This is a genomic window from Actinacidiphila alni, from assembly GCF_900112845.1.
Lineage (GTDB): Bacteria > Actinomycetota > Actinomycetes > Streptomycetales > Streptomycetaceae > Actinacidiphila > Actinacidiphila alni.
Genome location: NZ_FONG01000001.1, coordinates 172,375 through 285,011, shown reverse-complemented (window position 1 = coordinate 285,011; position 112,637 = coordinate 172,375). Strand labels below are relative to the sequence as shown.

The following is a 112,637-nucleotide window of genomic DNA, read 5'->3' as shown; positions in this document are numbered from 1 at the left end:
GGCCGCCGTCGGCGAGCACCGGTGAGGCGGGCGCGATGACGGCACGGGCCAGGTGGCTGCCGGGCGGCGCGCACACCCGCTCGACGCTCGCCGCGGACTTCGAGAGGCTGGGCGTGCGCGCGGGGTCGACCGTCCTGGTGCATGCCTCGCTGCGCGGGATCGGCGCGGTCCGCCCCTGGCGGGATCCGCACGCCGGCCGGGCCCGGCCGGACGATCCGGTCGCCGCCACCGTCCTGGCCGCGCTGCGTCATGTACTGGGCCCCCGGGGGACGTTGGTCGTCCCGACCTTCACCGAGGGCAACTCCAGCACCTCCCGCGCGTACCGCGAGCGGATCGCCGGAATGACCGACGAGCAGGTGGCCGGATATCGCGCGTCGATGCCGCCCTTCGATCCGGACAGCAGCCCGTCGCAGGGCATGGGCCGGTTCGCGGAAGCCGTCAGACGCGCCCCCGGCGCGTACCGCAGCGGTCATCCGCAGACCTCTTTCGCGGCGCTCGGCGCCCGCGCCGCGCGGCTCGCCGCCCACCACGACGGGAATTGCCATCTCGGGCCGGATTCACCGCTCGGCCCGCTCCACCGCGACCGGTCCCCCGGCACGCTGATCCTGCTGATCGGTGTCGGCTACGAGGTGTGCAGCGCCTTTCATCTGGCGGAATATCTGCGTCCGGACCCGCCCACCCGGGACTACAGCTGTGTGGTCAGGCGCGGCGGCCGGCCGCAATGGATCACGTACCGCGATGTGGAACTCGACGACAGCGACTTCGCCGATCTCGGCACCGCCTACGAGAAAGCCGATACCGACCGCCCCGAACGGTGGGTGAATTCCGGCACGGTGGGCGACACCGACGCCCGTGGCCTCACTCTTCATCACGCCGTGGATTTCGCCGCGCAATGGCTGGCCGGAAATCGACCTCGGCCCGCGGAGTCCTACGAATTACGTAACTGATTCCGCGCATTCTTGTTCCGGACACGGCCCTGTCGTTCCTACACTGTCCGCATCCGAAGGCCGTGGGGGACGCGCGTGCTCATATCAGGACAACGGCGGGCCGACGCGGCTCCGTACTTCTTTCTGAGCTATGCGCACACACCGCGCTCGGACTCCTCCGTTCCCGATCCCGATCTGTGGGTCGGCCAGCTCTACAAGGACCTGTGCGCCCATGTCCTGGCGCTGACCGATCTCGGCGCGGACGCCACCGTCGGTTTCATGGACCGCGACATCCGGTCGGGCGAGGGCTGGTCGGAGCGGCTGTCGGACTCGCTGGCGGGCTGCCGGGTGTTCGTGCCGCTCTTCTCGCCGCGCTACTTCGCCAGTTCGATGTGCGGCAAGGAGTGGTACGCCTTCTCGCAGCGGGCCATCCAGCAGCACGCCCGCAGCAACCGGGCGGCGGAGGCGATCGTGCCCGCGCTGTGGGTGCCGGTCGAGCCGCAGCGGCTGCCGATGGCCGCGGAACGGCTGCAGTTCAACCACACCGCGCTCGGCGCCGCCTACGCCACCGAGGGCCTGTACGGGCTGATCAAACTCAGCATGTTCCGCGGCGACTACGAGCTGGCCGTCTACGAACTGGCCAAGCGGATCGTCAAGGTGGCGGAGAACAGCGGTGTGGAGCCGGGCCAGCCGGTCGACTACCGGCGCATCCCCAGCGCCTTCGGCACACCCCGCGGCACCCGCAGTCTGCGGATCGCGGTGGCCGCGGGCACCCGCGACCGGCTCCCGGCGGGCCGCAGCGCCGACTTCTACGGGCAGCACGCCACCGACTGGAACCCCTTCCACCCCACGTCGGCCCGCCCGCTGCCCGCGGTCGCCGCCGATCTGGCGCGCAGCTTCGACTACGAGTCCACGCTGGTGTCGCTGGCGGAGGAACCCGATCCCGGCAACGGCCACACACCGGTCGTCGAGGGGCCGGAGATCATGCTGGTCGACCGGTGGACGATGGACGACCCGGCGTGGCGCCGGCGGCTCGGCAGGTTCGACGCCGCCCGCCGCCCGTGGACGGGTGTGGTCGTGCCGTGGAACCGGGACGACCCGGAGAGCCTGGACGCGGAGGACCGGCTCGCGTCGGGGCTGCTGGAGACGATGCCCAGGGGCACCGGCGAGGGCCCGCCGGTCTGCCGGTCGGCCGCGCACGGCGTGCACAGCATCGAGGCGCTCACCGACATCCTGCCCGAGCTGGTGGAGTGGTCCGCCGCGCAGTACGTCAAGCACGCGCCGGCGTATCCGCCGGACGGCCCGCGCACCGAACGCTTCCGGCTGCTCGCCGGGGACCCGGTGGACGACGACCAGGAGGACTCGCGATGACGACCGGCAGCCGTGACGGAACGATCGTCACCTTCTACTCGTACAAGGGCGGCACCGGCCGGACGATGGCGCTCGCGAACACCGCCTGGATCCTGGCCGCCGCGGGGAAGCGGGTGCTGACCGTCGACTGGGACCTGGAGGCGCCGGGCCTGCACCGCTTCTTCCATCCCTTCCTCGACCCGTCGACGCTGGAGGCGACCACCGGCGTCATCGAACTCATCAAGGACTTCGCGGAGGAGGCGGTCAACCCCGGCCCGCGGTCCGCCGACTGGCTGCGCGCGTCCGCCGCGATCAGGAAGCACGCGGTCTCGCTGGCCTGGGAATTCCCCGACGGCGGCACGCTGGACTTCGTCTCGGCCGGGCGGCAGGACCGCACCTACTCGGCGGCCGTGAGCAATTTCGACTGGGACAACTTCTTCGACCGGTTGCAGGGCGGGCAGTTCTTCGAGGCGCTGCGCGCCGACATGAAGCGGTACTACGACTACATCCTGATCGACAGCCGTACCGGCATCAGCGACATCGCCGACATCTGCACGGTGGTCCTGCCCGATGTGCTGGTGGACTGCTTCACGCTCAGCGGCCAGAGCATCGACGGTGCCGCCAAGGTCGCGCAGGACATCAGCCGCCGCTACCACCAGCGCGACATCCGCATCCTGCCGGTGCCCATGCGGATCGACGAGGGCGAGAAGGAGAAGGCGGACGCCGGGCGGTGGCTGGCCAGGGCCAGGTTCGAGGGGCTGCCCGGCGGGCTGACCGAGGAGGAGACGACCCGGTACTGGGGATCGGTCGAGATCCCGTACCGCTCGTACTACAACTACGAGGAGACGCTGGCGACCTTCGGCGACGCGACCGGGCTGACCAGTTCGCTGCTGTCGGCCTTCGAACGGCTGACGGCGGTGATCAGCGGCAATGACGTCACCGCGCTGCCGCCGATGCCCGAGGACGTCCGGCTGTTCCACCGCGGCCAGTTCACCCGGCCCTACCGTCCGCCGGTCTCCGCCGACATCCGGCTCAGCCATGTGCCCGAGGACCTGGTGTGGGCGGAGTGGGTCGAGGCGCTGCTCAGGCGGGCCGGATTCCGGGTGCTGCCACAGGAGACCGCCGCGGGTGACCCGGCGGCCGACGGCGGCATGACACCCACCGACGCCGCCGCGTCCGGCGCCGGCGCCACCCGTACGGTGGTGCTGCTGTCCGCCAACGCCCTCGGTTCCGCCGACGCGCGCGCGGTGTGGGAGGCGGCCGTCGCCGCCGACCCCAACAATGCGCGGCACGGTCTGGTACCGGTCAAGGTCGGAGACGTGCGGCTGCATCCGCCGCTGTCCGACCGGGCCCCGGTGGACCTGGTGGGGCCCGACGAGGACAGCGCCGCCAAGGCGCTGTTACGGGTCCTCGGCTGGACCCCCCGGCCGGGCGAGGACGACCTGCGCGACGACGGTACGCCGCAGCCCCGCTTCCCCGGCAGGCTGCCGCAGGTGGTGAGCGTGCCGCCGCGCAATCTCACCTTCACCGGCCGCAGCACCGTGCTCACCCTCATCCGTGAGGGCCTGGGCAGCGGTATGACCATCGTGCTGCCGCGCCCGCAGACGCTGTTCGGGCTCGGCGGTGTCGGCAAGACCCAGATCGCGCTGGAGTACGTGCACCGGTTCATGGGCGCCTACGACCTGATCTGGTGGATCTCCTCGGAGCAGACGGAGCTGGTGACGACCTCGCTGGCGGAGCTGGCGCGGCGGCTGCGGCTGCCGGTCGGCGACGACATGTCGGCGGCGGCCCAGGAGGCGCTGGCCTACCTCCGCAATGTCGAGGTGCCAGGACGCTGGCTGCTGGTCTTCGACAACGCCGACGACCCCGAGAGCATCCGCGGTTTCCTGCCCGGCGGCCGCGGCCACGTCCTGCTCACCTCCCGCAACCAGAACTGGTCGCAGCTCGGCAATTCCCTCGAGGTCGACGTCTTCAAGCGCGAGGAGAGCGTCGAGCACCTCCTGCGGCGCGCGCCGCACATCGGCCGGGAGGGCGCCGACCAGGTCGCGGCGGCCGTCGGCGACCTGCCGCTCGCGGTGGAACAGGCCGGGGCGTGGCTGGCGGAGACCCCGACGACCGTCGAGGACTACCTGAAGGAGCTGAAGGACCAGGCCACCCGGGTGCTGTCGCTCAGCCGCCCGCCGGGCTACCCGGAGCCGGTCGCCGCCACCTGGAACATCTCCATCACCCGGCTCAAGAGCCGCTCCCCCGCCGCCGTCCGGCTGCTGGAGCTGTGCGCGTTCTTCGCGCCGGAGCCGATCTCCGGCAATCTGCTCTACAGCGACCAGATGCTGGACGCCCTGGTGCCGTACGACGAGAGCCTCCAGGACCGGCTCAATCTCGGGCAGCTCATCCAGGAGCTGAGCCGTTTCGCGCTGGCCAAGGTCGACCAGGCGACCCGCAGCATCCAGGTGCACCGACTGGTGCAGACCGTGATGCGGGCCCAACTCTCGGAGGACGAACGGGAGGTGACGATGCATGAGGTGCACAAGATCCTGGTGGGCGCCCGGCCCATCCAGGGCGACACCGACGACCCGGACAACTGGAACCGCTTCGGTGAGATCTGGCCGCATCTGGACGCCTCCGAGGCCAGCACCTGCGACGAGCCGGACACCCGTCAGCTGCTCATCGACCGGGTGCGGTATCTGTGGAAGCGCGGCGACCTGGACGCGGCGTGGTCACTGGGCGCGCAGCTCGACCGGCAGTGGCGCGAACGGGACATGTCCGCCGAGTCGCCGATGCGGCGCCGCTACTTCGAGCGGCAGAACCACTACCTCGACTTCCACCTCGCCAACATCCTCCGCTCGCAGGGGAAGTACGTGGAGGCGTGCGAGAAGGACGAGCTGATCCTGCGCTGGCAGCAGGCCAATCTCGACCGGCCGGGCAAGCCCGACACGCACACCCTGATGACCACCACGGGCCTGGCCACCGACCTCAGCACGCTCGGCAGGTTCGACGAGGCGCTGGAGATGGCCCGGCAGGCGTACAAAGGCTTCAAGGACCTGCTGGGCGAGGACCATCCGCGTACGCTCGCCGCCGCCAACAACCTCGGGGTGTGCCTGCGCATGGTCGGGGACTGCTACGAGGCCCGCGACATCGACCAGGACACCTTGCGGCGCCGCCGGCTGGTGCTCGGCGTCAACCACCCGTACACGCTGTTCTCCACCGGCAATCTCGCCCGCGACCTGCGCGAGGCCGGGGACTACAAGGATTCCGCCGAGCTGCTGAGCAGCTGCTACGAGGCGTACAAGGACGTGCTGGGCAAGGACTTCCCCGACACGCTGCGGACGGCCAAGAGCCTGGCGGTGTCGCTGCGCAAGGCCGGCAAACTGGAGGACGCGCTGCGGCTGACCACCAACACCCGCAAGCGGTACGAGGAGAAGTACTCCGACCTGATCACACCGGACTTCCTGGCCTGCACCCTGAATCTGGCCGCCGACCTGTACGCGACCAACGACCGTGACAAGGCGCTGGAGATGGCCGAGGAGGTCATCGAGAAGTACCGGATAGCGCCCGGTGTGCGGCACCCGATGACGCTCGCGGCCGAGAACAATCTGGGCATCTGCCTGCGCGGGGCGGGGAATCTCGACCGGGCGCGCGAGGTGCTTGAGCAGAATCTGGTCACCCTCGGCGAAGTGCTGGGCGCGAACCACCCGTACACGCTGTCCTGCATGGTGAACTTCGCCAATGTGCTGGCCGAGCTGGGGCATCCGGAGCGCGCGGAGGAGCTGGAGCGCACGGCGATGGCCGGCTTCCGGCTGAAGCTGCGCGCGGACCATCCGGAGACGGTGATCTGCCGGGCCAATCTCGCACTGACCTTGCGGGAGTTGGGCCGCGGCGAGGAATCGGACCGCGAACACCGGGCGGCGCGCGAGGAGTTGGCGCGGCTGATCGGCACCGATCACCCGTACACGCAGTCGGTGGACGAGCTCAAGCGCGTCTACCGGGACCTCGAACCGCCGGTGGTGTGACGGCGGGCGCCCGCGTACGGTCCCGGCGCCTTCGGCCGGTCTCAGGCGGCCCAGGGCCGGTCGGTGAGCAGCCAGGTGAGGATGTCGGGCAGCACGCGCAGCGCGGTGAAGTGCGCCGCGTCCGGCTCCAGGACCGCGGTGACGCCGGGGATGCGGTTCGCCAGCCAGCGGGAGTGGCTGACCGGTGAGAAGACGTCCTCCTCGCCGTGCCAGAGCAGCACCGGCACCGAGATGTCCGCCGGGTCGAAGCCCCACGGATTGCAGAAGGCGACCGCGTCGTCGATCCAGCCGTCCGCCGATGTCCGCAGCGCCTCCCGGTAGTTGCGCACCAGCATGGCCCGCACCCCGGCGTCGGAGACGACCCGACGGTCCGGCCCGGTCAGCTCCCACTTCAGCTGGGTGAGCAGCCGTACGGGGTCGGCGCGGATCTCCTGCGAGCGCGGTTCCAGGCTGGCGGCCAGCCGCTCGGGGCCGCCGGCCGCGGTGGTGTACTCGGCGATGTTCGACGGTGACATGCCGGCGAACCAGTCGAGCCCCTCGGCCTCCTGCGGTGCGAGGCTGACCAGCGCGGCGGCCCGGGTCACCCGGTCGGGCAGCATCGCCGCGCAGGCCAGCGCGTGCGGTCCGCCGCCGGAGCGCCCCACGACGGCGAAGCGGTCCACGCCCAGCGCGTCGGCGATCGCCGCCACGTCGACGGCGACATCGGCGACCGTACGGTGCGCCAGCCGGTCGGAACTGCCGTACCCGGGGCGGTCGTAGGCGATCAGCCGGACGCCCTGCTGATAGAGCATCACCCCGCGCGGCGCCGGACCCAGTCTGCTGCCGGGTGTCCCGTGCAGCAGGAACACCGCCTTGCCGTGCGGATCGCCGCTGGTCTCCACCGTCAACTGCCGGCCGTCCGCCGCAGACACGATCTCCCGCACCGGCTACCTCCCCTGCGGCCCGTCCGGCGGATCGAACGGCCCCTCCAAAGGTCGCACAGATCCGTCGCCGCCGACATCCCGATGCGGTGGGCCCGGCCGGGCGGCGGGCCCACCGGTCGGGGGCCGGCCGGGCGCCCGGTCGGGCGGTGGAGGTTTGGCGGGGGCGGGATTGCGCCAGGTAGGGATCATGAGCACATCCGGATCAGTACCGAACGAAGTACCGGGTCCCCCGTCGGCCGTCGTGCTGTCCGACGAGGTGCGCGAGGCCGTCGGGCGCGGCGCGCCGGTCGTCGCCCTGGAGTCGACGATCATCGCGCACGGCCTGCCCCGGCCGCGCAATCTGGCGGTGGCGGGGGAGCTGGAGGAGATCGTCAGGGCGCAGGGAGCGGTGCCGGCGACGGTGGCCGTGCTCGACGGGGTGCCGCGGGTGGGTCTGACGAAGGAGCACGTCGAGCGGGTCGCCGAGGACTCCTCGCTGCGCAAGCTCGGCTTCCGCGATCTGGCGCCCGCGCTCGCGACCGGCGCCAGTGGGGCGACGACGGTGTCGGGCACCGCGTTCCTCGCCGCACGCGCCGGCATCCGGGTGTTCGGGACCGGCGGGCTCGGCGGGGTGCACCGCGACTGGGTGACCGTGCAGGACGAGTCCGCCGACCTCGGGCTGCTGGCCAGGACCCGGATCACCGTGGTGTGCGCGGGCGTGAAATCGATCCTCGACGTGCCCGCCACCTTGCAGCGCCTGGAGACGCTGGGCATCGGGGTGCTCGGCTTCGGCACCGCCCGCTTCCCCGGCTTCTATCTCAGCGACTCGGGCGAACCGGTGGACTGGACGGTGGAGTCGCCGCAGCAGGTCGCCGAGGTGATGGCCGCCCAGGACGCGCTCGGCGGGCACGAGTCGGCGCTGATCGTGGCCAATCCGGTGCCGCGCGACCAGCAGCTCGACCCGGCACTGCACGACCGGGTGCTGGCGGACGCGCTGGCGGCGGCGGACGCCGGGGGCGTCACCGGCCAGGCGATCACGCCCTTCCTGCTCGGCTACCTCACCGAGCACACCGGGGGCGCGTCGCTGGAGGCGAATCTGGCGGCGGTACGCGGCAATGTCGAGCTGGCGGCCGGGATCGCGGTGCACTGGTCGCGGCGCGGATGACGGCCGGGTCGCCGCGCGGGCGCGGGCTGCTGGTGGTCGGCGACGTCGTGACCGATGTGGTGGCGCGGCACACCGAGCCGCTGGCCGCCGACACCGACACGGCCGCCCGGATCGCGGTCCGGCCCGGCGGCGCGGGCGCCAATGTGGCCTGTTGGGCGGCGAGCCGCGGCGCCCGGGTGCGGCTGCTGGCCCGCGCGGGCGCCGACTCCGCCGACTGGCACCGCGACGCGCTGGTACGCGCCGGGGTGGAACCGGCGCTGCGGGTCGACGGCGGGGCGCCCACGGCGGTGGTGATCGCGCTGGTCGACGCGGCGGCGGAACGCACCCTGGTCACCGACAGCGGCGCCGCCTTCCGGCTCGGTCCGGAGGACTGGGACGAGACGCTGCTGGACGACGCGGCCCACGTCCACCTGTCCGGATATCTCTACTTCTCGTCGCCCGGGCGGGAGTTGGCGGCTCTGGTCGGCAGGGCGGCGCGCGCCCGCGCGCTGCCGGTCAGCGTCGATCCGGCCTCCGCCGGTTTTCTGCGCGGCAGCGGCGTGGACCGCTTTCTGGCCGATGCCGCAGGTACGGATCTGCTGCTGCCGAACGAGGCGGAGGCGGCGCTGCTGTCCGGGACGGCCGATCCGGCGCGCGCCGCCGCGGAGTTGAGCGCCGCGCTCGGCGGCACCGTCGTGGTCACACTCGGTGCGGGCGGCGCGCTGGCGGCCGAGCGGGGCGAGGTGACGGTGCGGGTGCCGGGGGTGCCGGCCGCCGCTTTGGACACCACGGGCGCCGGGGACGCCTTCACCGGCGGGCTGCTGGCCGCCCGGCTGTCCGGCGCGGATCTCGCCGGCGCGGTGGCCGCGGGCTGCCGGACGGGCGCGGAAGCGGTGACCGTGGTCGGCGGGCGGCCGGAGGCATAGGCGCGGGTCGCCCTGCGCGGGACCGGGGATCGGTGACGGCGGCCCGCGCCCGCCACGCTCCGGCTACCCCGGCCGACGACCCGTCAGATCGTGTCCCACGGCGCGGAATCGTACAACTCGCCCACCTGCGTAAGGAGTTTGGCGGTGGTCGGCAGGGGGACGCCGTCGATCTCCGAGACGATCGCGGTGCCGCGGGAGTTGGCGATGAAGGCGCCGTCGCAGGAGGGGATGTCGGCAAGGCGCAGGGGGCGGCTGTCCTGGCGGACACCGGCCTGTTCCAGGGCGACTTCGAGCACCTGGAGGGTGATGCCGCGCAGATAGGGGACGGCGCTGGGCCAGACGACGGTCTCGCCGTCGATGAAGCCGATGTTGGTGACGGAGCCCTCGGCGATCTCGCCGCCCGGGCCGACGAGCAGCGCCTCGTCGTAGCCCGCGGTCGCCACGCGGCGGCCGAAGTAGCCCTGGCCGAAGCCGCCGACGTGCTTGAGGTGGGCGGCCGGGCGCTGGTAGGGCACCGACTTGAGCCGCTTGAGGCCGGGTTCGACGCCGGCCGGCGGGCGGACCGCGACCAGGACGGCGACGGGTTCGCCGGGCGCGTCGCCCGGCTGGAAGACATTGATCCTTACGGCGGCGTCCTCGCGGCCCGCGCCGGCCAGCGCGTGCCGTACGTACTCCAGGACGCGTTCGCCGTCGAGGCCGGTGCCGAACAGCTCCCGGGTGGCGCCGTCGAGTCGTTCGAGGTGGAAGGCGAGGCCGCGGACCCGGCCGCCGCGGACCTGCATCGCGGTGAAGTGGCCGTAGCCCGCGAGTGTCGGCGCGATGGCCTCCACGGTCGGGGCGCGGCCGTCGATCTCGATGAAGGGTGCGTGCGTCATGCCGTCCAGCGTAGGCACGGGCGCGCCGTGATCGCATCGACGCGGGCGGCCTGTGGTGGCACCGACGCGGGCGGCCCGTCCCCGGCCGCGGGGCGCGGTCGGTCTGGAGGGCCGCCGTCAGTCCCGGAGGGCCGCGATCAGTCCTGGAGGGCCGCCGTCAGGTCCAACTCGACGAGCTGGCCGGTGAATCCGAGCCGGGCCACCCCGAGCAGGGTGCTCGCGGTGCTGAAGGCGCGGCCCAGCGGCGAGGCGTTGAGGGTGTCCCACACCTCCGAGAGCACCTCGCGCTCGTCGCTGACCACGTAGATCACCGAGCGGACCACATCCTCGGGGCCCGCGCCGACCGCGCGGAGTGCCGTCAGCGCGTTCGCCGCCACCTGCCGGGCCTGCGCGGCGGGGTCGTCGGGGCCGACGAGCCCGCCCGCCGCGTCCAGCGGGCACTGCCCCGCCAGATACGCGGTGCGCCCGGCCTCGACGACGGTGATGTGGTGATAGCCGGGGGTTTCGTGCAGCGCCAGCGGATTGACGCGCGTCACGCGATTCCTCATGGGGCGAGTCTGCCGGTGCGGACGGCTTGCGCAAGCGGTTTTCCGCGCCGCTGTCAGTGGCGGGTGGAATCATGTGCCGCGACGGGCGGACCGGCGGTCGTGCGGCGCGGCGTCATCGGCGGGTACGGAAGCGGTGGGTACGGGAGCGGCGGGAACGGGGAGCGATGGACAGGGACGGGGGTGTCGGGCTCGCGGAGCCCTGGGCGCGGCCGGCACCGGTCGGGCGGCAGGCGCGCGCGGTGTTCGACCGCGCCGCGAAGCTCGTTGCCATGGCCGAAGCCGTCACCGCCGACCACGCCCGGGCGCGTGCCGAGGTGCGGACGGCGCTGGCGCCGCTGCGGCAGGCGCGGGTCCGCCGGGAGCTGGAGACCATCCCGGTCACCCGGCTCAAGGACGTCACCGAGGGCAGGCTGCGGCTCGGCGCGATGGAGCTGGCCGGTTACGACTCGGTCGCCAAGGTGCTCGCCGCCCGCTCCTACGACCTGCGGCAGGTGCCCGGCATCGGCGCGCAGAGCGCCGACCAGGCCATCGCGGCGGCCCGGCAGATCGCCGCCGCGGTCGAGGAGCACGTCGCCGTACGGATCGGTGCCGAGGACCGGGCGGACCCGGCCGCGACCGCCCTGGTGGTGGCGCTGAACCGGCTGGTGAACGCGGGTCCCGAGGTGCCGCGCGCGGCCGACACGGCGGCCCGGGTGGCGGCCGAGCTGACCCCGCTGCTCGCCGAGGCGCACCCCGCGGGGGCGCGGCTGCGGCTGCTGGTGGCCGGCCGGCGCGGCCGGCAGCGCGCCCAGGACGCGGTACGGCGGATCGAGGACCTGCTCGCGGAGCACACCGCGGACGGCACACCGCTGCTGCTCACCCAGGCGAGCACCGACCTGCTGCGGCCCGCCGCCCGCGCCGACGAGGCATGGCTGGACTTCGAGGTCCGGGCGGCGGAGTACGGCGTGCTGCTCGCCGAGATCGCCGAACTGGCCCCGGACATCGACGCGTCCGAGGGTTTCCTGCCCACCTCGGTGTCCGAGCGGGTGCGGGCGCAGCAGCTCGACGACACCCACCGGCGGGTGTCGCTGCGCGGCTACCAGGCGTTCGGCGCGCGCTTCGCGCTGGCCCAGAAGCGGGTGGTCATCGGCGACGAGATGGGGCTCGGCAAGACGATCCAGGCCATTGCCGCGCTGGCCCATCTGCGGGCGGAGGGCTCCTCGCACTTCCTCGTGGTCTGCCCGGCGAGCGTGCTGGTCAACTGGTCGCGGGAGATCGAGTCCCGCAGCGCGCTCGACGCCTACCGGCTGCACGGGAACCACCGCGGGGCCGCCCTGCGGGAGTGGACGCGGGACGGCGGTGTCGGCGTCACCACCTTCGACGCGCTCGTGTCGCTGGACGTGCCGGACGACGTACCGCTGGGGATGCTCGTCGTGGACGAGGCGCACTACGTGAAGAATCCGGATACCCGCAGGTCGCAGGCGGTCGCCCGGTGGACCGCGCGCACCGACCGGGTGCTGTTCCTGACCGGCACCCCGATGGAGAACCACGTCGAGGAATTCCGCAATCTCGTGCAGCACCTCCAGCCGGGCCTGGTGCCGCACATACGGCAGAGCGACGCGGTCGCGGGCTCGCAGGCGTTCCGCCGCGCCGTCGCCCCCGCCTATCTGCGGCGCAATCAGCAGGATGTGCTCACCGAGCTGCCGGAGCTGGCGCAGAGCGACGAGTGGGAGGAGTTCAGCCGCGCCGATCTGGCGGCCTACCGTTCCGCGGTGGCCGCGGGGAACTTCATGGCGATGCGGCGCGCCGCCTACGCCGTCCCCGCCCGGTCGGCGAAGCTCCAGCGGCTGCGCGAGCTGGTCGCGGAGGCCGCGGAGAACGACCTGAAGGTGGTGGTGTTCTCCTTCTTCCGCGATGTGCTGTCCTCGGTGCGGCTGGTGCTCGGTCCTTCCGTGCACGGTCCGCTCACCGGGGCGGTGCCGGCCACCGAGCGCCAGCGGATCGTGGACGCCTTCGCCGCCGCGCCCGGGCACGCGGTGCTGCTCAGCCAGATCCAGGCGGGCGGCACCGGTCTGAACATGCAGGCCGCCTCCGTGGTGATCCTCTGCGAGCCGCAGGTGAAGCCGACGCTGGAGGCGCAGGCCATCGGGCGGGCGCACCGGATGGGCCAGATCCGGCACGTGCGGGTGCACCGGCTGCTGATCGCCGACAGTGTCGATCAGCGGATGCTGGACATCCTCGGCACCAAGCAGGTGCTCTTCGACGCCTACGCGCGGCGCAGCGACCTCGCGGAGTCCACACCGGACGCGGTCGACATCTCCGAGCAGTCGCTGGCCCGGCAGATCGTGGCGGAGGAGCAGACGCGGCTGTCGCTGACGAAGGGCGAGGGCTGAGCTTTCCGCGTGGCTGTAGCCACGGGACGGCGCGGACCGAGCGGGCCGGGGCGCCGCGGAAATCCGTTCGCGTTGTCGGACCGCTGCGGTACGGTGAGAACGTCCTGTTGTCTCCGATAGAGGTGGACGTTGCGCATCTGAGGATCGCGATCACCGCGCGGTACGGCCCTCGCCGTATCCCCGTCACGCCGCAGTCGGCCTTCCCGCCGCCCGTGACCCCGCGCGTCTGCGACCTCGGTGCATGGACCGTCCTCCGCTTCTCGGAGGACCGCACCCCCCTTTCTTCTCCCGGCCCGGTCGCCGCGCGGTGCTCGCATACGAAGCCCCCTTTCCAGCGCTTTCGAATGCGAGACTCCCATGGCACTTCCCACCGCCCCGACCGGTGCCCCCGCCGCCGGCCCGTCCCTGACCTGCTCGGACCTGACCTTCCGGTGGCAGGACGGCACCCCGGTGCTCGACGGCCTGTCGCTGGCCGTCGGCCGCGGCCGTACGGGCCTGGTCGGCAGCAACGGCGCGGGCAAATCCACCTTGCTGCGGCTGCTCGCCGGTGACCTGCGCCCCGCCCGGGGTTCGGTGTCCGTCGGCGGCACCCTCGCCTACCTGCCGCAGAACATCACCCTCGACACCGGTCTCCGCGTCGAGCAGGCGCTGGGTATCGCCGAACGGCGGGCCGCGCTGCGCGCGATCGAGTCGGGAGACGTCGACGAAGCGCATTTCGAGACGATCGGCGACGACTGGGACGTCGAGGAGCGGGCGCTGGCGACGCTCGGTTCGCTCGGCCTCGACGGCATCGGCCTGGACCGGGCCATCGGCGAGATGTCCGGCGGCGAGACCGTGCTGCTGCGGCTGGCCGCGCTGCTGCTGGAACGGCCCGATGTGCTGCTGCTCGACGAACCCACCAACAATCTCGATCTGGTCGCCAGGCGGCGCCTCCACGACGCCGTGGAGTCCTGGCGCTCCGGTGTGCTGGTCGTGGTGAGCCACGACCGTGAGCTGCTGGAGCGGGTGGACCGGATCGCCGAGCTGCGGTCCGGCGCGGTGACCTGGTACGGCGGCGGCTGGTCGGCGTACCAGGAGGCGCTGGCCACCCAGCAGGAGGCGGCCGGGCGGATGCTGCGCGCCGCGGAGGCCGATGTGCGGCGGCAGAAGCGGGAGTTGGAGGAGGCCCGGCTCAAACTCGCCAAACGGCAGAAGCAGGACAAGAAGCTGGACGCCCAGCGGCGGGCGCCGAGGATCGTCGCGGGTGAGAAGAAGCGGTCGGCGCAGGAATCCGCGGGCCGGATCCGCGGCATGCACGAGGACCGGCTCGACGAGGCGCGCGAGCGGCGCGAGGAGGCCGCGGACGCGGTCCGGCAGGACGCCGAGATCCGGGTCAGCCTGCCGCACACCGCCGTGCCGGCCGGCCGCACCGTCCTGCGGCTGACCGGTCTGCGCCCGCGTTACGGCAGGCTCCTCGACGGCGCTCTCGAGGTGCGCGGCCCGGAGCGGATCGCGCTGGTCGGGCGCAATGGCGCGGGCAAGACCAGTCTGCTGCGCACCCTCACCGGGGAGTTGGCGCCGCTGGCCGGCGAGGCCGGGGTGTTCGTACCGCTGCGGTTCCTGCCGCAGCGGCTGGACGTGCTGGACGAGGAGTTGAGCGTCGCGGCGAACGTGGCCCGGCTGGCGCCCGGTGTGACGGACAACCACATCCGCGCCCAGCTGGCCCGCTTCCTGTTCAAGGGCGCCCGGGCCGAGCAGCCCGCGGGCACCTTGTCGGGCGGCGAGCGTTTCCGCGCCGCCCTCGCCGCGACGATGCTGGCCTCCCCCGCCCCGCAGCTCCTGCTGCTGGACGAGCCGACCAACAACCTCGATCTCGCGAGCCTGCGCCAACTGACCTCGGCGCTCGACTCCTTCGAGGGCGCGCTGCTCGTCGCGAGCCACGACCTGCCGTTCCTCCGCTCGATCGGCATCACCCGCTGGCTGCTGCTGGACGAGGAGTTGCGCGACACCACGGCGGAGGAGGTCGGTGAGCTGCTGGCGGCGCCGCCGGTGACGGGCTGAGGCCGAGCGGCACGTACGGCGTGGCGGGCCCGTGTACGGAGATCCCGGACACGGGCCCGCCACGGGCGGCTCTCAGCCGACGGTCAGCGTGACCGGCGTGGGCGAGCGCGTACGGGGCGGTGCCGTACACCGGCCGGGCCCGGTGATCGCCGGGTCACCGCCGTCGAGCGTGACGGTGGTCCTAACGCGCTGCCCCGGCCGCAGCGTCGCCTGGCGGGTGGAGGTGCTCAGCCAGGAGACTTCGGAGCCGGGGTCCACGTCGTATCCCGGCAGGTTCTCCACCGTCGCGGTGGGCGTGATGCCGCCGGTGGAGCCGCCGAGATTGCAGAAGCCACGCGCCGGCGCCCCGGTACACGGCGGTGTTCGCGTTCGGCAGGGTCAGCCAGCCGCCGGCGTGGACATCGTAGGCGTAGCTCTGGTTGGTCAGGACGCTGTAGCCGGTCACACCGCCCGCGATGACGACCACCGGCCGTTGGCCGCGGCGTAGAAGGAGCCCCCACCGCGGGATCGGCAGGTCCGGCAGCCGGGTCCAGGTGCCGCCGCTGCCGGCGGCTGGGTCGTGGACGTACGCGTACTAGAAGGCGCCGCCCGCGTTGGTGGCACAGCCCGCGCGGTAGAGCCGTCCGTCGAGGCCCGCGCAGAAAGTCCAGGAGCTGGGTTCCGGGTACGGGGCCGCTGCGCTCCAGATGTCGGCGGCCGGGTCGTAGCCGGAGACGTCGACGGTGCCGCAGGCGTCCGCGCAGCCGCCGACCAGATACAGCTTGCCGGCGAGTACGGCACTGCCGGCGCCGGCGTAGGCCGCGGGCAGGTCCGCGCCCGTGGTCCACGAGTCGGCGGCGATGTCCTGGATCTCGGTCCTGGTGCCGAGAGTGCCGTCGGGTGCCCAGCCGCCCGCCACGTACAGCTTGCCGTCGATGATGCCGTGGCCGGGTGCCTGGCGCCGGTCGGTGGCCAGCGCGGGCGCCTTCCGCGTGCCGGTGTCCGGGTTGAAGGAGGCGAGTTCGTTGCTTGTCGCCTCGGGGTCGAAGGAGAGTAGTCCGGCGTCGCTGAAGCCGGTGTAGATCCGGCCGCCGTGGGCGTCGGCGACACTGTCCATGAGCGCGCTCGCCATGGGCGGGGCGTTGTGCCAGGCGTCGTCGACGGGCGCGGCCTACGGTAAGGCGGTCTGCGCGGTCGTGCCGGGCGACGGAGCCATGCCGGCCGACTTTCCGGTGAGATGGCCAATCGGGTAGGTGCCGGAGATGCGTTGCAGGGGCGCTCCCCGGTCGATGCCCGCGGAATCCACGCCTTCCTCGCCGATGAGGAGATCGGCGTTCGCCCTGCCGATGTTGGTGACGGCGATCGCCCTGGTCGTGTGCTGGCCGGGTCCGACCCGGGCCTCGACCGATCCGGGCGACAGCTCCAACTGTCCGGCCTTGAGCCGGTAGACGGCCGTGGCGGTACGGTCGGCGCGGATGCGCACCGGCTGCGGCGCGGCCGTGTAGCCCGGCCTGGTCGCGGTCAGGACGTGCGTACCGGGTCCGGGGACGAACAGCGAGTAGTAGCCGTCGGCCACGGCCGGGTCCTCCGGGGTGGCCGTGGTCCTGGCCCGCTCAGCCGGGTCCTGCTTGTCGGTCACGGTCGCGTCGACCGCGCCCTGGCCGGTGTTGCGGTCGGACACGGTGCCGACGGCCAGACCGCCCGGTGTGGGCAGGAAATCGCGCTGGCCGATGAAGACATTGTCGATGCCCCAGTACCAGCCGCCGCGGGCGACGTAGTGGAAGCGGAAGCGGGCGTGCGGTTTGCCCGCGTAGGCGCCGACGGGGAAGTCGCGGTGGGTATCGAGGGCGATGTACTCGGCGCCGCTGAGGTCCGGGGTCCGGACGCTCGTCCAGGTGCTGCTGCCGTCGTCGGAGGCGTCGATGCCGAAGGATTCGTAGGTCGGGTTGATCGTCCACATGGTGTCGAGGGCGATCTCGGGGCGGGTGTCCGCGGTGAAGTCGAATGCGGGGCTGAGCAGGGAGGTGTCGACGTTGCTGCTGATTCCCCAGCGGTTGCTGTCCGCGATGGCGAAGCCGCCGCTGCCGCCGGTGGTGTTGCCACGCTCGCCTGGGTGGTCGAACTGTCAACCCCGTCGGTGTCGGGGGCGTTGACGACACTCCAGCCCTCGGGAGCAGTCGTGGTGTCGTCGAAGGGCGTGGTCGGTCCGGCCAGATAGAGGGCGTAGCCGGGTGTAGTGACGAGCCAGGGGTTGGCGGGGGCCGCGGCATTGACGGTGAGCGCGGAACGGCCAACGTGGACGGGCTCGGTGACCTCGCCGTAGCCGGGCGAGGCGGCGGTGAAGTGCAGGGTGAAGTCGCTGTTCCTCGGCAGCCTCAGCCGGTAGCGGCCGGTCGCGGGGTCGGTCCGAACGGCGTTCGGGTCGCCGTCGACGGTGACTTTCGCGTACAGCGGCCGGCCGTGGCCCGATCCGTCGGTGACCCTGCCGGAGACGGCCGCGCTGGGCACCTGGCCCAGCGCGAAGCTCCTGGTGAGGGTGGCGCCGTCGGCGACGGTGACGTTCGTGGCCGTGGTCGTCGCGTAGCCAAAGGCGGTGATGGTGAGGTCGTGGCCGCCGACCGGGAGCGCCAGGGTGTAGTAGCCCTTGGCGTCGGTGCGTGCGATGTCGGACCCGTCGCGGACGACGGCTCCGGTGATCGGTCTGGCGCTGGCGCGATCGGTGACGGTGCCGGAGACCTGGCCGTGCGGGCCGGTCCTGAACGCCTGGAGGCCGTTGGGCGTGCCGAGGCCGGTCGGGCCGTCGTAGCCGGTGCCCGCGGTGCACAGATAGCCGTTGTCGCACGAGCTGTTGCTGCCGGTGGCGACGTCGTTGAGGCCGTGCGCGCCGCGTACGGATAGGGGTTGGGGTACGTGCCGGCCACGGGTGTGGCGGCGTCCGCGTACACGCCCGCGATGATCGGCGAGGCCGCGCTCGTACCGCCGTGCACCGACCACCCGCCAGTGCCGTATGTCTGGTAGACGGTGACTCCGGTGTTGGGGGCGGAGACGGCCGAGACGTCGGCGACCGCACGGTTGGGGCAGCCGGTGTCCTGCTGGAAGCCGAGCTTGGACTCGCAGCGGGAGCAGCCGGACCCCGCGCCCGCCCCGGGCCGCCTCGGGGACCAGCCGCGGCTGCTGCCCGGGTCGCGGGTCAGCGAAGTGCCGCCGACGGAGGTGACCTACTGCGAGGCGGCGGGGTAGGCCAAGCCGTAGCCGTCATCGCCGGAGGAGGCGAGGATGGCGACGCCGGTGTGGTTGTAGTGGGCGTCGAGGGTGGTCGTCTCCGAGGGGTCCTAGCCGTTGCCGGAGGCGTAGGTGGTGCCTTACGAATTCGACACGTATTTGGCGCCGAGCGCGACCGCTTCGCCGACGGCCGGCTTCAAGGACGAGCGGCCTCAGCATGCGCCGCCGATCCGATACTCGCCTGGGGAGCCGGCCCGATCCACCGCCACGCAGCTCCGAATCAAAGCCCCATCCGGCCCAGCCGGGGCTGATTCCCGGCACCCAGGCTCACGAATCTCCGGGGCCAGCCCCGAAAAACGCGATCGGACCGGCCTACGACATCTATGCCCGCGCCTCCGCGCTCTGCCAACTCCCCAAAGGAACCACCCCTTCGCCAACTTAGTCGCACCAACACGGGGAAAGGCTTGGTCCATTCGAGAACCAGACCCCTTGATCACGTGCCCGTTCAGTCGTCGTCGTTTTGGCTGCCGAGCCACTCGGTCGCCAGGTCGTACAGATTCAACTTGCCGTCGGCGGTCCAGCGCGCGGGCCCTTGGACCGAGACCGGCGTCTCCTCCCAACCAGCAAGTTCCCACATCTTCAGGACCAGCTTGTTGGCGCTGTATGCCTGCCGGTCGTAAGCCCATAGCAGCGGCTTGCCCCGATCGTTTTGCCATGTGGCCTGCGCCCTCCGGGAGTCTGCCGCCAGCCAAGCATGCAATGCACGCTCTTCTGGGCCGTTGCCCGGCACGTACGTCAGCGGAGTGTTGTCGGCCAAAATACCGGCGTTCACCAACGTCGGCACCGTGTTAGGGCGCCGCCTTTTCCGTGGTCGCTGCGCAGGTGCCTGATAGTTCGCCGGCATGTCCGGTACGCTCTTACCGCTTCGGACATCGGGCAGCACCAGTCGAGCAAGCTCGCGACAACGGGTCTCATTGGTGAACGTGCTCGTCAAGAAGGAAGTGGAGCCGTACGTCCCGTCGACGTGGTGGATCAACCAGTCGAGAACGGATTCGGTGAGGGTTGGCACAAACGCAAGCACACGAGAGATGTCGAACGCGGGTTCGTCGATGTCCTCGATGTCAAGGAGCTGGAACACCAGATGTGAAATAAGCAGGTCTCCGCGACGTGTAGCCTCTTCTGCCCGACCGCTGACCTGCTTACGCCGGGCGTCGAGGGCATCCCCCACCGCACGGTGAATCAGCACGTTGCGCCAGATCCGGAAGGCGCTTGGAGCCTCGCCGAAAAGCCGCGCGTAGGCCCCGCTGCGACCACGCTCCCATAGCAGATCCGTATCCCGCTTGGCCCGCACTGTGAGTTCGGGCGTCCGGTGAGCGCAGGCAAGCGCGATTGCCGCGTGGACGACGGAGCAGCCGGACTCCGGTGCTGGATCGGCCTCTCCCCGCTTGTACACATACATTTTCTGCAGTGAGAGGTCGAAGTCCTCGCGGATGACGGCCTGCGTGTCATCGAGTGCCACAAAGTCGCGTTGGGAGACGTCGTTCTGGGTGTTCGTCGTCTCCGTGATCCGAGCCGCGTACCGCTGCCTCTCTCTGCCCAGCGAGAAGACCCTGACCGTCACGTCCGCATTTTCGACGGTGTCCGGGGTCAGTGTCATTGCCTTGTGGATCTCACTCACGGTCTGCGCGCCGTTGACGACACTGGCATTCTTGATGCCGAGTTCTACCGGCTCATCCGGGCGTCGCCGTCCCGGCCAGGTAGGTTCGATCTCGTCACAGAGGATGGTGATGCCGTTGTTGAAGTACCAGAAATTGTCCGGTTCCTCAGCCAGCGTGGTCTGGATGCCGGAGTTGATGCGCGTGAGCCCGAGCGACTGACGAATGTTCTCCTCGAAGAGCCTGGCCCCGTGCTCCTCGTACCAGTTCGCAACATCGGAGGCAGCAACCGAACCCTGGTAGGCGAGAAACGGCATGTCACGCTTGATCCACTGCGGCATACGAACCTTGATGCCGACCGGCTCCGGCTCAAGATCGTTTTTCAGCTGCTGCAGCAGCTCACCAGCACCCATGAGCCGGTAGTCGAGCATCGGACCGAGACCATAATGATCTTCGGCCGCGCGGTCCAGGATAGCGGTGGTGTCGGCGTGCAGAGGGTCGTTCCCGACCACCGCAATCACCAAAGTGATCTTCAACCGAGTATCGGCGAATGCCGAGTCGAGTTTGGCCGTCAAGGAGTGCAACTTGCTGTTGAACTGATCGAACTTACGTTGTTCCAGAAGGCGCAGACCGTCGATGAGAGAACGCGCCGCATCGGTATGGAAGCCAGCGGTGCCTGTATCCTTCCATTTGGCCTGAACGAGCCAGACCTGCGCGCCGTCGGTCACAGCGACCGCGTCGATGCCGTTGTCCCGACCGCCGTCGATTACCGCCTTCGCGCAGACCTCGGTGCCCCAACCCGTGACCTTGCGGATGGCGGTCGCGGCTACAGCACGGGACAGAAAGGCACGGTCACGCTCCGCATCGGAGTTTCGCTGCAAATCGCTTTCATCGATCAACCCTCGGTACCCGCGCATGAGACCCTCGCGAATCTGATGCAGCTCCAACGCTGTTGGCCGGACCGGCCCTCGCCCGTTCCCCGCAGCCACGCTCGCCCCACCTCGTCTTTACTCGATCATCCAAACATTGCCAGGCTATCCGCGCAGGTGGTGAGTCATCTACGGATTCAGTCACCAAGACGCTGGAGGCGCTCCCACCCTCCCGAGTGATGGCAAGCCGCCGTCCGAAGCGAAGACATCGGACGGCGTGCACGCACTTCCACGTTGGCGATGAACCTCAAGCACGATCACGAACCACGCTCCGGCCCTGAACGTCCGACAGGCCCACGTCACGGCTACCAGCCGTCGCGCAGGCCTGTGGGGTTTCCGCAGGTGATGAGAGAAGCATCTGGACCGCCGATGCCTCGCTACCTCATCGGACCGGTCACGAGGTTCGAGGCCCCAGAACAGACGAGATACCGGCGAGTCACATGACTCGCCGGTATCTCCACGACGCTTCGAGACGATCTCGCGAACGTCCCCTGATTGTGTCCGAGGGGGGACTTGAACCCCCACGCCCGATAAAGGGCACTAGCACCTCAAGCTAGCGCGTCTGCCATTCCGCCACCCGGACCGGGTGTGCCACCGCGACCGTGAGGTCGTGGCGACGGGAACAACGATACCAAGGATTCGGAGTGCTTCTCACCTGCGAATCCGGCGGGTGGTCCGGCGCCGCCCGGGCGGGCGGCGGAGGCGGCGGAGGGCCGGAAAATGCGGGGCCGTGGGGGCCGGGGTCAGCTCGCGATGCCGATGGCCTGTTTGACGGTGCCGGGGTCGTCGAGGCAGCGGAGCATGAAGTGGGCGACGTCGGCGCGGGAGGCGAGGGCGCCGTTCCGCAGATTCCGGTCGACGGCGGTGCGGTAGGTGGTGGACAGCGGCTTGTCGGTCAGGCGGGGTGGGCGGACGGAGGTCCAGTCGAGGCCGCTCTCGCGGAGGATGTCCTCCATGAGGGCGAGGTCGGCGAAGTGCTTGCCGAGGAAGAGCTTGCCCATGGGGGCGCCGACGTAGCGCATCAGCGGGCCCTCGCCGGGGTCGTGCTTGGGCGGGTTCGGGCGGCCGGGGGACGGTGTGGTGGACACCGGGGCGGCGCTGACGACGACGATCCGGCGGGCGCCGGTGGCCTGCATCGCCTCGACGATGGCGCGGGTGCCCTCCGAGGTGATGCCGGCCTGGGCGCGGGATGTGGGGCCGAAGGCGGACAGGACGCCGTCGGCGCCCTCGACCGCGCCGCGCAGCGCCTCGGGGTCGGGTGCGGTCAGGTCGGCGGTGACGGCGTGGACGTCCCGGGTGAGCCGGGCCGGATTACGGACGACGGCTGTGACGTCGTGTCCCGCGTCGAGTGCCTGGTCGACGAGGAGCCGACCGATCCCCCCGGTTGCGGCGAAGACCGTGAGCTTCATGTTCTGGCTCCAGACGTGTGCGTGTGCTGTGCCAGGTTCAACGCGGCGCCCCACCACCGGGTTTCGGGGTGCGGGCGCCGGTCATTTGACGCACGGTCAGGAGTGGTGACTCAGGGTGGACCCGGGGGCGGGGGTTCAGACCCGCTTGGGCCGGGCGGCGATCGCGCGGTGGTGCCGTACGACCTCGTCGATGATGAAGTTGAGGAACTTCTCGGCGAAGGCCGGATCGAGTTTGGCGTCCTCCGCGAGACGGCGGAGCCGGGCGATCTGGTCGGCTTCGCGGGCGGGGTCGGCGGGGGGCAGGTGGTGGGCGGCCTTCAGCTCACCGACCTGCTGGGTGCACTTGAAGCGTTCGGCGAGCAGGTGCACGAGCGCCGCGTCCAGATTGTCGATGCTGCCCCGCAGGGCACGCAGTCTCTCCAGTGCTTCCTCGTCGCTCACCAGAGAGTGCTCGGCGGTCGGCTGGTCGCTCATCTCGGTCTGCCATTCTGGTAGGTCCGCGGTGTGTACTCAGCGGCGAGTTCCCGATCACCCTACCTATGCCACCCTTGAGGGATGGGACGGGTCACCGAGCGACGGCGGATACTGCGGATCAGGGACGGCGTGGTCGGGCACCGGGCGGACACGCTGGTGGCCGAGGAGCCGCTGGAGATCCGGCTGAACGGCAGGCCGTTGGCGATCACCATGCGTACGCCCGGCGACGACTTCGCGCTGGCGACCGGTTTCCTGGTCAGCGAGGGCGTGCTGGCCGCCGCCGACGAGGTCGCCTCCGTCGTCTACTGCGCGGGCGCCACCGACGAGGGCGTCAATACGTACAACGTCGTGGACGTCCGGCTGGCACCCGGGGTGCCGGTGCCTGACATCACGCTGGAGCGGAACGTCTACACCACGTCCTCCTGCGGCCTGTGCGGCAAGGCCAGCCTGGACGCCGTGCGCACGGCCACCCGGCTGCCGATCACGGACCACCGCTCCCCCACGCTCACCCCCGAGCTGCTGTCGTCGCTGCCGGACCGGCTGCGCGGCGCCCAGGCCGTCTTCGACCGCACCGGCGGTCTGCACGCCGCCGCGCTGTTCGACGCGGACGGGGAGCTGCTGGACGCCCGCGAGGACGTCGGGCGGCACAATGCCGTGGACAAGCTCGTCGGCCGTGCCCTGCGCGACGGGCGGCTGCCGCTGGCCGGGAACATCCTCATGGTCTCCGGCCGCGCCTCCTTCGAACTGGCCCAGAAGGCGGTCATGGCGGGAATCCCCGTGCTCGCCGCCGTCTCCGCGCCGTCCTCGCTGGCCGTCGACCTGGCCGTCGAGACCGGCCTCACGCTGGTCGGCTTCCTGCGCGGCAACGCGATGAACGTGTACGCGGGCGAGGACCGTATCGCTCTGGCGGCGCGGCAGGCACACTGATCCTTCGCTCGTCCGCGAGGGATCACCGGGGGGATGCACGTGTTCGCGCTCAATGCCGTCCTGACCATCGCGCTGCTGCTGGAAGTGGTGCCGTCGGCGCTGGCGGCGCTGACCCGTTTCAAGCCCGGGGTCGAGCGGCTCGACGGTCTGACCAGGCTGGGGCTGCTGGAGGGCCGGCGCGGCTGGGTGATGCCGGCCGTCGGCGTCCTGCACACCCTGACCACGGCGGCGCTGATCGTCGGGCTGTGGTCCCCCGCGTACGGGGTGGCGGGCGCGGGCGCCGAGACGGTGTTCTTCGGCTGGGTGCTGCTGCGGCAGCTCCGGCACGGCGACCGCGGCAGGGAACTGTTCGCCTACGCCCTGTTCACGTCGTGGTCGGCGGCGGTGCTGCTGGTGGCGCTGCTGCGGCTCTGACCAGCGCCGCGCCTTCCCCGCCCGGTGCCGCTCCTTCCCCGCCCGGTGCGGCGCCTTCCGCACCCGGTGCCGCTCCTTCCGCACCCGGTGCCGCGCCTTCCCCGCCCGGTGCCACGCCTTCCTCGCCCGGTGCCGGACCCGGCTCCGCCGTCCGCGCCCAGCGCTTGGCGATCACCGCGCAGACCATGAGCTGCATCTGGTGGAAGAGCATCAGCGGCAGCACGGCGAGGCCGGCGCCCGAGCCGAACAGGACGGTGGCCATGGGCAGTCCCGAGGCCAGGCTCTTCTTGGACCCGGCGAAGACGATGGTGATCCGGTCGGCGCGGCCGAAACCGAGCCGGCGGGCGCCGTACGAGGTGAGGCCGAGCATCAGGGCGAGCAGCAGGGCCTCGGCGAGGAGGAGCTCGGCGAGCCGCGGCACCGGGACCTTGTGCCAGATGCCCTCGGCCATGCCGGCGCTGAACGCGGTGTAGACGACCAGCAGGATCGAGCCGCGGTCGACGCGGCCGAGCACGGTGCGGTGCCGGGTGAGGAAGCCGCTGATCCGGCCGCGCAGCAGCTGGCCCGCGACGAAGGGCGCCAGTAGTTGCAGGGCGATGTCCAGCAGGGCGTGCGCGCTGATGCCGGAGCCGCCGCCGATGAAGGCGGCGGCGAGCAGCGGGGTGAGGACGATCCCGGCGAGGCTGGAGAAGGACCCGGCGCAGATGGCGGCGGCAACATTGCCGCGGGCGATCGAGGTGAAGGCGATCGACGACTGGATCGTGGACGGCAGCAGGCACAGGAAGAGGAAGCCCGGGTAGAGCTGCGGCGCCAGGACGTACGGCACCAGGCCGCGGGCGGCGAGGCCCAGCAGCGGGAAGACGGCGAAGGTCGCGGCGAGCACGGTCAGGTGCAGCCGCCAGTGCCGCAGGCCGGTGAGCGCCTCGCGGGTGGACAGCCGTGCGCCGTAGAGGAAGAAGAGCAGGGCGACGGCTCCATTGGTGGCCCACTGCGCCGCCGTCGCCGCGGAACCCTTGGCGGGCAGCAATGCGGCGACCAGCACGGTGGACAGCAGCAGCGCGATGTACGGGTCGACGGGCAGCCGCTTCGGGCGCGGTACGGCGAGGGGGACGGTTTTCTGCGGCACCGCTCCAGCATCGCCGTGACCTGGGGCATCGGGAAGTCCGCTGGCCGTGGTCACTGCCATCACGTATCGCGATAACACCGGCTATCGTGGCGGGCATGTTCGATCCGGCGCAGTTGCGCACCTTCCTCGCGGTGGCGCAGACGCTGAGCTTCACGCAGGCCGCCCACCGGCTGGGGCTGCGGCAGTCCACGGTGAGCCAGCACGTACGGCGTCTGGAGGAGGCGGCGGGCTGCCGGCTCTTCGTCCGCGACACGCACGGGGTGGAGCTGACCGAGGACGGCGAGGCGATGCTCGGCTTCGCGCGCACGATCCTGGAGGCGAACGAGCGGGCGACCGGCTTCTTCACCGGCACCCGGCTGCGCGGCCGGCTGCGGTTCGGGGTCTCGGAGGATTTCGTGCTCACCCGGCTGCCGGAGATCCTGGAGGGTTTCCGACGCGAGCACCCCGAGGTCGACCTGGAACTGTCCGTCGAACTGTCCGGCACGCTGCACCAGCGGCTCGGCGCGGGCCTGCTCGACCTGTGTCTGGCCAAACGCTACGGGCCGGACGGTCCGGGACAGCTGGTGTGGCGGGACAAGCTGGTGTGGATCGGCAGCGAGCGGCTGCGTCTCGACCCGGAGCGGCCGGTGCCGCTGATCGCCTTCCCGCCGCCCGGCATCACCCGGGCCCGCGCGCTGGAGGTGCTGGAGCGGCACGCGCGGCCGTGGCGCGTGGCGTGTACCAGTGCCTCGCTCAGCGGTCTGGTCGCGGCGGCCCGCGCGGGGCTCGGGGTGATGGCGCACGCACAGGGTCTGGTGCCGGCCGGTCTGGTGCGGCTGCCCGCCCGCGCGGGACTGCCGGATCTCGGCGGGGTGGACTTCGTCCTGCTGCACGGTCGGGGCCGGTCCCGGGCGCAGGAGGCGGCCGACGCGCTGGCCGCCGCGATCCTGGCGGGCGGCGACCGCCTGCACCGGCCGGCGGCTGGGCCCGTGCCGTAGAACCGCGCCATGGATCCGGGCCGACGGGCCGCGCCATGGATCCGTGCCGTAGAGCCGCGCCATGGATCCGGACCACTGAGCCGCGCAAGAGAGCGGTGGACCGCCGCCGACCTGGAGTTCCGTGGCGCACGGGACGCCTGGGACAGTGGAGCGCCAGTGACCGGTCGGCGCAGATTTGGTGGAGATAAAAGTACGGCGCCGGAAGGACCCTCCGGCGCCGGGCTGCACGGCTCCCTTGTGCGACCCGGCAAAACGCTCGCCACCAGCACAGATGTCCGATAAACCGGCTGTGCGACGGCCCTCCCGCCGAACCTGTGGATCGGGTAGCTTACGGGCCCCGCACCGTGCGGTCCGAGGAGAACACCCGTTGCGTGAGTTCAGCGTCCCCGCCATGGCCACGGCACCACAGGCCGGGGGTCTGGCGGATGCCGTGTTCGGCAACGCGCAGCAGGCCCCCGACAAGGTGGTGCTCGGCCGCTTCGACCCGAAAGAGGGCGACGGCGTCTGGCACGACGTGACGACCACCGAATTCCGCGACCAGGTGCTCGCGGTGGCCAAGGGGCTGCTGGCGGAGGGCGTCCGCTTCGGCGACCGGGTCGCGATCATGTCCCGCACCCGCTACGAGTGGACGCTGTTCGACTTCGCGCTGTGGGCGATCGGCGCCCAGTCCGTACCGGTGTATCCGACCTCCTCTTCGGAGCAGGTGCGGTGGATGCTGCACGACTCGGGCGCGGTCGCGGCGATCGTGGAGCACGAGGACCACGCCATGACGATCGGCGCGGCCGTCGACGAACTGCCCGCGCTGAACCGGCTGTGGCAGCTGGACTCGGACTGCGTGGCCGAACTGTCGGAAGCGGGGCGGCAGATCGGCGACGACGTCGTGGAGCGGCACCGCCTGGCCGTCACACCGGACGCGATCGCCACCGTCATCTACACCTCGGGCACCACGGGCCGGCCCAAGGGCTGCGTCCTGACGCACGCCAACTTCATGGCGGAGACCGAGAATGTGGTGGCCCGCTGGGAACCGGTCTTCCGCAGCAAGCCCGGCGAGGAGCCCTCGACGCTGCTCTTCCTGCCGCTGGCCCATGTCTTCGGCCGGATGGTGGAGGTGGCGGCGGTACGGCACCGGATCCGGCTCGGCCACCAGCCGAGCATGACGGCCGCCGATCTGATTCCCAGCCTCGCGGCCTTCCGGCCGACCTTCGTACTGGCCGTGCCGTACGTCTTCGAGAAGGTGTACCAGGCGGCGCGGCGCAAGGCCGAGGAGGGCGGCAGGCTCGGCCCGTTCGACAAGGCGGTCGATGTCGCGGTGCGGTATGCCGAGGCCATGGAGGCGCGCGCCTTCGAGACCGGGCCGGGCCCGAGCACCGCGCTGCGGATGCAGCACCAGCTCTACGACAAGCTCGTCTACAGCAAGGTCCGTGACGCGCTCGGCGGCCGGGTGCGGCACGGCATCTCGGGCGGCTCGGCGATGGAGCGCCGGCTCGGGCTGTTCTTCGCGGGTGCGGGCGTCACGATCTACGAGGGCTACGGGCTCACCGAGACGACGGCCGCCGCGACCGCCAATCCGCCGGAGCAGACCCGCTTCGGCACGGTCGGCCAGCCGGTGCCGGGCACCACGGTGGCGATCGCCGAGGACGGCGAGATCTGGCTGAGCGGCGGCCAGGTCTTCCAGGGCTATCTCAACAACGGCAAGGCCACCGAGGAAGTGCTGCGCGACGGCTGGCTCGCCACCGGAGACCTGGGCGCGCTCGACGACGACGGCTATCTGACGATCACCGGGCGCAAGAAGGAGATCCTGGTGACCAGCGGCGGCAAGAGCGTGTCGCCGGCGGCGCTGGAGGAGCGGGTGCGCGCGCATCCGCTGGTCGCGCAGTGCGTCGCGGTCGGCAACAACCGGCCGTACGTGGCGGCGCTGGTCACCTTCGACCCGGAGGCCGTCGCGCACTGGCTGCGGATGCGCGGCAAGCCGCTGCTGTCGCCCGCCGAATTGGTGCACGACCACGATCTGGAGACCGAGGTGCGGCGGGCGGTGGTCGCCGCGAACACCCTGGTGTCGCAGGCCGAGTCGATCCGGACCTTCCGCATCCTCGCGTCGCAGTTCTCCGAGGAGCGCGGGACGCTGACGCCGTCGCTGAAGCTGAAGCGGCGGGCGATCGAGAAGGTGTACGCGAACGAGATCGAGGCGCTCTACCGGGGCTGAGCCGGCGGCGCGGTGCCGGACGGGCCCCCGTCGGTCTCCTGGAGCTGCCGCAGCCGTGCGCTCAGGTCCGTCCGCCAGTCGACGGTCTCGGACTCGACCTGGCCGCGTACGGCGGTCACGAGCCGGGTGATCAGCGCCAACTGCCGTTCCACCTCGGCCGGTTCGACGGGTCCCGAGGTACGGGCGGCGGCCCCGCCGGGTCCGGCGCGCAGCACGTCGACGGCCCATTCGAGCCGTACGGCGTTCAGCTCGCCGCGCAGTGCGTGGGCGACGGTGATGTCCCGCATCCAGCCTGCCGACAGGCCGAAGAAGTGGTCGAAGCCCTTGCAGCCGGCGGCGACGGCGAGCAGCACATAGCCCCAGCCCTGTCCCGAACCGCCGCTCGCCACAGTGGCCAGCGGCACCGCCGTACCGGCCACAGCCAGCGCGATGGCCAGTGCCTGGAGCAGCCGGGACGCGAGGCGCTTGCGCCGCTTGTCGCGCTGGTACCAGTCGATGGCGTCCTGCGCCTCCTGCTCGGCCCACTCCCGCAGCCGCGCGAGCGCCTCGCGCTGCCCGTCGGGCCCTTCGGCCGCCACCGCGACGTCGGGGAACGGCCGCCCGCCGAGGTCCCGGCCGGGGCCCGGGCCGCGCCGGTCCTGCCCGGTGCCGCTCGCCGCGCCCCCGGCCGTACCGGCTCGCGTCACCGTGTCGTCCGCGCCTGCCGTGCCGTCCCCGTCCGCCATGCCGCGAGGCTATCGGCTGCCGTCGCGGCCGGGCCCGGGGAATGCGCCGATCGATCATCTGGTTGTACGCGCGGGTCCGGCCGTGTGCCGGACACGGACACCGTCTACGCGTAAGGATCTCCCGCTCGTGAGCAAGGCCCCCACATCCCCGGCCGTCCCCACGGTCACCCTCAACAACGGCATCGAGATGCCGCAGCTCGGTTTCGGCGTCTGGCAGGTGCCGGACGACGAGGCGGAGCAGGCCGTCGCGACCGCGCTGGACGCCGGATACCGCAGCATCGACACCGCGGCGATCTACGGCAACGAGAAGGGCACCGGCCGCGCGCTGGCCGCCTCCGGGCTGCCGCGCGAGGAGCTGTTCGTCACCACCAAGCTGTGGAATTCCGACCACGGCGCGGACCTGGCGCCCGCCGCCGTCGAGGCGTCGCTCGACCGGCTCGGCCTCGACTACGTCGACCTCTACCTGATCCACTGGCCGCAGCCGTCGCTCGACGCGTATACGGAAACGTGGCGCGCGCTGGAGAAGATCGCCGCCGACGGGCGGGCCCGGGCCATCGGTGTGTCCAACTTCCAGCCCGCGCACCTGCGTCGGGTCCTCGCCGAGGGCAGCGTCGTGCCGGCGGTCAACCAGATCGAGCTGCACCCGAACTTCCCGCAGGCCGAACTGCGCGCCCTGCACGCCGAGCACGGCATCGCCACCGAGGCGTGGTCGCCGCTCGGCCAGGGCAAGGGTCTGCTGGACAGCCCGGTGATCGGCGCGGTCGCCGCCCGGCACGGCCGTACGCCGGCCCAGGTGGTGCTCCGCTGGCACCTCCGGCTCGGCAATGTGGTGATCCCGAAGTCCGTGACGCCGTCCCGGATCCGGGAGAATCTCGACGTCTTCGGCTTCGAGCTGACCGACGCCGATCTGGCGGAGCTGGCGAATCTGGACAACGGCACCCGTCTGGGCCCCGATCCGGACACCTTCGGTCAGGCGTAACACGGGCCTCACGACGTAACCCCCGCGCAAGGTGCCGGGTGAACTCGCGTTCACCCGGCGCCTCTAGCATTTCCCACATGCTGGACTACGACGTGGAGGCGGCGCGCTACGACGCGACGCGCGGGGGCGTGCCGCGGGCCAGGTCCGCGGCCCGGGCCATCCTCGCCCTGGTGCCCGGACACGCGGGCACCCTGCTGGACATCGGCTGCGGCACGGGCCTGGTCACCGAACTCCTCGACCGGCCGGGGCTGCGGGTGTTCGGCGTCGACGCCTCGCAGGGCATGGCCCGGGTGGCCGCGGAGCGTCTTGGCCCCTCGGTGGTGCTGGGCACCTGCCGGCGGCTGCCGTTCGCCGACGCGTCGCTGGACGCGGTGAGCGCGGTGTGGCTGCTGCATCTGCTGCCGGACGCGCCCGCCGTGGTCGCGGAGTGCGCGCGGGTGCTGCGGCCCGGCGGGGCGTTCGTGACCACCGTCGACAAGGACGCGAGCCACGACATGGGCAGCGACGTGGACGAACTGCTCGCGCCGTACCGGGTGCGCAGGGCGTACGACGGGGCGGCGCGGGTCCTCACGGTGGCGGCGGAGCACGGGCTGCGCAGGTCGGGCGAGGCCCGGTTCACCGGCCACGGTCAGGGCAGGTCCCCCGAACGGACCGCGGGGGACGTGGAGCGCGGCTACTACGCGTCGGCGCTGGCGCTCGACGACGACCAGGCCGACGGCCTGATACGACGTCTGGCGCTGCTGCCCGGCCAGCAGGTGCCGCGCCCCGATCCGGTCTACCGGCTGCTGGCGCTGCGCAAGGACGCCTGAACTCCCGGCACGGATCGCTCACTTCCCGCCGTACGAGCAATTCTCACTTGCCGTACTCGGCGAGCGTCGCGACGACCCATGCCTCGGTCGCCTCGTGCGTGACGCCGAGGGAGGCGAGGGCCCGCGCCGCGGGTTCCTGGTCGTCGCTGAGGACGCCGAGCAGAATGTGTTCGGTGCCGATGTAGTTGTGGCCGAGGCGCAGGGCCTCGCGCAGGACGAGTTGCAGGGTCTTCTTGGTGGCGGGTGCCACCGGGATGCCGCCCTTGAGCGGTTCGGTCCGCGCGCCCTCGGTGGCGACGGCGGCACGGACGGCCGCCGCGTCGACGCCGAGGCTCTCCAGCGCCATGCCGGCCAGCGCGGTGGGCTGGTCGAGCAGCCCGAGCACGAGGTGTTCGGGCGCGACGGCGTCATGTCCTGCGGTGCGCGCCTCCTCCTGCGCGTCGGCGACGGCCTTGCGGGCCTTGGGGGTGAAGCGGTTGAAGCCCGCTTCGACGTCGAGGAAGTCCAGGTCCTCCGACGCCTTGGGGACGAAGCGCTTCTGTGCGGCCTGCTTGCTCACCCCCATGTGCTGGCCGATGTCGGTCCAGGAGGCTCCCGCCCTGCGGGCCTGGTCCACGAAGTGACCGATGAGGTGGTCGGCGACCTCGCCGACGTGGTCCGCGACGGTCACCGCGTGCTGGAGGTTCTGGAGCGGGTCGCTGCCCGGGTGCTGCTGCTTGACGTAGTCGATCAGGTCGTCGAGTCGTACGGGATGCCGAGTCATGCGTCAACCTTAGGTTGACGGTGGTCAATCGTCAACCGATGGTTGACGATTCCTTCTTTTCTCGACCGATCGTTCTGATTACGATTAGGGTCGGCCGTATGGCGAGGAGCAAGGAATTCGACCCGGACACCGCACTGCGGACGGCACTTGAGCTGTTCTGGCGGCGCGGGTACGAGGCCACGTCGATGGCCGACCTCGTCGACGGACTGGGCATCGCGCGGGCCAGCATCTACGCCACCTTCGGCAGCAAACACGAGCTGTATATGCGGGCATTGCGCCACTACGGCGAGACCTGCGACCGGACGCTGCTGGAGGAACTGTCGCAGCCGGGACCCGCGCTGCCCGCCGTACGGGCGGTGGTGTCCCGCTTCGCCGAGGAGTCGGCGCGGGACGAGCGGCGACGGGGCTGCTTCGTCACCAACACCGCGGTGGAGCTGGCGCCGCACGACCGGGACGCGGCCCGCCGCGTCGAGGCGAGCTGGGACCTACTGGAGACGGCGCTGACCTCCGCACTGCTGCGGGCGCGCGCACAGGGCGAGTTGCCGGCCGGGCGCGATCCGCGGGCCCTGGCCCGGATGCTGCTGGTGTTGCTCCAGGGCATGCGGGTGGTCGGCAAGGCGGGCGGCGACCCGGAGCGGCCGCGGGACGCGGCGACGCAGGCACTCGCCCTGCTCGACTGATCCGCCCCACTTCCCCGCCCCGATTCACGACCGAGCGTTCTTGTATTCCGTGTGCCCTTACGACATCGGGAGAGCCGTCATGTCCGACACCTTCACCGGCCGCACCGCCCTCGTCACCGGCGGCGGCAGCGGCATCGGCCGGGCCGTCGCGCTCGCCTTCGCCCGCGAGGGCGCCGCGGTCGCCGTCGCCGGACGCACCGAGCGGACCCTCAAGGAGACGGTCGCCCTGATCGAAGCGGCGGGCGGCGAAGCCGTCGCGATCACCGCGGACATCACCGTCGCCGCGGACGTCGAGCGGCTGGTCGGGGCGGTGGCCGGGCGCTTCGGCGGCCTGGACGTCGCCGTGAACAATGTCGGGGTCCTCGTCCCGCCCGCGCCCGTCGCCGACATCTCCGAGGCCGACTGGCACCGGAGCCTGGACGGCAACCTCACCGGCCTGTGGCTGTCGATGAAGTACGAGATCGGCTGGATGCGGGCGCACGGCGGCGGCGCGATCGTCAACATCGCCTCCAACATCGGCGCGCACCGCCGGGCCGCCGGCCTCGGCGCGTACACCGCGGCGAAGGCCGCCGTCAGCGCGCTCACCAGGACCGCCGCGCTCGACCACATCGGCGACGGCGTACGGATCAACGCCGTCAGTCCCGGTCCGGTGGACACCCCCATGTCGACCCGGCCGGGCGAGAGCGCGCAGGAGAAGGCGGCCCGGCTGCGGACCCAGGTCCCGGCCGGGCGCGCGGGCGCGGTCGACGAGATCGCCGCCGCCGTCCTCCACCTGGCCTCCCCCGCCGCCGCGTTCACGGTGGGCGCCGACCTCGTGGTGGACGGCGGCGCGACGGCGTAGACCCCGTGTGCCGCGTTCATGGGGGGCCGGTCATGGCGGTCGTCGCGTCAGGGAGTCGTCAGGGCGCCGTCAGGGCGTGGACGCCCCGGTCGGCTCGTCCCGGGCGAGCAGGGACGCGGACGGATCGCACGCGGCCGGATGATCGTCCGCAGCCGGATCGCACACGGGCGGGTCGCACGCGCGGGCGAGCCAGTCCCGCAGCACCGCGTGCAGCGCCTCCGCGCCGACCAACAGCTCGTCCGGCAGCGGGAGTTCGACCGGGCTCAGCAGGAAGGGGCTGCTCTGCGGGCCGCCGAGGCCGCCGTGCGAACCGGCCTGCTCCTCGAAGGCGTACACCGCGCCGGAGCGCGGCTCGCAGGCCGAGTTGACCATCAGATCGGCGGTGTGCGGGAAGCCGTCGGCCCGGAGCACCGCGTCCGCCGCGCCGTCGCCGAACGGCGCGAGAGGGTCGTCGCCCTTGATCCGCCCGGTGGCCAGTTCGTGCTGGGCGCCGTCCGGGCCGAGCACGAGCGGGCCGCGTTCGGCGCTGCGCACCAGCACAAAACCGATGCCCGGGTGCGCGGTCAGCACGTCGAGCAGCTCGGGCGAGCGCCGGTCGATCTCCTCCAGCGTCGCCCGCCCCTCGATGTCCGGGAAGGCGACCAGGCCGAGATTGCCCGAGGCCAGCACCACCGGCTGCGAGGCGGGCCCCTCGCACTCCGCCTCCTCCTGCGCCCGCCGGCCCCGCTCGGGCCGGCGCAGCGCGGTGCGGGCCGCCGTCCGCGCCTCGGCGCCGCGCGCCGCCCGCCGCCTGCCCCGCCGCTCGTTGCCGGACAGACCGCAGCCGGCCCGCACCAGTTCCCGCAGCGTCACCCCGTACGCGCTCTCGAAGGTCTCGCCCTCGCTCTGCCCGTGGTCGGAGAGCAGCACGACGCGGTACGGGCGGGGCGCGTAGCGGGCGGCGTCGGCGATCAGGGCCACCGAACGGTCCAGCCGGTTCAGCACCTTGCGCGCGTCCTTGCTGCGCGGGCCCGAGTGGTGCGCGACCTCGTCGTAGGCGACCAGGTCGGCGTAGACGGCGGTGCGTCCGGCGAGCATGTCGCCGATGACGGCGGCGACCGCCACGTCCCGCTCCACGACGGTGGCGAAGGCGCGCAGCAGCGGGTAGATCCCGCCGCGCTTGATCCGCGGCCGGTCCCTGCGCAGCCGGGAGGCCGTCGACTCGACGATCTCGCGGCCCACTTCGGCCAGGAACGACCAGGCCGTGCGGACCGCGTTCGCCGGGTCGGAGAAGTAGGCGAAGTAGCCGGTCCTGGAGCGGCTGAATTTGTCCCGGCGGGCCGCGACCGACATCACCAGCGCGGACTGCTCGGCACCGCCGGTGAAGAGATTGCCGCGGCTGGCCCCGTCGTCGGCGAGCAGGCCGCGGCTGCCGGTCAGCGCCTTCGCCCGGCGTTCCAACTCGGCCGCGCTGGACGGCCGGTTGCAGACCATGACCTGGCCGGTCTCCTTCTCGAACCAGCGGAAGGCGGGCACGTCGTGGTTGGTGCCGTGCAGGATGCCCAGCTGGCTGGCGCCGGTCTGGCTGCTCCAGTCGGTGCGCCACGCGGTGAGCCGGTGGGTGGTGTCCAGCCAGGACGCGACAGTCGGCATCGCGGGCGGCGACGAGGTGAGGGCGTCGCGCAGGACGTCGTGGCCGACGCCGTCCAGCTGGACGAAGACGGTGCCGGGCGTGCCGGGCAGCGGCGGATCGCCCGCCCGCCTGCGGCGGCGCCCGGCCAGCCGCGCGAGCCTGCGGCCGTACGCGGCGTCGTCCCGCACGGCGAGCGCCGTACTGGTGGCGGAGGAGGCGGCCGACATCACGGCGGCGATCACCACGGCGGTGACCGGGGTGACCTGGCCGCGGCCGTCCGGGGTGAAGCGCAGCGCGATGAGCAGCAGCGAGCCGTTGAGGAAGAACACCAGCGCGCCGAGCACGAGCGCCGGCACCAGCAGCAGCGCGCGGACCAGCAGCGGCCACACCAGCGCGCTCAGCACACCGAAGGCGCCGGCGCCGATCGCCGCGGTCACCGCGATCTGGGTGGGGCTGTCGCCGTCGGGCGCCTTGAGCCGGAAGTCGGGCAGCAGCCAGGCCAGCAGGGCCAGCGTCGCGCTGGCCACCATCCACACGGCGAGCACCCGGCCGACGGCCCTCACCACGCTGCGGCCGGCGGCCCGTTCCCGTCTCTCTTCAGGCTGCGGCACACCTCCACAGTGCCATACGGTCCGCTGTGCTCCTGTCATCCACCCGGGCGCGTACGGGGGCGCGCCCGGAGCGGCGCGGTCCGCAGGGCATACGCTCGGCCTGCGAGGATGCGCCGTACGGCCGAGTGCGTACGGCGCCGGATCGCGTACGGGTGGCAGATGCGGGCAGCAGGTACCAGGGCCGGGAAGGGACGACGCGGTGGCGGTGGAGATCACATGGTGGGGTCATGCCACGGTGACCGTCCGGGACTCCGGGGTGCGGGTGCTGACCGACCCGCTGTTCGCCCGGCGGCTGGCCCATCTGCGCCGCCGGCGCGGCGCGGTTCCGCCGCCGTCCGCCGCCGTCGCCGATGTCGTCCTCGTCTCGCATCTGCACGCCGACCACCTGCACCCGGCCTCGCTGCGGCGGCTGGCGCCGGGCACCACCGTGGTCGTGCCGCGCGGCGCGATCGCGGCCGTCCCGGGGCTGCGGCGGCTGCGGGAGCGGCTGCGCCTGGTGGAGGTGGGCGCGGGTGACTCGCTGCCGGTACGGGCCGGGGCCGGGCACGGCGGACCGGCGGAGCACGGGGGTGAGGTGACGGTCCGCGCGGTGCCGGCCGCGCACGACGGGCGGCGGCTGCCGTACGGGCCGCAGCGCACGCCTGCGCTCGGCTATGTGGTGGAGGGCGCCGCGCGCACCTACTTCGCCGGGGACACCGGGCTGTTCGACGGCATGGCCGACGCGGTCGGACCCGTGGACGTGGCACTGCTGCCGGTCGGCGGCTGGGGCCCGTTCCTCGGGCACGGTCATCTGGACGCCGGGCGGGCGGCGCGGGCGCTGGCCGATCTGGCGCCGAGCGCGGCGGTGCCGGTGCACTACGGGACGTACTGGCCGATCGGCATGGACGCGGTCCGGCCGCACGAATTCCACACGCCGGGCGAGGAATTCGTCCGGCTCGCGGGGCACCTGGCGCCCGGGGTGACCGTGCACCGGCTGGAGCACGGGGAGTCGGTGGCGGTCGCGATCGGGGACAGGGCCGAGTCCGGGGACGGGGCCGGGGACGAGTCCGGGGTCGGGGACGGGGACGGTACGCGGGACCCCGCTCGTCGCAGCGGCGAGGCCGGGAAGTCCGGGGACATCGGCGGGACCGGACGGGAGAGTCACGGGTGATCGCGTTCCTGGCGTCGGCCGCCGCCAATCCGCCCCCGTCCGAGAGCACGCAGCAGGCGATCGGCTATCCGTCGCTGTTCTTCCTGGTCGCGCTCGGCTCACTGGTGCCGGTGGTGCCGACCGGCGCGCTGGTGTCCGGCGCGGCCGTCGTGGCCTTCCACCAGACGGAACCGGTCGCGCTGGCCGTGGTGTTCGGTGTGGCGTCCTTCGCCGCCTTCCTCGGCGACGTCGCCCTGTACTGGCTGGGCCTGCGCGGGGTGCGGTCCCGCAACGGCTCGCGCTGGCTGCACCGGCTCCAGGACCGGGTGGACAACACCACGCTGGAGAAGGCGCAGAACCGGCTCGACCAGCACGGCGCCGCCGTCCTGGTGCTGTCCCGGCTGATCCCGGCGGGCCGCATCCCGGTGATGGTGGCGTGCCTGCTCGCCGAGATGCCGATGCGCCGCTTCGTACGCGGCGACATCCCGGCCTGTCTGGCGTGGGCCGCGTCGTATCAGCTGATCGGTATCCTGGGCGGTTCGCTGTTCCCCGAGCCGTGGCAGGGCGTGGCGCTCGCGGTCGGCCTGACCTTCGTCATCGGGGCGGGTCCGACGCTGGTGCGGCGCTTCCGCGACCGGCGCGCGTAGCCGTAGCCGTACGCCGTAGCCCGTACTCCGCAGCCCATACGCCACAGCCGCGCCCGCTGCCGCAGCCGTCGTCGCCGCCCCGGCCGTACGCACGGCCGGGCTCCGGGGTCCCGCGCTACGACGTGCGGGTCAGCACCCGGGAGCCGCCGATCGGCAGGTCCCACAGGTCCTCGCGCGGGCGGCCGGTGGCGGCCCAGGCGGCGTGCAGCCGGGTGAGGGGTTCCAGCGGCGGTTCGGCGGAGAGCAGGAAGGTCGCCCAGTGCATCGGGGCCATCGCGGTGGCGCCGAGGTCGAGGCACGCCTGGACGGCCTCTTCCGGGTCGGTGTGCACGGCGCTGAGCATCCAGCGCGGCGCGTAGGCGCCGATGGGCAGGAGCGCGAGGTCGATGCCGGGGTGGGCGCGGCCGATCTCGCCGAACCAGCGGCCGTAACCGGTGTCGCCGGCGAAGTACACCCGCCGGCCCGTGCCGTCGGTGAGCACCCACCCGCCCCACAGCGAGCGGCAGGTGTCGGTCAGGGTGCGCTTGCTCCAGTGGTGCGCGGGCACGAAGTCGAAGCGCACACCGCCCAGTTCGGCCGCCTCCCACCAGTCCAGTTCGGTGACCCGGGTGAAGCCGCGGCGGCGGCACCAGGCGGCCAGGCCCGCGGGCACGAACAGCGCGGTGTCGCGCGGCAGCCGTTTGAGGGTCGGCGCGTCGAGGTGGTCGTAGTGGTTGTGGCTGATCACGACGGCGTCCACCCGCGGCAGCGCCTCCCAGGCGACGCCGACCGGGGTGACCCGCGCCGGGGTGCCGGGGATGCGGCGCGACCACACCGGGTCGGTGAGCACGGTGAGGCCGCCGATGCCGATCACCCAGCTCGCGTGCCCGGCCCATGTCACGCTCACCGTGCCCGCCGCGGGTTCCGGCACCGGTCCCGGGTCGACGGGCAGCGAGGGCACCTGGGCGAGTGCGGCGGCCGGCGGGCGCATGCTGCGTTCGCGTACCGCGCGCAGCACCGAGCGGAATCCCGGCAGCGGGTCGGTCAGCCGGTCCTTGAACGACGCGGGCCAGGTCCTGCGCTCCCCCAGCGGCCGTGGTCCGGTGAGGGTGCGCTCGCTCTGGTCGGTCATCGGGACTCCCATCCGTCTCGGTCGCCGCGACCCCGGCGGCGGAGGTCGCGGCAGGCCGGGGCGCCGCGGCTCACGGATCCCCGATCATCGTTCATTCGTCTACCCAGATACCCAGAAAATCAGGTCAGGCCCCGCGCTGCCGCGAACCGGTGTCCGCCGATTCACCGACCGCGCCCGAGGCCGTGCCGGAGGCCGGTCCCGCCCCGGTCGCACCGGGGTCGGCATGGCCGCTGACGGCCTCGGCGAGCGCCGCGAGCGCGGCGGCGACATGGGGCACGGTGAGCGGATCGGCCGCGGTCAGCGCCGCCTCGCGCTCGGCGTCGGTGGCGCCGTGCAGCACGCCGGTGCTGATCCGCACCCGCGGCTCGGCCGGGTCGTCGCCGAAGCGGTGGCCGCCGAGCACCGGCCGGCCCAGCGCGGCGGTCAGCCGCTCCTCCAGCTCCGCGGCGTTCAGACCGGCCGCCGGCAGCGTCGGATAGAGCTGGAAGCCGGCCCGCGGCGGACGGCAGGTCGCGCCCGCGCCGGTGATGGCGCGGAAGGCGGCAGCGGCGGTACGTGCGTGCAGCCGGTTCGCCGCTGCGGTGCGGTCGGTCACCTCGGGCGGTTCGGTCAGGACGTACGCGGTGGCGGCGGCGACCGGCGCGGGCAGCACCGCGCGCAGCACGGTGAGTATCCCGATGGTGCGCTCGCGCCAGGCGGTGCCGTGCGCGGTGCCGGGGAAGCGGACCAGGGCTGCGGGCGCCGAGGCCGGTACGAGGGTCGCGGCCAGGTCGGTGAGCACGACGGTGTGGTCGGGCAGCATCTCGGCCGGGCTCAGCAGCACCGTGTCGTGGTGGTGCAGGGTGTCGGAGTACGTCTCGTCGGAGACGATCAGCAGTCCCGCCTCGGCCGCGGCCTCGCACGTCTCGTGGAGGAGTTCAGGCGCGGTGACGGTGCCGGTCGGGTCGTCCGCGGCGGACAGCACCAGCAGCCGCGGGTCGGAGCCGGCCGCGCGGGCCCGCCGTACGGTCTCCAGCAGCGCGAAGGGGTCGGGCACGCCGCCGCCCTCCGGCGGGGTCGGCGCGGTGTGCACCCGGCGGCCGAGCAGCCGCGCCACCGGGGCCTGCCAGGCGGGCGCGGGCCGGGCCAGGACGGGGTCGCCGTCCGCGGCGGCCAGCAGCGCGAGCAGCAGCGCCTCGGCGCCGGGGCCGGCGAGCACATGCCCGGCGTCGCAGGGCAGACCGCGCCGCGCCCAGTAGCCGCAGGCGGCCTCAAGCAGCCGCGGGCCGCCGCCGATGCCGTCGGTGCCGGGGCCGGTGGCGGCCAGCCGCTGCTGCCAGTGGGCGGGCAGCGGCAGACCCGGTTCGGGTCGCACGTCGTACGGCAGGCCGAGCCGCATCCGGTTACCTCCGCTGCGTGGGTGGACACCCCCTCGGGGCCACCTTCTCCCGGACCGGCCGGGACCGCATCCGGCCGGCGGCCGGACGGCGCACAGCGGGCGCGCGGTCGCCCCGTTCAGCGAGCCAGCAGGGCGGGCAGCTCGCGCATGTCGTCGAAGACCGTGGTGTCCGGGCCTTCGAGCCACCGCGCCGGGGTGAGGCCGCCGCAGTAGCCGTACGCGCGCATGCCCGCCGCCCGGGCCGCGGCCACGCCGTATCTGCTGTCCTCGACGACCACGCAGCGCACGGGTTCGACGCCGAGGGTGCGGGCGGCGTGCAGGAAGAGGTCGGGGGCGGGCTTGCCGTGCGCGACCTCGCTCGCGCTGAAGATCCGGCCCTCGAAACGTTCGTAGAGCCCGGTGAGGCCAAGCGTGTGGCGCAGCCCCTCGTGGCTGCTGCTGGAGGCGACGCAGCTGGGCAGGGTGAGCGCGTCCAGGGCCTGCGTGACGCCGTCGACCTCGGTCAGGTCGGCGTCGAACGCCTCCTGGTACAGGTGGCGGTACGGGGCGTCCCAGTCGGCGGGCAGGGCGCGGCCGAGGTGCTGCTCGATGGCGGTGGTCATGTCGCGGTAGGAACGGCCGACGAAGCGCTCGACGATCTCGGCCTCGCTCAGCGGCCAGCCGACGGCGGCGAGCACGAAGGCGTCGACCTTGACGGCGAGTTTCTCGCTGTCGACGAGCACGCCGTCGCAGTCGAAGATGACGAGTTCCGGCTCCGGCCACGGGGTGTGCGGTCGCGCTGCGTTCACCCGGCGAGACTACAACGGGCGTGGTCGCGGCCCCTGATGCTCGGGCGGGCGGGGTACGGGGATGCCGCCCGGTGGCCGACGCGCGCGACCGACCGGCCGGCTCGGGGGACCGGCCGGCTGACGTGCGGGGCCCGGTGGCTGACATGCGGGACTACGGCGGTGTGCGGGGGCCGCGGCCGGGTAACCGGCTCGCATGACGTATCCCTGGAAGAACTGGGACAAGGCGCTGTTCGCCGAAGTGGCGGGACGGCACTGGCCGGGCGCTGAGCCGGTGCTGCCGAGGCTGAGCCGGGCGGCCAACCACGGGCGGCTGTGGTTCGCGGTCGCCGCGGGGGTCGCGGCCACCGGCGGCAGGACCGGGCGGCGGGCCGCGGCGCGCGGTCTCGGTTCGCTGGCGCTGGCGTCGCTGACGGTCAACACCGTGGGCAAGGGCGCCGTGCGGCGGACGCGGCCGATACTCGACACCGTGCCGGTGATACGGCAGTTGCACCGCCAGCCGGTGACCTCGTCCTTCCCTTCCGGGCACGCCGCCTCGGCCGCCGCCTTCGCCGCGGGCATGGCGATCGAATCGCCGCGCTGGGGCGCGGTGGTGGCGCCGATCGCGGCGAGCGTGGCCTTCTCGCGGATCTACACCGGCGTGCACTATCCCAGTGACGTGGTGGCGGGCGCGGCGCTCGGCCTGGGCGCGGCTGCCGTCGTCCGCAGCCTGGTGCCGCCCGCGCCGGGCACCCCGGAGCCGGGCGCGGACGTGCCGATAGCGGGGCTGCCGGAAGGGCGCGGGCTGCATGTGGTGGTCAACTCGGCCTCCGGGCCGCCGCCGCTGCTGTCACCGCCCGCCGATCGGATCATCGCCGCACTGCCCGAGGCGGCGGTCGGCGAGTGCACCGAGGACGACGACCTGCTGGAGATGCTGGAGAAGGCGGCGCGTACGGCGGTGGAGCAGGGCGGCGCGCTCGGCGTGTGCGGCGGCGACGGCACGGTGGCGCTGGCCGCGGCCGTGGCGCTGCGGCACCGGCTGCCGCTCGCGGTCTTCCCCGGCGGCACCCGCAACCACTTCGCGCTGGACCTCGGCCTGGAGACGGTCGAGGAGACCGCCGCGGCCGTACGGGACGGGCGCGCGGCGACCGTGGACGTGGCGCGGCACACCAGCCTGGACACCCCGGACCGGGAGAGCGCACCGTTCCTGAACACGTTCAGCATCGGGTCGTACCCGGATCTCGTACGGGTGCGTGAGCGCTGGTCACGGCGGGTGGGGAGCTGGCCGGCGAGTGTGCTGGCCGCCGTCCATGTGCTGCGGACGTGCGAGCCGGTGGACATCGAGATCAACGGTCGCAAGCGCTCGGTGTGGCTGCTGTTCGCGGGGAACTGCCGCTATTCGAGCGTGGGGCTCGCGCCGGTGCGGCGCCGCGACCTCAACGACGGTGTGCTGGACGTGCGGATCGTGGACGGCGGGCGCTTCGCCCGCACCCGGCTGATGGGCGCGGCGCTGACCGGGGTGCTGACGAAGTCGCCGGTCTACACGGAGGCGACCGTACGGCGGCTGCGGGTGCGGCTGCCCGGCGCGGGCGTCCATCTCGCGTACGACGGCGAGGTGGCGCCCGCCCCCGGTGAGCTGCTGCTGGACAAGGTGCCGGGCGGCCTGGTGGTGTACCGGGGCTGAGGTGGCGGTCTCAGCGCGGTGCCTCAGTTCTGGCCGCCGACGAGGCCGGCCAGCGCCCGTACCCCTTCACCGGAGATGCTCAGCGCGTCGGGGCTGCCGGTGTCGATGGACAGGATCAGGTCGTCGGACGGCCAGGCGCCGCTGAGCACGGCGAGCTGCACCAGGCGGTAGCGGCTGGTGGTCGGCAGCGCCTCGGCCATCCGGGTCTCGGAGGTGAAGACGGGCACGAGCTGCCGGCCGTCGTCCTGCTCGTACACCGGGAGCTGGAGCTGCTGCGGCGGCTCGGCGCCGTCCACGCCGTCCGGATACTCCTCGGCGCCCGGCACCGGCAGCAGGACGTCGCTGACCGCGAGGGTGCTGAGCGCGACGACGTTCTCGCTGCCGTGCGCTATCTCGTGGAGCGCACGCTGTGCGGGTGGCAGGGCGCCGTTCGGGTTGAGGCCGTCGGGGGTGATGTCGGTCATCGCTTCTGGTTCCTCTCGCCGCTCTGGCGTCGACGCTGCTCGGATCCCCCGCACGTACCCGGAACGGGCTGGAGCATGCGGCCGCCCCGTGAATTGCGCGGCCCGGCCGGCCCCGGCGGCCCGCGAGGACCGCCTGCACGGGACCGCCTGTGCCGGGGTCACTCGTACTCGGTGCCGCCCTTGCGGGTCAGGTAGGCGTCGCTGACGACCTTGGCGATGGCCCGGCCGCCGAGGACGTCGCTGTAGCGGTCGTCCGCGGTGCGTACGACGACGCCCTCGCGCAGGTGCAGGCCGCGGCCGGAGACCGTCTCCTCGCCCTGGGCGAGCGCAAGCGCGGTGTCGAGGTCGAAGGGGCCCTCGAACAGCTTCGGTACCAGCGGCACCTCGCCCTCCAGCAGTGCGAAGGCGTCCGGCCAGCGCACCTGTCCGTCGATGTCCGCGCACACGTCGAACGCCGCGAAGCCGGGAGCGCCCTGTGCGTGGGCGTCGGCGCCGTATCCGAGATCCTGCACACCACGGCCGTAGACCTCGCCGTAGACACCGACGCGGGACGCGCCCAGCCGTTCGGCGAGCCGGGCCGCGACGGCGGGCAGGCCGTGGCCGAGGACGGCGCGCCAGTACAGATTGCCCGCGCTCTCCTTGAGCGCGAGGCGCTGGCCGCCGAGGCCCTTGGAGGTGACGTGCACCGTGCCGGTCTCCGCGTAGTACGTGAGGCAGCACGCGGAGCCGTGCAGTTTCTCGGTGACGGCGACCGGGTCGCCGGGCGCGAAGATGCCCGGGTAGCGCTTGAGGTTCTCGATGTCGATCCACGGCAGCAGGTCGGGCGCGGATTCGACGTCGCCGCTCATCGACACCGGGACCGGCGGCACCCACTTGACGATGCCGAGCCGTTCGGCGAAGTCCTCTCCCCCGGCGGCGGCGCTCTCCAGGTCGGTGCCGTCGAGGGCGGCCGGACGGCAGACGATGCCCTGGGAGAGTTCGCCGCGCAGCCGTACCGCCCTGACGCGGTTGGCGGCGGACCCGGCGAGCCGGCCGGTCAGGCCCAGCTCTGCGATCAACGGCTCGGGCAGCACCGACTGTTCGGGTATGTAGAGCGCGAAGTCACCGCTGCGGTAGGCACCCTTGGCGACGACGGCCCGGTAGAGGCCGACCTGCGCCAGCTCCAGCGCGTCGGCGTTCGGGTGGTCGAGGATGGTGAGCCGCTCCGCGGTCACACGCAATGTGGACATGACGGTCCCCCCGTGGGTGTCGTGGTGGTGTGGTCTGCTGGGGTGTGCCGGGTGCTCCGGTGCCCGTCGCGGCGCTGTGACCGCGCCCGCCGCCCCGCCCGCCCCGCGGATCACTGTGCCGCTCCGGGTGGCGGCCGGGCCACCGGTTTTCGGCACGGGCGGCCGGGGTTCCGGGAGCCGCGTGTGCGAGGCTCTGCGTGTGCGATACATCATCATCGGAGCGGGTGCGGTCGGCGGCACGATCGGCGGGCGGCTGTTCGACGCCGGTCACGAGGTCGTCCTGGTGGCGCGCGGCGCGCATCTGGCCGCGTTGCGTGAACGGGGCCTGCGCCTCGAACTGCCCGACCGGACACTGACCTTGCCGGTGCCCGTGGCCGACGGCCCCGGCACACTGCGGGCCCGGCCCGACGACGTCCTTGTGCTGGCCACCAAGACGCAGGACACGGCGTCGGTGCTGACGGAGTGGGACGGCTACGGCTCTGCGGACGGCGGCCCGGCGGTGGTGTGCGCGCAGAACGGCGTGGAGAACGAGCGGCTCGCGCTGCGGCGCTTCGCCGATGTGCACGCGATGTGCGTCTGGCTGCCGTGCTCCTATCTGGAGCCGGGCGTGGTGCAGGCGCCGTGTGCGCCGCTGACCGGCATCCTGCATCTGGGGCGCTTCCCTTCGGGTGCGGACGGTACGACGCGGCGGATCTCGGCCGATCTGCTGACCTCGGGTTTCGACGCGCCGGTGGCGGAGGACGTTATGGCGTGGAAGTACGCCAAGCTGCTGTCGAATCTGGGCAATTCACTGGAGGCGGTGGCCGGTCCGATCGGTGACGGTCCGGTCTTCGATCTGTATCTACGGGCCCGTGAGGAAGGGGCGGCGGTACTGGACGCCGCCGGGATCCCGTATGTCGGCGCCGAGGAACAGGCCCGGGTGCGCGGTGACCGCGTCGAGGTGCAGCCGGTCAACGGCGCGGTGCGGGGCGGCGGTTCGTCCTGGCAGAGCCTCACCCGGGGCACCGGCTCCATCGAGGCGGACTACCTCAACGGCGAGATCGTGCTGCTCGGGCGGCGGCACGGCGTACCGACGCCCGTCAACGAGGCCCTGCGCCGTGCCGCCAACTCCTTCGCCCGCGAGCGCCGCCGCCCCGGCGATCTGACCACCGACGAGCTGACGGCCCTGCTCGGCGCCGGCCTGCCGCAGTCGTAGCGGCGACCGGCCGGCGTCCGGGCACGGGCGCTCGCGGAAAGGCGTCGCGGCCTAGCCGACCGGGTCGGGCCGCATCCGGAAGTCGTACGCGGCGGGCAGCGGGTGTTCCGCCCGCGCCCGGGTCCTGACGTCGTCGGTGACCGGGCCGTCACCGGCGACCAGGCGCTCGGCTATCGCGTACCAGGTGTCGGTCAGCGCCTCGGCGCCCTCGTACAGATCCGCGACGACCACGCCCTCGTCGAACAGGGCCCGCGCGGCGGCGACTTCGCCGCGGGCCAGCGCGGTCATCGCCCGCAGCAGGCGCAGCCGCCCGCCGCCGGGGACCGCCGCGTCCGTGTCCCCGTCCGCGCCCGCCTCCGTGGCCGCGGCAGTCTCCGCGAGCAGCCGTTCCGCGTCGGCCGGGCGTCCGGCGTCGAGCAGTACGGGGACGGCCTCGACGACCAGGGCGCGCCGTACGTCCGGGCGGTCGGGCAGTGCCGCGAAGGTCTCCACCAGGCAGTCGTACGCGGCCAGATAGCGCTCGGCGGCACGCTCGGTCTGGCCCGCGTCGGTCTCGGCGACGGCCAGCGCGCGCAGCCCCCACGGCGACGGGTGGGCGGTCACCGACCGCTCCCAACTGCGCACGGCCTGGGCGCGGTCACCCGCGGCCCACTGGGCGATGCCGAGGTAGTAGTCGCGGAACCACTCGTTGCCGGGGTAGGTGTCGGCGGACTCCAGCAGCTCCCGCCACTCCGGCGAGACGAGCGCGGGCCCGGGCGGCGCGTCGGCCGCGGGCCGGGGGAAGACCCCGGCAAGCAGCAGTTCCAGCCAGGGCTTCTGCCGCTCGCCGAGCGTCGTCGCCGGATACGGCGTGCCCGGCAGGTCGAAGTGGCCGCGCTCGTTCTCCAGGGCGCCCCAGCCGGAGCCCGCGGCGAGTATGTCCTTGGGCTCGGCGTCGGCGTGCGCGAGCCAGGATTTGTAGGCGGCGTCGACCGTGGCGCGCGGCAGGGCGGCTTCGAGCCGGCCCGCGGCCTCGGCACGGGCAGCGCCCCAGTCGTCGCCGTGTACCGTCCGCGGGTCGGCGGCGAGCGGCCCGTACGCCTCCAGCCAGGAGAATTCGGAATCGGCCGCCATCGGGATGTGTTCGAGCTGTGTACGGGCGAGGCCGGCCTGGATCTCCAGATAGCCGCCGGTGCCGGGCTCGGTGAGCCATTCCTGCCAGCGCTTGCCGCCGCGGCTGTGGCCCCACAGGAAGAGCTTGCGGCCGCGCAGCACATCGGTGGAGGTCTGCACGAGTCCGTGCCCATCGCCGTCGAGCGCGGTGATCCAGCGGCGCTCGTCCTCGGGCACGTCGAAGAAGTAGTCGGCGGCGTGCTCGGAACGCGTGGTGTAGGTGATGTCGGTGGTGCCCTCGGGCACCGGGACCGGGACATGGCTGAGGGTGCGGCTGTAGCCGAAGTGCCAGGCGGCGTCGGCCGGGGCGAGCACCCGGGTGCGGTCGGTCTCGGGCACGGCGATGTTGGACCACCAGTAGGCGGGCACGGTGCGGTCGTGCGGATTGCGCACCCGGATGCCGACGTAGAGGAAGTCGGAGTCTGCGGGCAGCCACATGTCGATCTGGAACGGCAGGTCACGCAGCCGTTCCCATTCCCACAGCCGCAGCATCTCGCCGCCGTCGGGCGCCGGGACGCGGGCGGCGTGCAGTGGCGCACAGGTGTGGGCGGCGTGGCCGGTGGCGCCGAGATTCCACTCCACGCCGCCGGAGAACCAGGCTCCGGCCAGGGCGAACGCCGCGGGCTGGAACACCGGGTTGCGGTAGAGCAGTTCCCGGCCGGTCGCCTTGTGGACCAGTGAGTAGAGCCTGCCGCCCAGGCCCGGCAGCACCGTGGCACGGATCCGTTCGTTCTCGATGACGAGGGCGTCGAGTTCGGCGGGGACGCGGTCCCGGCCGTAGCCATCGAGGATCCGTACCGGGAGCACGGAACGCAGCGGCGCGTAACCGAGTTGCCTGGCCATGTCGGGCGGCAGGCCCGTCCGGTCCTTGAGGTCCAGCCGGTGCACCTCGTCGAGCGGGCGCAGCGCGGGCAGCGGATTCTCGGGGCCGAGAGCCGCTGCCGGAATGCTCACAGCGGTACGCCGCACGGTCGTAACCAAGGCCACCTCTTCTGACACACGTGGCCGCCTTCGGGCTCGGCGGCCGCCTGATGACCATGGAACAGGTTTCCCGTCCCGGTGAACAGTGCCTACCGCGGTCAGGGTTGGGCAAAACCTGCGGAATCGTTGCGAAATCCAGCGCGAGTTGCGGCGCGGAATCCGGCGTGGCCGACGGCGAATCCGGCCGCGGCGCCACCCGGACACCCGGGCGGCGAGGGTACCCGGAACACCGCCGGGGAGCGGTGCTCCCGTTCTTCCCGGGTCATTGTCGGAGGGCGCTGCTACAACGGAGGCCATGACGACTTCGCGCTCCGCACAGACGCCGGCCTTCCCCGAACTCCGGTTCACCGACTGGCTCGAACTGATCGAGGAGCGGTCCGCCGTACTGCGCAAGGCGGCGGAGGCGGCGCCGAGCGAGGCCAGGATTCCCGGCTGTCCGGACTGGACGGTGCGGGATCTGCTGACCCATGTCGGCCAGGTCCAGCGTTTCTGGGCGGCCGTCGTGGCCGCGGGTCCCGCGCTCCGGCCGCCGTCGGACGACCTGGTCGTCGACCGGACGCCGGGGAGCGACCTGGCCGCCTGGTCCGCAGGGGCGACGACGGTGCTGCTGGACGCGCTGCGCACCGCGGGGCCCGAGGTCGGCTGCTGGACCTGGTGGGCGGAGTCGGGGAACGCGGCGACGTCCGGTTCCGTCGCCCGGCACCAGGTGCAGGAGGCGGCGGTGCATGCCAGGGACGCGCAGGAGGCGGCGGGAGCGGCCGAACCGCTGCCGCCCGCGCTCGCCGCGGACGCCCTGGACGAATTCCTGCATGTGGGCTTCGGCTCCATGGACGGCTGGCCGCACGCCCCGGCGCGGGTCGCGCTGGTCACCGACGAGGGTCCGGCCTGGACGCTGATCCTGGACACCACCGGCGCGTCGGCCGTCCGCGGCGGTCCGGGCGAGGGGCCCGAGCCCGGCGCCGTACTCTCCGGGCCCGCGAGCGACCTGCTGTTGGCGCTGTACCGGCGGGCACCGCTGGACGACGGCGCCCTGCGGCTGACCGGGGACCCGGCGCTGGTCCGGCAGTTGGTGGTCTGGCCGCCGCTCGGTTGACCACGTACCGTCCTGACTGAGGGGGTGATGCCCATGTCAGGTCTCGGGTTGCGAGCGTCTGGTGTGGCGTTGGGGATGATCGCCTTGGTCACCGCTTGCACCTCGGGCGGCAGCCCGCACCGATCCCCCACCACGGACTCCGTTCGCATCGTCACCGAAGAGCCGCCACCGGTCGGCAGCGTCGAGCATCCGCGCCCGGTCGAGTGCGTCGAGAGCGTCAACCAGCCCGGTGCCACCACCGTCCCCACCACGTCACCCATCGCCAAACCCCCTTCGTCCTCTTCGACTTCCGCGTCCGCTTCTGCTTCCGCTTCTCCTTCCGGTTCACCGACGGCCCCTTCCTCCGCGAAGGACGATGTGACGGTCGGTCCGCTGACCTGGCCCGGCCTGCGGGCGCTGACCGACGGTGACCAGAAGTCCTTCGGCTACCACGACTCCGACGGCTGGCACTACAAGGTCGCCGTCGACCTGCGGTCCGGTGCGAGCGTCACCCTCACCATCGGCGCCGAGCAACGGGCCAAGGCCGGCCTCGAATACGGCAGGGCCTTCGGTTCGACCCCGACCCCCGCGGTCACCTTCAATGCCTGCCCTGCCCGGCCGACCGTCTTCGTCGGTTCGTTCTTCGTCGCCGGGGACGGCCGCGCCTGCGTCCCGGTGGATGTGCGGGCCGACGGGGCCGCGTCCCGGCGTGTGGTGATCTCCTTCTTCAGCGGACCGTGCCCCGCTGCGTAGGGTGGGCCCATGACCGAGCCGACGCCCGATCCCGCGCCCGACAGCGAGCCCGCTCACGACCCGGAGCTGCTGCAGCTCGCCGCCCAGGTCTTCGACCTCGCCCGGCAGGGCGACACCGACAAACTGGCCGCCTACATCGACGCCGGTGTCCCCGCCAACCTCACCAACGACCGCGGTGACACCCTGCTGATGCTCGCCGCCTACCACGGCCACGGGCAGACCGTACGCGCCCTGCTGGCGCGCGGCGCCGAGCCCGACCGACCCAATGACCGGGGGCAGACCCCGCTCGCCGGCGCCGTCTTCAAGGGCGAGCAGGACGTCATCACCGCCCTGGTCGACGGCGGCGCCGACCCCGCCGCGGGCGTGCCGTCGGCGGTCGACACGGCCCGGATGTTCGGCAAGGACGAATTGCTGAGGCTCTTCGGCGCCCTGTGACCCGCCCGGCCGCCGCGGAGCGGGCGGCCGGGTCGGTTCGGCCGCCTATGACGTCGACCACGATCCGCCGGCCGTACCGCGGCGCCGCGTCGGCCTGTTGGGGCACCCGGTGACCTCGTCGGACCGGATCCTCGACGGAGCCGGGGTCAGCTGATCGCCTCGGTGCGCTCAACCAGGCGTGCCGCACCCTGCCGGGTCAGGGAGCCATGCAGCCGGAGCCGGGATATGCCCCCGTCGGGGAAGATCTCGATCCGTACATGGGTGGCCGGTATCGGATTGACCAGGAAGCGGTGCACGGTGTCGGGCTGGAGCTTGACGCGCGGCAGCAACGCGACCCACTCGCCTTCCTCGCCGTCCCGTACCGACAGCGACGCCCAGCCGGCCGAATTGCCCTTCAGATAGGCCGTGTCGATCTCGACGGCCCGGATCGCGCCCTGCTCGACCAGCCGGTACTGGATCCAGTCGTTCCCTGTGTCGCGGCGGCGGCGCGTCTCCCAGCCGTCGTCCATCTTGCGGGACCTGCCCGGCAGGATCGTGTGCTCGGGCGGCGAGTAGAAGCGGTCGGAGGCGTCCTCCGCCCGGCCGCCGTTCTCCAGCGCGACCAGGTCGAAGGTGCCCAGTTCTGCGAGCCAGCCCGGGTCGGGCACCACTTCGCCGTACACCCGCAGCCGGGCGATCCCTCCGTCCGGGTGCTGGCGCAGCCGCAGGTGGGTGAAGCGCCGTTCCACATGCACCGCGAAGGCGTTCTCGGCGTGTCCGCCGACCGCCGTGCGCGGCACCAGCTCCGTCCACTCCACATCCGGGTCGAGCAGATCCTCGGGGGCCGCCGACAAGGAGTGCGCGGTCGCCTCCACCGACACCGCCTGCGGGTAATTCCCCCGGAAATGCGCGGTGTCGATCACCAGGCCGCGGATCACACCGGGCGTCCCGAGCCGTATCAGCGCCCAGTCGTGGTCGGCCGGATCGGGATGCGGGACCTCCGCCGACGCCCCCCGCCGGCGCCGCGTCTCCCACCCGTCCATGATCTTGCCCTTGTGGCCGAAGCGCTCGGGGTCGAAGACCGCGGGCCCGGCCAGCAGCAGATTCTCCCGCTGCGCGAAGAACTCGTCATTCGCCGCGATCACCCCCGCGCCGAGCCGCCGGTCGGCCAGGTCCACCAGTCCGGCGAAGGGCAGTTCCGCGCTGCGGTAATCGGCGAAGGGATTCCCGCCCGCGTAGGGAAGCGCGTCACCCGTGAACGTCGTCAGCGCCGTGGAGCTCGCGCCCCCCGCGCCCGCGGCGCCTGTCGTGGTCGCCGTGCCGGTCGCACCACCAGCACCTGTCGTGTCAGTCGTCTGAATCGTCTCTTCCGTCGTCATGCCTCTACTCTCGACCGACCCGACCCTTCACGTCCATCGAAACTTACTGAAGTCATTGTTCAGTCGAGCTGCATGGTCGGGTCCAGCTCCGCGGCCCGCCGCAGCGCCCCCAGCGTCCGTCGCAGCAGCGGGGCGGCCTCCGAGCCGCCGCGTACCGCGCCCACGATCCGGCGCCGCGGCCGGTCCACGTCCAGCGGCCGGACCACCAGGTCATGGGCCATCGCGCCGGTACCCGTCATCCGCGGCACCAGCGCGATCCCCATACCGGCCGCCACCAGTGCGAAGATCGCCGGCCAGTCGGCGGCGGCGTGCGCCTGCTCGGGCACGAAGCCGGCGTCCGCGCAGGCCGCGAGGGTGATCTCGCGCCACGGCCCACGACTGCCGAAGATCCACGGCTCCTCGGCGAGCTGCGCCAGCCGCAGTCCCGGCGCCGCCACGAGCGGATGTGTCGCGGGCAGCGCGATGTCCAGCGGATCGGTGAGCAGCGGCGCGATCACGAAACGCGGATCGCGGGCGGTCGGCGCGTCCACCGCCAGCGACAACGCGAGATCGACGTCGCCCGCGGCCAGCTCCTCGTACACCTCGGCGGCCTCCGCCTCCCGGACCGAGAGCGTGATGCCGGGCGCCTCCCGCCGCAGCAGCTGCGCGGCGGGCACGACCAGCCGGGCGATGGCGGTGGCGATGGCCCCGATCCTGACGACGCCCGCCTCGCCCTTGGCGTATCCGTCCAGCTCGGCGCCGGCGCGTTCGAGCTGCGCGAAGACCACCTCGGCGTGCCGCAGCAGGACGTGCGCGGCCCCGGTCAGCCGGACGCCGCGCCCGCGCGCCTCCATCACGGGAGTGCCGATCTGCTTGGAGAGCGCGGCCAGTTGCTGCGAGACGGCCGACGGCGTCATCCGCAGCGCGGTCGCCGCGGCCGTGACCGTGCCGGTGTCGCGCAGCGCGCGGAGGATCTGCAGCTTGCGGAGGTCCCAGTCCTTCATGCAGCCAGCCTAAACAATCCGGCGCGCATCGCACCGTCACGGCTGCACAGTCGCTGCGTCGGTCCGCAGGGCCGCCGCGCGCCGCTCAGGAGGCTGCCACGCCCTCTGCGTCGGCGACCGCGCCCTCGCGGTGCTGCTGCGGGCTGACGCCCCGGACCCGCTTGAAGGCGGCACTGAGCGCGAACGGACTGCCGTAGCCGACCTTGCGGGCCACGGCGCCGATCGTGGCGTCCGGCTCGCGCAGCAGATCGGCGGCGAGCGCGAGCCGCCAGTTCGTCAGATACGACATCGGCGGCTCACCGACGAGTTCGGTGAAGCGGCGCCCGAGCGCGGCACGGGAGACGCCGGTCCTGGTGGCCAGCGCGGCGACCGTCCACGGGTGGGCCGGTTCGTCGTGCAGCAGCCGCAGCGCCGGGCCCACCACCGGGTCGCTCTGGGCGACGTACCACGCGGGCGCGCCGGCCTCGGGGCGGGAGAACCAGGCCCGCAGCACGGCGATCAGCAGCAGGTCGAGCAGTCGGTCGAGGACGACTTCCTGGCCCGGCTCGTCCCGGACGATCTCCTCGCGGAGCAGCGCGGGCAACGGGCTCGTCCAGGCGTCGCCGGGCATGAGCAGGACGTGCGGCAGCGCGGACAGCAGCCGTTGGCTGATCTCGCCGCGCATCTGGTAGGTGCCCGTGATCATCACGGCGGAACCGTCGGCGTCCCCGGACCCGGACCCCGATCCGGACCCGGACTCTGACCCGGTGTCACCCGCGCCGTCCCGCGCGCCGCCCTCAAGGGTGACCGCCGCGTTCACCGCCTCGGGCGCCACATCGCCCCAGGTGCGCACCCCGAGGTCCATCTCCTCGCACAGTTCGACGCCTTCGGGAGTCGCGGAGATCTGCCCGGGGTGGATGACGATCCGCGGCGCGGTCGTCGGGGCGTCGGCGACGGTGTACGGCTCGGGGCCGCGGATCACCGCGATGTCGCCGGGGCGCAGCCGTACCGGCTCGCCGCTGTCCGGCACCACCCATCCCTCGCCGCTCACCATGAGCGCCAGGCAGAGCGGCGCGCGGTCCTCGATCCGCAGCGACCAGGGCGGAGTGAGGATCGACCGCAGCAGAAAGGCGCCGCGCGCCCTGGGGCCGTCCAGCAGATTCGCCAGTGCGTCCATGCGCTCAGCCTATGTCTGGACGCCCACGCATGGGGGTGAGCTTTTCGACGATGGCCGCGGCCGGTGCCCCGCCGGTTCACTGAGGTCATGACAGAGAACGCGCACTTCGCGCCCCGGAATCAGGCTCCTCACCCGCAGCAGTACGCGGCTCCGCGCAGTGCGCCGTACCCGCTCCCGCCGGTGGCACGCGGCCGGGCGCATGCCCAGAGCGGGCAGCGCGGTTGGGGGCAGCCGCTGCCGCAGGGCAGCCAGGTGCCGCCCGCCCGTACGGAACGCCCGCGCACGGAGCCGGACCGTACGCTCCCCGGCCGCACCGACCGCACCGACCGCACCGACCGCAAAGGAGGATTCGCCATGTCCGGCGACATCCGCAGTCTCGTCCTGCTCGCGGCCACGCTGGCCACCGGCCTGATGGCCGGGCTGTACTTCGCCTTCTCCGTCGCCGTCATGCCGGGGCTCGGCGCCTCGGACGACCGCACCCTGATCGAGGCGATGCAGCGCATCAATGTGGCGATTCTCAACGGTTGGTTCAGCCTCGCCTTCGGCGGCGCCCTGGTGCTGGGCGGTGTCGCCGCGGCCCTGCACTGGCGCGGTGACGGGCGGGCCGCCCTGCCGTGGATCATCGCGGGTGTCGTGCTCTACGCGGCCTCGCTCATCGTCACGATGGGCTTCAATGTGCCGCTCAACGACAAGCTCGCGGCGGCCGGCGATCCGTCGAAGATCCACGATCCGGCCGCGGTGCGCGAGCAGTTCCAGTCGGCCTGGCTGCGCTGGAACGTCGCCCGCGTACTGACCACGACCGCGGCACTGGGCTGCCTGGCCTGGGCGCTGCGCCTGGGCCGCGGCTGACCGTGGCCGCGGACCGCGGGTCGCGAGGCCCGCGCATGCCGTCAGCCGAAGGCGCCGTGCCGGCCCTCGCCCGCCGCGAACCGGGCGGCGCCCCGCTCGGCCTCTGCCAGCGAGATCCGGCCGTGGGCCAACTCCACGGACAGGGCGTCCCGTTCGGACAGGCCCTCCTGCTCCAGCAGGGAGAGCCGGTCCTCGCGCAGGCAGGTCTGCGGGAAGGCCGCGATCTCGGCGGCGAGGCGTTCGGCCGCGGCGCAAGCGGTGCCGGCCGGTACGACGCGGTCGACCAGGCCGATGGCGAGGGCCTCCGCCACGCCGACCGGACGGCCGGTGAGCACCAGGTCCATGGCGCGGCCCGCGCCGATCAGCCGGGGCAGCCGTACGGTGCCGCCGTCGATCAGCGGTACGCCCCAGCGGCGGCAGAAGACGCCGAGCACCGCGTCCTCCTCGGCCACACGGAGGTCGCACCAGAGGGCGAGTTCGAGCCCGCCCGCGACGGCGTGCCCGGCGATCGCGGCGATCACCGGCTTGCGGAGCCGCATCCGGGTGGGGCCCATCGGCCCGTCGCCGTCGTCGGTGACGCGATTGCCGCGTTCGGTGCCGATCGCCTTGAGGTCCGCGCCCGCGCAGAAGGTGCCGCCCTCGCCCCAGAGCACGGCGACGGCCGCGTCCTTGTCGGCGTCGAAATCCCGGAAGGCGTCCGCGAGTGCGGTGGCGGTGGGGCCGTCCACCGCGTTGCGCGCCTGCGGCCTGGACAGCACCACAGTGGTGACGGCGCCTTTCCGCTCGCTGCGTACGGACATCTTTCGCGCCTCCCGGTGGACCGCCTGCGTTTCCCGCAGCGTTAACACGCGCCGCCCGGCCACCACAAGACACCCCCTGGGGGTATATCGTCGTGCGGGTGACAGCGAACGGCGACGGGACGGCAGACGCGTACCGGCCCCGTATGCCCCTGTTGCTCGCGGTGTGCGCGGTCCTGTTCGGGCTGTTCCTCATGCACGGCGCGCCCGCCTCCGCACAGGGCGGCTGTCACGGCGGGCCCATGGGGGCGATGCCCACGCACGCCGCGCCGACAGCCGATGCGGCGCCCGCGGTCATGGCGCATACGGCGCCGCCCTCCGCCCCAGGTGCGACGACGGGCACGCCCAAAGGTGGGGCCACGGTCGTCGTGACGCCTTCGGGTGCCACCTGCTGGGCGACGCCCGTACGCGAACGGGCGCCGCTGACCGGCTGGGCGCAGGCGACACTCGCCGTACTGCCGCTTCTGGGCGCGGAATCGGGCTCCCTGTGTGCCGGATCGCGCCGCGAACGGTGGCGCGGGCCGCCGCCGGGCGGACGGTCACTGCTGTTGCGGGTGTGCGTCGCGCGGACGTGAAGAGGCTCGCCGGGCCGGGGAGTTCCCCGGTACGGCGCCGGTTTCTCGCATCCATTAGCGCGTCGTTTTCCGCGCGCTCACCCGAAAGAGCATCATGCGCACCTCCAGGTTGACCTTCCTCGCGGCCACCGCCGCGACCTGCACCCTGCTGCTCGGCCTGACCGCCTGCGGCTCCGACTCCCCCGCCGCCAAGGGCTCCGCCCACGGCCACGCGCCGACGGCGTCACCGACCATGCCGAACATGTCCTCGGCATCACCGATGCCGTCGATGGACGGCATGCACGACGCCCCCACCGGCAACGGCCTGTCCGCCGACCGCGACGGCTACCGCCTCACCTCCCCCGACACGCGCCTGACGCAGGGCGCCCCGGCCGCGTACCGCTTCACGGTCACCGCCCCGGACGGCCGGCCGCTCACCGCGTACGCCCTCGACCAGACGCGGCGCATGCACGTATACGCAGTCAGGTCGGATCTCACCGGCTTCCAGCACGTGCACCCGGCGATGGCGGGCGACGGCACCTGGACGGCGCGGCTGGCGCCGCTCGCATCGGGCACCTGGCGGGTCTTCGCCTCCTTCGTCCCGGACGCTGGCCCCGGCAAGGGCACGGACTTCGTGCTGAGCCGTACGGTCACGGTCCCGGGCGACGCCGGCGCCGTCCCGCTGCCCGCGCCCGCGGCGAGCACGACCGTCGACGGCTACACGGTGACGGTCAAGGGCCAGGTCATGGCCGGGATGGCGCATCCACTGACGGTGACCGTCACCAGGAACGGGCGGCCGGTCACCGACCTCCAGCCGTACTTGGGGACGTACGCGCACCTGACCGCCTTCCGCTCCGGCGATCTGGCGTTCGCGCACCTGCATCCGACGACCGCCGTGCACGGTGACCACGGCGGCCCGGAGCTGACGTTCCACGCCGAGCTTCCGGCGTCGGGTGACTGGCGGCTGTTCCTCCAGTTCAGGACGGGCGGCACCCTGCACACCGCGGCACTCACGCTCCGCGCCGGCTGACCGCGCCGCCCCGCCCGGCGGGCACGGTCAGTGGTGCTCCTGGACGAGCACCGCGAAGGTGCCGGGCTCCAGCGCGCGGAAGACGTGCGGTTCGTCCCCGGGGTAGGCGATGTAGTCGCCGGGGCGCAGTTCGACGGGATCGTCGGTGAGGCCGACCAGCGCCCGGCCGGTGCTGAGCACCACGTGCTCGATCGCGCCGGGTTCGTGCGGGTCGGACTCGCGGGCGGTCCCGGGCTCCGCCGAGACCAGGAAGATGTCGCGCCGCGCGTGCGGCGGGGAGGAGGCGAGGAGCGTGGCCACGTAGTCCGCGTGCTCGGCGGCGAAGGCGACGCCCTCGCCCGCCCGCACCACCCGCACCCGGGGGCGGGGCGGGTCGACGAGCTGGGCGAAGGAGACGTTGAGAGTGACACTGAGCGCCCACAGCGTCTCCACGCTCGGGTTTCCGGTGCCCGATTCGAGCTGCGAGAGCGTCGATTTGGCGATGCCCGCACGGCGGGCGACCTCGGCGAGCGAGAGGCCGGCCCTGCGGCGCTCGCGCTGGAGGGATTCGGCGATGGCGGCGAGCGGCGCCCGGCCCGGCTGACGGCTCACGCCCGCGCCTCCGGTACCACTGGCACCGCCGTTGCCGTTGGCGTCGTCGCCCGCATCCATCCGGCACTCCCGTTCGACAGAGAAGTCGTTTCGTTCGCCTTGACGAACGATCCTCACCCTGTTCACTATAGACGGCGATGCGTTCGATATGGCGAACTCCGGAGAAGGACCTGGCGCGGGACATCGCCCTGGTCTGTGTCGCCGATGCCGTCGTAGGCCTGTCCTTCGGCGCCATCGCGGTCGGCCTCGGGCTGCCGATGTGGCTGCCGATGCTGCTCTCGGTGGTGGTGTTCGCGGGCGCGGCCCAGTTCATGTTCATCGGCATCGTCGCCGCGGGCGGCAATCCGGTGGCGGCGGTCGTCGCCGGCCTGCTGGTGAACGCCCGCCACGTACCGTTCGGATTCGCGGTCGGCGACGTGTTCGGCGGCGGCGTGCTGCGGCGCGTCGCGGGCAGCCATCTGATGGTCGACGAGACCGTGGCCTTCACCCTCGCCCAGCGCGGGCCCGAGCGGCGGCGGGCGGCGTACTGGTCCTGCGGCATCGGCCTGTTCGCGTGCTGGAACGCCGGTGTCGTGGCGGGCACTTTCGGCGGCAGCGCGGTCGGCGACACCGATGCCTTCGGCCTCGACGCGGCCTTCCCCGCCGTCCTGCTGGCACTGCTGCTGCCGTCGCTCAAGGACGCCGCGACGCGGCGGGCCGCGCTCGCCGGGGTGCTGATCGCGCTTGTCGCGACGCCGTATCTGCCGGCCGGACTGCCCGTCCTGCTCGCCCTCGCCGGGGTCGGCGCCGCACGGCGGCCGGTGCCGTGGCCGGGCCGGCGCCCTCACATGAGGAGTCGGCCGGTGGAGCGCGAGGCGCCCCACCAGGAAACGCGGCAGCCGGTGGCAGAGCGGGAGGCACCGTGACGTCCACGACCGGCCTGCTGGCCGCCACCGCCGTGCTCGGCGCGGGTACCTTCGCCTTCCGTTTCGCCGGGCCGGTGCTGCGCGCCCGCGTCACCCTCTCGCCGCGCGTGGAGCGGCTGATGGCGCTCGCGGTCGTCGTCCTGCTCGGCGCGCTCGTCGCCACCGCCTCGCTCACCGAGGGCCACGGCTTCGCCGGGGTCGCCCGGCCCACGGGGGTCGCGGTCGGCGGACTGTGCGCGTGGCGCAAGGCGCCCTTCGTCGTCGTGGTGCTCGCCGCCGCCGTGACGACGGCTGTGCTGCGGCTGCTCGGCGCGCACTGACGCGGCCCCGCACCCGTACGGGGTCAGCGCCGCTCATCACCCGCACCGGCCCACAGCCCGCACCGTACGCGGCCCGCCCCCGTACACGACTCGGCACGTACGGGGTCCCCGCCGCTCGCCGCCCGCGCCCGGCCCCCCCCCGTACGCCGCACCCCACCCGACGGTCCGTGCGCGCCGACTCGCCCCGCGCCCACCGGGCTTGACGGGGCATCACACCATCCGAAGATCGGCTCGATTCACACCTGACAGCGCGATTCCAGGTCGTGTTACGTGACATGTCTCCGTCGATTCACGCGTGGCAGTCACTGTCCCGACGGAGATCCGCCCCCCACAGGAGGACACGTGACCGGTCCGCTGTCCCGACGAGTTTCCCTACGACTGCGCACGGCGCTGCTCGGCGTCCTCACCACATGCCTGGCGTTCGCCGTCGCCGGTGCCGGAGGCGGCGCCCAGGCGTCCGCCGACGGCACCGACTCCCTGCCGTTCTCCGGCGCCACGACGTCGGGCCTGCACAACACGTACGACCCCGCCGCCTTCCCGTACCTCGCCCAGGCGCTGGACACCGGCACGTCGATGATCGAACTCGACGTGTGGGACGACTTCTTCACACAGGAGTGGAAGGTCAGTCACTCCAGCCTGACGAGCAACGGGAACAACTGCGTCAACGCGTCCTCGCCGTCGCAGCTCTACACCGGCGGCGCGAACAAGGACCTGGAGAGCTGCCTGGACGACGTACGGGTGTGGCTCGGCGCGCACCCCGGCCACGGGCCGCTGATGATCAAGCTGGAGATGAAGGCGGGCTTCCAGTCCACCTTCGGCATGAGCCCGGCCAAGCTGGACCAGTCGATCAGCGCGCACCTGGGGAATCTGGTGTTCAAGCCGTCCGATCTGCTGGCCAAGCCCGGCGGCGGCAGCTACGCCACGCTCGACGAGGCGGCCACCGCGGGCAATTGGCCGACGCGGCAGCAGCTCGCGGGCAAGGTGATCCTGGAGATCATCCCCGGCACGGTCGAGGAAGCCAATCCGACCGACTCGCTGTGGACGGACGCCGAATACGCGGGCTGGCTGAAGGGACACGTCTCGACCGCCCAGGTCTTCCCCGCCGTGCACAACGCCCAGGCGGGCGACCCGCGTTCGCGCTACTCCGACGCCTCGCTCCGGCCGTGGTTCGTGGTCTTCGACGGTGACGCCTCCGCGTATCTCAACGGGAGCATCGACACGAGTTGGTACGACTCGCGCCACTATCTGCTGGTGATGACCGACTCGCAGAATGTCGCGCCCGCGCTGGACGACGTGAATCCGGCGCCCGCCGACGCGCAGGCCAGGATCGCCCAGCTCGCCGCGGCCCACGCGACGATCGCCTCGAACGACTGGAAGGGTCTGCCGCAGGTCCAGTCGCTCGTCGTGCCGCGCGGCAACGGCTGATCCTTAGCGGGTCGTTCGCACGGCGCGCGCAGCTCGGCACCCCACGGCGAACCGCCGGCCGTGGGGTGCCGTTCCTTCGTACGGGGCGGCGCGGGTCGCGGCGCAAAGACGACGACGTCAGACGGACACGCCCAACTCCCGTTCCGTCGGCGGCCGGTAGGAGTCGAGGTAGGCGACCTTCGTCGCGGCCTCCTCCGCCCGGTGCAGGCCGCGGATCGCGGGCAGCGCGGCGGCCAGGGACCGCAGGGCGCGGTCGGTCCACGGCCCGGCGGGCACCAGCACCGCGTGTCCGATGCCGAGATCGGCGAAGTGGCGGCAGCGCGCGAGGAGTTCGTCGGCGGTCTCGTCGGGCCGCAGCCGGGTGCTGACCGAGGTGTCGATGTCGCCGAGCGGGCGGCCCGCCTTGCGGCAGTGCACAGCCAGGATGTCGAGCTTGCGGCGGAGAGTGGCGCCGCCGTTCGGCGCGGCCGGCAGATTGCACGCGTCGGCGTACCGCGCGACGAGCGGCAGCATCCGGGCCTCGCCGTTCCCGGCGATGAGCACCGGCGGGTGCGGGCCGCTGAGCGGGCGCGGACTGGCGTACGGCCGGGGCAGTTCGCAGTGCGCGCCGCGGAAGGGGCTGTCGTCGCCGGACCACATCCGGTGGGCGAGCCGCAGCAGGTCCTCCATCCGTTCGAAGCGCTCGGGTTCGGGGGGCGCCGGTAGATCGAGGGCGGCGGCCTCGTGGTCGGCGTATCCGGCGCCGATGCCGAGCCAGGCCCGGCCGCCGGACAGCACGTCGAGCGTGGCCACGGCCTTGACGATCAGGCTCGGCGCGCGGTAGCCGACCGGGCTCGCCATGGCGCCGAGCCGGACCCGTTCGCTGTGCGACGCGAGGAATCCGAGCGTCGTGTACGCCTCCAGGACGGCCTCGTCGGGCGAGCGGTCGGGGTCGGTCTGCATCAGCCGGTCCGCCACCCACACGGTGTCCAGGCCCATGTCGTCGGCGGCGCCGACGACCCGCTCCAACTGCCGTGCCGAGCCGCGCGGGCCCTCGGGCCAGTCGTGGTGGGCGACATTGATACTGATACGCATGGTCTACGCCTCCGGTCCCCGGCGTCCGCCGGTCGGACTGAGGTGGACGGCGGCCAACTCCCAGGCGCCGTCCACCTCGACGATCATCTGCGTCATACGGAAGTACCCGTCCGCGTCCCGCCCCTCGTAAATGCTCTGCTGGCCCTGCACGCCGACCGCGACGGCCGCGCCGCCGTACTGACGGATCGTCACCTCGTCCCAGGTGAAGGCGTCATGGACGAGCGCGCCCGAGGCGTAGCGGTCCAGCCACTGCTTCTTGTCGCGGACGAATCCGTGCGGGCCCACCGCGGTGAAGTCGTCCGTCAGCAGCGCGTCCAGCGCGACGGTGTCACCGCGCAGCTCCGCCTCGGCCCATTGGCGCGCGAAGTCCGCCAACTCCTGGTCGTGTGCCATGACCGTGCCTCCATCGCGAGCGGGTGGGGGGAGCCCCGGCAAGTGCCGTGCGCCGGGCCCGGGTTCCCCTTCACCCTCCCCCGAACCCCACCCCCACCACATCGCCCGCCGGTATGCCCTCCCCGTACTCCCCCGGTCACCCCGCTCCCCCAACCCCCGTACTCCCCGGGGAGTAACCCCGCCCCACGACCTCCGAACGGCGCTCCGGCCGCGAAATTCGCCGGCCCCCGCGGCCTCCGGACGGCACCGTTTTCCCATGCCCGAGCCCACCCGGCGTATCCGCGCCGTCCACACCCCCACCACGATCACCGTCTACCAGGCGTACTCCCCGGCCCTCGGCGTCCCCGCCACTCGCGGCGGCCGCTGCGCTCCTGCCGCAGGAGCGCCCGTACGAGCCGGCGGGCGGTATTCCGCTCGCGCTGGGCGGTACGCCGGAGGGCTGAGCCGGGAGTCAGCGGGTGGTGCCGAGGACGGGCGGGCGTGTGGGGGTGGGGGCGTGGCCGTGGAGGAAGGTGTGGACGCCCGCGGTGATGATCGCGGAGATCTCGGCGGGCGGGAGCGGGGTGGCGCCCAGGCGGGTGCGGTCGGTGATCTCCGCGAAGGCCAGGAGATGGAAGTGGGTGGCCGCGCGGGCCGGGTCGGGGGCGTCGAGGGCGCCGGCGGCGGCGAGGAGCCGGAAGCGGTGGACGAGCGCGGCGCGGGCGGGCCGCGGGCCCGACTCCTGCCAGAGGTCGATCAGGGCGGCCGGTAGATGGGCGGCCTCGGCGGTGATCTGCCGGACCAGCGCGAAGTGTTCCGCGCATTCGGTCATCACGGCGACCCAGTCGTGACCGAGGGCGATCAGGGCGGATTCGAGACCTGAGGCGGGGACCTCTTCGAGGTGGCGGTCGATCAGCGCGGTGAGCGCGTCGCCGACGTGCGCGGAACTCTCCTCGATGACCGTCGCGAAGAGCTGTTCCTTGTCGCGGAAGTGGTTGTAGATGGTGCGGGTCGAGACCCCGGCCTCCACCGCGATCGCGTCGATGCCGGCCCGCGGGAATCCCTCGCGCCCGAAGACCGTACGGGCGCCCCGCACGATCGCCTCCCGCTTGGCCGCCGACAGCCGCCGCCCGGGGGCGCCCCCGTCCTGCGCGTGCAATGTGTCCGGTCGCCGCGTCAAAGTCGCCCCTTCCGAAAGTACAACGATGGTTTTATAGTTGCCATGCACGTTGTACTTTACCCGGGCAGGCAGCGCTCCGCCCGGCGGAATCCAGGGAGTGGGCACCATGCTCGTTGTCACCGGAGCCACCGGCCGCCTGGGCCGTATCGTCGTGGAACGCCTGCTGGAGCGGGTGCCCGCGGACCGGATCGTGGTCCTCGTCAGGGACCGGGAGCGGGCCGCGGGTCTCGCCGGGCGCGGCGTCACCGTGCGGATCGCCGACTACAACGAACCCGGTGCTCTCGCCCGCGCCTTCGCATCCGGCGACCGGGCGCTGCTGATCTCGGGCAACGACCTGGAACGCAATGTCGCCCAGCACACCGCCGTCGTCGCGGCGGCGCGGACCGCCGGGGTCGCGTCGCTCGCGTACACCGGCATCCTCGGTACGGCGGCCGGCTTCGCGCTGGTGGACATGCACCGCGCGACCGAGCGCGAGATCGAGGCGTCGGGGCTGCCGTACACCTTCCTGCGCAACGGCTGGTACACCGAGAACTACACCGACCGGCTGCCGCAGGTCCTCGCCGAGGGCGTACTCGTCGGCAACGCGGGACCCGGCGACCGGATCGCGACCGCCACCCGGGAGGACTACGCGCTCGCCGCTGCCGTCGTCATGGCGGATCTCGAACTGGACGCGGACGGGGCGGGGGCGGCGCATCTGAACCGTGCGTACGACCTGAGCGGCGACAGCGCCTGGAGCTTCGCGGAATTCGCCGCCGAGGCGGAGCGGCGGGCGGGCACACCCGTGAGGTACGAGCAGCTCACGGCGGCCGCGTACCGGGACATCCTCACCGGCGCGGGTGTGCCGGAACCGATGGCGCGGCTCTTCACGGACACCGACGACTCCGTCGCACGCGGCGAACTCGCGCGTACCACCGGGGATTTGAGCCGTCTGACCGGCCGCCCGACGACCCCGCTCGCGGAGACGGTCGAGCAGGCCGTGGCCGCCGTACGGGCGCGGGCGGCGGCGCGCTGACCGGGCCGAACAGGGCCGACCGGGGCCTACCGGGACTACGTCGCCAGCGACCCGTGATCTCCCATGACGATCACCGGGTGGTCGGCGGGGACCAGCGTGTGCAGCAGGTCCACCATGTGCGAGGCGGAGACGCTGACGCAGCCGTGGGTCGGGCCGCCGTGGTCGACGTGCACCCAGATGCCGCCGCCGCGGCTCGGGCCGAGCGGCTGGGTGCCGTCGAGCGGGGAGGTGCCGGGGACACGGTTGTAGTTGATGGCGATGACGTAGTCGAACGCCTCGTCCAGCGGCTCGCCGTCGAAGCCGACGCCGCCGGCCCGGAAGGCGGAGGAGTGGTGGTACGGCAGCTTGGCGCCCGGATCGGCGTCGAAGCCGCCCGCGTCGCTGAGGGTGAACACCCCGATGGGGCTGTGCAGATCGCCCGCGTGGTGCTTGGCGGTCCAGCCGTGCAGAGCGTTGTGCGCGGGCCAGACGGCACCCGGCTTCCAGCGGCCGTCGGCGGTGCGGGACCACAAGGTGACGGTGGAGTCGGCGGAATTCTTGGCCTTGCCCGAGGCGACCAGCACCTGCTTCGAGGCGGCGGGGATCGCGGACCGGGTCTTCGGGCCGAGCCCGGGTATCGCGGTGGGTTCCTCGTCCTTGACGCTCATGGTGTCGGGTCCCGCCGGTGCGCCGGACGTGCTCGGCGCCGCCACCGGGGCCGCCCCATGACCGCCGTTCTTGCCGCTGTCGGCGGCGACGGAACCGGCGCCGTGCCGGTCGAGCACCACGTATCCGGCACCGACGACCGCCAGGACGACGAAGGCCGCCGCGCCGACGCCGGCCCGCCGGCGGAGTGCACGTTTCTTGCGCCGGTGCCGGTGCCGGCCTCGGCTTTCTGCGGAGCGGCTCTCGCTGTACGAGCCCGCGGGTGCGGAAGTCATCCCGGCGATCCTCGCAAACTCCGCCCCATCCGCACCACCCAGGGTGACCTCTCGCCCGTTTTGCCCCGCATGTTCCGGCGTGATCGGCACGTTCCGCACCCGCCGGACGGCGAGGCGTCCCTGACGGCCGGTCAGCCCCGCAGGACGCGACGGCTCAGCGGACGGTGCGGTGGATCGCGATCAGCAGCCGCCACACATGGCCGGCGAATTCCTCGGGCGACAGGTCGAGCCTGCCGTGCAGCCAGTCGGCGAGCAGCCCGGTGAACAGACCCGCGGTGGCGGACGCGGCGAGCGCCGGGCGCGGGGTGCCTGCGCGGGTGCGGTCGACAAAGGAGCGGGTCCGCAGCTCGTCGTGCAGCAGTCCGCCGAGCGGGCCGCCACCGCCTTCGGCGATCAGCCCGCGGTAGAGGTCGGCGCGCTCGTCCACGGCGGTGAGGAACGCGGTGAGCGGGGCGGGCGGTGCGTCGGGGCCCGGCGGCACCGTCCAGGCGTGCAGCGCGTCGACCGCGTCCCGTACGACGTCGGCGCAGGCGTCGACCGCGAGTGCCTGGAGGCCGTCGTAGTGGAGGTAGAGGGTGGCCCGGCCGACTCCGGCGCGGCGCGCGACCGCCGAGAGGCTGACCTGGTCCAGCGCGTGCTCCGCGCACTCCTCCAGCAGCGCGGCCCGCAGCCGGGCGCGAGTGCGGAGCGTACGGGGATCGGTCGCCGTCACCGGGCCGCCGCCGGACGTCCCGCGCTCGCCGACTCCGTCGTACGCCGTGCCGTCAGCGCGCCCGCACCCAATCCCGCTCCCTCATCCCGCGACGAGCACCGCGACCAGGGCCACCGCCGCGGGCAGGAACTGCACGAAGAGAATCTTGCGGGACGCGGTGGCCGCGCCGTACGCACCCGCAAGGATCACACAGCACAGGAAGAAGACGCGCGCCTGGAAGCCGGTCGGGCCGGAGGCTATCAGGCCCCAGATCAGGCCGGCGGCCAGGAATCCGTTGTACAGGCCCTGGTTGGCGGCGAGCGGCGCGGTGATTCCGGCGCCGTCCGCGTCGAGTCCGTGCAGCGCCCGGCCGCGCGGTCCGCGCCACAGGAACATCTCCAGCACGAGCACATAGATGTGGAAGGCGGCGACCGCCCCGACCAGGATTCCCGCGACGACCTTCATGACCGCGCACCACGCCCTTCACCACCGCAGCCGACGGCCCGGGCCGGTCCCGGACGTCCTCCCCGACTTCCTGGACAACTGTACAGGAAGTCGGGGACCCGGGGATCGGTTCGTCCACACCCCTCCCCGGCCCGCCTCACACCCCGTCGACCAGCGCCGCCGCCAACTCGCGTGGCCGGCTCAGCGCGACCAGATGTCCGCCCGGCACTTCCTCCACGTCAAGGCCGAGCCGTTCCTTGACCACCCGCCGCTGGAACTCCAGCGGGAAGAAGCGGTCCTCGCGGCCCTGCAGGAAACGCGTCGGCACCTGCGGCCACCCCGCCAGCGGCCACGGCTGCGCGAAGACCGCGGTGGGCGGCCCGTCCTGCGGCGCCGCGGCGAACGCCTCCTCGGTGACCTCGGCCGGCACATCGTGGAAGAAGTCGACGCGCAGGTCGAAGTCGGCGTCCGTGCCGCGCCGTCCGATCGCCTCGGCGTACGCGTCGCGCGCCGCCTGCTGACCGGTGTTCCCCCACCACTCCCCCGCCGTCTCGCCGGGGACCGGCACCATCGCGTTGACCAGGACGAGCCGGTCGGCGCGCAGCCGCGCGCACGCCAGCGGGGCGGAGAAGCCGGCGAGCGACTGCGCGACCAGGACCAGGGGGCGCGCCGCCCGGCCCGGATCGCCGACCGCCGACGCGATCACGTCGGCGAAGACGTCCAGGTCGGCGCTGTCCTCGCCCGGCAGGTCGAGGGTCACCACCTCGTGCCCGCGCGCCCGCAGTTCCGGCACGAGCAGGTGCCAGTACCAGGCGCGGCCGTCCGCGCCGGGCACGAGTACGAAGGTCGCCATCGGTCACTCCCGCTTCCGTCGGGGCACGCCAAGGGCGCGGCGCACCGCTCACCGGGTCAGACCCCGGGCGGACGCGAAAGTCATCGGTCGCCCGGTACCCCCGTTCCAGGGGCGACGACCGGTCGAGCCCTCAGCCGCTGACCCCGAAGGTGATCCGGTAGCCCGCCTCGCCCTTGCTGGTGAACGTGCTCGTCGCGTCGTCGTCCACGTAGGAGTACGCGAACGGCTCGGCCTTCTTGAACACCTCCGCGTATTTCACCGGCCACTGGTCGGGCAGGCACATCGAGCGCGGCGCCCACTTCCCGCGGCAGCAGTACTGGTCGGTGTCGAAGACGCCGCAGGGCGACTCGCAGCCCACCACCCGGCCGCCCGCCGCCCTGACGCGGAGGGCGGCCGGGCAGTCCACGGCGCGGGTACAGCCCGCCGCCGAGCAGCCGTTCGCGGAGATCGGGTCCTTGGTCGTACCGCCGACGAGATTGATGTACATCGGCAGATTGGAGCCGTCCACCAGGCTGACGTCGTAGAAGTCGAGGCCCGACCAGGCGTTCAGATTGAACTCCGCCAGCGTCGCCGGGATCACGCCGTAGCCGCGGCATTGGAAGCGACCGCCGCAGTCGCCGGTCTCGCAGTGACCACGGCCGGCGGCGTCGAAGGCGCAGCCCGTACGGCCCCAGAAGCGGCCGTTCCAGTGGTCGGGGACGCGGACGGCGAGAGTCTGGCCCGGGCGCAGCACCCAGCCGGTGGTGCCGAGCGCGGGCTGCGGGGTCTGCTCGCCCGAAGCCAGCCAGATCGTCCGGTCCACGTCGTTGACGAAGGTGAACACCCTTGTGCCGGACTTCGGTGGGAGCGTGGCGGCGGGTGACGTCCGCCGGGAGGTCGGGGTCCGGGTCGAGGTCGGAGTTGGGGTCGGGCTCGATGAGGCGCGCGGGCCGGGCTTGCGGCTCGGCGTGACGGCCGGCGTACGGATCGGCCGCTGCCGGGCCGATGGGGGCACGGCACCTGACGGGACGGTTCCCGTCGCGGCCGCGGCCGTACGGGCGGCGGCATCGGATGCGTCGGCCGAACTCCCGCCCTGCCGCTGGCCGGAGACGGCATAGACCGCCACGCACAGGGCGGCGACGGCGAGCGCGACGGCCGCGGTCCAGGCGCCGCCGCGCCGCCGTCCGCCGTGCCGGACCCCGCGTCGTCCCATCCGTGCCTCCGCCTCCGCCTAGGCCAACGTTTCCGCTTCCGCGCCGCTTCACCGACCCGCGCACGCGGATGCCCCGCGCCGGCCGGCCGTACAGGAGACGGCCGGCAGGCGCGGGGCATAACAGAATCCGCCGACGGCGAGGGTGGGACGGGGGGGTTACGCGTAGACGCCGGTCAGCCAGCCGGACCAGTCCGCGCCGATCCGCTCGGCGTCGGCGCCCGGCGCGAAGTCGTGCACGCTCACACCGACGGTCGCGCCGAAGTGGTTGCGGCCGAAGAAGCGGTACATCGCCCGGTCGGTGCGCAGGCCGATGAAGTACGCGTTGCGGAAGTCGAGTACGGCCTCGGTGGGTCCGGTGCCTGCGAGGTCGACGCGTACGGTGTCGCCGGCCTGGGCGCCCGCCGGGAGGCCGAGCGCGCGGGCGGCCGTCACCAGGGCATCGGGCGCGCCGGACGCCTCGGGGCCGTCGGTGGTGGCGAAGGTCGCCGTACGGCCGGTGAAGTGCGTCAGGTACTGGCGCAGGGTGTGCAGGTAGAAATCGGTGTGCTTGTCGGCGCCGTCGTACTGATTGTCCCAGTCCTCGACGAGGATGCCGCTGTGCACGTACCGCACCCACGAACCGCCGCCCTCGCGCGGCTCGATGTGGTGGTCGAGCTGGTTGAGGGTCTGCACCGAGACGCCTTCGGCGTCCTCCGTGCGGCCGATCAGCCGGTGCGGCGGGTCCCAGGCGACCAGCACACCGCCGAAGGGCGCGGCGCCGCCTTCTTTCGGCTCGTACTCCATCGGCCACAGCCAGCCGCCGGTGCCGGTGGTGATCGCGTCCCAGACCTGCGCCGGGGTGGCGTCGACCTCGAACTCGCGGACGATCTCGAATTCCTTGGGCATGACGGTTCAGAGCTCCTTGCTCCAGAGGGTCGTTGAGGGGGTGTCAGAACTGAGGGTGTGTCAGGGCTCAAGGGGCGCGTTGTCGGACGATGCCTCGACCGCGGTCGGCGGCACGGCCTTCACCGTCGGGTGGAGGGCGACGACGACGCGGTGCGGGCGGCCGCCCTCGGCGTCCTCGTCGTGGTACTTGGCCACCAACGCGCTGATGCCGCGGGTCAGTTCGTCCACGAAGGCCGCGCGGTCGGCGGCGGAGGCGAAGCGGACCTCGCCGTCCAGGGCGTAGGTCGCGAGCCGCTGCCGGGCGCGGTCGGCGCCCGTGATCAGGGTGCCGACGTCGCGCACCAGGCGCGCGGCCACCGCCAGCAGCCAGCGGGCGGACAGCTGGTCGCGGAAGCGGGCTGGATCTGGCTGCACGGCGGCCAGGGCGGCCGGTGAGATCACGTACGACGCGGCGGTCGCGCGCATCAGGCGTTCGGTCACGTTGCCCTTGCGGCGCTCGTCCGACAGCTCGACCAGGCCGTGCTTTTCCAGGGCCTTCAGGTGGTAGTTCACCTTCTGCCGGGGCAGGCCGACGCGGGCCGCGAGCATCGTCGCGGAGGCGGGGCCTGCGGCCAGCTCGGCCAGGAGGCGGGACCGTATCGGGTCCAGGGAGGTGGCCGCTGCCGCGGGGTCCTCGATCACGCTCACGTCCAACATGTCTTCACCTCGCACCGAAAATTTTTTTGTCCAGGAGGACTTCCTTGTCGGTCGCGCGCCGCGCCGGTGGAGGGGGTGCCCCTCCAGGGGAGCGGGGAACTGCGCGCTCAGCCCGCGCGAGACTGCGGGTGAAAAACCGCCCCCAGCGGGGCAGACGCTGTTTGTTTCGCGACCACCGGCCCGGTGGTGAGTTGCTCGCGCAGTTCCCCGCGCCCCTAAAAGACCTGACTCACCGCCCTCCGCAGGAGACCTCACGCACCCCGCTCCCCCGGAGGGACAGTCGGGGGACGTCAGCGCGGGGTGGTGGAACGGAGGGCGGCGGCCACGACAGATTCGAGGTGGGCATGGTGGGCGCCGCGCCAGTAGACGCGGGGGCAGGAGAGGCAGGCCGCGAAGACGTCGTAGGTGCGTTCGGTGCCGTGGTGGAGACGGTCGCGGACGGAGTCCTTGTCGGCAGGGCCGAGCAGGCCGTTGCAGGCGACGCAGCGGGTCCAGGGCGCGAGGGCGGGGGCGAACCGCTGGAGGACGTCGTGGAGTTGGTCGTCCGGGCGGTCGCTGTAGACGTACGCGCCCGCGAACAGCTCGCGGCGGCGCAGCAGACCACGGTCGCGGGTCAGCATGACGCGCCGCTCGCTCGCGGAGAGCGCGGCGAGCGCCGGGTCGCCGATGTCCTCGTTCTCGTAGGCGGCGTCCACGCCGACCAGTCGCAACCGCCGTGCCAGGGTGCCGAGATGGACGTCGAGCAGGAAGCGCAGAGGTCTTCATCGCGTCCGACCCGTACTACGCCGCGCACCCGGTGGCGTCCGGCTTCGTCGACGAGACCTCGCTGTGGGAGTGGGAGCATTTCGCCGCCGAGTACCCGTCCCTCGCTTCGGCGAGGGACGGCCTAGTCGCGCGGCTGAACGCGGCGCTCGCACCCACGTTCCGTGCCGTGGACGACGATCGGCGGGCCGCGCACCGCGTGTGGTCCGCCGCGTGGCTCGACCGGTGCCGCGCAGCATACGCGGCGGGCGGCACCGACGGGCTGCTGGCGGACCTGGCCGGGCAGGGAGCGCCCGCCGCGGTCGCGGTCGCGGTGCTCCGCGCGTTCCTCGGGGACGCCGCGGGCGCCCCGGCGGAGACGATCGCGCTGCTGCTGCGGCACCCGGCGTGGGCGGCCACGGCCGCGCTCGACGACCGGCTCCGCGATTTCATCGGCTCCCTCACCACCGCGCTGCGGACCCTTGAGCTGGGGCTGTGAGGGGAGCCGGGACCGCGAAAGGCGGGCGTGGCCTCAGATGTCGTACGTGACCGTCACCGGCGCGTGGTCGCTCCACCGTGTGTCGTAGCTGGCGGCGCGTTCGACGACGGCCGTGCGGGCCGCGGCGGCGAGGGCGTCGGTGGCGACCTGGTAGTCGATGCGCCAGCCGGTGTCGTTGTCGAACGCCTTGCCGCGCATCGACCACCACGAGTACGGGCCCTCGACGTCCGGGTGGAGGCGGCGGACGACGTCGGTCCAGCCGGCCGGGCCGAAGATCTCGGTGAGCCAGGCGCGCTCCTCGGGGAGGAAGCCGGAGGATTTGCGGTTGCCCCGCCAGTTCTTCAGATCCGCTTCCTGGTGCGCGATGTTCCAGTCGCCGCAGACCAGGGCATGGGTGCCGGTTTCCGCGGCGTGGTCGCGGAGCGCGCCGAGGTGGGCGGCGAACTCCTTCATGAAGCGTTCCTTCTCGGTCTGCCGCTCGGTGCCGACCTCGCCGGAGGGGAGGTAGAGGCTGCCGACGGTCAGGCCAGGACCGGTGCCGGGCAGGTCGACCTCCAGGTAGCGGCCCGCGGCGGCGAATTCGGTGGAGCCGAAGCCGACGCGTACGGCGGTGGGCTCCTCGCGGGTGTAGAGCGAGACCCCGGCGCGGCCCTTGGCGGCGGCGGGGGCGTGGAAGGCGTGCCAGCCCGCCGGGTCGCGCAGCTCGACGGTGAGCTGGTCGGGCTCGGCGCGGACCTCCTGGAGGCAGACCACGTCGGCGGCGGTCTCCTCCAGCCAGGGCAGGAAGCCCTTCTTGGCGGCGGCGCGGAGTCCGTTGACGTTCACGGTGGTGACGGTGGTGGCCATGCCCCGGACGATACCCGGACCGGCTGACGCGTCCGTTTCGTACCCCTGCGCGCGGCCGCGCGGGCCGCTCCCCCGGCACCGTACGCACGCACGTACGATGGCGTCCGTGGAGATCAGAGCGGTGCGGTACGACGACCCCGACGCGGTGAAGCTGAACGATCTGGTGCAGCAGGAGTACGTGGAACGGTACGGCGACGGCGATCTGACCGTGATGGACGCGGCGCACTTCGACCCGCCGCGCGGCCTGTATCTGCTGGCCTACGACGAGGACGGCGAGGCGGTGGCCAGCGGCGGCTGGCGCGCCCAGGAGGACTCGCCCGAGGGGCACGCGGACGGCGACGCCGAGATCAAGCGGATGTTCGTGGTGGCGCGGGCCCGCGGGCGCGGTCTGGCGCGGGCGATCCTGGCCGAGCTGGAGCGCAGCGCGGCGGCGGCCGGGCGGACCCGGATGGTCCTGGAGACCGGTCAGCGGCAGCCCGAGGCGATCGCGCTGTACCGCTCGTGCGGTTATGTTCCAGTGCCGAAATTCGGCTACTACCGGCACGACGAGCTGAGCGTCTGCCTCGGAAAGCCGCTGGTCACGTCCGTCTGACGCGCCCGTCGGGGGCGACCGGCGTCAGCGCCCGCCCTTGGTGCGGCTGGAGCGCCGCAGGAACATGCCGGCGAGCGCGCCGATGACGAAGCAGCCGAGCAGCGCCAGCCACAGCGGCATGGTGACCTCGGGGATGAGCAGCCGGATCTTGACGTCCCGGGTGTTCTCGAAGATGAAGACCAGGGCGAGGACGGCCAGGACCGCCACGGTGATCCGGCCCGCGGTCAGCGAACCGTACTTGCTGTCGCTGAGCGACTTGTCGGTGCTCATCACGCCCACCTGCTCTCGGCTCTGCGGCGACCCCCTGCGTTCATGATCGCCGTGTCGGCGCCCGGACGGGCTCCAGGTTGCTCCGAACGGGTGACGCGGGCAGCATCGGGCCCATGGGTGACATCGAGGAGCTGCCGGTGCTGCCGGCGGGCGCGTACACCCTGCGGCGCTGGGAGACGGGCGATCTGCACGTGGTGCGCGAGGTCTCGGCGGATCCGCTGATCCCGCTGATCACGACCGTGCCCGCCGTCTACGACGACGCGGCGGGCAGAGCCTTCGTGGCGCGGCAGTGGGGGCGCCCGGCGACCGGGCAGTATCCGTTCGTGATCGCGCGGACCGCCGACGGCCGGGCGGTCGGCAACGCGGGGCTGCGGGTGATCAGCGCGGACCGGGCGTCCGTCGGCTACTGGGTGGCGCCGTCCGCGCGCGGGGCGGGGGCGGCGGGCGCCGGGCTGCGCGCGATCACCGACTGGGGTCTGCGGGAGCTGGGCATCGCGCGGCTCGAACTGTACGTCGAGCCGTGGAACACCGGCTCACTGCGGACCGCGGAGAGCGCCGGATACGTGCGCGAGGGGCTGCTGCGCGACTGGCAGCGGGTCGGCGGCGAGCTGAAGGACATGCTCATGTACGCAGCTCTTCGTAGACCGCGATGACGCTGCGGGCCTGCTGCTCGACCTGGTCGGCGACCGGCACCCAGCGCGGCCGGTAGGCGCTCTCGTACGCCGCGCACCACTCGTCGACGAGTGCGGTGACGCAGGGGACGTCGGCGATACGGCGGAGCATCGCGGCGGCGCGCAGCGGGATGCGCTGCGCGTACACCTCGATGCTGGTGACGCGCGCGGTCGTCATCGGCGGCAGGGGCGCCGCGTCCGGCGGCCGGACGGCCGGGTCCCAGTCGGCGGACAACCGGGGTCCGATGCCGACGAGTTCCTTGACGGTGCGCAGCATCGGGCAGTCCGCGCCGACCAGTTGCGGGTCGAGATTGTCCAGCACCCGGGCCACGCGCGGCAGATCGCGACGCAGGGCCGCGCCCGCGGCGCGCAGGGCGTGGTCGGGCGCGGGGTGCGGGGAGATGTCGGCGATCCGGTCGCAGGCCCACATGGGCACTTCGACGATGGCGGTGACGCCGTCGTAGCGGCGGGCGTGCGCCCAGGTGGAGTGGGCGCCGTCGCCGACCGTGGTGGGGTCGCCGTCCGGCGGCATCACATAGACGCCGGGGCCCGGGCTCGGCCATTGGAAGGCGTCGGAGGAGCCGCTCTCCAGCGGAATGTCCAGCTCCGCGGCCGACTTGCCGATACGCTCCGGCACTCCGGGGACGTCGCTGGTGAGCTGTACGAAGCTGCCGCCGACGTCGATGCCGTGCAGCGAGCACTGGAGCACCGGGCGCAGCGCGTCCAGGACGCCGAGCAGCGCGCGGGTCTCGGGCAGTGCCGGGTCGGGTGTGCCGGCCGCGGGCAGCCATTCCGGCTGTTCGGCGAAGCACGGCCGGAAGAAGTGCTCGTAGTGGCCGCGCAGGGTGTAAGGGCCGGACAGCCAGGGCTCGTTGAGCGCGGCACCGTCCGGGTCGATGCACAGCAGGAAGTGCCAGGAGGTGCCGTCGTCGTCACCGCGTTCGCGGTCGGCGGCGATCCGGTTGGCGAGATGGAGCACCGTGGCACCGCCCACCGCGGCCTCGTTGGCGTGCGGACCGGCCACCACCAGGGCGTTCCGGCTGCCGTGACCCACCGTCAACAGCAATAACGGGCGGCCGGCGCGCGAACGGCCGACCGTCCGCAGCCGGCAGACCTCCGGGTATCTGAGCGCCAACAGCCTGGCGCCCTCGATGACTTCGGCCGTCGTCGGATAGTGCTCTCTCGCCACCGCAATCCCCCAGGAGCCGAAGCGCGTACCGGCTGCGACTGCATTACGACATCGAGTACAGCCCGAAAGGCCCTGCCCGCCACGCCTGTCGGGCGGCTTCGGTGTCGGCGGCACGAGGCATACGGGTATCGCGGGGTGCCGGAGGGGCCGGTGCCGAAGGGCCGCGGGTGCACGGCCGGGCAGGCACTAAGTACGACACGGCGGCGCCGAGGTGTCAACGGTGCTACCGCAGGCGTTCGCCCGCGCGTCGTTTCGCGCCCTCCGGCGCGCCAGCGCGCCCGTCGCGACCACGAGCGCCGCCGCCCCGTACGCGCTTGCCTGGAGCACATTCCCGCCGGGTACGGCGCCGAGCACATCACCGGCGTAGAGCGCGAGTCCGGCGAGCGGTACGGCCAGCCACTCCCAGCGGCCGTCGAGCGCGACGAGGCCGACGATCAGGAGCGCGTACCAGTAGTACGAGGGTGACGTCAGCAGCAGGGCGGTGCCGGTCACGGTCAGGGCGCCGCGCCATGGCCGGCCGGGGTCGCCCCGGCGCAGCGTGTACAGCGCCACCGCGAGCACGCCCGCGACGGCGGTCGGGCCGGCCGCGCCGTCCGGGAGGACCAGCCGCAGCAGGGCGAACCGGTGTACGCCGCCCGGCTCGTAGCCCTCCTCCTTGAGGTAGCCCGGCAGGTACCCGAGCACCCCGCCGCCGGAGGCGAGGACGTACGGCAGATAGGCGAGAACGATTACGGCGAGCACGGGGAGCACCGTGCGGAGCGTTTCGCGCGGGCCGCGGCGGGCGAGGGCGCCGGGCAGCGCGAGGACCGGCAGGATCTTCACGGCGACGGCCGCGCCCAACAGGGCTCCGCGGCGCGGGAGTCCGCGAGCCATGCCGAGGGCGAGGACGGTGAGGAGGACACCGAGGGCGTCGATGTGCGCGTCGTTGACGGCCGCGACCGGCACGATCGGGCACCACGCCCACAGCGCGGCGCGGCGCGGGTCGGCGCCGTGCCGCCGCAGCACCAGGAGCAGCGCGCCCGTGGTCGCCACGGCCAGGAGGGCGCCGCCGACTTGGAGCGGTTTCCAGCGGGTGCCGGGCGGCGACACCGCGTGCACGGCGAGGAACCAGCCCTCGGCGACGGGCGGGTAGATCGTGTGCACGTACGGGCGGTTGATGCGGGTGCAGTCGCCGCCGGTGGTACGGATATCGGTCCAGTCCGCGCACCGCCGGCCGGCTGGCGCCGGGAAGAGCCAGGGCTCGCGCAGCTGCCGCAGCTCCGGCGCGTCGGGCGGATACGCGTACGGCGAGACGCCCGCGGCCTGCACCCGGCCGTCCCACGCGTACCGGTACATGTCGTTGCTGGTCCGCGGCGCGCTGATCAGTCCGGTCAGCGCGAGCGCGACGCCGCCGGCGACGACGAGGCCGCTCGCCGCGCGCCGCGGCACCTTCCGCAGCGCGAGCAGCGCGGCGGCGAACAGCACCCATCCGGCGGCGTACCAGTACGGCAGCCGCGCCGGATCGCCCTCGCTCCCGCCGACGGTGAAGGTGCCGAGGAGCACGGCCACCAGGCCGCCCAGGAGCAGCCCGGTCCCGACGATCGCCGGCCGTCCGGAGCGCGGTGGGGCCGGATCGGCGGAATCGGCGAACGGCGCGGCGGCGACGGAAACTGACGCGGACACGGCGGCGCTTTCACCGGTCACGCGGAGCGGTCGGCGGTGGTCAGGGATGCGAAGCGGCGGCCGGAGGCCGACCATTCCTCGGTCACGGACCAGCCGGTGGCGTGGGCCGCGGTGCGGAGGGCGCGGGGGCCGAGGCGGGCCCAGGGGAAGTCGCCGCCCTGGCGGCCGTGGCCGTCCTCGACGCGTACGGTGAGGCGCTCGTCGACCTCGTACGGTGCCGCTTCGGCGAGCAACCGGCCGCCGGGGGCGAGGAGTTCACGGACGCGGGCGAGCAGGGCGTACGGGTCGCCGCCGATGCCGATGTTGCCGTCGGCGAGCAGCGCCGTGCCCCAGCGGCCTTCCGCGGGCACCCGGTCGAAGACCGAACGGCACAGCACCGCGCCGCCCGCGCCCTTCGTCCGGGCGACGGCCGCCGGGCTGACGTCGAGCCCCAGCGCGGGCACCCCGCGGCGCGCGACGGCGGCCACCAGCCGACCGGGCCCGCAGCCGATGTCGAGCACCGGCCCGCGGCAGCGCCGCACCATCGTCCGGTCGGCCCCGTCGGGCGGCGCGCACCACCGCTCCACGTCCAGCGGCAGCAGCCACCCGTCGTCGCGGCGCAGGAAGAGCGGCCCGCGCCCGCTCACCATGGCCCGGGCGTACGGGTCGCCGCCCCAGGACGGAGGCGGCGGCGCGACGGTGCGGGCGACGGGTACGGACGTGGTCACCGGGCGGCGCCCGCGGTGGAGGCGGTCTCCAGCGGGCCCGCCGGGCCCAGGTCGCGCCACGCCGCCGCGAAGCGGGTGCCGGGGGCGAGGGCCGCGACGGCGGCGGCGTCGGCGGGTGTGTCGACGTCGCGCAGGACGGGGAGGTCGCGGACGCGCAGGCCCGCGCCGGTGAGGCGGGCGCGCTGGATCGCGCCGGTCCGGTCGGTGGACATGGGGACCCCGAGGAGCAGGTCGGGGCGGGCGGGGTCGGCGAGGCCGAGGGCCCAGAAGCCGCCGTCGGCCGCGGGGCCGAACCAGGCGTCGCAGCCGGACCCGCCGTCCGGGCGCAGGGCGGGAGCCAGCAGGCCGGGGGTGAGCTGCGGGGTGTCCATGCCGACCAGCAGCGCGGGCCCGTCGCTCAGCGCGAAGGCGGCGGCCAGCCGTTCGTCGAGGCCGCCGCCGGACTGCGGCGCGACCTCGTAGCCGTCCGGCACCCACGGCCCCGGCGCGCCGTCCAGCACCAGCACCCGCCGCCGGACGGGGACTTCCAGGCCCACGGCGAGGGTGTCGCGCAGCGCAGCCAGCGCGAGACCCGCGGCCTGCGCGGGCGTGCACACCGGCGTCAGCCGGGTCTTGACCCGCCCGGGCACCGGCTCTTTGGCGATCACCAGCAGCGTCGTCACAGAGAGTGCGTCCGTACGCGGCCCGCTCATCGGGAGACCTCCGTCCGGGCGGCGGCGGTCCCGTCACGGCGTGTGCCGGTCGCGGCCGGCGGCTCGTGGAGGACGGCGGACATGTCGCGCACCGCGTGCCAGGTGCCGCGCCAGGTGCCGGTGACCTTGGAGCGGCCGGTGCGCGGCGCGTACGGGACGGGTGTCTCGCGGATCCGCCAGCCGGCGTCGGCGGCGCGCACCACCATCTGGAGCGGGTAGCCGGAGCGGCGGTCGGTCAGGCCGAGGTCGAGCAGGGCCTCGCGGCGGGCGGCCCGCATCGGGCCGAGGTCGTGCAGGCGCAGGCCGGTGCGGCGGCGCAGCAGCCGGGCGAGCCGGACATTGGCCAGCCGGGCGTGCGGCGGCCAGGCGCGGAAAGTGGTCGGGCGGCGGCGGCCGAGTACGAGGTCGGCAGCGCCGTCGAGCACCGGCCCCGCCACGTCGGGCAGCAGCCGCGGGTCGAGGGAGCCGTCGCAGTCGCAGAAGCAGACCACGTCGGCGGTCGCGGCGAGCAGTCCCGCGTGGCAGGCGGCGCCGAAACCCCGTACGGGCGCGGTCACGACGTGCGCGCCGCGCTCGGCGGCGATGCGGGCGGAGCCGTCGGTGGAGCCGTTGTCCACGACGATCGCGCGCCAGCCGGGCGGGATCCGGTCCAGCACCCAGGGCAGGGCGGCGGCCTCGTCGAGGCAGGGCAGGACGACGTCGATGACTGCGGGCGATGGCTTGGTCACACCCGTCACCCTACGGAGCCGCGACGGACAAAACGGGGCGCGCGATCCTTACGAAACGCGGACGGCGACGCCCTCGGGCGACGGGCCGGTCGTCACTGTCAGTGGTGGATGTCAGACTCGTCAGCATGACCAGCCCCCATGTGCCAGCCGCGCAGCCGCCCCGTCGGCGGGTCCTCGTCGTGGACGACGACCCGACCGTCGCCGAGGTCGTCGCGAGCTATCTCGACCGCGCGGGTTTCGCCGTGGAGCGGGTCGCGGACGGCCCGTCCGCCGTGGCGCGGGCGGCGGCCTTCCGGCCGGATCTGGTCGTGCTCGACCTGATGCTGCCGGGGATGGACGGCCTCGAAGTGTGCCGCCGGATCCGTGAGGGCGGGCCGGTGCCGGTGGTGATGCTCACCGCGCGCGGCGACGAGGACGACCGGATCCTCGGCCTGGAGGTCGGCGCGGACGACTATGTGACCAAGCCGTTCAGCCCGCGCGAGCTGGTGCTGCGGGTGGAGTCCGTGCTGCGCCGGGCCGGCAGCGCGCCCGCGCCCGGCCCCTGGCTGCGCTCCGGCCCCCTCGCGCTGGACCCCGCGGCGCGGCGCGCGACCCGGGACGGTACGGAACTGCCCCTGACGATCCGCGAGTTCGATCTGCTCGCCTTCTTCCTGCGCCAACCGGGCCGGGTCCTGGGCCGGGAGGAATTGATGCGGCGGGTGTGGGGCTGGGAATTCGGCGACCTGTCGACGGTGACGGTTCATGTGCGGCGGCTGCGGGAGAAGATCGAGGACGATCCGGCCAGGCCGCGGCTGATCAGCACGGTGTGGGGTGTCGGGTACCGCTTCGACCCGCCGGAGGGGGCGCCGTCCGGCGGGGACGGCGCCGCCGAGGACGATGCGGCCGGCCCGGACGGCGGCGCTGTCGCCGGCGCCGGAGGCGGGTACGGCGATTCGGCGCCGGGCGCGCCGAGTGCCGGACCGGCACCGGCCGGGACCGGGGCTTCGCGGGCGGACGACGCCTCGCGCCCCGGGGCCGCTACGGGTACGGCTCCGGAATCCCCGCCGGGGACCGGCGCTGGCACGGACTCCGTGCGGCAACCGGAAGGCGGTAGAGGCGGTGGGAGCGGTGCGTGACGCGCTGGTGATCGCGGCCTACGCGGCGGTGGGGGCCGCTGTGGTCGGGCTGATCGGAGCGGCGGTCCTGCGGCTGCTGCGGCGCCGTTCGGTGGCGCTGTCGCTGGCGGTCGTGGCCGTGGTGACGGTGGCCGCGATGCTCGCGGGCACGCTGTCGGTGGCCTGGGCGATGTTCCTGTCCGAGCACGACCTGGGTGTGGTGACCACGGTGTGCGCGATAGCCGCGGTGGTCTCGCTGGGCGTGACGCTGCTGCTGGGACGGTGGGTCGTCGCGGGCAGCCGCGCGCTGGCCGCCGCGACGCGCGCTTTCGGTGACGGCGATGCCTTCGCGGCGCCCGCGCACGCACCCACCGCCGAACTGGCCGAGCTGGGTCGGGAGTTGGCGGTGACGAGCGCGAAGCTCGCCGATTCCCGGGAGCGGGAGCGCGCCCTGGAGGCGTCGCGCCGTGAACTGGTCGCCTGGATCTCGCACGACCTGCGGACTCCGCTGGCCGGGCTGCGGGCGATGACGGAGGCCCTGGAGGACGGCATAGCGGAGGACCCGGCCCGCTACCACCGGCAGATACGCGCCGAGGTGGACCGGCTCAGCGGCATGGTCGGCGACCTCTTCGAACTCTCCCGCATCCAGGCGGGCGTGCTGGCCCTGTCCCCCACCCGGATGTCGGTCTACGACCTGGTCGGCGACGCCATGGCCGGGGCCAATCCGCTGGCCGCCGAGCACGGGGTGCGGCTGGTCGGCGAGGGGGTGGAGCAGGTGCCGGTGGAGGTGGACGGGCGCGAGATGACGCGGGTGCTGGCGAATCTGCTGGCCAACGCGATCCACCGCACGCCGGCCGACGGCACGGTCGCGGTCTCCGCGCGGCACGACACGGCATCCGGCTCGGTCGTGCTGTCGGTGTCCGACGGCTGCGGCGGCATACCGGCCGACGACCTCCCCCGGGTCTTCGACACCGGTTGGCGCGGCACCGGGGCGCGGACGCCTCCGGCGGGAGCGGGTCTCGGGCTGGCGATCGTGCGCGGCATCGTGGAGGCACACCATGGCAGGGCCGCCGTCCAGAACATCCCCGGCGGCTGCCGCTTCGACGTCTTCCTCCCGGCCGCGCGCAGCTGACGGGCGGCGCCCCCGCCCTCCGCCGCCCTCGGTTCTTCATGGCCGGCCCGGCGCTAGCGCCGGGAAACGGTACGGGCTCGTGCGTACGTGCGCCCTGGCGTCGGCGCGCCCGGGCGCCCGTACCGGTCGCGCCGGTTGTGCCCGTCCGTGGCGGTCGTGCCCGTCGTGCCCGTCCGTGCCGCCGGTCGTGCCCGTCGTGCCGTCAAACCAGAACGCGCCCCGTGCCCCTCTCCGCGTCAGGCCAGGGCGCGCAGCGGGGCCCGGGCGAAGTCGGCGACGCCCTCGGCGAAGGGGACTTGGGCGCTCCAGCCCAGTTCGGCGCGGATCCGGTCCGCCGAGGCGGTGACATGGCGGACGTCGCCGAGGCGGTACTGCCCGGTGACCCGGGGCTCGGGGCCGCCGGTGACGGCGGCGAGCACCGTCGCCATCTCGCCGACGGTGCGCGGCGTGCCGGTCGCGACGTTGTACGCCCGCAGCGTCCCCTCCGGGAGCCCACCGATACCGGCGAGCGCGGCCGCGTTGGCGGCGGCGACGTCTGTGACGTGGATGAAGTCCCGCCGCTGGCGGCCGTCCTCGAAGACGGCGGGCGCCTCGCCGCGGGCCAGCGCGGAGCGGAAGAGCGCCGCGACCCCGGCGTAGGGGGTGTCGCGCGGCATGCCGGGCCCGTACACATTGTGGTAGCGCAAGGAGACCGCCCGGCCGCCGGTGGCGCGCGCCCAGGCCGCGGCCAGGTGTTCCTGGGCGAGCTTGGTGGCGGCGTAGACATTGCGCGGGTCGGCGGGCGCGTCCTCGTCCACCAGGCCGGGCGCCAGTGGTTCGCCGCAGTGCGGGCACGGCGGTTCGAAGCGTCCGGCGTCCAGGTCGGCGACCTGCCGCGGGCCCGGCCGTACGACGCCGTGCCGTCCGCACGCGTACCGGCCCTCGCCGTAGACCACCATGGACCCGGCGAGCAGCAGCGACCGTACGCCCGCGTCCGCCATGCCGGCGAGCAGGATCGCGGTGCCGAGGTCGTTGCAGCTCACGTAGTCCGGCGCGTCGGCGAAGTCCTTGCCGAGGCCGACCATGGCCGCCTGGTGGCAGACGGCGTCGGCGCCGCGCAGGGCCTCGGCGACGGCGGCTCGGTCCCGGACGTCGGCCGGCCGCCATTCCACGCCTTCGGGCACGGGCGGCGGGGTGTGGTGGGCGGCGGGCAGCAGCGCGTCCAGGACGCGGACCCGGTGTCCTGCCGAGCGCAGCGCGGTGACGATGTGCGAGCCGATGAAGCCCGCTCCTCCGGTGACGAGTACCAGCATGGGCCCGACCGTACGGGCCGGGCCCGGGCCGGCGGGCCCGACCCGGCCGGGGCGTCAGCGCTCCGTAAGATCCGCGCCGGACGGCGGATCCGTGCCGGGCGGCGGACCGCCGCCCGGCGCGCGGGCCTACACGAGCGCGGGCACGTCGTACGTCAGCGTGGCCGCGTCCGCGTCGAGCACCGCGGGCACCCCGAGCGGCACGGTGAGCGTCGAGTCGCAATGGCCGAAGCCGAACTCCTCGACGATCGGCACCCCGAGGCCGCCGAGCCGGTCGATCATCAGCGCCCGCACCGCTTCGTAGGGGCCGCAGTCCTGCCAGGAGCCGAGGACGATGCCGGCCACCCCGTCCAGCCAGCCGGCGTGCAGCAGTTGGGTGAGGATCCGGTCGAGCCGGTAGGGCTCCTCGCCGATGTCCTCCAGGACGAGAATGCCGCCGGCCGCGGACGGCCGGGCGTACGGCGTGCCGAGGTCGGAGGCGAGCAGGCTGACGCAGCCGCCGAGGGTGACGCCGGTGGCCCGCCCGGGCAGCAGGGTGCGGGCGGTCGGCGAGGTCACGGTGCGCGTCTCGTCCGGGGTGAACAGGGTGCGCCGCAGATGGTCCTGGGTGGGGCCGTCCTTGAGGAAGGTCGCGGTCGCCGCCATCGGGCCGTGCACGGTGGCCAGGCCCAGCCGGGTGGCGAACGCCTCGTGCAGCGCGGTGATGTCGCTGTAGCCGATGAACGCCTTGGGACCCGCCGCGCCCATCGCCTCCCAGTCGAGCAGGTCCACCATCCGCTGCACGCCGTAGCCGCCGCGGGCGCACAGCACGGCGGACACGTCCGGGTCGCACCACATCCGCTGGAGGTCGGCGGCCCTGGCCCGGTCGGTGCCGGCGAGGTAGCCGGACGGGTGCTCGTCCAGGACGTGCGGTGCCACCACCGGGTCTAGGTCCCAGGCGCGCAGGATGTCCAGGCCCGCCGCGAGACGGTCGCCCGGCACCGGGCCGCTGGGCGCGACGATGCCGATCCGGTCGCCCGGCGTGAGCCGCCGGGGGCGGATCAGCGCGGGCACCGGGACGCCGACGAGGTCGGCCACCCGGCGCGGTCCTGCGGTCGCGCCCCCGCCGCGCCCGGACCCCGCCTCGTCCTCGGGCCCGGTGCCCGACCCCGGCGAACTCTCCGTCATGTGTGCAGCTCCAGCGGTGCGACGCCCTCGGCCGTGAAGCCGAAGACCTGGCCGTAGAGGGCGAGTTCGGCCTCCAGGGCGGTGATCATGGTGTCCAGGCGGCGGAAGCCGTGGCTCTCGCCCTCGAAGGTCAGATAGGCGTGCGGGACGCCGCGCCCGGCGACCGCTTCGAGGAAGCGTTCGCACTGCACCGGCGGGCAGATGACGTCGTCCAGGCCCTGGAGCAGCAGGAAGGGCACGTCGATCCGGTCGCCGTGGTTGACGGGCGAGCGGTCCCGGTAGCGCTCGGGCACGTCGTCGAGCGGTCCGATCAGCGATTCCAGGTACTCCGACTCGAAGTCGTGGGTCTCGCCGCCCGCCCGGGACCAGCCGAGCAGGTCGAGGATCGGGTAGATGACCGTGCCGCAGGCGTAGGTGTCGGTGGAGGTCAGCGCGGCGGCGCTGGTCCAGCCGCCGGCGCTGCCGCCGCGGATCGCCAGCCGCGCGGGGTCGGCGGCGCCCTCGGCGACCAGGCCCTGGGCGACGGCGGCGCAGTCCTCGACGTCGACCACGCCCCACTGCTCGCGCAGCCGGTTGCGGTAGGCGCGGCCGTAGCCGGTGGAGCCGCCGTAGTTGACCTCGGCGACGCCGATGCCGCGCGAGGTGAAGTAGGCGATCTCCAGGTCGAGGACCATCAAGGCGCGGCTGGTGGGTCCGCCGTGCACCCAGATCGCGTAGGGCGCGGGGCCCTCGCCGGTGACCCGCGGATTGCGCGGCGGGTAGACCTGGGCGTGCACCTCGCGCCCGCCGGGTCCGGTGAAGGTCCGCGCCACCGCGTCGGGCACATAGGCGGGGTCCACCGTGTCGTGGTGCGCGTTGCCGATGACGCGGGTGCGGCCGGTCGTCACGTCCAGCTCGACCAGTTCGTAGGAGGTGCGGGCACCGGCCGCGACACCGATGACGCGGCTGCCCGCGGCGGCCAGGGTCGGATTCCACTCGGTCCAGTGGCCGGGCGCGTCCGCGACCTCGCCGGTGGCGGGGTCGAGCAGGCCGAGCCGGAGCGCGCCGACGCCGTGCAGCACGGCGACCGGGCCGTGGTCGAGCGGCGCGAACCAGCGCTGGCCGAGCTTCCACAGCGCGTTGCCGAACTCCTCCTCGCGCGGGCAGAGGTTGACGGCCTCGCCGGTGGCGGGGTCGACGCGGTGCAGATTCCACCAGCCGGTGCGGTCGGTGGCGGCGAGCAGGCTGCCGTCGGCGGCCCAGTCGACCTGGGTGACCGACTCCTCGGGGCCGCCGATCAGGGTGCGGGCGCCGTCGAAGGTGCCGTCGGCGGTGACGTCGGCGATCCGCAGCTGCGTGCCGTCCCACGGCATCAGCGGGTGGTCCCAGGCGGTCCAGGCGGCGCGGCGGCCGTCGGGCGAGAGTCGGGGTCCGGTGACGAACCGGTGGGTGGCCGCGGTCAGTTCCCGCACCGCCGTACGGTCCTCGGCCGCGGAGCCGTCGAGCGGGACGGCGGCGGGCACGCGGCGTACGTCGGTGGGCCGTTCGCCGGTGAACTCCTCCAGGACGCCCCAGACCTCGCCGCGGTCGGAGTGCACCGTCAGGTCGGCCCAGCGCAGGCCGCCGCCGACGGCGCCGACCGGGGTCAGTGGGCGCGGCGCGGTCCGCGGCTCGTCCGGGCGGAAGGCGTAGAGGCGCTGGTCGGCGAAGTTGGCGAAGACCAGCAGCGGGGCGCCGTCCACGACGGCGCCGGCCCAGGGGGTGCCGCCGTATTCGATGACGCGGCTGCGCACGTTCCAGGGCGCGGGCAGCGGGCATTCCTCGGTGCCGTCCGGCCTGCGGCGGATCAAGGCGCGGCGGCCCGCCTCGGCGGGGCGCGGCGCTGTCCACCAGATGTCCTCGCCGACGACGCCCACGTATTCGGGGCTGCCGTCATGGGCGGCGGCCGTGGCGGCGTCGATCGGTGACGGCCAGGCGCCGTGCCGCACCGCGTTGCCGGTGGTGGTGGTCATGCGCCCGCCCCGGTGTCCGTGGTGTCGTCGGCGGCGCCGCGCAGGAAGCGGTCGAGCACGCGGACGCCGAAGTGCAGGGCGTCGACCGGTACGCGTTCGTCCACGCCGTGGAAGAGCGCCTGGTAGTCGAAGCCGGGCGGCAGCCGCAGCGGCGAGTAGCCGTAGCCGGTGATGCCGAGCCGGGAGAACTGCTTGGCGTCGGTGCCGCCCGACATGCAGTACGGCACGACGTGCGCCTGCGGGTCGAAGTGCAGCAGCGACTCGCGCATCGCGGCGTAGGTGGGCGAGTCCAGTGGTGCCTGGAGCGGGATCTCGCGGTGGTAGAACTCCCACTCCACACCGGGTCCGGTGAGCCGGTCGAGGGTGGCGGCGAACTCCTCCTCGGCGCCGGGCAGCATGCGCCCGTCGACGAAGGCGGTGGCGGAGCCGGGGATCACATTGACCTTGTAACCGGCGTCCAGCATCGTCGGGTTGGAGCTGTTGCGGACGGTGTTCCGCACCAGGTCCGCGCTGTCGCCGAGCCGCTCCAGCAGGGTGTCGACGTCGTCAAGGGCGGCCCGGTCGGCGGGGACGCCGTGCAGCGTGGCGAGTTCGACGAGCGCGGCCCGTACGGTGTCGGTGAGGCGGACCGGCCATTGGTACTCGCCGATCCTGGCGATGGCGGCGGCGAGCCTGCTGACCGCGTTGTCCCGGTTGACCTTGGAGCCGTGGCCGGCCTTGCCGTGCGCGGTGAGCTTGAGCCAGGCGGTGCCGCGCTCGCCCGCCGCGACGGGGTAGAGCCGCAGGTCGGGTCCCGCGTGGAAGGTGAAGGCGCCGGATTCGCTGATGCCTTCGGTGCAGCCGGTGAAGAAGTCGGCGTGTTCCTTGACGAGGTAGCCGGAGCCGTAGGCGGCGCTGTCCTCCTCGTCGGCGGTGAAGGCGAGCACGATGTCGCGCCGCGGCCGCTGCCCGCCGCGCGCCCAGGCGCGGACGGTGGCGAGCACCATCGCGTCCATGTTCTTCATGTCGATGGCGCCGCGGCCCCAGACGACGCCGTCCCTGACCTCGCCGGAGAAGGGGTGCACGGTCCAGTCGGCGGGCTCGGCGGGCACGACGTCGAGGTGGCCGTGGACCAGCAGCGCGTCGGCGGACGGGTCGCTGCCCGCGATCCTGGCCAGCACATTGGCGCGGCCGGGCGCGGATTCCACGATGCGCGGCTCGATGCCGGCGTCGGCGAGCTGCCGGGCGACGTATTCGGCGGCGGGCCGTTCGTTGCCCTCGCCGCCGCCGCGGTTGGTGGTGTCGATCCTGATGAGGTCGGAGGTGAAGGTCACGACCTCGTCGAGTGCCCGGGCGTCCACGGAACCCGGTGCCTGGACGGACTGCTCAGCCATACTGCTCCTCCACCGCCTGCGACACGAGTGTGGTGACCGCCTTGAAGGCTCTGATGCCCTCGTACATCGTGGGCAGCGTGTAGGCGACACGCCGCTCCCCGGTGCGTTCCACGCCGGGGACGACGGTGGCGGCGCCGGCCAGGTGGACGGCGTCGAATTCCAGCTCGACGGTGAACGGACCGGCCTGCGCGGGCTCGTGGCGTACGGCGAGCGCGGCGGCGTCCTTGGCGGCGGACCTGATGTCGGCGGCGGTGCGCGCGGGCGGGCGGCAGACCGCCGCGTAACGGGAGACGTAGTCCTTGACCGCGACGGTACGGGCCTGCGGGGCGTATCCGGCGGCGTCGATCCCGGTCCTGTCGTCGCCGGTCACGAGGACGACGGGGACGCCGTACTCGGCGACGACCAGCGCGTTGAGCCGGCCCTCGCTCGCGGCCTCGCCGTTGACCCACACCCCGGTGATGGAATTGGCGAGGTAGGTGTGCGCGAGGACGCCCTCGGTGCCGGCGCCGGTGTGGTAGCCGACGAAGGCGATGCCGTCCACGTCCCCGTGCTGGACGCCCTCGACCATGGAGAGGTCCTTGTGGCGGCCGGTGAGCATCTGGGCGCGCTCGTCCAGCTTCTCCAGCAGGAGATTGCGCATCGTCCAGTGCGCCTCGTTGACCAGCACCTCGTCCGCGCCGCCGTCGTAGAAGCCCGCGACGGCGGCGTTGACGTCGGAGGTGAACATATGGCGGCAGCGCTGCCACTGCTCGCTGCCGGGCAGCACGTCGGCCGGCCAGGTCACACCGGTCGCGCCTTCCATGTCCGCCGAGATCAGGATCTTCATGCCCCGCACGTTACGCGGCGCCCGCAGGTGGCACCAGGGCCGGTCCCAGGCTGTGGATAACTTCAGTGGTCTATACCACTGAAGTGATCCTTCCGGATGGCCGCCGGGACCGCTCCGCTCAGCCCGTACGGCCCGCCACCAGCCATTTCGACGGTATCTCTATCCTCGTGCCGTCCGGTCGGAACTCGGTGGTGACCAACGGCTGTTCACCGTCGGAGAGCACATCGAGCCCGGCGGCGCGGAAGAAGTCCGGCAGCGCCGCGTCCGACACCTCGCCCGGCGCGATGCCGTGCGCGAAGATCGCGCCGAGCTTGCGGGGCGGCCCGTCGGGACCCTGCGCGAGCCCCATCAGCACCGGCTTGGCGGCCTCGGCGAGCTCCACCACGAAGGCCCGGCCGCGCCCGCCGGTGAGCAGCGCGACGCCCTCGGCCAGCCGCCCGCGGTCCTCCGGCTCGCACTGGTGCAGCACCCCGCGCATATAGACGTTGGCGTCGCCGATCTCCTCGTGCAGCCGCGCCACCGCGTCGCCGTCCACCGCGTCGAGCCGCCGGTATTCGGCGACGCCGTGCGGATCGTCGCGCGCGGCCCGGTCGATCGCCGCCCGCGCCAGGTCGACGCCGAGCACCCGTTCGTAGTGCCCGGCCAGGAAGCGGGTCTGTGTGCCGTTCCCGCAGCCGAGGTCGACCACCGGCAGCCCGGGGTCGAAGTGCGCCCGGAAGTGCGGGACGTGCCGCTCCGCCACCAGTGCCGGATCGGCGTCCCAGAAGACGCCGCCCGCCTCATGGGGCGCGTCCTGCCAGAAGCTCTCCCATGCCTGCTCGTACCCGCTGGACACGTGCACGTGTCGCTCACCACTCCCCAGGACCGTGATCGGAAGAAACGTGAAGGTCGGAAGAAACGTGAATCGGAACAGAAGGGACGGAAGGAACGGAAGTACGCGGCCGGCCCCGCGTCTCAGCGCCCGCGGCGGTCCGGCAGCGGCTGTTCGAACCAGACCGACTTGCCCCGCGCCGAACGGCTGGTGCCCCATTCCCGGGCGAGCCTGCTGACGATCCGCAGGCCGCGGCCGCCCTCGTCGTCGGGGCCCGCGTTCAGCAGCACGGGAACGGCCTGGTCGTCGTCGGCCACCTCGCACAGCAGCGCCCCGGCGCGCACCAGCCGCAGGCCGATCCGCCGGGTGCCGGTGTGCCGTACCGCGTTGGTGACCACCTCGCCGACCAGCAGTTCCGCGGTTTCGCTGATCTCGGCCAGGTCCCAGCCGAGCAGGGTCTCGCGGACCAGGGCGCGGGCGCGCGCCACCTCGCGCGGGTCCGGCTCCAGCTCCCAGGCCCTGACGTCCTGCCGCGGGATGCCGTTCAGCCGGGCCATCAGCAGCGCCACGTCGTCCTTGCGGCCGCCGCGCGGATTGAGCGCGCGGATGATCGTGTCGCAGGCGTCGTCCATCGAGGCCGCCGGGTGCGCGGCGCTCTCGCAGAGCGCCGCGAGTCCGGTGCCGATGTCCTGCCCGCGGACCTCCACCAGACCGTCGGTGCACAGCACCAGCCGGTCGCCGGGCGCGACCGGCACCCGTACCGTCTCGAACGGCACCCCGCCGACGCCCAGCGGCGCGCCCGTGGGCACGTCGAGCAGTTCGCTGCGGCCGTCGGCGGCGCGCACCAGGACCGGCGGGATGTGACCGGCGTTGGCGATCAGCAGCTCGGACTCGACCGGGTCGTAGACCGCGTAGAGGCAGGTCGCCAGATACTGCTCGCCGAGCCGTTGCGCCAGGTCGTCGAGATTGCGCAGCAGATGGGCGGGCGGCATGTCGAGTCCGGCCATGGTCTGCACGGCGGTACGGAACTGGCCCATCATCGCCGCCGAGTTAAGCCCGTGCCCCATCACGTCGCCGACCACCAGCGCGAGGCGCGAGCCGGGCAGCTTGATGGTGTCGAACCAGTCTCCGCCGACCCGGCCGAGCCGGGTGCCGGGCAGATAGCGGGTCGCCACGTCGCAGCCGGGCATCCGCGGCGCGATGTGCGGCAGCATGCTGTCCTGGAGGGTGTCGGCGACATTCTCCTGATACGTGTACATCCGCGCGTTGTCGAGCACGAGGCCGGCGCGGGCGGCCAGTTCGGCGCCGGTGACCCGGTCCATGTCGTTGAAGACGGGCCGCTCGCGGTGGCGCAGCAGGATCATGAAGCCCAGCACCACATCGCGCGCCTTGAGCGGCACGACGAGCATCGAGCGGTTGTTGATCAGCGGGCTGATGTCGCGCTTGGGGAACTGCGCCGCGATCGCGTTGCCCATCTGCTCGCTGATCCGCGGGACGAGCACCGGTTCGCCGGTGGTCATGCACTGGAAGAACGGGGTCTGCGCGGGGAAGGGCATGGACTCGCCGACCGGCACCACGTCGTCCCAGCGGCCCGGTTCGTCGGTGTGCTCCACCGCCACGCGGTACCACATGGTGGTGACATCGGGCGGGCCGTCGGGGAAGCCCTCGCCGGCGAGCACCTGCTCGCGCAGATAGGTGCCCGCGACATCGGTGAAGCGCGGCACGACGGCCGCGCTGACTTCCTCGATCGTCCTGGCCAGGTCCAGCGAGGTGCCTATCCGCCGGCTCACCTCGTTGAGGAATTCCAGGTGCTCGCGGACGGCGGCGTACTCCAGGTCGGGCGCCATGTCCTCGGCTGCCACCGACCCGGGGTCGGCCGCCGCCGCTTCCTCGGCCGCCCGCCGTCTGGCCTGCCGCTCGGCCCGGCGCGGCACGCCCCAGTCCGGGGTGACCGGCACCCGGTCGTGCTGGCTTATCTCCAGCACCGGATAGCCCAGCTCCAGCACCTGCGCGACGATCCGGGCGCTCTCCAGCGGATTCATGCTGGGCAGGATCTCCGGCAGCTGTTTGGCGAGCTGCTCGGAGCCGGGGAATTCGGTGTGCAGCGCGAATCCGGGCGCGATCCGTTCGTAGGGCTGGTCGGGCGAGGTTTCGACGCAGCCGGAGCCCGCTGCCGCCGTCGCGGCGTCCGCGGCCAGCACGAGCAGCCGCTCAGGCCCGGGGCCGACCAGCGGATACGCCCACCACAGCACGTCCACGGCGGAGTGCGAGCCGTCCCGCCCGGTGCCGGAGCGGTCGTGGAGCCGGGCGCGGCCGGCCGTCGGATAGCTGCTGTCACCGGCGAGCGAGGTCTCCAGGTCGGGGCCCAGCGCGTCCCGCGGCGCGTATGCGGTGCCCGCGGGGTGCGCGCCGCCGTCGGCGCTCTCGTCGAGGACCCCGCCCACTGGTAAGAGGTCCAGGGCTGTGCGGCCGACCGCTTCCTCCCGTGTCCGGCCGAACAGCCGGCGCGCACCCGTACTCCAGTGCGACACCAGCCCCGCGCCGTCCACGACGATCACCGCGAGCGGGATGCGTCCGGACAGGCCCTGCGGAGATCGGCGGTCCATGGTTCGGCGGGCTCCTTCCCTCGGCGTCGCGGCCGTGACCGGTACGGATGGAAGCCTGCGGTCACAAGATCTACGATGCCGTTAACCACGGTACGACCGGACAGCGTGCCTGGGGAGCGAAAGTACGAATCCGGGCGCACGCCCGCGCGCGAGCAACCAAACCGCCCGTGCTAGCGTCCAAACCCTCTGTTCGAACTCTCTCTCCCGCGACGAGTTCGACCCCTCGCCGGAAGGGACGCCGGCCGGGGCGCACCGCCATCCGCGACCGGAAGAGGCCACGTGACCACCTGGCAGCCTGCGCGCTGGACCGCCATGAGGGGGCCGGGGGCCCTTTTCCGGCGGGTCGACCTGCGCAACCCTGTCGTGGCCGCCACTGTACTCGCCGGTTTTCTGCATGTGCTGTGGGCCTACTTCCTGGCCAAGGACTCCGGCGACATGGCCGCGCAGTACGCGTGGACCGACTTCATAAGGGCGCATCCCTCGGCGTCGTACAACCTGTCGTGGTACGGCGGGCTGCACCCCGCCTCGTACAGCATCCTGTCGCCGTACATCATGGCCGGGCTCGGGGTGCGGACGACCGCGGTGATCGCGGGGACGCTGTCGACGACGGCGGCGACGCTGCTGCTGATCCGGGCAAGGATCAACGGGGCGCGGATCAAGCGGCCGATGGTGCCCGCGCTGTGGACGGCGTTCGCTCTTTGGGGTGATGTGCTGTCCGGCCGGGTCACCTTCGCGCTGGGCGTCCTGTTCGGCCTGATCGCCACCTTGCTGCTCTTCCCGACCGAGCGGGCGAACGGCGGGCGGCACACGCCGCGGCTGCTGACCGCGAGCTTCATGGGGGCGCTCGCCACCATGTGCAGCCCGGTGGCCGGTCTGTTCATCCTGGTGGTCGCCGCCGGGCTGTTCCTGACCGGGCGCCGCAAGGACGCCTATGTGATGGCGGTCTGCCCGCCCCTGGTGGTGGGCGCGACCTCGCTGCTCTTCCCGTTCTACGGTGTGCAGCCCTTCAAGTGGTTCTTCGCCATCATCCCGTTCGCCACGGCCGTGGCCGTCGCGCTGGTGGTGCCGCGCGAGTGGCGGACGCTGCGCGCCGGGTCCTGGGTCTACGCGCTCGGTGTCGCGCTCACCTATGTCGTCCCGTCGCCGATCGGCAGCAATGTGGAGCGGCTCGCGCTGCTCTTCGGCGGCACCGTGCTGCTGATCGTGGCCATGGCGTGGACCAAGGGCGGCCGGATGGGGCTCGCCCTGTGGATCGCCTTCCTGGGCGTCATGGGCTGGCAGATCGCCAAGCCGGTGGTGGACCTGGTCAACACCTCGGCGCCGGCCTCGACGGTCCAGCACGCGGAGCCGCTGATCGCGCAGCTCAGCAAGGTGCACGCGGACAAGGGCCGGGTCGAGGTGGTCCCACTGCGCTCGCACTGGGAGGCGTCCGGCCTCGCGCCGCACGTCAATCTGGCCCGCGGCTGGAACCGGCAGGCGGACGTGGAGCGCAATCCGCTGTTCTACGACGGCACGCTGACCGCGGACACCTACCGGGAGTGGCTCCAGCGCTGGAGCGTCGGTTACGTGGTGCTGCCGTCGGACCAGCCGGACGGGGCGGCGGTGGCCGAGGCGAAGATCGTGGCGGCCCGGCCGTCCTGGCTGACGCCGGTGTGGCAGGACGACTACTGGAAGCTCTACAAGGTCGCGAACGCCGATCCGCTGGCCGATCCGCCGGCCGTCGTGGACGAGGCGAGCCCGGCCGAGCTGACCGTCACGATGCCGGTCAGCGGCTCGGTCATCCTGCGCATCCCGTGGTCGCCGGTGCTCGGTATCGAGGGCGCAGACGACAACCGGCACGGCTGCCTCACGCAGGACGGCGACTGGACGCGGCTGTACGCGCCGAGCGCCGGCACGTACCGGATCGGCGGGACGTACGCGCTGATCCGCGGCACCCAGTGCAAGAAGGCCGACCTGGACGGGGACGGCGAGCAGGACGACGTGGTGGTGCCGACAGCCAAGTGACCGTCACTCGAATGGAGTAACGGTCACCTGGTCCGGGCGTCGGGCGGCGGTCAGTCCGCGTGGCCGAGCTGGAGGTCCCGCTCGGTCCTGCCGCCGCCGGCCACCTGGAGGACGGTGGCCACCGGCGGGTAGCCGGCCGCGATCACCGTGTACTCACCGGCGGCCAGGTCCACGAAGCGGAAGTAGCCGTCGGCGCCGGTGGTCATCGAGTCGACGACATTGCCCGCGGCGTCCAGCAGCGTGACGCGGGCGTCCTCCACCAGGCGCCCGCCGGGGGCGCGTACGGTGCCGCGCAGCACCGCGCCGCCCGCCAGTTCCACGTCCTGCCGGGTCTCCCGGGACGCCTGTACCGACACCGGCAGGGCGGCGGGCCGGAAGGCGGGCGCGCTGGCCGCCAGGGTGTACTCCCCCGCCACCAGTTCGCTGAGCACGTACGCGCCCTCGCGTCCGCTGCGGGCGGTCGCCACGACGTCACCGCGGATGTCGGTGAGCGTCACGATGGCGTCCCTGACCGGGGTGCCGTCGGCGGTGCGCACCGCGCCGGCCAGCCGGCCCGCGCCGCCGAGCACGACGTCCAGTTCGACCGGGCGGTCGGCGACGGTGATGCTGACGGCCTGCGGCTGGTGGCCGCCGGCCGCGGCGATCAGCACATAGCTGCCGGCGCCCGGGGTGCTGAGCGCGTACCGGCCGTCCTCGGCGGTCGCGCCGCGGCCGATCTGCCGGCCGGTGACGTCGATCAGGGTGAGCGCGGCGCGCCCGACGGAGCTGCCGTCGGAGTGCTGGACGGTGCCGCACACCGGGACCCCGCCGGAGTAGCCCTTGCGGGCGCCGGGCACGGAGGAGTCGGTCACGGTGAAGGAGGGTGCGTCGTCGCCGCTCACGAGGGTGTCGGTGGCGCTGTCGCCGTCGTACGTGGTCGTGGAGGCGGGGCCGTGCTGGGTCACCAGGGGTTTCTCCTTGAGGAGGAAGGCGAAGAGGAAGCCGAGCACGAGGACCGGCACCAGGTAGAGGAAGATCCGCGGCATGGCGTCGGCGTACGCGTTGATGTAGCCGTCGCGCACCGGCTTGGGGAGTGTGCGCACCAGTTGGGGTGTGACCGACTGGGGGTCCGGCAGGTGGGCGCCGCGCGGCAGTTCGGCCGCGAGGCGCTTGGCGAGGCGGTCGGCGAAGAGCGTGCCGAAGATGGCCGCGCCGACCGAACCGCCGATCTGCCGGAAGTAGTTGTTGGCGCTGGTGGCCGAACCGATGTCGGCGGGGCGCACCGAATTCTGCACGGCCAGCACCAGGACGGGCAGCATCAGGCCGATACCGAGGCCGAGTACGGCCATGTAGACGCTGTATTCGTGCTGCGGGGTGTCCGCGTCCATCAGGGACAGCAGATACATGCCGACGGTCGACAGCGCGCCGCCCAGGATCGGGAAGATCTTGTAGCGGCCGGTGCGGCTGATGAGTTGTCCGCCGACGATGGAGGCGAGGACGACGCCCAGCATCATCGGCAGCATGAGGAGGCCCGATCCGGTGGCGCTCGCGCCGTCGACCATCTGCAGGAAGGTCGGCAGATAGCTGGCCGCGCCGAAGAGCGCGACACCGACGACGGCGCCGATCAGGGCACTGGTGTTGAACACCCCGTCGCGGAAGAGCCGCAACGGAATGATCGGTTCTGCTGCGATTTTCTCGACCAGGACGAAGAGCAGCGCGCTGACGAGCACGCCCGCTCCCAGGGCGAGGATCTCCCGGGACGTCCAGTCGTACTTGGAGCCGCCCCAGGTGGTGATCAGCACCAGGCAGGTGGAGCCGACCGCCAGCAGCAGGGCGCCGAGCACGTCGAGGCGCGGCCGGGCGGTGGGTTTGGGGAGCTTGAGCACCAGGCTGATCACCAGCAGGGTGACCAGGCCGAAGGGCACGTTGATGGAGAAGCACCAGCGCCAGGAGGCGTGGTCGGTGAAGAAGCCGCCGAGCAGCGGTCCGGCGACCGAGGCGAGGCCGAAGGCGGCGCCGATCATGCCCATGTAGCGCCCGCGTTCACGCGGCGGCACGATGTCGGCCATGATCGCCTGCACGCCGATCATGAGTCCGCCGCCGCCGATGCCCTGAATGGCGCGGAAGGCGATGAGTTCGTCCATGGTGCGCGACCAGGCGGCCAGCGCGGAGCCGACCACGAAGGTCAGGATCGCGAACTGGAAGACGATCTTGCGGCCGAACAGGTCGCCGAGCTTGCCGTAGATCGGCAGGCCGATGGTGGACGACAGCAGGTAGGCGGTGACGACCCAGGACATCTTGTCCAGGCCGTGCAGCTCGCCGACGATTTTCGGCAGGGCGGTGGCCACGATCATCTGGTCGAGGGCGGCCAGCAGCAGCGCCAGCATCAGGCCGAGGAAGACCAGCCGGACCCGGCGGGGGGTGAGATCGGCCGCGGCAGCGGCGGCGTCGGGCGGTCCCGAGGCGCCGCCGGGACCACCGGGGCCGTCGGGCCCGTCCGGTGTTCTTCCGGTGTCCTCCCCCGGCCGCTCGTCGTCCACGGCCGCCGGACGCTCGATCAGCGTGCTGCCACCCACTGCCACTCCCCTCGTCGCGCCTGCGTCGCCACCGTTCCCCGCATGAAGCGACAACGACGGACAGGCGCGACGATTCTCAGGAAGTTGCCTAAACCACCCTTATCGGTGAACGATCACGAAACCAACGACGTGACCAGGGGCGTCAGTTCTTCTCCACGTCGGCGGCCAGCGCGGCGAGCAGCGCGTCGTAGATACGGGCGAGGCCCTTGGGGGCGAAGGTGCGCTCGAAGAAGCCGCCGACGCCGGTCGCGCCCTGCCAGGTGGTACGGACGACGACCTTGCTGCGCCCCTCCCCGGCCTCGCCGACCGTCCAGGTGTTGACCAGCGACGAATTGCGGTCGGTCTCGACCAGTTGCCGCTCGGCGGGCGCGGTGACGTCGAAGAGGCAGTCGCGCACCCGCTTGCTGGTGGCCTGGAGCTTCCAGTGGACGACGGTGCCCGCGCCCTGCCCGCCCTCGCGCACCTCGTACTCGCTGAACTGCTCGGGAAGCACCCGGCCGCGGGTGCCGGCGTAGTCGGCGAGGGCCGCGTACACCCGCTCCGGCTCCGCCGCGACGATCCGCTCCGTGGTGGCCTCGACCAGCGCCATGACTTCTCCTCGGGTGTCCGTACCGCTCCGTGTCACGCGCCGCGGTCGGATCCGCGACGCGCCGGACAAGCCAACCACACCCGCTTTTCGAATCTGTGTTCTATTGTGGTGGGACGGACGACCGGAGGAGGGCGCGATGCGCTGGGACCATCTGAGCGGTGACGACGCGGCGGCGGGGACCACGCCCGCGCTGTTCGGCACCGACGCGATCACCCGGACCTTCGACACCCCGGGCTTCCGCGGCATCACCTTCCACGAGATACGGGCCCGGTCGATCATCAACCGGGTGCCGGGGGCGTCGCGGATGCCCTTCGAGTGGACGGTCAATCCGTACCGCGGGTGCAGCCACGCGTGCGTGTACTGCTTCGCCCGCAAGACGCACAGCTATCTCGATCTCGACACCGGGATCGACTTCGACTCGCAGATCGTGGTGAAGACCAACGCGCCGGAGCTGCTGCGCCGCGAGCTGGCGTCGCCGCGCTGGCAGGGCCAGCACATCGCGATGGGCACCAATGTGGACTGTTACCAGCGCGCCGAGGGCCGCTATCAGTTGATGCCGGGCATCCTCGGGGCGCTGCGCGACCACGCGAACCCCTTCTCGATCCTCACCAAGGGCTCGCTGATCCTCCGCGATCTGGAGCTGCTGCGGCAGGCCGCCCGTGTCACCGACGTGTCCGTCGCGCTGTCGGTGGGATTCACCGACAGCGGGCTGTGGCGCAGTGTGGAGCCGGGCACGCCTTCCCCCGAGACCCGGCTGGCGGTCTGCCGCACCCTGCGGGAGAACGGGCTGCCGCCCACGGTGCTGATGGCACCCGTGCTGCCCTTCCTCAGCGACTCGCCCGAGCAGTTGCGGGCCACGGTGCGCGCCATCGCCGGGGCGGGCGCCGCCTCGATCACCCCGCTGGTGCTGCATCTGCGGCCGGGCGCCCGGGAGTGGTACATGGCGTGGCTCGGCCACCACCACCCGCACCTCGTACGCCACTACGAGGCGCTGTACGCGGGCGGCGCCTATGCCCCGAAGTGGTATCAGCGCCGGGTCACCCGCCAAGTGCACGAATTCGCCACCGAGTTCGGCTGCGGGCCGATGCGCGACGGGGGTGCGCGTCGGTTTCGGCAGTCGGAGGAGCCGGGCCCTGATCGGCCCGGCACCACACCGGGCCGGGCATCCGGCGGGGTGCCCGGCCCGGCCCGCCCCCACGACGCGGCACCGTCCGATACGGCCTCGCGCACTGAGGAAAATACGCAGCTCACGCTGCTGTGATCTGTTCTAGGCTCCGATTCATGGTGCGGATACGGGTGATGGCGGCCGGCGATATCGAGGCGGTGTCGGGCATCCGGGTGCGGGAGTGGGGCGGGCCCTGACCGCCGCCGCGTGCGCCCGCGCCGCCGAACTGGGCCACGGCAGGCTGCTGTTGTGGGTGCTGGCCGACAATGCGCGGGGCCGCCGCTTCTACGCCCGCGCGGGCTTCGCGCCGGACGGCGCCGAGACGGTCCACGAATGCGACGGCGTACCGCTGCGCGAGGTGCGTTACGCCCGTGCGGTGTGATCGATGACCGCCTGCCGGTCGTTCGTGGCCCGCGGAGTGCGCTACACCCGCGCGGTGTGATCCCCGGCGCGGGCCAGGGCCGCGTGGGCGGCCGGCGCGAGCCGCGGGTGGCCGGTCGCGGCGCGCAGCGCCCGCCGGGCGGCCGGCCCCCTCGCTCCGGCCAGCGCGCCCAGGCCCTCCACACAGGCCAGCGCGATCCGTTCGTGGGGCGCGGGCGAGGGCTGGGCGAGCAGCCGCTCCAGGGTCGTGGTGAGCGCGGGCACGGCCTCGGGTGCGCGCAGTTCGACCAGCAGACGGATCGCGGGCAGCGCGTAGCCGACGCGTTGCGCGTTGGTGGCGAGCGCCGCGGCGGCCCGCCCGGTCCGCGGGTCGCCGAGCCGGGCGAGGGCTGCCGCCGCCTGCCGCGCCCGCGCCTCGTCCCGGTAGTTCAGCAGCAGCGCCAGCGTCTCGAAGGCCCGCCGGTCACCGGCCGCCGCCAACTCCACGGCCGCGGCCTGCCGTACCTCGAGCGCCGCGCCCGGCGCGGTCAGCACCGACGCCAGCCGGTCCCGTACTTCGGTATCGCTCTCCCCCGGCACCCCGCTCACCTCCAACGGTCGGTGTGCCCACGCTCCATCTCCCCACTGTAGAAGCGGAGTCGGCGCCCTCCCGGGCTTTCCCGTACCTCACCCGAAAGGGTGGTCTCCCGCACGTTTATCCGGATGCCCCGCCAGAGGTGCGCGGTCTACGGTCTGCCACATGCACGAGCTTCCGGAGGACGTCGGCGAGCCGGATCTGTGGTCGGCGCTCGCCGCGTGGGGTCTGGCGCCGGGCCGGCTGACGTACGCGGCGGTCGGCTTCGGCGACTACCACTGGCAGGCGCTGGACACCGAGGGCCGGCACTGGTTCGTGACCGTCGCCGACCTCACCGCCAAGGCGTACTGCGGTCCCGACGCGCCGGCCGCGTACGCGGGCCTGGAGCGGGCGATGGACACGGCGGCGGCGCTGCGCGCCTCGGGCCTGGACTTCGTCGTCGCCCCGGAACCGGCCGCCGACGGGCGGACGCTGCACCCGCTGCCGGACGGCCGCCACGCGGTGAGCGTGTTCCCCTTCGAGGCCGGGACGGCAGGGGACTTCGGCGAGGTGCTGAGCGCCGCGGAACGCGGCCGGGTGCTCGACCTGCTCGCCGCCCTGCACCGGACAGCGCCGCCGGCCGCGATCCCCGCGCACCGGCCGGAGTTGCCGTCGCGGCCGGGCCTGGAAGCGGCGCTCGGCGCGCTGGCGCGGCCGTGGAGCGGCGGCCCGTACGCGGAGCCGGCCCGTGAACTGCTCGCGGCCCACGGCGCGGGTCTGCGGCGGCGGCTGGCCGAATTCGACCGGCTGGCGGCGACGGCCGCGGGCGGCGCGCCCGTGGTGACGCACGGCGAGCCGCACCCCGGCAATGTGCTGCGTACGGGTGAGCGCCGGCTGCTGGTCGACTGGGACACCGTGGCGCTGGCCGTGCCGGAGCGCGATCTGTGGCTGGTCGCGGAGACGGCGGAGGACCTGGCGCGTTACGCGGACGCGGCCGGGCGGGCGGCCGATCCGGCGGCGCTGGCGCTGTACCGGCTGCGCTGGGCGCTGGACGACGTGGCGCTGAGCATCGCGGAATTTCGCGGCCCGCACGCCAGGACGCGGGACACCGCCGTGTCCTGGTCGGCGCTGTCAGGCACCGTGGAGAGCCTGACGGCCTGACGCGGCCCGCTATCCGTCCGGCCCGCTCCCGCCCCTGTCCCTGACACGAAGAACCGCGCCCCCAAGCACCGCACCCCCGAGCGCCCGCTCAGATGTGAGCGGCCCACATCACATGCGCACAGGACTGGCGGAGAAGTTACTCGCCGGTTACGCTCGGGGGAACGTACTCGCCGGCCGGTGACGCAGCCGTCGGGTACGGGAGTTCAGCAGTTTCACACCACGTCGGTTCGGCATCATCGCGGCGCGGCCCCGGGACAGGGCTCGCCCACTCTTCGCGCGGGCACGCGACCCTTGCGCCCCAGGCCCGCGACTCCACCTCATTCCTCAGCCGTGCGCGCGTTCGCGCCCCGGTCTTCTCAGCGTCTGGAGTCACGCGATGGACCGTCCGTCCACACCCCCGTCCGCACCCTCGTCCGCGTCCCCCGCCGCTTCCGCGGCAGCATCCCCCGGGAAGTCCCCCGCCGCCCGCCCCGCGACCGTCGCCGTGGTCGGCCTCGGCACCATGGGCACCGGTATCGCCGAGGTGCTGACCCGCGCCGGTCACGAGGTGATCGGGATCGACATCGACCCGGGCGCCGCGCGCCGCGCGGTCACCGCGCTGGAGCGCTCCACGGCCCGCGCCGTCGAGCGCGGCCGGAGCACCGAGGCCGAGCGGGGCGACGCGCTCGCCCGCTTCCGCACCTTCCCCGATCTGCGGGCCGCCGCCGAGGCGGACCTGGTGATCGAGGTGGTCGACGAGCGCTACGACATCAAGCGCGAGGTCTTCACCGAGCTGGACCGGCTGGTGAAGCCGGAGGCGATCCTCGCGACCGGCACCAACGCGCTGTCGGTGACCCGGCTCGCGGCCGAGACCGCCCGCCCGGACCGGGTGCTCGGCCTGCACTTCTTCGCGCCCGCGCCCGCGATGAAGCTGGTCGAGGTGGTGTCCACGGTGCTGACCTCGCCGGAGACCACGGCGACCGTCACCGAACTGGTGCTGAGCCTCGGCAAGGAGCCGGTGCCGGTCGGCGACCGGCCCGGATTCATCGCCGACGGCCTGCTGTTCGGCTACCTCAACCAGGCCGCCGCGATGTACGAGGCCCGCTACGCCACCCGCGAGGACATCGACGCGGCGATGCGGCTGGGCTGCGGCCTGCCGATGGGCCCGCTGGCGCTGCTCGACCTGATCGGCATCGACACCGCCACGACCGTCCTGGAGGCGATGTACGAGGCGTCCCACGACCGGCTGCACGCGCCCGCGCCGGTGCTCAAGCAGCTGACCTCCGCCGGGCTGCTGGGCCGCAAGTCGGGCCGCGGTTTCTACAGTTACCAGGCGCCCGCGAGCCCGGTCGTGGTGCCGGACGCCGAGACCCCGGGGACCGCGAGCGCGGTGCGGGCGACGGGCCGGCCGGTGCGTACGGTCGGCGTCGCGGGCTCGGGGACGATGGCGGCCGGGATCGCGGAGGTGTTCGCGAAGGCCGGCTTCGAGGTGGTGCTCACCGCCCGCACCCTGGAGAAGGCCGAGGCGGCGGTGGTGCGGCTGTCCCGGTCGCTGGACCGGTCGGTGGCCAAGGGGCGGCTGACGCGGGAGCAGCGGGACGCGGCGGTGGCCAGGGTGACGCCGTCCGGTTCGTACGACGCGCTGGCCGACGCGGATCTGGTGGTCGAGGCGGTGGCCGAGGACCTGGCGGTCAAGCAGCAGCTCTTCCAGACCTTCGACAAGGTCTGCAAGCCGGGCGCGGTGCTGGCCACCACGACCTCCTCGCTGCCGGTGGTCGCGGTCGCCCGGGCCACGGGCCGCCCGCAGGACGTCGTCGGGATGCACTTCTTCAATCCGGCGCCGGCCATGAAGCTGGTCGAGGTGGTGCACACCGTGCTGACCGCCGACGAGGTGCGGGCGACCGTGCACGAGGTGTGCGGCGCGGTCCGCAAGCACGCGGTGGACTGCGGCGACCGGGCCGGCTTCATCGTGAACGCGCTGCTGTTCCCGTACCTGAACAACGCGGTGAAGATGGTGCAGGACCACTACGCGAGCGTGGACGACATCGACGCGGCCATGAAGCTGGGCGGCGGCTATCCGATGGGGCCGTTCGAGCTGCTGGACGTGGTGGGCCTGGACGTGTCGCTGGCGATCGAGCAGGTGCTGCACGAGGAGTTCCGCGACCCGGGTCTGGCGCCCGCGCCGCTGCTGGAGCACCTGGTGTCCGCGGGATGCCTGGGCCGCAAGACCGGCCGCGGCTTCCGCGAGTATGCCCGGCGCTGAGACAAGGGGCGGGCGGGGCCGGGAGCAGGGGCGTACGGCGGGCTGGGGAGGTTTTCCCCCGGCCGCCGGGCGCGGGGCCGGGGCGTGTTACGTTCCCCACATGTCCCAGCCCGCGAAGACCGATCAGCCCGAGACCGCGAACGGCCGCCGTGCCGCGGCCCAGCGCCACCGGGTGCGCCAGGACCTCGCGTCGGCCGCGATGCACCTGTTCGCGACGCAGGGGTACGAGGCCACCACGGTGGACGAGATCGCGGCGACGGCCGGGGTCGCCCGGCGGACCTTCTTCCGGCACTTCCGCTCCAAGGAAGAGGCGATCTTCCCCGACCACGACGACACGCTGGTGCGGGTGCAGGCGGTGCTGGACTCCGCCGACCCGCACGAGCACCCGCTGGACACCGTGTGCCGGGGCATCACCGAGGTGCTGCGGATGTACGCGCACATGCCGGAGGTGTCGGTCGAGCGGTATCGGCTGACGCGCGAGGTGCCGACGCTGCGGGAGCGGGAGATCGCCTCGGTGGCCCGCTACGAGCGGCTGTTCACCCGTTATCTGCTGGGCCATTTCGACGAGGGCGCGCATCGCGACGGCGACGACGACCCGCTGCTGGCGGAGGTGGCCGCGTCCGCGGTGGTCGCGGCGCACAATCATGTGCTGCGCCGCTGGCTGCGCGCCGACGGCAAGGGCGATGTGGAGGCGCAGCTCGATCACGCCTTCGACGTCATCAAGGCCACTTTCGGCACCGGTATCGGCGCCGGCCGGATACCGTCGCGGGTCGCGGTGGAGCCTGTGGCGACCGTGTCCCGGCAGGGCGAGGTGGTGGTCGCGGTCGCCCGCACCGATGCCTCGCCCGCCGAGATCCTGCGGACGATCGAGCAGGCCCTGCGCCGCGCCTGAGCCGTACCGGGCGTCGTCGGCGCCCGGGACCGCCCGGGCGCCCGCCCCGCCGCACCCGCCATTCGTGACAGCGGCCGACCGGAACCACGGTCGGTCGCTGTCGTGCGTCTCCGCGCCCGCTTCCTGCCGTTTCGGCGGCGTTCACCGTATTTTCCCCATGGCGTGGGCCGCTCATCTGTGCCCGCCCGGTGACGCTTGAGAAAAAATCATGGCACGCAGTGTCTTTACGAGTGGCACCGCGTGCCATACCGTGACGGTAGTCCGGGCGGCCGGCGTACGGAGATCCCACGTACGCCGGCTGTCCCCAAGGCCCGGACGGCCTGCGTCACAGGTATCCCCGCGCCACCGCGCGACATGGTCAGTTCCACCGCAGTACCGCCGGACCGACGACGGCACCCGTTCATCCACCCCTGCGTTCCCTCAAGCGTTTTCGCAGCCGCAGCACGCTTCGCCGGAGGCCAGTCACCATGAAGGAAATCCTGGACGCGATCCTCGCGCCGGACAGTTCAGCCAGCGACTTCGCGGCCCTGCCGCTGCCGGAGTCCTACCGCGCCGTGACCGTCCGCAAGGACGAGGCCGGAATGTTCGAAGGGCTCGACGCCCGCGAGAAGGACCCCCGCAAGTCCCTGCACGTCGACCGGGTGCCGCTGCCCGAACTCGGGCCCGGTGAGGCCCTGGTGGCCGTGATGGCCAGCTCGGTCAACTACAACTCGGTCTGGACCTCGATCTTCGAGCCGGTCTCGACCTTCGCCTTCCTGGAGCGCTACGGGAAGCTGTCGCCGCTCACCAAGCGGCACGACCTGCCGTACCACGTCATCGGCTCCGACCTGGCGGGCGTCGTGCTGCGCACCGGCGCCGGGGTCAACGCCTGGAAGCCGGGCGACCGGGTCGTGGCGCACTGCCTGAGCGTGGAACTGGAGTCCGCCGACGGGCACAACGACACGATGCTCGACCCGGAGCAGCGGATCTGGGGCTTCGAGACCAACTTCGGCGGCCTCGCCGAGATCGCCCTGGTCAAGTCCAACCAGCTGATGCCCAAGCCGGCGCACCTCACCTGGGAGGAGGCCGCGGCCCCCGGCCTGGTCAACTCCACCGCCTACCGCCAGCTCGTCTCGCGCAACGGCGCCGGCATGAAGCAGGGCGACAATGTGCTGATCTGGGGCGCAAGCGGCGGACTCGGCTCCTACGCCACGCAGTTCGCGCTGGCCGGCGGCGCCAACCCGATCTGTGTGGTCTCCAGCCCGCAGAAGGCGGAGATCTGCCGCCGGATGGGCGCGGAGGCGATCATCGACCGCAATGCCGAGGGCTACCGCTTCTGGAAGGACGACCAGCACCAGGACCCGCGCGAGTGGAAGCGCTTCGGCGCCCGGATCCGTGAACTGACCGGAGGCGAGGACGTGGACATCGTCTTCGAGCACCCGGGCCGGGAGACCTTCGGCGCCTCCGTCTACGTCACCCGCAAGGGCGGCACCATCGTCACCTGCGCCTCCACCAGCGGCTACAACCACGAGTACGACAACCGCTATCTGTGGATGAGCCTGAAGAAGATCGTCGGCTCGCACTTCGCCAACTACCGCGAGGCGTGGGAGGCCAACCGGCTGATCGCCAAGGGCAAGATCCACCCCACGCTGTCCCGGACGTACACGCTGGAGGAGACCGGGCAGGCGGCGTACGACGTGCACCGCAATCTGCACCAGGGCAAGGTCGGTGTCCTCGCGCTGGCGCCCGAGGAGGGCATGGGCGTCACGGACCCGGAGCTGCGCGCGAAGCACGAGAGCGCGATCAATCTCTTCCGGGGCGCGTGAGGCGGCGCCATGACGCAGGAGACGAGCGGGCGCCGGGCGAAGGACCGGCCCTGGCTGATGCGGACCTACGCGGGGCACTCGACCGCCGAGGCGTCCAACGCGCTGTACCGCCGCAATCTCGACAAGGGCCAGACGGGCCTGTCGGTCGCGTTCGACCTGCCGACCCAGACCGGCTACGACCCGGACCATGTGCTGGCCCGCGGCGAGGTCGGCCGGGTCGGTGTGCCGGTCTCCCATCTGGGCGACATGCGGCGGCTGTTCCAGGACATCCCGCTGGAGCGGATGAACACCTCGATGACCATCAACGCCACCGCCATGTGGCTGCTGGCGCTCTACCAGGTGGTCGCCGAGGAGCAGGGCGCCGATGTCACCGCGCTCCAGGGCACGACACAGAACGACATCGTCAAGGAGTACCTCTCCCGCGGTACGCATGTCTTCCCGCCGGTCCCCTCGCTGCGGCTGACCACCGACATGATCACGTACACGGTCAACCACATCCCCAAGTGGAACCCGATCAACATCTGCAGCTACCACCTCCAGGAGGCCGGTGCCACGCCGGTGCAGGAGATCGCCTACGCGATGTCCACGGCGGTCGCCGTCCTGGACGCGGTCTTCGCCTCGGGCCAGGTGCCCGAGGAGCGCAGGGGCGAGGTCGTCGCGCGGATCTCCTTCTTCGTCAACGCGGGTGTCCGCTTCGTCGAGGAGATGTGCAAGATGCGCGCCTTCGGCCGGATCTGGGACACCGTCACGCGCGAGCGGTACGGCATCGAGGACCCCAAGCAGCGCCGCTTCCGCTACGGCGTGCAGGTCAACTCGCTCGGCCTGACCGAGGCGCAGCCGGAGAACAACGTCCAGCGGATCGTGCTGGAGATGCTGGCCGTCACGCTCTCCAAGGACGCCCGTGCCCGCGCGGTGCAACTCCCGGCCTGGAACGAGGCGTTGGGCCTGCCGCGCCCCTGGGACCAGCAGTGGAGCCTGCGCATCCAGCAGGTGCTGGCCCATGAGAGCGACCTGCTGGAGTACGAGGACATCTTCGACGGCAGCCATGTGATCGAGGCGAAGGTCGAGGAGCTGGTGCGGTTGGCGACCGCCGAGATGGCGCACATCGAGGAACTGGGCGGCGCCATGGCCGCGGTCGAGTCGGGCTACCTCAAGTCGCAGCTGGTGTCCTCGCACGCCGAACGGCGGGCCAGGATCGAGTCGGGCGAGGAGAAGATCGTCGGCGTCAACGTCTACGAGTCCACCGAGCCCAATCCGCTGACCGCCGACCTCGACACCGCGATCATGACCGTCGACCCGGACAACGAGGCCAGGGTGGTGGCCGCGCTGCACGACTGGCGGGTGGCGCGCGACGAGCGGCGGGCGCAGGAGGCGCTGACCGCGCTGCGGTCGGTCGCGGCCGGCACCGGCAATCTGATGCCGGCCACCCTGGAGTGCGCGCGGGCGGGGGTGACGACCGGCGAGTGGTCCTGGGCGCTGCGCGACGTCTTCGGCGAGTTCCGGGCGCCCACCGGGGTCAGCAGCGCGCCGGTCGCGGTGGCCGCCGAGGCGGGCAGCCCGCTGGCCGGGGTGCGCCGCAAGGTCGCGGAGACGGCGAAGGAACTGGGCGGCGGACGGCTGCGGCTGCTGGTCGGCAAGCCGGGCCTGGACGGGCACTCCAACGGCGCCGAGCAGATCGCGGTGCGCGCCCGCGACGCCGGTTTCGAGGTGGTCTACCAGGGGATCAGGCTGACGCCCGAGCAGATCGTGTCGGCGGCCGTCGCCGAGGACGTGCACTGCGTGGGCCTGTCGATCCTGTCGGGTTCGCACGCGGCCCTGGTGCCGGACGTGCTGCAACGGCTGCGCAGGGCCGGGGTGGACGACATCCCGGTGGTGGTCGGCGGGATCATCCCCTCGGCGGACACCAAGGCGCTGCTGGCGGCCGGGGTGGCCGCGGTGTTCACTCCGAAGGACTTCGGCATCACCGAGATCATCGGCCGGATCGTGGACGAGATCCGGCTCGCGAACAAGCTGGAAAAGCTGGAGGTATGACGTGCAGTTCGGCCGCACATACGAGGAGTTCGAGGTCGGTGCGATCTACAAGCACTGGCCGGGAAAGACGGTCACCGAGTACGACGACCACCTCTTCTGCCTCCTCACCATGAATCACCACCCGCTGCACATGGACGCCAACTACGCCGAGAAGACGACCGACTTCGGCCGCAATGTGGTCGTCGGCAACTACGTCTACTCGCTGCTGCTCGGCATGTCGGTGCCCGATGTCTCCGGCAAGGCCATCGCCAATCTGGAGATCGAGTCGCTCAAGCACGTCGCGCCGACCTTCCACGGCGACACGATCTACGGCGAGACGACCGTGCTCGACAAGCGGCCGTCGAAGTCCAAGGACGACCGCGGCATCGTCGCGGTGGAGACCCGCGGCTACAAGCAGGACGGCACGCTGGTCTGCGTGTTCCGGCGCAAGGTACTGGTGCCGACCGCCACGTACATCAAGGAGCGCGGCGGGGAACAGCCCGGCCGTCCCGAGCTGGGAGAGAGCTGAGATGGGCCGCCTCGCGCAGACCGACGGACTGACCGACGTCCAGCAGGAGATCCTCTCCACCGTCCGGGATTTCGTGAACAAGGAGATCCTGCCGGTCGCCACCGAACTGGAGCACCGCGACGAATATCCGTCGGACATCGTCGAGGGGCTCAAGGAACTGGGCATCTTCGGCCTGATGATTCCGGAGGAGTACGGCGGCCTCGGCGAGTCGCTGCTGACCTACGCGCTCACCGTCGAGGAGATCGCGCGCGGCTGGATGAGCGTCTCGGGCATCATCAACACCCATTTCATCGTCGCCTACATGATCAAGCAGCACGGCACCCAGGAGCAGAAGGACCACTTCCTGCCGCGGATGGCCGCCGGTGACGTACGGGGCGCGTTCTCGATGTCGGAGCCGGAACTGGGCTCGGACGTCTCGGCGATCCGCACCAAGGGCGTACGCGACGGGGACACGTACGTCGTCAACGGCCAGAAGATGTGGCTGACCAACGGCGGTTCGTCGAATCTGGTCGCGGTGCTGTGCAGGACCGACGAGGGGCAGCCGCAGGACGCGGCGCCGCACAAGTCGATGACGACCTTCCTGATCGAGAAGGAGCCGGGCTTCGGCGCCAACCCCAAGGTCCCCGGCCTGACCGTGCCCGGGAAGATCGACAAGATGGGCTACAAGGGCGTCGACACCACCGAGCTGGTCCTGCAGGACGTACGGGTGCCGGCCGACCGGGTGCTCGGCGGCGTCAGCGGCCGCGGTTTTTACCAGATGATGGACGGCGTCGAGGTCGGCCGGGTCAATGTGGCCGCGCGCGGCTGCGGTGTGGCGCAGCGGGCCTTCGAACTCGGCATCGCCTACGCACAGCAGCGGCACACCTTCGGCAAGCCGATCGCCCAGCACCAGGCGATCCAGTTCAAGCTCGCCGAAATGGCCACCAAGGTGGAGGCCGCGCACCGCATGATGGTCAACGCGGCACGCAAGAAGGACTCCGGCGAGCGCAACGACCTGGAGGCCGGAATGGCGAAGTACCTGGCCGCCGAATACTGCAAGGAGGTCGTCGAGGACGCCTTCCGGATCCACGGCGGCTACGGCTTCTCCAAGGAGTACGAGATCGAGCGGCTCTACCGTGAGGCGCCGATGCTGCTGATCGGCGAGGGCACCGCCGAGATCCAGAAAATGATCATCGGACGACGGCTCCTGGAGGAGTATCGCTTCCAGGGCTGAATGTCCGCATTTGCCCGCATTTATCCGAGGTGAAGGTCACACAGTGTGAAGCCGGACGGCACGGGAACCGGCCATCGACTCGCCCTTGAGCTTGCCGAGTTGCCCGTGCCAACCGATACCATCGAGCTAAAGCCGCCGTCCCCAGAAGCATTCGCGGCACCCTCCGCTACGAAGGTCTTCCATGCCCCACAGCCATTCCTCAGCACCACGCGACAGCCTTGCCGGGGTACGACTCGCGCGCGGAGCGTCGCCGTGGCTCCTGCCGACCCTCGCCACGGCGGCGGTCGGTCTGGTCCGCGCGCGCCGCTCCGGCCGCTGGGCGGCGGTGGCCGTCCCCGCCACCGCGCTCGCCGCGGGCATGCTGTGGTTCTTCCGCGACCCCGAGCGGGAGATCGCCGAGGGCCGGGTGATCTGTCCGGCGGACGGCGTGGTGCAGAGCATCATGCCGTGGAAGGACGGCCGCACCCGGGTCGCGATCTTCATGAGCCCGCTGAACGTGCATGTGAACCGCGCCCCGCTGTCCGGCACGGTCACCTCCGTCGAGCACATCCCCGGCGGCTACGTTCCGGCGTTCAACAAGGAGAGCGAGAACAACGAGCGGGTGGTCTGGCACTTCGACACCGAGATCGGTGACGTCGAGATGATCCAGATCGCCGGGGCCGTGGCGCGCCGCATCGTGCCGTACGTGCCGCGCGGCTGCAAGGTCGAGCAGGGCGACCGGATCGGCCTGATCCGGTTCGGCTCGCGGGTCGACGTGTACCTGCCGGAGGGCATCGAGCCCGCCGTCGAGGTCGGGCAGACCACCACGGCTGGGGTGACTCGCCTTGACCGTGCTTGATCCCGACACGCAGACGTCCGCCACGGCATCCTCGGCCTCCTCTCCGTCGTCCGCGTCCTCCGCACAGGACCGGCCGCACTGGGTCACCGACCTGGAGGACGAGGTCGCCGACCTGCCGCTCTCCACGCGGCTCTCCATCGCCGACGCGCTCACGCTCGGTAACGCGATCTGCGGCTTCATGGCCGTGTACTTCACGACCACCGGTGTGCTCGTCCCGCACCTGATGGGCACCAACGACGGCGGCATGTCCAAGCACAGCGCCGCCACGGCGGTCACGCTGATGCTGCTCGCGTCCGTCTTCGACCTCTTCGACGGGCTCGTCGCGCGCAAGCTGCGCAGCTCCGCGATGGGGGCCGAGCTGGACAATCTGTCCGACCTGATCAGCTTCGGGCTCGCGCCGGCGTACTTCGTGGTCGTCTGGGGCCTGGTCGCCGACGACGCCCACGGCAAGGTGTCGGCCGCCGCCGCGGTCATGGTGGTGCTCGCCGTCGTCCTGCGGCTGGCCCGCTTCTCCTGCACCACCATCAGGGACGGCGTCTTCCAGGGCATGCCCAGCCCCTTCGGGGCGATGACGGTGGTCTCCGTCGTGCTGCTGGAGCTGCCCTTCATCCCGACCGTCGTCGCGATCGTCGGTGTCGCGTGGCTCATGGTCAGCCGGGTCGAATATCCCAAGCCGCGGGGACGGCTCGCCGTCGTCACCCTCGGCTGGATCCTCATCAGCATGGGCTGCCTCACCGCCTGGACGCTCGACGTGCCCGGCGGGCACCAGCTGCTCCAGACCGGTGCGGCTCTCCAATGCGTGGCGGCCGCGGTCATTCCGTGCTTTGCGACTACGCGTCGCGTCAATACGATGCGGGCCAATCGCCGCGAGGCCCGCTGCGCGCCTCCGGCGCGGTAGCCACACGTACGGGCGCGGCCCGTTCCCGCTTCTTTCGAAGCGGGAACGGGCCGCGCCCGTTCTCGGGTGCCCTCACGGAGGGCGGTGTCCTCCTGCGGAGGGCGGTGCGTGATCTCCTGCGGAGGGCGGTGCGTGATCTCCTGTCGGGGGCGCCTGAGGTCTCCTGCGGAGTGCGGGAGTCATGTTTTTAGGGGCGCGGGGAACTGCGCGGCCCGCCCCCACCGGCCCGGTGGTCGCAAAACAACAGCGTCTGCCCCGCTGGGGGCGGTCTTTCGCCTGAAGGCGCGCGTGGGCTGAGCGCGCAGTTCCCCGCGCCCCTATCGGGCACCCTTCTCCGCCAGCGCAGCGCCGCGTCCCCGCGTCCCTAAAGGGCACCCTCCTCCGCAGAGGCGCGGGTACAGGGGGGCGCGGCCCTGATCGGGCACCCTTCTCCGCAGGGCTAGGTGAGGAAATCCTCGGCGAGGGATTGGGCGACGCGTTCGAGGAGGGGGCCGGCGTTGGGGATGGAGAGAGCGGGATCGGGCTCGAGGGCGGAGAGCGGGTAGGCGCGACGGATTCCGGCGGCGCCGAGCGCGGAGGGGCTGAGGGCGAGGCGCCCGCAGACGGCGACGACGTCGATACCGCGGGCACGCGCGGCCTGGGCGACCCCGACGGGCGCCTTCCCGTGCAGCGTCTGCTCGTCGAGCGACCCCTCACCGGTGATGACGAGGTCGACCCCGTCGAGCGCCTCGGCGAAGCCGAGGACGTCGAGCATGACGTCGATCCCGGCCCGGAAGGAAGCCCCGAGCCCGACGAGGGCGCCGTAGCCGATGCCGCCGGCGGCGCCCGCGCCGGGCGCCTCGGCGGCGGAGGCGGCGGCGGGCCCGGCGGCCTCGGCGAGCACGGCGACGTAGTGGCCGAGAGCGGCGTCGAGGGCGGCGACGTCCGCCGCGGAGGCACCCTTCTGCGGCCCGTAGACGGCCGCGGCCCCCTTGGGCCCGAGCAGCGGATTGTCGACGTCGCTGGCGAGCACGACCTCGGTCTCGGCGAGCCGCGGGTCGAGCCCGGACAGGTCGGCGGTGGCGAGCGCGGCCAGCGGCCCGCCGCCGGGCGGCACGGGCGCCCCGTCGGCGTCCAGCAGCCGCGCGCCGAGAGCGCTGAGCATGCCGGAGCCGCCGTCGTTGGTGGCGCTGCCGCCGACGCCCAGCACGATGCTGCGGGCGCCCGCGTCGAGCGCGGCCTTGAGCAGCTCGCCGGTGCCGTACGTGGTGGCCGTGAGCGGCGCGAAGACGCCGGAGGGCAGATGCTGGAGCCCGGACGCCTCGGCCATCTCGACCACGGCGGTGCCGCCCCGCAGGGCGTACGCGGCCTCGACGGGTTCGCCGAGCGGCCCGGTGACCCGTACCGTACGGCGCTCGAAGCCGCCCGCGACGGCGGCGTCGACCGTGCCGTCACCGCCGTCGGCGACCGGCACCGAGGTGACCCTCACCCCGGGCGCGCCCTTGTGCAGGCCCACCGCGACATGGGCGGCGACCTGCACCGCGGTCAGTGACCCCTTGAACTTGTCCGCGGCGATCAGCACGCGCCCCGTGGATCTTGTTGCAGTGTCGGACACTGTCGTACTCCCCAGCAGAAAACGGAACGTCGCGCCGTTCGGACCTTATCCCGCCGCGGCCCGCCTGCCCATGGGCAGGCGGGCCGCGTGACCGCGCGATCACGCGGACCGCACGCCGGGCGGGCGGCCCGGCGACGTAGGTTGGCGCCATGACGACGACCGACTTCGCCACGTACATCGCAGGTCTGCCAAAGATCATCTCGGGTGCGAACACCCTTTTCCGGTCCGCCGACGGCCGGATCCTGATCGTGGAGCCGAACTACCGCGACGACGGCACCTGGACGCTGCCGGGCGGCACCATCGAGTCCGACCGGAACGAGACGCCGCGGCAGGCGGCCCGCCGGGAGAGCGAGGAGGAGATCGGCCTCGACATCGCGCCCGGCGCGCTGCTCGCGGTCGACTGGGTGACCGGACCCGGCAGGCCGCCGCTGGCGAGCTATCTGTACGACGGCGGCGTCCTGGACGAGGAGCGGCTTGCGGCGGTCCGGCTCCAGGAGGAGGAGCTGGACTCCTGGAAGCTGATCGCGCCCGAGGAGGTCGACGGCTACTTCTCGCCGGGCGCCGCGCGGCGCGTGCGGGCCGCCCTCGCGGCGCTGGCCGCGGGCACCGGCACGGTCGAGCTGGAGAACGGCCGCCCGGCGGGCGCCCCCTGACGGCCGGTCAACCAGCCGTGCGGCGCGGGCCGTTGGGTACGTAACCGAGGTCGGGCGCCGGGTCCGCCGGACCGTGCGCGCGCAGTTCGGCCAGGAGCGCGGGCAGTTGCGGCGGCCACAACGCCTCGTCGGTGGCGACCAGTTCGGCCGGGGTCCACCAGCGGCCGTCCAGGATGCCGTCCGCGCGGTGGGCCGCAACCAGGTCCCCGGAGAGCGGGCGGTGCGGGGCGTGGGCAACGTAGATGTGCTCGTGTTGCCGCACCGGGACGTCGCCGCGGGTGAAGTCGTGCTCCCAGGTGCACAGCAGCGGGCCCGGTTCGACATCGGTCCAGCCGGTCTCCTCGCGCGCCTCGCGCACGGCGCCCTCGCGGGGCGTCTCGTCGCCTTCGAGGCCGCCGCCCGGCATCGCCCAGTGCCGGCCGACCTCGGGATTGTCGTAACGGAGCAGGAAGACCGCGCCGTCCGGGTCGAGTACCGCGACGCGTGCGGCGCGGCGCGGGACGCGGTCCCGCGCCGCCTCTGCCGGTGCTGGTGCTGGGTCCGTCATGGTGTGCCGCCGCTCCCCCGGGTGTCCGCGGCCGGGCTCCCCCGGCCGCGTTCACCGTATACGGACGGTCACGCCTTCGGGATGTCGAAGAAGTACGTGAGGCCGCCGGCCAGCCGGATGTCGCCCTGGACCTTGAGCTTGCGGGTGAAGAACAGCGTCGGGCCCGAGGCGTTGCCGGACACCAGCTTCAGGAATTCCGGCGCCGCCATCGTCAGTGTCAGCCGCGGGGTCCTGCCGGTGTCCTCGGCCGTGACCGTGCAGGCGCCGTCCGCGATGTGCGTCTCGTAGACGTCGGGCGCCTCGTCGCCCGCGGTGATCCGCCAGCGGATCAGCGCGTCGCGGCTGCCCGCGGACTCCGGCTTGAACTGGTCCTTCATCCGGTGGAAGACCTCGTCCAGCACCCGGCGGCGCTGCGGTCCCGCCATGAAGTCGGCGATCTTCCGGGCCGGCAGGTCCCGTACGATCCGGGCGAATTCCCGCGGCTCCACGGTGCCGAAGTCGAGGAGTTCCAGGTCGATATCGTCGAGCGCCGCCATGTCGGGGACCTTCCTGACTCCGGAGTAAGTTTACTGGTGGGTAAGAGTAGGTTCGGCGGCTCGCACTGGCAAGCGGCTCCCCTGCCGGGGGCTCGGCGGAAACTCACGGGCGCGGGGGCGCACTCTCCCGTACGGTCGCGGGATGCCCAGTGATCCGTATGTGCCCCCGCTCGCCGACGGTCCCGATGTGGCCGGGATGGCCCGCGCCCTGCGGGAGGTGCCGGGTGTCGTGGGCGTACTGCTCGGCGGCAGCCGGGCGCGCGGCACCCACCGGCCGGACTCCGACTGGGATCTCGGGATCTACTACCGGGGCGAGCCCGATGTCGCCGCGCTGGCCGCGCTGGCCGCGGAGTTCGCCGGACGGCCGGTGGAGGTCGCCGCGCCCGGCGGCTGGGGGCCGTGGGTCAACGCCGGTGCCTGGCTGACCGTGGACGGCGTCGCCGTCGACTGGATCCTGCGCGACCTCGACCGCGTGCGGCGCGTCTGGGAGGGCTGCCGCGAGGGGCGTTACGAGGTGGGGATCCAGCCCGGCCATCCGCTCGGCTTCTGGTCGCCCTGCTATCCGGGTGAGGTCGCTCTCGGGCACGTACTCGCCGACGCCGGTGGGGAGTTGACCGCTCTGCGCGCTGCGGCGCGCGAATATCCCGAGGCCCTGCGGAGGGCTCTCATCGACGCTTCGTGGGAAGCGGAGTTCACGGTGGCCGCCGCGGTCAAGGGGGCGGCGGCCGGTGACGCCGTGTACGTATCGCTCTGCCTGTCCCGGGCGTTCGGGATCCTCGCGCAGTCGCTGCACGCGTGGCACCGCTTGTGGTGCCTCAACGAAAAGGGGGCCTTTCCGGCTGCCGCCGCTCTTCCGGGTGCCCCGGCCGGCCTTCTC

Annotated in this window: 101 protein-coding genes, 1 tRNA gene and 5 pseudogenes (2 of these 107 only partly in view); 51 read left to right on the top strand and 56 right to left on the bottom strand. The window is 72.9% G+C overall.

The window, feature by feature from the left end:
• The 4 genes from BM076_RS01230 to fxsT form a co-directional block, all read left to right on the top strand.
• Positions 1-25: the final stretch of an FxsB family cyclophane-forming radical SAM/SPASM peptide maturase gene (locus BM076_RS01230; RefSeq protein ID WP_265737069.1), read on the top strand. The gene continues 2,285 nt to the left of window position 1, outside the view; only the last 25 of its 2,310 coding nucleotides appear in the window; the start codon falls outside the window, past its left edge; it ends in the stop codon at positions 23-25.
• A 10-nt stretch (positions 26-35) separates the two neighbouring features.
• The gene (locus BM076_RS01225; RefSeq protein ID WP_093711717.1) at positions 36-947 is read left to right on the top strand and encodes an aminoglycoside N(3)-acetyltransferase; all 912 of its coding nucleotides are present in this window, start codon (positions 36-38) and stop codon (positions 945-947) included.
• Between the two features lie 75 nt (positions 948-1,022).
• Positions 1,023-2,297 carry a TIR-like protein FxsC gene (locus tag BM076_RS01220; RefSeq protein WP_245795632.1) on the top strand — a complete coding sequence of 425 codons (1,275 nt, stop codon included), beginning with the start codon at positions 1,023-1,025 and terminating at the stop codon, positions 2,295-2,297.
• Complete coding sequence (gene fxsT, locus BM076_RS01215) at positions 2,294-6,286, top strand: FxSxx-COOH system tetratricopeptide repeat protein (protein WP_177246269.1); 3,993 nt, start codon at positions 2,294-2,296, stop codon at positions 6,284-6,286. Before BM076_RS01220 ends, fxsT begins: the two co-directional genes overlap by 4 nt.
• A 41-nt stretch (positions 6,287-6,327) precedes the next feature.
• On the opposite strand, the gene BM076_RS01210 is transcribed toward fxsT, so the two are convergent.
• Positions 6,328-7,209: an alpha/beta fold hydrolase gene (locus tag BM076_RS01210; RefSeq protein WP_093711400.1), complete on the bottom strand. Its 882-nt coding sequence runs from the start codon at positions 7,207-7,209 to the stop codon at positions 6,328-6,330.
• A 187-nt stretch (positions 7,210-7,396) separates the two neighbouring features.
• Between BM076_RS01210 and BM076_RS01205 the strand changes: the two genes are divergently transcribed.
• Both BM076_RS01205 and BM076_RS01200 read left to right on the top strand, forming a co-directional pair.
• A complete protein-coding gene (locus BM076_RS01205) occupies positions 7,397-8,353 on the top strand; it encodes a pseudouridine-5'-phosphate glycosidase (RefSeq protein WP_093711399.1) in 957 nt (318 codons plus the stop codon).
• Entirely contained in the window at positions 8,350-9,258 is a 909-nt protein-coding gene (locus BM076_RS01200; protein WP_093711398.1) for a carbohydrate kinase family protein, read from the top strand. The genes BM076_RS01205 and BM076_RS01200 overlap by 4 nt, the downstream gene beginning before the upstream one ends.
• Positions 9,259-9,341: 83 nt before the next feature.
• On the opposite strand, the gene BM076_RS01195 is transcribed toward BM076_RS01200, so the two are convergent.
• The gene (locus BM076_RS01195) at positions 9,342-10,133 is read right to left on the bottom strand and encodes an aminotransferase class IV (protein WP_093711397.1); all 792 of its coding nucleotides are present in this window, start codon (positions 10,131-10,133) and stop codon (positions 9,342-9,344) included.
• Between the two features lie 137 nt (positions 10,134-10,270).
• Complete coding sequence (locus tag BM076_RS01190) at positions 10,271-10,681, bottom strand: RidA family protein (RefSeq protein WP_093711396.1); 411 nt, start codon at positions 10,679-10,681, stop codon at positions 10,271-10,273.
• A 164-nt stretch (positions 10,682-10,845) separates the two neighbouring features.
• On the opposite strand from BM076_RS01190, the gene BM076_RS01185 reads away from it, so the two are divergent.
• Positions 10,846-13,053: a DEAD/DEAH box helicase gene (locus BM076_RS01185; RefSeq protein ID WP_093711395.1), complete on the top strand. Its 2,208-nt coding sequence runs from the start codon at positions 10,846-10,848 to the stop codon at positions 13,051-13,053.
• A gap of 357 nt (positions 13,054-13,410) precedes the next feature.
• Positions 13,411-15,093 carry an ABC-F family ATP-binding cassette domain-containing protein gene (locus tag BM076_RS01180; RefSeq protein ID WP_093711394.1) on the top strand — a complete coding sequence of 561 codons (1,683 nt, stop codon included), beginning with the start codon at positions 13,411-13,413 and terminating at the stop codon, positions 15,091-15,093.
• Positions 15,094-15,667: 574 nt separating this feature from the next.
• Here BM076_RS01180 and BM076_RS01170 read toward each other — a convergent pair.
• Together BM076_RS01170 and BM076_RS37170 are read right to left on the bottom strand one after the other, a co-directional pair.
• On the bottom strand, positions 15,668-16,204 hold the full coding sequence (locus tag BM076_RS01170) for a Kelch repeat-containing protein (RefSeq protein WP_093711392.1): 537 nt from the start codon (positions 16,202-16,204) through the stop codon (positions 15,668-15,670).
• 39 nt (positions 16,205-16,243) lie between these two features.
• Positions 16,244-17,032 (bottom strand): peptidase associated/transthyretin-like domain-containing protein, encoded by a 789-nt coding sequence (locus tag BM076_RS37170; RefSeq protein WP_245795631.1) that lies wholly within the window; start codon positions 17,030-17,032, stop codon positions 16,244-16,246.
• A gap of 474 nt (positions 17,033-17,506) precedes the next feature.
• On the opposite strand from BM076_RS37170, the gene BM076_RS37165 reads away from it, so the two are divergent.
• Complete coding sequence (locus BM076_RS37165) at positions 17,507-17,656, top strand: hypothetical protein (protein WP_245795630.1); 150 nt, start codon at positions 17,507-17,509, stop codon at positions 17,654-17,656.
• On the opposite strand, the pseudogene BM076_RS38260 reads toward BM076_RS37165, so the two are convergent.
• Positions 17,647-18,066 (bottom strand): annotated as a pseudogene (locus BM076_RS38260) (carboxypeptidase regulatory-like domain-containing protein); the annotation flags it as partial. The gene BM076_RS37165 and the pseudogene BM076_RS38260 sit on opposite strands and share 10 nt — an antisense overlap.
• 111 nt (positions 18,067-18,177) lie before the next feature.
• On the opposite strand from BM076_RS38260, the gene BM076_RS37885 reads away from it, so the two are divergent.
• Positions 18,178-18,312 (top strand): hypothetical protein, encoded by a 135-nt coding sequence (locus BM076_RS37885; protein WP_265737068.1) that lies wholly within the window; start codon positions 18,178-18,180, stop codon positions 18,310-18,312.
• Between the two features lie 487 nt (positions 18,313-18,799).
• On the opposite strand, the gene BM076_RS01150 is transcribed toward BM076_RS37885, so the two are convergent.
• The 4 genes from BM076_RS01150 to BM076_RS01135 all read right to left on the bottom strand — a co-directional run bounded on the left by BM076_RS01150 (position 18,800) and on the right by BM076_RS01135 (position 22,761).
• Positions 18,800-20,848 carry an AIPR family protein gene (locus tag BM076_RS01150; protein WP_245795629.1) on the bottom strand — a complete coding sequence of 683 codons (2,049 nt, stop codon included), beginning with the start codon at positions 20,846-20,848 and terminating at the stop codon, positions 18,800-18,802.
• A 528-nt stretch (positions 20,849-21,376) separates the two neighbouring features.
• Positions 21,377-21,461: transfer RNA gene (locus BM076_RS01145), tRNA-Leu, on the bottom strand.
• A gap of 160 nt (positions 21,462-21,621) precedes the next feature.
• A complete protein-coding gene (locus tag BM076_RS01140; protein WP_093711388.1) occupies positions 21,622-22,287 on the bottom strand; it encodes an NAD(P)-dependent oxidoreductase in 666 nt (221 codons plus the stop codon).
• 135 nt (positions 22,288-22,422) lie between these two features.
• Positions 22,423-22,761 carry a chorismate mutase gene (locus tag BM076_RS01135; protein WP_093711387.1) on the bottom strand — a complete coding sequence of 113 codons (339 nt, stop codon included), beginning with the start codon at positions 22,759-22,761 and terminating at the stop codon, positions 22,423-22,425.
• An 81-nt stretch (positions 22,762-22,842) separates the two neighbouring features.
• On the opposite strand from BM076_RS01135, the gene fdhD reads away from it, so the two are divergent.
• Both fdhD and BM076_RS01125 read left to right on the top strand, forming a co-directional pair.
• Positions 22,843-23,688, top strand: coding sequence for a formate dehydrogenase accessory sulfurtransferase FdhD (gene fdhD / locus BM076_RS01130; protein ID WP_093711386.1), 846 nt, complete (start codon positions 22,843-22,845; stop codon positions 23,686-23,688).
• A 33-nt stretch (positions 23,689-23,721) separates the two neighbouring features.
• On the top strand, positions 23,722-24,102 hold the full coding sequence (locus BM076_RS01125; RefSeq protein ID WP_093711385.1) for a hypothetical protein: 381 nt from the start codon (positions 23,722-23,724) through the stop codon (positions 24,100-24,102).
• Here BM076_RS01125 and BM076_RS01120 read toward each other — a convergent pair.
• Positions 24,053-25,288, bottom strand: a complete 1,236-nt coding sequence (locus BM076_RS01120; RefSeq protein WP_093711384.1) for a bile acid:sodium symporter family protein — start codon at positions 25,286-25,288, stop codon at positions 24,053-24,055. The two genes, BM076_RS01125 and BM076_RS01120, sit on opposite strands and share 50 nt — an antisense overlap.
• A gap of 35 nt (positions 25,289-25,323) precedes the next feature.
• On the opposite strand from BM076_RS01120, the gene BM076_RS01115 reads away from it, so the two are divergent.
• Complete coding sequence (locus tag BM076_RS01115; RefSeq protein ID WP_093711383.1) at positions 25,324-26,205, top strand: LysR substrate-binding domain-containing protein; 882 nt, start codon at positions 25,324-25,326, stop codon at positions 26,203-26,205.
• Between the two features lie 367 nt (positions 26,206-26,572).
• Positions 26,573-28,408, top strand: coding sequence for an AMP-dependent synthetase/ligase (locus BM076_RS01110; RefSeq protein ID WP_093711382.1), 1,836 nt, complete (start codon positions 26,573-26,575; stop codon positions 28,406-28,408).
• Here BM076_RS01110 and BM076_RS01105 read toward each other — a convergent pair.
• Positions 28,396-29,133, bottom strand: a complete 738-nt coding sequence (locus BM076_RS01105) for an SLATT domain-containing protein (protein ID WP_093711381.1) — start codon at positions 29,131-29,133, stop codon at positions 28,396-28,398. The genes BM076_RS01110 and BM076_RS01105 overlap by 13 nt on opposite strands.
• A gap of 187 nt (positions 29,134-29,320) precedes the next feature.
• Between BM076_RS01105 and BM076_RS01100 the strand changes: the two genes are divergently transcribed.
• A complete protein-coding gene (locus tag BM076_RS01100; RefSeq protein WP_093711713.1) occupies positions 29,321-30,112 on the top strand; it encodes an aldo/keto reductase in 792 nt (263 codons plus the stop codon).
• Positions 30,113-30,189: 77 nt separating this feature from the next.
• Positions 30,190-30,921 carry a class I SAM-dependent methyltransferase gene (locus BM076_RS01095; protein ID WP_093711380.1) on the top strand — a complete coding sequence of 244 codons (732 nt, stop codon included), beginning with the start codon at positions 30,190-30,192 and terminating at the stop codon, positions 30,919-30,921.
• A 43-nt stretch (positions 30,922-30,964) separates the two neighbouring features.
• Here BM076_RS01095 and BM076_RS01090 read toward each other — a convergent pair whose 3' ends face one another.
• Positions 30,965-31,684: a Clp protease N-terminal domain-containing protein gene (locus tag BM076_RS01090; RefSeq protein ID WP_093711379.1), complete on the bottom strand. Its 720-nt coding sequence runs from the start codon at positions 31,682-31,684 to the stop codon at positions 30,965-30,967.
• Between the two features lie 98 nt (positions 31,685-31,782).
• Between BM076_RS01090 and BM076_RS01085 the strand changes: the two genes are divergently transcribed.
• Positions 31,783-32,364 carry a TetR/AcrR family transcriptional regulator gene (locus tag BM076_RS01085; protein ID WP_093711378.1) on the top strand — a complete coding sequence of 194 codons (582 nt, stop codon included), beginning with the start codon at positions 31,783-31,785 and terminating at the stop codon, positions 32,362-32,364.
• A 79-nt stretch (positions 32,365-32,443) separates the two neighbouring features.
• On the top strand, positions 32,444-33,205 hold the full coding sequence (locus BM076_RS01080; RefSeq protein WP_093711377.1) for an SDR family NAD(P)-dependent oxidoreductase: 762 nt from the start codon (positions 32,444-32,446) through the stop codon (positions 33,203-33,205).
• A 69-nt stretch (positions 33,206-33,274) separates the two neighbouring features.
• Here BM076_RS01080 and BM076_RS01075 read toward each other — a convergent pair whose 3' ends face one another.
• On the bottom strand, positions 33,275-35,347 hold the full coding sequence (locus BM076_RS01075; protein WP_245795668.1) for a phage holin family protein: 2,073 nt from the start codon (positions 35,345-35,347) through the stop codon (positions 33,275-33,277).
• Positions 35,348-35,627: 280 nt separating this feature from the next.
• On the opposite strand from BM076_RS01075, the pseudogene BM076_RS01070 reads away from it, so the two are divergent.
• Both BM076_RS01070 and BM076_RS01065 read left to right on the top strand, forming a co-directional pair.
• Positions 35,628-36,440 (top strand): annotated as a pseudogene (locus tag BM076_RS01070) (MBL fold metallo-hydrolase); the annotation flags it as partial.
• Positions 36,441-36,574: 134 nt separating this feature from the next.
• Positions 36,575-37,204, top strand: a complete 630-nt coding sequence (locus BM076_RS01065; RefSeq protein ID WP_407640603.1) for a DedA family protein — start codon at positions 36,575-36,577, stop codon at positions 37,202-37,204.
• 115 nt (positions 37,205-37,319) lie between these two features.
• Here the strand turns inward: BM076_RS01065 and BM076_RS01060 are convergent, their stop codons facing one another.
• From BM076_RS01060 to BM076_RS01050, 3 genes are all read right to left on the bottom strand, one after another.
• Positions 37,320-38,315 (bottom strand): MBL fold metallo-hydrolase, encoded by a 996-nt coding sequence (locus BM076_RS01060; protein WP_093711374.1) that lies wholly within the window; start codon positions 38,313-38,315, stop codon positions 37,320-37,322.
• A gap of 124 nt (positions 38,316-38,439) precedes the next feature.
• Positions 38,440-39,693 carry an aminotransferase class I/II-fold pyridoxal phosphate-dependent enzyme gene (locus BM076_RS01055; protein WP_093711373.1) on the bottom strand — a complete coding sequence of 418 codons (1,254 nt, stop codon included), beginning with the start codon at positions 39,691-39,693 and terminating at the stop codon, positions 38,440-38,442.
• A gap of 116 nt (positions 39,694-39,809) precedes the next feature.
• On the bottom strand, positions 39,810-40,481 hold the full coding sequence (locus BM076_RS01050) for an HAD family hydrolase (RefSeq protein WP_093711372.1): 672 nt from the start codon (positions 40,479-40,481) through the stop codon (positions 39,810-39,812).
• Between the two features lie 193 nt (positions 40,482-40,674).
• Between BM076_RS01050 and BM076_RS01045 the strand changes: the two genes are divergently transcribed.
• Positions 40,675-42,141, top strand: a complete 1,467-nt coding sequence (locus BM076_RS01045) for a bifunctional phosphatase PAP2/diacylglycerol kinase family protein (protein WP_093711371.1) — start codon at positions 40,675-40,677, stop codon at positions 42,139-42,141.
• A 23-nt stretch (positions 42,142-42,164) separates the two neighbouring features.
• Here the strand turns inward: BM076_RS01045 and BM076_RS01040 are convergent, their stop codons facing one another.
• Entirely contained in the window at positions 42,165-42,605 is a 441-nt protein-coding gene (locus BM076_RS01040; RefSeq protein ID WP_093711370.1) for an SseB family protein, read from the bottom strand.
• Positions 42,606-42,763: 158 nt separating this feature from the next.
• Entirely contained in the window at positions 42,764-43,834 is a 1,071-nt protein-coding gene (locus BM076_RS01035; RefSeq protein ID WP_093711369.1) for an RNA ligase (ATP), read from the bottom strand.
• Between the two features lie 199 nt (positions 43,835-44,033).
• On the opposite strand from BM076_RS01035, the gene BM076_RS01030 reads away from it, so the two are divergent.
• The gene (locus tag BM076_RS01030) at positions 44,034-45,029 is read left to right on the top strand and encodes a ketopantoate reductase family protein (RefSeq protein ID WP_093711711.1); all 996 of its coding nucleotides are present in this window, start codon (positions 44,034-44,036) and stop codon (positions 45,027-45,029) included.
• Positions 45,030-45,080: 51 nt separating this feature from the next.
• Here the strand turns inward: BM076_RS01030 and BM076_RS01025 are convergent, their stop codons facing one another.
• Positions 45,081-47,162 carry a DUF5107 domain-containing protein gene (locus BM076_RS01025; protein WP_093711368.1) on the bottom strand — a complete coding sequence of 694 codons (2,082 nt, stop codon included), beginning with the start codon at positions 47,160-47,162 and terminating at the stop codon, positions 45,081-45,083.
• A gap of 295 nt (positions 47,163-47,457) precedes the next feature.
• On the opposite strand from BM076_RS01025, the gene BM076_RS01020 reads away from it, so the two are divergent.
• The 3 genes from BM076_RS01020 (at position 47,458) to BM076_RS01010 (ending at position 49,422) form a co-directional block, all read left to right on the top strand.
• Complete coding sequence (locus tag BM076_RS01020) at positions 47,458-48,255, top strand: maleylpyruvate isomerase family mycothiol-dependent enzyme (RefSeq protein ID WP_093711367.1); 798 nt, start codon at positions 47,458-47,460, stop codon at positions 48,253-48,255.
• A 75-nt stretch (positions 48,256-48,330) separates the two neighbouring features.
• On the top strand, positions 48,331-48,987 hold the full coding sequence (locus BM076_RS35910; protein ID WP_143120493.1) for a hypothetical protein: 657 nt from the start codon (positions 48,331-48,333) through the stop codon (positions 48,985-48,987).
• 9 nt (positions 48,988-48,996) lie between these two features.
• Complete coding sequence (locus BM076_RS01010; protein WP_093711365.1) at positions 48,997-49,422, top strand: ankyrin repeat domain-containing protein; 426 nt, start codon at positions 48,997-48,999, stop codon at positions 49,420-49,422.
• Positions 49,423-49,568: 146 nt separating this feature from the next.
• On the opposite strand, the gene alc is transcribed toward BM076_RS01010, so the two are convergent.
• From alc to BM076_RS00995, 3 genes and pseudogenes are all read right to left on the bottom strand, one after another.
• Positions 49,569-50,780, bottom strand: coding sequence for an allantoicase (gene alc / locus BM076_RS01005; protein WP_093711364.1), 1,212 nt, complete (start codon positions 50,778-50,780; stop codon positions 49,569-49,571).
• 59 nt (positions 50,781-50,839) lie between these two features.
• A complete protein-coding gene (locus BM076_RS01000) occupies positions 50,840-51,763 on the bottom strand; it encodes a LysR substrate-binding domain-containing protein (RefSeq protein ID WP_093711363.1) in 924 nt (307 codons plus the stop codon).
• 127 nt (positions 51,764-51,890) lie between these two features.
• Positions 51,891-52,919: pseudogene (locus BM076_RS00995) on the bottom strand (AraC family transcriptional regulator); the annotation flags it as partial.
• A gap of 87 nt (positions 52,920-53,006) precedes the next feature.
• Between BM076_RS00995 and BM076_RS37160 the strand changes: the two are divergent.
• A complete protein-coding gene (locus BM076_RS37160; protein WP_245795627.1) occupies positions 53,007-53,768 on the top strand; it encodes an anthrone oxygenase family protein in 762 nt (253 codons plus the stop codon).
• Positions 53,769-53,809: 41 nt separating this feature from the next.
• Here BM076_RS37160 and BM076_RS00985 read toward each other — a convergent pair whose 3' ends face one another.
• Positions 53,810-54,568: a crotonase/enoyl-CoA hydratase family protein gene (locus tag BM076_RS00985; protein ID WP_093711361.1), complete on the bottom strand. Its 759-nt coding sequence runs from the start codon at positions 54,566-54,568 to the stop codon at positions 53,810-53,812.
• Positions 54,569-54,711: 143 nt separating this feature from the next.
• Between BM076_RS00985 and BM076_RS35905 the strand changes: the two genes are divergently transcribed.
• Positions 54,712-55,140, top strand: a complete 429-nt coding sequence (locus BM076_RS35905; RefSeq protein ID WP_143120492.1) for a hypothetical protein — start codon at positions 54,712-54,714, stop codon at positions 55,138-55,140.
• A 94-nt stretch (positions 55,141-55,234) separates the two neighbouring features.
• Positions 55,235-56,149: a hypothetical protein gene (locus tag BM076_RS00980; protein WP_245795626.1), complete on the top strand. Its 915-nt coding sequence runs from the start codon at positions 55,235-55,237 to the stop codon at positions 56,147-56,149.
• A 27-nt stretch (positions 56,150-56,176) separates the two neighbouring features.
• Here BM076_RS00980 and BM076_RS00975 read toward each other — a convergent pair whose 3' ends face one another.
• On the bottom strand, positions 56,177-56,800 hold the full coding sequence (locus tag BM076_RS00975) for a helix-turn-helix domain-containing protein (protein ID WP_093711360.1): 624 nt from the start codon (positions 56,798-56,800) through the stop codon (positions 56,177-56,179).
• 77 nt (positions 56,801-56,877) lie between these two features.
• Here BM076_RS00975 and BM076_RS00970 point away from each other — a divergent pair, with 77 nt between their 5' ends.
• The 3 genes from BM076_RS00970 to BM076_RS00960 all read left to right on the top strand — a co-directional run bounded on the left by BM076_RS00970 (position 56,878) and on the right by BM076_RS00960 (position 59,390).
• The gene (locus BM076_RS00970; RefSeq protein WP_093711359.1) at positions 56,878-57,645 is read left to right on the top strand and encodes an AzlC family ABC transporter permease; all 768 of its coding nucleotides are present in this window, start codon (positions 56,878-56,880) and stop codon (positions 57,643-57,645) included.
• Positions 57,642-57,965 carry an AzlD domain-containing protein gene (locus tag BM076_RS00965; RefSeq protein WP_093711358.1) on the top strand — a complete coding sequence of 108 codons (324 nt, stop codon included), beginning with the start codon at positions 57,642-57,644 and terminating at the stop codon, positions 57,963-57,965. The genes BM076_RS00970 and BM076_RS00965 overlap by 4 nt, the downstream gene beginning before the upstream one ends.
• Positions 57,966-58,307: 342 nt before the next feature.
• On the top strand, positions 58,308-59,390 hold the full coding sequence (locus BM076_RS00960; RefSeq protein ID WP_245795625.1) for a phosphatidylinositol-specific phospholipase C domain-containing protein: 1,083 nt from the start codon (positions 58,308-58,310) through the stop codon (positions 59,388-59,390).
• Positions 59,391-59,507: 117 nt separating this feature from the next.
• Here the strand turns inward: BM076_RS00960 and BM076_RS00955 are convergent, their stop codons facing one another.
• The 3 genes from BM076_RS00955 to BM076_RS00945 form a co-directional block, all read right to left on the bottom strand.
• Complete coding sequence (locus BM076_RS00955) at positions 59,508-60,464, bottom strand: LLM class flavin-dependent oxidoreductase (protein ID WP_093711357.1); 957 nt, start codon at positions 60,462-60,464, stop codon at positions 59,508-59,510.
• Between the two features lie 3 nt (positions 60,465-60,467).
• Positions 60,468-60,857 (bottom strand): nuclear transport factor 2 family protein, encoded by a 390-nt coding sequence (locus tag BM076_RS00950; RefSeq protein ID WP_093711356.1) that lies wholly within the window; start codon positions 60,855-60,857, stop codon positions 60,468-60,470.
• 451 nt (positions 60,858-61,308) lie between these two features.
• Positions 61,309-62,016: a TetR/AcrR family transcriptional regulator gene (locus BM076_RS00945; protein WP_245795624.1), complete on the bottom strand. Its 708-nt coding sequence runs from the start codon at positions 62,014-62,016 to the stop codon at positions 61,309-61,311.
• A 106-nt stretch (positions 62,017-62,122) separates the two neighbouring features.
• On the opposite strand from BM076_RS00945, the gene BM076_RS00940 reads away from it, so the two are divergent.
• Complete coding sequence (locus BM076_RS00940; RefSeq protein WP_093711354.1) at positions 62,123-63,028, top strand: NmrA family NAD(P)-binding protein; 906 nt, start codon at positions 62,123-62,125, stop codon at positions 63,026-63,028.
• A gap of 35 nt (positions 63,029-63,063) precedes the next feature.
• Here BM076_RS00940 and BM076_RS00935 read toward each other — a convergent pair whose 3' ends face one another.
• The 8 genes and pseudogenes from BM076_RS00935 to BM076_RS00900 all read right to left on the bottom strand — a co-directional run.
• The gene (locus BM076_RS00935) at positions 63,064-63,948 is read right to left on the bottom strand and encodes a L,D-transpeptidase family protein (protein WP_093711353.1); all 885 of its coding nucleotides are present in this window, start codon (positions 63,946-63,948) and stop codon (positions 63,064-63,066) included.
• Between the two features lie 154 nt (positions 63,949-64,102).
• A complete protein-coding gene (locus BM076_RS00930) occupies positions 64,103-64,660 on the bottom strand; it encodes a TetR/AcrR family transcriptional regulator (protein WP_093711352.1) in 558 nt (185 codons plus the stop codon).
• Between the two features lie 81 nt (positions 64,661-64,741).
• Positions 64,742-65,104: a DUF1304 domain-containing protein gene (locus BM076_RS00925; RefSeq protein WP_093711351.1), complete on the bottom strand. Its 363-nt coding sequence runs from the start codon at positions 65,102-65,104 to the stop codon at positions 64,742-64,744.
• A gap of 136 nt (positions 65,105-65,240) precedes the next feature.
• A complete protein-coding gene (locus tag BM076_RS00920) occupies positions 65,241-65,936 on the bottom strand; it encodes an alpha/beta fold hydrolase (protein WP_093711350.1) in 696 nt (231 codons plus the stop codon).
• A 130-nt stretch (positions 65,937-66,066) separates the two neighbouring features.
• Positions 66,067-67,128, bottom strand: a complete 1,062-nt coding sequence (locus BM076_RS00915; RefSeq protein WP_093711349.1) for a thaumatin family protein — start codon at positions 67,126-67,128, stop codon at positions 66,067-66,069.
• Between the two features lie 156 nt (positions 67,129-67,284).
• Positions 67,285-68,013 (bottom strand): SRPBCC family protein, encoded by a 729-nt coding sequence (locus BM076_RS00910; RefSeq protein ID WP_093711348.1) that lies wholly within the window; start codon positions 68,011-68,013, stop codon positions 67,285-67,287.
• 60 nt (positions 68,014-68,073) lie between these two features.
• Positions 68,074-68,709 (bottom strand): ArsR/SmtB family transcription factor, encoded by a 636-nt coding sequence (locus tag BM076_RS00905; RefSeq protein ID WP_093711347.1) that lies wholly within the window; start codon positions 68,707-68,709, stop codon positions 68,074-68,076.
• Between the two features lie 290 nt (positions 68,710-68,999).
• A pseudogene (locus tag BM076_RS00900) lies at positions 69,000-69,467 on the bottom strand (Mut7-C RNAse domain-containing protein); the annotation flags it as partial.
• A gap of 38 nt (positions 69,468-69,505) precedes the next feature.
• Here BM076_RS00900 and BM076_RS00895 point away from each other — a divergent pair.
• Positions 69,506-69,949, top strand: coding sequence for a hypothetical protein (locus BM076_RS00895; RefSeq protein WP_093711346.1), 444 nt, complete (start codon positions 69,506-69,508; stop codon positions 69,947-69,949).
• A 33-nt stretch (positions 69,950-69,982) separates the two neighbouring features.
• Here the strand turns inward: BM076_RS00895 and BM076_RS00890 are convergent, their stop codons facing one another.
• Entirely contained in the window at positions 69,983-70,795 is an 813-nt protein-coding gene (locus BM076_RS00890; RefSeq protein WP_093711345.1) for an exodeoxyribonuclease III, read from the bottom strand.
• A gap of 97 nt (positions 70,796-70,892) precedes the next feature.
• On the opposite strand from BM076_RS00890, the gene BM076_RS00885 reads away from it, so the two are divergent.
• Positions 70,893-71,387: a GNAT family N-acetyltransferase gene (locus tag BM076_RS00885; protein WP_093711344.1), complete on the top strand. Its 495-nt coding sequence runs from the start codon at positions 70,893-70,895 to the stop codon at positions 71,385-71,387.
• A gap of 24 nt (positions 71,388-71,411) precedes the next feature.
• On the opposite strand, the gene BM076_RS00880 is transcribed toward BM076_RS00885, so the two are convergent.
• Entirely contained in the window at positions 71,412-71,657 is a 246-nt protein-coding gene (locus BM076_RS00880; protein ID WP_093711343.1) for a lipopolysaccharide assembly protein LapA domain-containing protein, read from the bottom strand.
• Between the two features lie 113 nt (positions 71,658-71,770).
• Between BM076_RS00880 and BM076_RS00875 the strand changes: the two genes are divergently transcribed.
• Positions 71,771-72,310: a GNAT family N-acetyltransferase gene (locus tag BM076_RS00875; RefSeq protein WP_093711342.1), complete on the top strand. Its 540-nt coding sequence runs from the start codon at positions 71,771-71,773 to the stop codon at positions 72,308-72,310.
• Here the strand turns inward: BM076_RS00875 and BM076_RS00870 are convergent.
• From BM076_RS00870 to BM076_RS00850, 5 genes are all read right to left on the bottom strand, one after another.
• Positions 72,279-73,517 (bottom strand): M14 family zinc carboxypeptidase, encoded by a 1,239-nt coding sequence (locus tag BM076_RS00870; RefSeq protein WP_245795623.1) that lies wholly within the window; start codon positions 73,515-73,517, stop codon positions 72,279-72,281. The two genes, BM076_RS00875 and BM076_RS00870, sit on opposite strands and share 32 nt — an antisense overlap.
• Before the next feature lie 186 nt (positions 73,518-73,703).
• Positions 73,704-75,179, bottom strand: coding sequence for a glycosyltransferase family 87 protein (locus BM076_RS00865; RefSeq protein WP_245795622.1), 1,476 nt, complete (start codon positions 75,177-75,179; stop codon positions 73,704-73,706).
• A 17-nt stretch (positions 75,180-75,196) separates the two neighbouring features.
• Positions 75,197-75,886: a class I SAM-dependent DNA methyltransferase gene (locus tag BM076_RS00860; RefSeq protein WP_407640602.1), complete on the bottom strand. Its 690-nt coding sequence runs from the start codon at positions 75,884-75,886 to the stop codon at positions 75,197-75,199.
• The gene (locus BM076_RS00855) at positions 75,883-76,578 is read right to left on the bottom strand and encodes a TIGR04282 family arsenosugar biosynthesis glycosyltransferase (protein ID WP_093711341.1); all 696 of its coding nucleotides are present in this window, start codon (positions 76,576-76,578) and stop codon (positions 75,883-75,885) included. Before BM076_RS00855 ends, BM076_RS00860 begins: the two co-directional genes overlap by 4 nt.
• Positions 76,575-77,315: a glycosyltransferase family 2 protein gene (locus BM076_RS00850; RefSeq protein WP_407640601.1), complete on the bottom strand. Its 741-nt coding sequence runs from the start codon at positions 77,313-77,315 to the stop codon at positions 76,575-76,577. The genes BM076_RS00855 and BM076_RS00850 overlap by 4 nt, the downstream gene beginning before the upstream one ends.
• Before the next feature lie 116 nt (positions 77,316-77,431).
• Between BM076_RS00850 and BM076_RS00845 the strand changes: the two are divergent.
• Positions 77,432-78,139 (top strand): annotated as a pseudogene (locus tag BM076_RS00845) (response regulator transcription factor); the annotation flags it as partial.
• A 274-nt stretch (positions 78,140-78,413) separates the two neighbouring features.
• Positions 78,414-79,532, top strand: a complete 1,119-nt coding sequence (locus BM076_RS00840; protein ID WP_093711705.1) for a sensor histidine kinase — start codon at positions 78,414-78,416, stop codon at positions 79,530-79,532.
• A gap of 236 nt (positions 79,533-79,768) precedes the next feature.
• Here the strand turns inward: BM076_RS00840 and BM076_RS00835 are convergent, their stop codons facing one another.
• From BM076_RS00835 to BM076_RS00805, 7 genes are all read right to left on the bottom strand, one after another.
• Positions 79,769-80,824, bottom strand: a complete 1,056-nt coding sequence (locus BM076_RS00835; RefSeq protein WP_093711340.1) for an NAD-dependent epimerase/dehydratase family protein — start codon at positions 80,822-80,824, stop codon at positions 79,769-79,771.
• 126 nt (positions 80,825-80,950) lie between these two features.
• Positions 80,951-81,988 (bottom strand): S66 peptidase family protein, encoded by a 1,038-nt coding sequence (locus BM076_RS00830; RefSeq protein ID WP_093711339.1) that lies wholly within the window; start codon positions 81,986-81,988, stop codon positions 80,951-80,953.
• The gene (locus tag BM076_RS00825) at positions 81,985-83,979 is read right to left on the bottom strand and encodes a dipeptidyl-peptidase 5 (RefSeq protein ID WP_093711338.1); all 1,995 of its coding nucleotides are present in this window, start codon (positions 83,977-83,979) and stop codon (positions 81,985-81,987) included. Before BM076_RS00825 ends, BM076_RS00830 begins: the two co-directional genes overlap by 4 nt.
• Positions 83,976-85,352 (bottom strand): M20/M25/M40 family metallo-hydrolase, encoded by a 1,377-nt coding sequence (locus BM076_RS00820; RefSeq protein WP_093711337.1) that lies wholly within the window; start codon positions 85,350-85,352, stop codon positions 83,976-83,978. The genes BM076_RS00825 and BM076_RS00820 overlap by 4 nt, the downstream gene beginning before the upstream one ends.
• Positions 85,345-86,178 carry a M55 family metallopeptidase gene (locus BM076_RS00815; RefSeq protein WP_093711336.1) on the bottom strand — a complete coding sequence of 278 codons (834 nt, stop codon included), beginning with the start codon at positions 86,176-86,178 and terminating at the stop codon, positions 85,345-85,347. The genes BM076_RS00820 and BM076_RS00815 overlap by 8 nt, the downstream gene beginning before the upstream one ends.
• 118 nt (positions 86,179-86,296) lie before the next feature.
• The gene (locus tag BM076_RS00810; RefSeq protein WP_093711335.1) at positions 86,297-87,019 is read right to left on the bottom strand and encodes a class I SAM-dependent methyltransferase; all 723 of its coding nucleotides are present in this window, start codon (positions 87,017-87,019) and stop codon (positions 86,297-86,299) included.
• Positions 87,020-87,132: 113 nt separating this feature from the next.
• Positions 87,133-89,595, bottom strand: coding sequence for a SpoIIE family protein phosphatase (locus tag BM076_RS00805; RefSeq protein ID WP_093711334.1), 2,463 nt, complete (start codon positions 89,593-89,595; stop codon positions 87,133-87,135).
• 363 nt (positions 89,596-89,958) lie between these two features.
• On the opposite strand from BM076_RS00805, the gene BM076_RS00800 reads away from it, so the two are divergent.
• Positions 89,959-91,599, top strand: a complete 1,641-nt coding sequence (locus BM076_RS00800) for an MFS transporter (RefSeq protein ID WP_177246268.1) — start codon at positions 89,959-89,961, stop codon at positions 91,597-91,599.
• 50 nt (positions 91,600-91,649) lie between these two features.
• Here the strand turns inward: BM076_RS00800 and BM076_RS00795 are convergent, their stop codons facing one another.
• A complete protein-coding gene (locus tag BM076_RS00795; protein ID WP_245795619.1) occupies positions 91,650-94,154 on the bottom strand; it encodes an MFS transporter in 2,505 nt (834 codons plus the stop codon).
• A gap of 142 nt (positions 94,155-94,296) precedes the next feature.
• Positions 94,297-94,743 carry an SRPBCC family protein gene (locus BM076_RS00790; RefSeq protein WP_093711333.1) on the bottom strand — a complete coding sequence of 149 codons (447 nt, stop codon included), beginning with the start codon at positions 94,741-94,743 and terminating at the stop codon, positions 94,297-94,299.
• Between the two features lie 136 nt (positions 94,744-94,879).
• On the opposite strand from BM076_RS00790, the gene BM076_RS00785 reads away from it, so the two are divergent.
• Both BM076_RS00785 and BM076_RS00780 read left to right on the top strand, forming a co-directional pair.
• Entirely contained in the window at positions 94,880-96,004 is a 1,125-nt protein-coding gene (locus tag BM076_RS00785; protein WP_093711332.1) for an Rv2578c family radical SAM protein, read from the top strand.
• Positions 96,005-96,089: 85 nt separating this feature from the next.
• A complete protein-coding gene (locus BM076_RS00780; protein WP_245795618.1) occupies positions 96,090-96,290 on the top strand; it encodes a GNAT family N-acetyltransferase in 201 nt (66 codons plus the stop codon).
• A gap of 41 nt (positions 96,291-96,331) precedes the next feature.
• Here the strand turns inward: BM076_RS00780 and BM076_RS00775 are convergent, their stop codons facing one another.
• On the bottom strand, positions 96,332-96,868 hold the full coding sequence (locus tag BM076_RS00775) for an adenylosuccinate lyase (protein WP_093711330.1): 537 nt from the start codon (positions 96,866-96,868) through the stop codon (positions 96,332-96,334).
• Positions 96,869-97,028: 160 nt separating this feature from the next.
• Between BM076_RS00775 and BM076_RS00770 the strand changes: the two genes are divergently transcribed.
• The 9 genes from BM076_RS00770 to pssA all read left to right on the top strand — a co-directional run bounded on the left by BM076_RS00770 (position 97,029) and on the right by pssA (position 108,430).
• Positions 97,029-98,003 carry a phosphotransferase gene (locus tag BM076_RS00770; protein WP_093711329.1) on the top strand — a complete coding sequence of 325 codons (975 nt, stop codon included), beginning with the start codon at positions 97,029-97,031 and terminating at the stop codon, positions 98,001-98,003.
• A gap of 376 nt (positions 98,004-98,379) precedes the next feature.
• Positions 98,380-100,245 (top strand): 3-hydroxyacyl-CoA dehydrogenase family protein, encoded by a 1,866-nt coding sequence (locus BM076_RS00765; protein ID WP_093711328.1) that lies wholly within the window; start codon positions 98,380-98,382, stop codon positions 100,243-100,245.
• A gap of 100 nt (positions 100,246-100,345) precedes the next feature.
• On the top strand, positions 100,346-101,137 hold the full coding sequence (locus BM076_RS00760; protein WP_093711327.1) for a TetR family transcriptional regulator: 792 nt from the start codon (positions 100,346-100,348) through the stop codon (positions 101,135-101,137).
• Positions 101,138-101,604: 467 nt separating this feature from the next.
• Complete coding sequence (gene ccrA, locus BM076_RS00755) at positions 101,605-102,942, top strand: crotonyl-CoA carboxylase/reductase (protein ID WP_093711326.1); 1,338 nt, start codon at positions 101,605-101,607, stop codon at positions 102,940-102,942.
• A gap of 57 nt (positions 102,943-102,999) precedes the next feature.
• The gene (locus BM076_RS00750) at positions 103,000-104,973 is read left to right on the top strand and encodes a protein meaA (RefSeq protein ID WP_245795664.1); all 1,974 of its coding nucleotides are present in this window, start codon (positions 103,000-103,002) and stop codon (positions 104,971-104,973) included.
• A 1-nt stretch (position 104,974) separates the two neighbouring features.
• A complete protein-coding gene (locus BM076_RS00745; protein ID WP_093711324.1) occupies positions 104,975-105,481 on the top strand; it encodes a MaoC family dehydratase in 507 nt (168 codons plus the stop codon).
• Position 105,482: 1 nt separating this feature from the next.
• Entirely contained in the window at positions 105,483-106,694 is a 1,212-nt protein-coding gene (locus BM076_RS00740) for an acyl-CoA dehydrogenase family protein (RefSeq protein WP_093711323.1), read from the top strand.
• Between the two features lie 181 nt (positions 106,695-106,875).
• The gene (locus BM076_RS00735; RefSeq protein ID WP_093711322.1) at positions 106,876-107,532 is read left to right on the top strand and encodes a phosphatidylserine decarboxylase; all 657 of its coding nucleotides are present in this window, start codon (positions 106,876-106,878) and stop codon (positions 107,530-107,532) included.
• 91 nt (positions 107,533-107,623) lie between these two features.
• Positions 107,624-108,430, top strand: a complete 807-nt coding sequence (gene pssA / locus BM076_RS00730; RefSeq protein ID WP_093711703.1) for a CDP-diacylglycerol--serine O-phosphatidyltransferase — start codon at positions 107,624-107,626, stop codon at positions 108,428-108,430.
• 439 nt (positions 108,431-108,869) lie between these two features.
• Here the strand turns inward: pssA and BM076_RS00725 are convergent, their stop codons facing one another.
• The gene (locus BM076_RS00725; RefSeq protein WP_093711321.1) at positions 108,870-109,991 is read right to left on the bottom strand and encodes a glycerate kinase family protein; all 1,122 of its coding nucleotides are present in this window, start codon (positions 109,989-109,991) and stop codon (positions 108,870-108,872) included.
• Positions 109,992-110,173: 182 nt separating this feature from the next.
• On the opposite strand from BM076_RS00725, the gene BM076_RS00720 reads away from it, so the two are divergent.
• Positions 110,174-110,677: an NUDIX domain-containing protein gene (locus BM076_RS00720; RefSeq protein WP_093711320.1), complete on the top strand. Its 504-nt coding sequence runs from the start codon at positions 110,174-110,176 to the stop codon at positions 110,675-110,677.
• Between the two features lie 7 nt (positions 110,678-110,684).
• On the opposite strand, the gene BM076_RS00715 is transcribed toward BM076_RS00720, so the two are convergent.
• Entirely contained in the window at positions 110,685-111,224 is a 540-nt protein-coding gene (locus tag BM076_RS00715) for an NUDIX hydrolase (protein ID WP_093711319.1), read from the bottom strand.
• A 68-nt stretch (positions 111,225-111,292) separates the two neighbouring features.
• Complete coding sequence (locus tag BM076_RS00710) at positions 111,293-111,760, bottom strand: SCP2 sterol-binding domain-containing protein (RefSeq protein WP_093711318.1); 468 nt, start codon at positions 111,758-111,760, stop codon at positions 111,293-111,295.
• Between the two features lie 142 nt (positions 111,761-111,902).
• Between BM076_RS00710 and BM076_RS00705 the strand changes: the two genes are divergently transcribed.
• Positions 111,903-112,637, top strand: the 5' portion of a protein-coding gene (locus BM076_RS00705) for a nucleotidyltransferase domain-containing protein (protein ID WP_407640600.1). It continues 126 nt past the right edge of the window; 735 of the gene's 861 nt are visible here — the first part of the coding sequence; the start codon lies at positions 111,903-111,905; the stop codon falls past the right edge of the window.

What these genes read in the sequence shown, in the direction of transcription:
- BM076_RS01225 (WP_093711717.1), top strand. Translation starts at nt 36, where the DNA reads ATGACGGCACGGGCCAGGTGGCTGCCGGGCGGCGCGCACACCCGCTCG.
- fxsT (WP_177246269.1), top strand. Translation starts at nt 2,294, where the DNA reads ATGACGACCGGCAGCCGTGACGGAACGATCGTCACCTTCTACTCGTAC.
- BM076_RS01205 (WP_093711399.1), top strand. Translation starts at nt 7,397, where the DNA reads ATGAGCACATCCGGATCAGTACCGAACGAAGTACCGGGTCCCCCGTCG.
- BM076_RS01200 (WP_093711398.1), top strand. Translation starts at nt 8,350, where the DNA reads ATGACGGCCGGGTCGCCGCGCGGGCGCGGGCTGCTGGTGGTCGGCGAC.
- BM076_RS01195 (WP_093711397.1), bottom strand. Translation starts at nt 10,133, where the DNA reads ATGACGCACGCACCCTTCATCGAGATCGACGGCCGCGCCCCGACCGTG.
- BM076_RS01190 (WP_093711396.1), bottom strand. Translation starts at nt 10,681, where the DNA reads ATGAGGAATCGCGTGACGCGCGTCAATCCGCTGGCGCTGCACGAAACC.
- BM076_RS01185 (WP_093711395.1), top strand. Translation starts at nt 10,846, where the DNA reads ATGGACAGGGACGGGGGTGTCGGGCTCGCGGAGCCCTGGGCGCGGCCG.
- BM076_RS01180 (WP_093711394.1), top strand. Translation starts at nt 13,411, where the DNA reads ATGGCACTTCCCACCGCCCCGACCGGTGCCCCCGCCGCCGGCCCGTCC.
- BM076_RS01170 (WP_093711392.1), bottom strand. Translation starts at nt 16,204, where the DNA reads ATGGCGAGCGCGCTCATGGACAGTGTCGCCGACGCCCACGGCGGCCGG.
- BM076_RS37170 (WP_245795631.1), bottom strand. Translation starts at nt 17,032, where the DNA reads ATGTGGACGATCAACCCGACCTACGAATCCTTCGGCATCGACGCCTCC.
- BM076_RS01140 (WP_093711388.1), bottom strand. Translation starts at nt 22,287, where the DNA reads ATGAAGCTCACGGTCTTCGCCGCAACCGGGGGGATCGGTCGGCTCCTC.
- BM076_RS01135 (WP_093711387.1), bottom strand. Translation starts at nt 22,761, where the DNA reads ATGAGCGACCAGCCGACCGCCGAGCACTCTCTGGTGAGCGACGAGGAA.
- fdhD (WP_093711386.1), top strand. Translation starts at nt 22,843, where the DNA reads ATGGGACGGGTCACCGAGCGACGGCGGATACTGCGGATCAGGGACGGC.
- BM076_RS01125 (WP_093711385.1), top strand. Translation starts at nt 23,722, where the DNA reads ATGCACGTGTTCGCGCTCAATGCCGTCCTGACCATCGCGCTGCTGCTG.
- BM076_RS01120 (WP_093711384.1), bottom strand. Translation starts at nt 25,288, where the DNA reads ATGGCAGTGACCACGGCCAGCGGACTTCCCGATGCCCCAGGTCACGGC.
- BM076_RS01115 (WP_093711383.1), top strand. Translation starts at nt 25,324, where the DNA reads ATGTTCGATCCGGCGCAGTTGCGCACCTTCCTCGCGGTGGCGCAGACG.
- BM076_RS01105 (WP_093711381.1), bottom strand. Translation starts at nt 29,133, where the DNA reads ATGGCGGACGGGGACGGCACGGCAGGCGCGGACGACACGGTGACGCGA.
- BM076_RS01100 (WP_093711713.1), top strand. Translation starts at nt 29,321, where the DNA reads ATGCCGCAGCTCGGTTTCGGCGTCTGGCAGGTGCCGGACGACGAGGCG.
- BM076_RS01095 (WP_093711380.1), top strand. Translation starts at nt 30,190, where the DNA reads ATGCTGGACTACGACGTGGAGGCGGCGCGCTACGACGCGACGCGCGGG.
- BM076_RS01090 (WP_093711379.1), bottom strand. Translation starts at nt 31,684, where the DNA reads ATGACTCGGCATCCCGTACGACTCGACGACCTGATCGACTACGTCAAG.
- BM076_RS01085 (WP_093711378.1), top strand. Translation starts at nt 31,783, where the DNA reads ATGGCGAGGAGCAAGGAATTCGACCCGGACACCGCACTGCGGACGGCA.
- BM076_RS01080 (WP_093711377.1), top strand. Translation starts at nt 32,444, where the DNA reads ATGTCCGACACCTTCACCGGCCGCACCGCCCTCGTCACCGGCGGCGGC.
- BM076_RS01075 (WP_245795668.1), bottom strand. Translation starts at nt 35,347, where the DNA reads ATGGTGGCCAGCGCGACGCTGGCCCTGCTGGCCTGGCTGCTGCCCGAC.
- BM076_RS01060 (WP_093711374.1), bottom strand. Translation starts at nt 38,315, where the DNA reads ATGACCGACCAGAGCGAGCGCACCCTCACCGGACCACGGCCGCTGGGG.
- BM076_RS01055 (WP_093711373.1), bottom strand. Translation starts at nt 39,693, where the DNA reads ATGCGGCTCGGCCTGCCGTACGACGTGCGACCCGAACCGGGTCTGCCG.
- BM076_RS01045 (WP_093711371.1), top strand. Translation starts at nt 40,675, where the DNA reads ATGACGTATCCCTGGAAGAACTGGGACAAGGCGCTGTTCGCCGAAGTG.
- BM076_RS01040 (WP_093711370.1), bottom strand. Translation starts at nt 42,605, where the DNA reads ATGACCGACATCACCCCCGACGGCCTCAACCCGAACGGCGCCCTGCCA.
- BM076_RS01035 (WP_093711369.1), bottom strand. Translation starts at nt 43,834, where the DNA reads ATGTCCACATTGCGTGTGACCGCGGAGCGGCTCACCATCCTCGACCAC.
- BM076_RS01020 (WP_093711367.1), top strand. Translation starts at nt 47,458, where the DNA reads ATGACGACTTCGCGCTCCGCACAGACGCCGGCCTTCCCCGAACTCCGG.
- BM076_RS35910 (WP_143120493.1), top strand. Translation starts at nt 48,331, where the DNA reads ATGATCGCCTTGGTCACCGCTTGCACCTCGGGCGGCAGCCCGCACCGA.
- BM076_RS01010 (WP_093711365.1), top strand. Translation starts at nt 48,997, where the DNA reads ATGACCGAGCCGACGCCCGATCCCGCGCCCGACAGCGAGCCCGCTCAC.
- alc (WP_093711364.1), bottom strand. Translation starts at nt 50,780, where the DNA reads ATGACGACGGAAGAGACGATTCAGACGACTGACACGACAGGTGCTGGT.
- BM076_RS01000 (WP_093711363.1), bottom strand. Translation starts at nt 51,763, where the DNA reads ATGAAGGACTGGGACCTCCGCAAGCTGCAGATCCTCCGCGCGCTGCGC.
- BM076_RS37160 (WP_245795627.1), top strand. Translation starts at nt 53,007, where the DNA reads ATGACAGAGAACGCGCACTTCGCGCCCCGGAATCAGGCTCCTCACCCG.
- BM076_RS00985 (WP_093711361.1), bottom strand. Translation starts at nt 54,568, where the DNA reads ATGTCCGTACGCAGCGAGCGGAAAGGCGCCGTCACCACTGTGGTGCTG.
- BM076_RS35905 (WP_143120492.1), top strand. Translation starts at nt 54,712, where the DNA reads ATGCCCCTGTTGCTCGCGGTGTGCGCGGTCCTGTTCGGGCTGTTCCTC.
- BM076_RS00980 (WP_245795626.1), top strand. Translation starts at nt 55,235, where the DNA reads ATGCGCACCTCCAGGTTGACCTTCCTCGCGGCCACCGCCGCGACCTGC.
- BM076_RS00975 (WP_093711360.1), bottom strand. Translation starts at nt 56,800, where the DNA reads ATGGATGCGGGCGACGACGCCAACGGCAACGGCGGTGCCAGTGGTACC.
- BM076_RS00970 (WP_093711359.1), top strand. Translation starts at nt 56,878, where the DNA reads ATGCGTTCGATATGGCGAACTCCGGAGAAGGACCTGGCGCGGGACATC.
- BM076_RS00955 (WP_093711357.1), bottom strand. Translation starts at nt 60,464, where the DNA reads ATGCGTATCAGTATCAATGTCGCCCACCACGACTGGCCCGAGGGCCCG.
- BM076_RS00950 (WP_093711356.1), bottom strand. Translation starts at nt 60,857, where the DNA reads ATGGCACACGACCAGGAGTTGGCGGACTTCGCGCGCCAATGGGCCGAG.
- BM076_RS00940 (WP_093711354.1), top strand. Translation starts at nt 62,123, where the DNA reads ATGCTCGTTGTCACCGGAGCCACCGGCCGCCTGGGCCGTATCGTCGTG.
- BM076_RS00935 (WP_093711353.1), bottom strand. Translation starts at nt 63,948, where the DNA reads ATGACTTCCGCACCCGCGGGCTCGTACAGCGAGAGCCGCTCCGCAGAA.
- BM076_RS00925 (WP_093711351.1), bottom strand. Translation starts at nt 65,104, where the DNA reads ATGAAGGTCGTCGCGGGAATCCTGGTCGGGGCGGTCGCCGCCTTCCAC.
- BM076_RS00920 (WP_093711350.1), bottom strand. Translation starts at nt 65,936, where the DNA reads ATGGCGACCTTCGTACTCGTGCCCGGCGCGGACGGCCGCGCCTGGTAC.
- BM076_RS00915 (WP_093711349.1), bottom strand. Translation starts at nt 67,128, where the DNA reads ATGGGACGACGCGGGGTCCGGCACGGCGGACGGCGGCGCGGCGGCGCC.
- BM076_RS00910 (WP_093711348.1), bottom strand. Translation starts at nt 68,013, where the DNA reads ATGCCCAAGGAATTCGAGATCGTCCGCGAGTTCGAGGTCGACGCCACC.
- BM076_RS00905 (WP_093711347.1), bottom strand. Translation starts at nt 68,709, where the DNA reads ATGTTGGACGTGAGCGTGATCGAGGACCCCGCGGCAGCGGCCACCTCC.
- BM076_RS00890 (WP_093711345.1), bottom strand. Translation starts at nt 70,795, where the DNA reads ATGGCCACCACCGTCACCACCGTGAACGTCAACGGACTCCGCGCCGCC.
- BM076_RS00885 (WP_093711344.1), top strand. Translation starts at nt 70,893, where the DNA reads ATGGCGTCCGTGGAGATCAGAGCGGTGCGGTACGACGACCCCGACGCG.
- BM076_RS00880 (WP_093711343.1), bottom strand. Translation starts at nt 71,657, where the DNA reads ATGAGCACCGACAAGTCGCTCAGCGACAGCAAGTACGGTTCGCTGACC.
- BM076_RS00875 (WP_093711342.1), top strand. Translation starts at nt 71,771, where the DNA reads ATGGGTGACATCGAGGAGCTGCCGGTGCTGCCGGCGGGCGCGTACACC.
- BM076_RS00855 (WP_093711341.1), bottom strand. Translation starts at nt 76,578, where the DNA reads ATGAGCGGGCCGCGTACGGACGCACTCTCTGTGACGACGCTGCTGGTG.
- BM076_RS00835 (WP_093711340.1), bottom strand. Translation starts at nt 80,824, where the DNA reads ATGCTGGTACTCGTCACCGGAGGAGCGGGCTTCATCGGCTCGCACATC.
- BM076_RS00830 (WP_093711339.1), bottom strand. Translation starts at nt 81,988, where the DNA reads ATGACGGAGAGTTCGCCGGGGTCGGGCACCGGGCCCGAGGACGAGGCG.
- BM076_RS00825 (WP_093711338.1), bottom strand. Translation starts at nt 83,979, where the DNA reads ATGACCACCACCACCGGCAACGCGGTGCGGCACGGCGCCTGGCCGTCA.
- BM076_RS00820 (WP_093711337.1), bottom strand. Translation starts at nt 85,352, where the DNA reads ATGGCTGAGCAGTCCGTCCAGGCACCGGGTTCCGTGGACGCCCGGGCA.
- BM076_RS00815 (WP_093711336.1), bottom strand. Translation starts at nt 86,178, where the DNA reads ATGAAGATCCTGATCTCGGCGGACATGGAAGGCGCGACCGGTGTGACC.
- BM076_RS00805 (WP_093711334.1), bottom strand. Translation starts at nt 89,595, where the DNA reads ATGGACCGCCGATCTCCGCAGGGCCTGTCCGGACGCATCCCGCTCGCG.
- BM076_RS00790 (WP_093711333.1), bottom strand. Translation starts at nt 94,743, where the DNA reads ATGGCGCTGGTCGAGGCCACCACGGAGCGGATCGTCGCGGCGGAGCCG.
- BM076_RS00785 (WP_093711332.1), top strand. Translation starts at nt 94,880, where the DNA reads ATGCGCTGGGACCATCTGAGCGGTGACGACGCGGCGGCGGGGACCACG.
- BM076_RS00770 (WP_093711329.1), top strand. Translation starts at nt 97,029, where the DNA reads ATGCACGAGCTTCCGGAGGACGTCGGCGAGCCGGATCTGTGGTCGGCG.
- BM076_RS00765 (WP_093711328.1), top strand. Translation starts at nt 98,380, where the DNA reads ATGGACCGTCCGTCCACACCCCCGTCCGCACCCTCGTCCGCGTCCCCC.
- BM076_RS00760 (WP_093711327.1), top strand. Translation starts at nt 100,346, where the DNA reads ATGTCCCAGCCCGCGAAGACCGATCAGCCCGAGACCGCGAACGGCCGC.
- ccrA (WP_093711326.1), top strand. Translation starts at nt 101,605, where the DNA reads ATGAAGGAAATCCTGGACGCGATCCTCGCGCCGGACAGTTCAGCCAGC.
- BM076_RS00750 (WP_245795664.1), top strand. Translation starts at nt 103,000, where the DNA reads ATGCGGACCTACGCGGGGCACTCGACCGCCGAGGCGTCCAACGCGCTG.
- BM076_RS00740 (WP_093711323.1), top strand. Translation starts at nt 105,483, where the DNA reads ATGGGCCGCCTCGCGCAGACCGACGGACTGACCGACGTCCAGCAGGAG.
- BM076_RS00735 (WP_093711322.1), top strand. Translation starts at nt 106,876, where the DNA reads ATGCCCCACAGCCATTCCTCAGCACCACGCGACAGCCTTGCCGGGGTA.
- BM076_RS00720 (WP_093711320.1), top strand. Translation starts at nt 110,174, where the DNA reads ATGACGACGACCGACTTCGCCACGTACATCGCAGGTCTGCCAAAGATC.
- BM076_RS00715 (WP_093711319.1), bottom strand. Translation starts at nt 111,224, where the DNA reads ATGACGGACCCAGCACCAGCACCGGCAGAGGCGGCGCGGGACCGCGTC.
- BM076_RS00710 (WP_093711318.1), bottom strand. Translation starts at nt 111,760, where the DNA reads ATGGCGGCGCTCGACGATATCGACCTGGAACTCCTCGACTTCGGCACC.